General features: G+C 36.8%; 98 protein-coding genes, 2 tRNA genes and 2 pseudogenes (2 of these 102 cut by a window edge). 48 read left to right on the plus strand and 54 right to left on the minus strand.

Translation table 11 applies throughout. From position 1 onward, the window contains the following. From ftn to smc, 5 genes are all read right to left on the minus strand, one after another. Positions 1–464 carry the 5' portion of a heteropolymeric bacterioferritin subunit Ftn gene (ftn, locus tag P256_RS04570; RefSeq protein ID WP_023272510.1) on the minus strand. It extends 1 nt beyond the left edge of the window, so the window shows 464 of its 465 coding nt (coding positions 1–464); it begins with the start codon at positions 462–464; its stop codon straddles the left edge of the window (only 2 of its three bases are visible, at positions 1–2). A 322-nt stretch (positions 465–786) separates the two neighbouring features. Beyond that, positions 787–1,674, minus strand: coding sequence for a hypothetical protein (locus P256_RS04575; protein ID WP_023272511.1), 888 nt, complete (start codon positions 1,672–1,674; stop codon positions 787–789). Positions 1,675–2,155: 481 nt separating this feature from the next. Then, positions 2,156–4,201 (minus strand): NAD-dependent DNA ligase LigA, encoded by a 2,046-nt coding sequence (gene ligA, locus P256_RS04580; protein ID WP_023272512.1) that lies wholly within the window; start codon positions 4,199–4,201, stop codon positions 2,156–2,158. Between the two features lie 56 nt (positions 4,202–4,257). Continuing rightward, positions 4,258–5,298, minus strand: a complete 1,041-nt coding sequence (locus tag P256_RS04585) for a cell division protein ZipA C-terminal FtsZ-binding domain-containing protein (protein WP_023272513.1) — start codon at positions 5,296–5,298, stop codon at positions 4,258–4,260. Position 5,299: 1 nt separating this feature from the next. After that, positions 5,300–8,758: a chromosome segregation protein SMC gene (gene smc, locus P256_RS04590; RefSeq protein ID WP_023272514.1), complete on the minus strand. Its 3,459-nt coding sequence runs from the start codon at positions 8,756–8,758 to the stop codon at positions 5,300–5,302. A 157-nt stretch (positions 8,759–8,915) separates the two neighbouring features. Here smc and P256_RS04595 point away from each other — a divergent pair, with 157 nt between their 5' ends. Further along, positions 8,916–9,521 (plus strand): alpha/beta fold hydrolase, encoded by a 606-nt coding sequence (locus tag P256_RS04595; protein ID WP_023272515.1) that lies wholly within the window; start codon positions 8,916–8,918, stop codon positions 9,519–9,521. Here P256_RS04595 and P256_RS04600 read toward each other — a convergent pair. The 4 genes from P256_RS04600 to P256_RS04615 all read right to left on the minus strand — a co-directional run bounded on the left by P256_RS04600 (position 9,518) and on the right by P256_RS04615 (position 12,123). Further along, positions 9,518–10,582 (minus strand): omptin family outer membrane protease, encoded by a 1,065-nt coding sequence (locus P256_RS04600; RefSeq protein WP_023272516.1) that lies wholly within the window; start codon positions 10,580–10,582, stop codon positions 9,518–9,520. The genes P256_RS04595 and P256_RS04600 overlap by 4 nt on opposite strands. Before the next feature lie 92 nt (positions 10,583–10,674). Further along, the gene (locus tag P256_RS04605; protein WP_023272517.1) at positions 10,675–11,169 is read right to left on the minus strand and encodes a BLUF domain-containing protein; all 495 of its coding nucleotides are present in this window, start codon (positions 11,167–11,169) and stop codon (positions 10,675–10,677) included. A gap of 152 nt (positions 11,170–11,321) precedes the next feature. Continuing rightward, on the minus strand, positions 11,322–11,849 hold the full coding sequence (locus tag P256_RS04610) for a YecA/YgfB family protein (protein ID WP_040331817.1): 528 nt from the start codon (positions 11,847–11,849) through the stop codon (positions 11,322–11,324). A 70-nt stretch (positions 11,850–11,919) separates the two neighbouring features. Next, positions 11,920–12,123 carry a PA3496 family putative envelope integrity protein gene (locus P256_RS04615; RefSeq protein WP_023272519.1) on the minus strand — a complete coding sequence of 68 codons (204 nt, stop codon included), beginning with the start codon at positions 12,121–12,123 and terminating at the stop codon, positions 11,920–11,922. Positions 12,124–12,400: 277 nt separating this feature from the next. Between P256_RS04615 and rpoD the strand changes: the two genes are divergently transcribed. The 6 genes from rpoD to P256_RS04645 all read left to right on the plus strand — a co-directional run bounded on the left by rpoD (position 12,401) and on the right by P256_RS04645 (position 18,826). Further along, the gene (rpoD, locus tag P256_RS04620; RefSeq protein ID WP_265596953.1) at positions 12,401–14,350 is read left to right on the plus strand and encodes an RNA polymerase sigma factor RpoD; all 1,950 of its coding nucleotides are present in this window, start codon (positions 12,401–12,403) and stop codon (positions 14,348–14,350) included. A gap of 100 nt (positions 14,351–14,450) precedes the next feature. Then, positions 14,451–14,738, plus strand: coding sequence for a YbeD family protein (locus P256_RS04625; RefSeq protein WP_023272521.1), 288 nt, complete (start codon positions 14,451–14,453; stop codon positions 14,736–14,738). Between the two features lie 57 nt (positions 14,739–14,795). Beyond that, a complete protein-coding gene (lipB, locus tag P256_RS04630; protein ID WP_023272522.1) occupies positions 14,796–15,467 on the plus strand; it encodes a lipoyl(octanoyl) transferase LipB in 672 nt (223 codons plus the stop codon). A gap of 9 nt (positions 15,468–15,476) precedes the next feature. Then, a complete protein-coding gene (locus P256_RS04635) occupies positions 15,477–16,001 on the plus strand; it encodes a hypothetical protein (RefSeq protein WP_023272523.1) in 525 nt (174 codons plus the stop codon). Positions 16,002–16,006: 5 nt separating this feature from the next. Further along, on the plus strand, positions 16,007–17,191 hold the full coding sequence (locus P256_RS04640) for an iron-containing alcohol dehydrogenase (protein ID WP_023272524.1): 1,185 nt from the start codon (positions 16,007–16,009) through the stop codon (positions 17,189–17,191). Positions 17,192–17,434: 243 nt separating this feature from the next. Further along, positions 17,435–18,826: an APC family permease gene (locus P256_RS04645; RefSeq protein ID WP_023272525.1), complete on the plus strand. Its 1,392-nt coding sequence runs from the start codon at positions 17,435–17,437 to the stop codon at positions 18,824–18,826. 47 nt (positions 18,827–18,873) lie between these two features. Here the strand turns inward: P256_RS04645 and P256_RS04650 are convergent, their stop codons facing one another. After that, the gene (locus P256_RS04650; protein ID WP_023272526.1) at positions 18,874–19,428 is read right to left on the minus strand and encodes a flavodoxin family protein; all 555 of its coding nucleotides are present in this window, start codon (positions 19,426–19,428) and stop codon (positions 18,874–18,876) included. An 89-nt stretch (positions 19,429–19,517) separates the two neighbouring features. Between P256_RS04650 and P256_RS04655 the strand changes: the two genes are divergently transcribed. Next, on the plus strand, positions 19,518–19,889 hold the full coding sequence (locus P256_RS04655; RefSeq protein WP_023272527.1) for a winged helix-turn-helix transcriptional regulator: 372 nt from the start codon (positions 19,518–19,520) through the stop codon (positions 19,887–19,889). Here the strand turns inward: P256_RS04655 and trmL are convergent. The 5 genes from trmL to lolA form a co-directional block, all read right to left on the minus strand. Next, the gene (gene trmL / locus P256_RS04660; protein ID WP_023272528.1) at positions 19,886–20,359 is read right to left on the minus strand and encodes a tRNA (uridine(34)/cytosine(34)/5-carboxymethylaminomethyluridine(34)-2'-O)-methyltransferase TrmL; all 474 of its coding nucleotides are present in this window, start codon (positions 20,357–20,359) and stop codon (positions 19,886–19,888) included. The two genes, P256_RS04655 and trmL, sit on opposite strands and share 4 nt — an antisense overlap. A 36-nt stretch (positions 20,360–20,395) precedes the next feature. Then, on the minus strand, positions 20,396–21,769 hold the full coding sequence (cysG, locus tag P256_RS04665; RefSeq protein WP_023272529.1) for a siroheme synthase CysG: 1,374 nt from the start codon (positions 21,767–21,769) through the stop codon (positions 20,396–20,398). Positions 21,770–21,825: 56 nt separating this feature from the next. Further along, entirely contained in the window at positions 21,826–23,097 is a 1,272-nt protein-coding gene (gene serS, locus P256_RS04670; RefSeq protein WP_023272530.1) for a serine--tRNA ligase, read from the minus strand. 122 nt (positions 23,098–23,219) lie between these two features. Continuing rightward, positions 23,220–24,014, minus strand: coding sequence for an RsiV family protein (locus P256_RS04675; RefSeq protein ID WP_023272531.1), 795 nt, complete (start codon positions 24,012–24,014; stop codon positions 23,220–23,222). Positions 24,015–24,139: 125 nt separating this feature from the next. Further along, entirely contained in the window at positions 24,140–24,835 is a 696-nt protein-coding gene (gene lolA / locus P256_RS04680) for an outer membrane lipoprotein periplasmic chaperone LolA (protein ID WP_023272532.1), read from the minus strand. Between the two features lie 464 nt (positions 24,836–25,299). Between lolA and pstS the strand changes: the two genes are divergently transcribed. After that, positions 25,300–26,325, plus strand: a complete 1,026-nt coding sequence (gene pstS / locus P256_RS04685) for a phosphate ABC transporter substrate-binding protein PstS (protein WP_023272534.1) — start codon at positions 25,300–25,302, stop codon at positions 26,323–26,325. A gap of 61 nt (positions 26,326–26,386) precedes the next feature. On the opposite strand, the gene rpmA is transcribed toward pstS, so the two are convergent. Next, the gene (gene rpmA / locus P256_RS04690; RefSeq protein ID WP_023272535.1) at positions 26,387–26,644 is read right to left on the minus strand and encodes a 50S ribosomal protein L27; all 258 of its coding nucleotides are present in this window, start codon (positions 26,642–26,644) and stop codon (positions 26,387–26,389) included. Positions 26,645–26,662: 18 nt separating this feature from the next. After that, complete coding sequence (rplU, locus tag P256_RS04695; protein WP_023272536.1) at positions 26,663–26,974, minus strand: 50S ribosomal protein L21; 312 nt, start codon at positions 26,972–26,974, stop codon at positions 26,663–26,665. Between the two features lie 353 nt (positions 26,975–27,327). Here rplU and sdsA point away from each other — a divergent pair, with 353 nt between their 5' ends. From sdsA to adeC, 5 genes are all read left to right on the plus strand, one after another. Next, positions 27,328–28,305 (plus strand): All-trans-nonaprenyl-diphosphate synthase, encoded by a 978-nt coding sequence (sdsA, locus tag P256_RS04700; RefSeq protein ID WP_023272537.1) that lies wholly within the window; start codon positions 27,328–27,330, stop codon positions 28,303–28,305. Positions 28,306–28,320: 15 nt separating this feature from the next. Further along, the gene (locus tag P256_RS04705) at positions 28,321–30,378 is read left to right on the plus strand and encodes a site-specific recombinase (RefSeq protein WP_023272538.1); all 2,058 of its coding nucleotides are present in this window, start codon (positions 28,321–28,323) and stop codon (positions 30,376–30,378) included. 661 nt (positions 30,379–31,039) lie between these two features. Continuing rightward, positions 31,040–32,260 carry an efflux RND transporter periplasmic adaptor subunit gene (locus P256_RS04715; protein WP_040331819.1) on the plus strand — a complete coding sequence of 407 codons (1,221 nt, stop codon included), beginning with the start codon at positions 31,040–31,042 and terminating at the stop codon, positions 32,258–32,260. Between the two features lie 6 nt (positions 32,261–32,266). After that, on the plus strand, positions 32,267–35,443 hold the full coding sequence (locus P256_RS04720; protein WP_023272541.1) for an efflux RND transporter permease subunit: 3,177 nt from the start codon (positions 32,267–32,269) through the stop codon (positions 35,441–35,443). Further along, complete coding sequence (adeC, locus tag P256_RS04725; RefSeq protein ID WP_040331647.1) at positions 35,443–36,909, plus strand: AdeC/AdeK/OprM family multidrug efflux complex outer membrane factor; 1,467 nt, start codon at positions 35,443–35,445, stop codon at positions 36,907–36,909. The genes P256_RS04720 and adeC overlap by 1 nt, the downstream gene beginning before the upstream one ends. 38 nt (positions 36,910–36,947) lie before the next feature. Here the strand turns inward: adeC and P256_RS04730 are convergent, their stop codons facing one another. After that, positions 36,948–37,631, minus strand: coding sequence for a hypothetical protein (locus tag P256_RS04730; protein ID WP_023272543.1), 684 nt, complete (start codon positions 37,629–37,631; stop codon positions 36,948–36,950). A gap of 146 nt (positions 37,632–37,777) precedes the next feature. On the opposite strand from P256_RS04730, the gene P256_RS04735 reads away from it, so the two are divergent. Further along, entirely contained in the window at positions 37,778–40,681 is a 2,904-nt protein-coding gene (locus P256_RS04735) for a valine--tRNA ligase (protein ID WP_023272544.1), read from the plus strand. Positions 40,682–40,717: 36 nt separating this feature from the next. Here the strand turns inward: P256_RS04735 and P256_RS04740 are convergent, their stop codons facing one another. The 5 genes from P256_RS04740 to P256_RS04760 all read right to left on the minus strand — a co-directional run bounded on the left by P256_RS04740 (position 40,718) and on the right by P256_RS04760 (position 46,372). Next, positions 40,718–41,077, minus strand: coding sequence for a YidH family protein (locus P256_RS04740; protein WP_023272545.1), 360 nt, complete (start codon positions 41,075–41,077; stop codon positions 40,718–40,720). Positions 41,078–41,089: 12 nt separating this feature from the next. Continuing rightward, entirely contained in the window at positions 41,090–42,427 is a 1,338-nt protein-coding gene (locus tag P256_RS04745; RefSeq protein ID WP_023272546.1) for an ATP-binding protein, read from the minus strand. Positions 42,428–42,442: 15 nt separating this feature from the next. After that, positions 42,443–43,120: a DNA-binding response regulator PmrA gene (locus P256_RS04750; RefSeq protein ID WP_023272547.1), complete on the minus strand. Its 678-nt coding sequence runs from the start codon at positions 43,118–43,120 to the stop codon at positions 42,443–42,445. Positions 43,121–43,139: 19 nt separating this feature from the next. Then, positions 43,140–44,786 (minus strand): phosphoethanolamine transferase, encoded by a 1,647-nt coding sequence (locus P256_RS04755; RefSeq protein ID WP_023272548.1) that lies wholly within the window; start codon positions 44,784–44,786, stop codon positions 43,140–43,142. A 179-nt stretch (positions 44,787–44,965) separates the two neighbouring features. Then, complete coding sequence (locus P256_RS04760) at positions 44,966–46,372, minus strand: DcaP family trimeric outer membrane transporter (protein WP_023272549.1); 1,407 nt, start codon at positions 46,370–46,372, stop codon at positions 44,966–44,968. 558 nt (positions 46,373–46,930) lie between these two features. Here P256_RS04760 and P256_RS04765 point away from each other — a divergent pair. The 4 genes from P256_RS04765 to P256_RS04780 all read left to right on the plus strand — a co-directional run bounded on the left by P256_RS04765 (position 46,931) and on the right by P256_RS04780 (position 49,984). Continuing rightward, a complete protein-coding gene (locus tag P256_RS04765; RefSeq protein WP_023272550.1) occupies positions 46,931–47,563 on the plus strand; it encodes a 1-acyl-sn-glycerol-3-phosphate acyltransferase in 633 nt (210 codons plus the stop codon). A gap of 107 nt (positions 47,564–47,670) precedes the next feature. After that, the gene (locus P256_RS04770; protein ID WP_051353547.1) at positions 47,671–48,537 is read left to right on the plus strand and encodes a patatin-like phospholipase family protein; all 867 of its coding nucleotides are present in this window, start codon (positions 47,671–47,673) and stop codon (positions 48,535–48,537) included. Between the two features lie 104 nt (positions 48,538–48,641). Continuing rightward, complete coding sequence (locus tag P256_RS04775) at positions 48,642–49,106, plus strand: NfeD family protein (protein ID WP_023272552.1); 465 nt, start codon at positions 48,642–48,644, stop codon at positions 49,104–49,106. Between the two features lie 26 nt (positions 49,107–49,132). Then, complete coding sequence (locus P256_RS04780) at positions 49,133–49,984, plus strand: SPFH domain-containing protein (RefSeq protein WP_023272553.1); 852 nt, start codon at positions 49,133–49,135, stop codon at positions 49,982–49,984. Here the strand turns inward: P256_RS04780 and P256_RS04785 are convergent. Both P256_RS04785 and P256_RS04790 read right to left on the minus strand, forming a co-directional pair. After that, positions 49,981–50,895 (minus strand): polyprenyl synthetase family protein, encoded by a 915-nt coding sequence (locus P256_RS04785; RefSeq protein ID WP_023272554.1) that lies wholly within the window; start codon positions 50,893–50,895, stop codon positions 49,981–49,983. The two genes, P256_RS04780 and P256_RS04785, sit on opposite strands and share 4 nt — an antisense overlap. A 21-nt stretch (positions 50,896–50,916) precedes the next feature. Next, positions 50,917–51,261 carry a zinc ribbon domain-containing protein YjdM gene (locus P256_RS04790; protein ID WP_023272555.1) on the minus strand — a complete coding sequence of 115 codons (345 nt, stop codon included), beginning with the start codon at positions 51,259–51,261 and terminating at the stop codon, positions 50,917–50,919. 225 nt (positions 51,262–51,486) lie between these two features. Here P256_RS04790 and P256_RS04795 point away from each other — a divergent pair, with 225 nt between their 5' ends. The 3 genes from P256_RS04795 to P256_RS04805 all read left to right on the plus strand — a co-directional run bounded on the left by P256_RS04795 (position 51,487) and on the right by P256_RS04805 (position 54,400). Beyond that, complete coding sequence (locus P256_RS04795; protein ID WP_023272556.1) at positions 51,487–52,839, plus strand: amino acid permease; 1,353 nt, start codon at positions 51,487–51,489, stop codon at positions 52,837–52,839. A 55-nt stretch (positions 52,840–52,894) separates the two neighbouring features. Next, positions 52,895–54,247, plus strand: a complete 1,353-nt coding sequence (locus P256_RS04800; RefSeq protein ID WP_023272557.1) for an amino acid permease — start codon at positions 52,895–52,897, stop codon at positions 54,245–54,247. A 77-nt stretch (positions 54,248–54,324) separates the two neighbouring features. After that, positions 54,325–54,400 (plus strand) — tRNA-Arg (locus P256_RS04805). A 1-nt stretch (position 54,401) separates the two neighbouring features. Here P256_RS04805 and P256_RS04810 read toward each other — a convergent pair. From P256_RS04810 to P256_RS12970, 4 genes are all read right to left on the minus strand, one after another. Continuing rightward, positions 54,402–55,013 (minus strand): HAD family hydrolase, encoded by a 612-nt coding sequence (locus tag P256_RS04810; RefSeq protein ID WP_023272558.1) that lies wholly within the window; start codon positions 55,011–55,013, stop codon positions 54,402–54,404. A gap of 95 nt (positions 55,014–55,108) precedes the next feature. After that, positions 55,109–56,296: a sugar transporter gene (locus tag P256_RS04815; RefSeq protein WP_023272559.1), complete on the minus strand. Its 1,188-nt coding sequence runs from the start codon at positions 56,294–56,296 to the stop codon at positions 55,109–55,111. A gap of 132 nt (positions 56,297–56,428) precedes the next feature. Beyond that, positions 56,429–56,689, minus strand: coding sequence for a GNAT family N-acetyltransferase (locus P256_RS13480; protein ID WP_023272560.1), 261 nt, complete (start codon positions 56,687–56,689; stop codon positions 56,429–56,431). Continuing rightward, positions 56,659–56,955: a hypothetical protein gene (locus P256_RS12970; protein WP_023272561.1), complete on the minus strand. Its 297-nt coding sequence runs from the start codon at positions 56,953–56,955 to the stop codon at positions 56,659–56,661. The genes P256_RS13480 and P256_RS12970 overlap by 31 nt, the downstream gene beginning before the upstream one ends. 263 nt (positions 56,956–57,218) lie before the next feature. Here P256_RS12970 and P256_RS04825 point away from each other — a divergent pair, with 263 nt between their 5' ends. Then, complete coding sequence (locus P256_RS04825) at positions 57,219–57,950, plus strand: phosphoadenylyl-sulfate reductase (protein WP_023272562.1); 732 nt, start codon at positions 57,219–57,221, stop codon at positions 57,948–57,950. A gap of 136 nt (positions 57,951–58,086) precedes the next feature. Then, positions 58,087–59,442, plus strand: a complete 1,356-nt coding sequence (locus P256_RS04830; RefSeq protein ID WP_023272563.1) for a WS/DGAT/MGAT family O-acyltransferase — start codon at positions 58,087–58,089, stop codon at positions 59,440–59,442. Positions 59,443–59,506: 64 nt separating this feature from the next. Here the strand turns inward: P256_RS04830 and P256_RS04835 are convergent, their stop codons facing one another. The 6 genes from P256_RS04835 to P256_RS04860 form a co-directional block, all read right to left on the minus strand. Further along, a complete protein-coding gene (locus P256_RS04835) occupies positions 59,507–59,686 on the minus strand; it encodes a PA1571 family protein (protein ID WP_023272564.1) in 180 nt (59 codons plus the stop codon). A 127-nt stretch (positions 59,687–59,813) separates the two neighbouring features. Beyond that, positions 59,814–61,268, minus strand: a complete 1,455-nt coding sequence (gene rng, locus P256_RS04840) for a ribonuclease G (protein ID WP_023272565.1) — start codon at positions 61,266–61,268, stop codon at positions 59,814–59,816. Between the two features lie 38 nt (positions 61,269–61,306). After that, entirely contained in the window at positions 61,307–61,873 is a 567-nt protein-coding gene (locus tag P256_RS04845) for a Maf family nucleotide pyrophosphatase (protein ID WP_023272566.1), read from the minus strand. Further along, entirely contained in the window at positions 61,861–62,352 is a 492-nt protein-coding gene (mreD, locus tag P256_RS04850; RefSeq protein ID WP_023272567.1) for a rod shape-determining protein MreD, read from the minus strand. The genes P256_RS04845 and mreD overlap by 13 nt, the downstream gene beginning before the upstream one ends. Beyond that, positions 62,339–63,196, minus strand: coding sequence for a rod shape-determining protein MreC (gene mreC, locus P256_RS04855; protein ID WP_023272568.1), 858 nt, complete (start codon positions 63,194–63,196; stop codon positions 62,339–62,341). Before mreC ends, mreD begins: the two co-directional genes overlap by 14 nt. Positions 63,197–63,218: 22 nt before the next feature. Further along, positions 63,219–64,265, minus strand: a complete 1,047-nt coding sequence (locus P256_RS04860) for a rod shape-determining protein (RefSeq protein WP_023272569.1) — start codon at positions 64,263–64,265, stop codon at positions 63,219–63,221. Between the two features lie 131 nt (positions 64,266–64,396). On the opposite strand from P256_RS04860, the gene gatC reads away from it, so the two are divergent. From gatC to P256_RS04885, 5 genes are all read left to right on the plus strand, one after another. After that, positions 64,397–64,708, plus strand: a complete 312-nt coding sequence (gene gatC, locus P256_RS04865) for an Asp-tRNA(Asn)/Glu-tRNA(Gln) amidotransferase subunit GatC (RefSeq protein WP_023272570.1) — start codon at positions 64,397–64,399, stop codon at positions 64,706–64,708. Positions 64,709–64,743: 35 nt separating this feature from the next. Next, positions 64,744–66,222, plus strand: coding sequence for an Asp-tRNA(Asn)/Glu-tRNA(Gln) amidotransferase subunit GatA (gene gatA, locus P256_RS04870; RefSeq protein ID WP_023272571.1), 1,479 nt, complete (start codon positions 64,744–64,746; stop codon positions 66,220–66,222). Further along, on the plus strand, positions 66,222–67,676 hold the full coding sequence (gatB, locus tag P256_RS04875) for an Asp-tRNA(Asn)/Glu-tRNA(Gln) amidotransferase subunit GatB (RefSeq protein WP_023272572.1): 1,455 nt from the start codon (positions 66,222–66,224) through the stop codon (positions 67,674–67,676). Before gatA ends, gatB begins: the two co-directional genes overlap by 1 nt. An 83-nt stretch (positions 67,677–67,759) precedes the next feature. Continuing rightward, complete coding sequence (locus P256_RS04880; RefSeq protein WP_023272573.1) at positions 67,760–68,479, plus strand: phospholipase D family protein; 720 nt, start codon at positions 67,760–67,762, stop codon at positions 68,477–68,479. Positions 68,480–69,032: 553 nt separating this feature from the next. Next, on the plus strand, positions 69,033–69,389 hold the full coding sequence (locus P256_RS04885; protein WP_023272574.1) for a roadblock/LC7 domain-containing protein: 357 nt from the start codon (positions 69,033–69,035) through the stop codon (positions 69,387–69,389). Between the two features lie 64 nt (positions 69,390–69,453). On the opposite strand, the gene P256_RS13280 is transcribed toward P256_RS04885, so the two are convergent. Beyond that, positions 69,454–69,603, minus strand: coding sequence for a hypothetical protein (locus P256_RS13280; protein ID WP_023272575.1), 150 nt, complete (start codon positions 69,601–69,603; stop codon positions 69,454–69,456). Between the two features lie 163 nt (positions 69,604–69,766). On the opposite strand from P256_RS13280, the gene P256_RS04890 reads away from it, so the two are divergent. Further along, positions 69,767–71,239, plus strand: coding sequence for an aminotransferase-like domain-containing protein (locus P256_RS04890; protein WP_051353561.1), 1,473 nt, complete (start codon positions 69,767–69,769; stop codon positions 71,237–71,239). On the opposite strand, the gene sbmA is transcribed toward P256_RS04890, so the two are convergent. Next, positions 71,200–72,393, minus strand: coding sequence for a peptide antibiotic transporter SbmA (gene sbmA / locus P256_RS04895; RefSeq protein WP_023272577.1), 1,194 nt, complete (start codon positions 72,391–72,393; stop codon positions 71,200–71,202). The two genes, P256_RS04890 and sbmA, sit on opposite strands and share 40 nt — an antisense overlap. A gap of 361 nt (positions 72,394–72,754) precedes the next feature. Here sbmA and lpxO point away from each other — a divergent pair, with 361 nt between their 5' ends. From lpxO to P256_RS04920, 5 genes are all read left to right on the plus strand, one after another. Continuing rightward, positions 72,755–73,660 carry a lipid A hydroxylase LpxO gene (lpxO, locus tag P256_RS04900; protein ID WP_023272578.1) on the plus strand — a complete coding sequence of 302 codons (906 nt, stop codon included), beginning with the start codon at positions 72,755–72,757 and terminating at the stop codon, positions 73,658–73,660. Positions 73,661–73,856: 196 nt separating this feature from the next. After that, the gene (gene argG / locus P256_RS04905) at positions 73,857–75,215 is read left to right on the plus strand and encodes an argininosuccinate synthase (protein ID WP_171068512.1); all 1,359 of its coding nucleotides are present in this window, start codon (positions 73,857–73,859) and stop codon (positions 75,213–75,215) included. A 144-nt stretch (positions 75,216–75,359) separates the two neighbouring features. Continuing rightward, positions 75,360–76,394 (plus strand): dihydroorotase, encoded by a 1,035-nt coding sequence (gene pyrC / locus P256_RS04910; RefSeq protein ID WP_023272580.1) that lies wholly within the window; start codon positions 75,360–75,362, stop codon positions 76,392–76,394. After that, on the plus strand, positions 76,379–77,041 hold the full coding sequence (gene rnt / locus P256_RS04915) for a ribonuclease T (protein WP_040331650.1): 663 nt from the start codon (positions 76,379–76,381) through the stop codon (positions 77,039–77,041). The genes pyrC and rnt overlap by 16 nt, the downstream gene beginning before the upstream one ends. Before the next feature lie 19 nt (positions 77,042–77,060). Next, positions 77,061–77,136: transfer RNA gene (locus P256_RS04920), tRNA-Glu, on the plus strand. 72 nt (positions 77,137–77,208) lie between these two features. Here the strand turns inward: P256_RS04920 and P256_RS04925 are convergent. Then, positions 77,209–80,142: a lytic transglycosylase gene (locus tag P256_RS04925; protein WP_023272582.1), complete on the minus strand. Its 2,934-nt coding sequence runs from the start codon at positions 80,140–80,142 to the stop codon at positions 77,209–77,211. Positions 80,143–80,344: 202 nt separating this feature from the next. Here P256_RS04925 and rnhA point away from each other — a divergent pair. The 4 genes and pseudogenes from rnhA to nudC form a co-directional block, all read left to right on the plus strand. Beyond that, positions 80,345–80,716, plus strand: a pseudogene (gene rnhA, locus P256_RS13485) (ribonuclease HI); the annotation flags it as partial. 210 nt (positions 80,717–80,926) lie between these two features. After that, positions 80,927–81,676: pseudogene (gene dnaQ / locus P256_RS13490) on the plus strand (DNA polymerase III subunit epsilon); the annotation flags it as partial. Between the two features lie 169 nt (positions 81,677–81,845). Further along, positions 81,846–83,480: a hypothetical protein gene (locus tag P256_RS04935; RefSeq protein ID WP_023272584.1), complete on the plus strand. Its 1,635-nt coding sequence runs from the start codon at positions 81,846–81,848 to the stop codon at positions 83,478–83,480. 3 nt (positions 83,481–83,483) lie between these two features. Continuing rightward, positions 83,484–84,227 (plus strand): NAD(+) diphosphatase, encoded by a 744-nt coding sequence (gene nudC / locus P256_RS04940; protein ID WP_023272585.1) that lies wholly within the window; start codon positions 83,484–83,486, stop codon positions 84,225–84,227. Positions 84,228–84,277: 50 nt separating this feature from the next. Here the strand turns inward: nudC and P256_RS04945 are convergent, their stop codons facing one another. The 3 genes from P256_RS04945 to P256_RS04955 are packed head-to-tail and all read right to left on the minus strand — an operon-like array spanning position 84,278 to position 86,317. After that, positions 84,278–85,171: an alpha/beta hydrolase gene (locus P256_RS04945; RefSeq protein ID WP_023272586.1), complete on the minus strand. Its 894-nt coding sequence runs from the start codon at positions 85,169–85,171 to the stop codon at positions 84,278–84,280. Positions 85,172–85,173: 2 nt separating this feature from the next. Further along, a complete protein-coding gene (locus tag P256_RS04950; protein ID WP_023272587.1) occupies positions 85,174–85,857 on the minus strand; it encodes a BON domain-containing protein in 684 nt (227 codons plus the stop codon). A 52-nt stretch (positions 85,858–85,909) separates the two neighbouring features. Beyond that, a complete protein-coding gene (locus P256_RS04955) occupies positions 85,910–86,317 on the minus strand; it encodes a YraN family protein (protein ID WP_023272588.1) in 408 nt (135 codons plus the stop codon). Positions 86,318–86,426: 109 nt separating this feature from the next. On the opposite strand from P256_RS04955, the gene rsmI reads away from it, so the two are divergent. Both rsmI and P256_RS04965 read left to right on the plus strand, forming a co-directional pair. Continuing rightward, positions 86,427–87,260, plus strand: coding sequence for a 16S rRNA (cytidine(1402)-2'-O)-methyltransferase (gene rsmI / locus P256_RS04960; protein WP_023272589.1), 834 nt, complete (start codon positions 86,427–86,429; stop codon positions 87,258–87,260). A gap of 107 nt (positions 87,261–87,367) precedes the next feature. Continuing rightward, the gene (locus P256_RS04965; RefSeq protein ID WP_023272590.1) at positions 87,368–87,892 is read left to right on the plus strand and encodes a GspH/FimT family pseudopilin; all 525 of its coding nucleotides are present in this window, start codon (positions 87,368–87,370) and stop codon (positions 87,890–87,892) included. A gap of 18 nt (positions 87,893–87,910) precedes the next feature. Here the strand turns inward: P256_RS04965 and apbC are convergent, their stop codons facing one another. After that, positions 87,911–89,080 (minus strand): iron-sulfur cluster carrier protein ApbC, encoded by a 1,170-nt coding sequence (gene apbC, locus P256_RS04970; RefSeq protein WP_023272591.1) that lies wholly within the window; start codon positions 89,078–89,080, stop codon positions 87,911–87,913. Between the two features lie 130 nt (positions 89,081–89,210). After that, positions 89,211–89,543: a hypothetical protein gene (locus tag P256_RS04975; RefSeq protein ID WP_023272592.1), complete on the minus strand. Its 333-nt coding sequence runs from the start codon at positions 89,541–89,543 to the stop codon at positions 89,211–89,213. 345 nt (positions 89,544–89,888) lie between these two features. Between P256_RS04975 and metG the strand changes: the two genes are divergently transcribed. The 3 genes from metG (at position 89,889) to P256_RS04990 (ending at position 96,829) form a co-directional block, all read left to right on the plus strand. Next, on the plus strand, positions 89,889–91,934 hold the full coding sequence (gene metG / locus P256_RS04980; protein WP_023272593.1) for a methionine--tRNA ligase: 2,046 nt from the start codon (positions 89,889–89,891) through the stop codon (positions 91,932–91,934). 455 nt (positions 91,935–92,389) lie between these two features. Then, on the plus strand, positions 92,390–95,200 hold the full coding sequence (locus P256_RS04985) for a ribonucleoside-diphosphate reductase subunit alpha (protein ID WP_023272594.1): 2,811 nt from the start codon (positions 92,390–92,392) through the stop codon (positions 95,198–95,200). A gap of 348 nt (positions 95,201–95,548) precedes the next feature. After that, positions 95,549–96,829: a ribonucleotide-diphosphate reductase subunit beta gene (locus P256_RS04990; RefSeq protein ID WP_023272595.1), complete on the plus strand. Its 1,281-nt coding sequence runs from the start codon at positions 95,549–95,551 to the stop codon at positions 96,827–96,829. Positions 96,830–96,869: 40 nt separating this feature from the next. Here P256_RS04990 and P256_RS04995 read toward each other — a convergent pair whose 3' ends face one another. The 5 genes from P256_RS04995 to P256_RS05015 all read right to left on the minus strand — a co-directional run bounded on the left by P256_RS04995 (position 96,870) and on the right by P256_RS05015 (position 103,803). Continuing rightward, complete coding sequence (locus tag P256_RS04995) at positions 96,870–97,523, minus strand: M15 family metallopeptidase (protein ID WP_171068504.1); 654 nt, start codon at positions 97,521–97,523, stop codon at positions 96,870–96,872. A 170-nt stretch (positions 97,524–97,693) separates the two neighbouring features. After that, positions 97,694–98,185 carry a DUF934 domain-containing protein gene (locus P256_RS05000; protein WP_023272597.1) on the minus strand — a complete coding sequence of 164 codons (492 nt, stop codon included), beginning with the start codon at positions 98,183–98,185 and terminating at the stop codon, positions 97,694–97,696. Continuing rightward, a complete protein-coding gene (locus tag P256_RS05005) occupies positions 98,178–99,821 on the minus strand; it encodes a nitrite/sulfite reductase (protein ID WP_023272598.1) in 1,644 nt (547 codons plus the stop codon). The genes P256_RS05000 and P256_RS05005 overlap by 8 nt, the downstream gene beginning before the upstream one ends. 161 nt (positions 99,822–99,982) lie before the next feature. After that, a complete protein-coding gene (locus tag P256_RS05010) occupies positions 99,983–102,391 on the minus strand; it encodes a glucose/quinate/shikimate family membrane-bound PQQ-dependent dehydrogenase (protein WP_040331652.1) in 2,409 nt (802 codons plus the stop codon). Between the two features lie 179 nt (positions 102,392–102,570). Next, positions 102,571–103,803, minus strand: a complete 1,233-nt coding sequence (locus P256_RS05015; protein ID WP_155756746.1) for a carbohydrate porin — start codon at positions 103,801–103,803, stop codon at positions 102,571–102,573. A gap of 409 nt (positions 103,804–104,212) precedes the next feature. On the opposite strand from P256_RS05015, the gene P256_RS05020 reads away from it, so the two are divergent. The 3 genes from P256_RS05020 to P256_RS05030 all read left to right on the plus strand — a co-directional run bounded on the left by P256_RS05020 (position 104,213) and on the right by P256_RS05030 (position 109,150). Beyond that, positions 104,213–105,238 carry an AraC family transcriptional regulator gene (locus P256_RS05020; RefSeq protein ID WP_407637981.1) on the plus strand — a complete coding sequence of 342 codons (1,026 nt, stop codon included), beginning with the start codon at positions 104,213–104,215 and terminating at the stop codon, positions 105,236–105,238. Positions 105,239–105,437: 199 nt separating this feature from the next. Beyond that, entirely contained in the window at positions 105,438–107,249 is a 1,812-nt protein-coding gene (locus P256_RS05025) for a glycoside hydrolase family 13 protein (protein WP_023272602.1), read from the plus strand. Positions 107,250–107,455: 206 nt separating this feature from the next. Continuing rightward, positions 107,456–109,150 (plus strand): glycoside hydrolase family 13 protein, encoded by a 1,695-nt coding sequence (locus P256_RS05030; RefSeq protein WP_023272603.1) that lies wholly within the window; start codon positions 107,456–107,458, stop codon positions 109,148–109,150. A 60-nt stretch (positions 109,151–109,210) separates the two neighbouring features. On the opposite strand, the gene P256_RS05035 is transcribed toward P256_RS05030, so the two are convergent. Continuing rightward, positions 109,211–110,425 (minus strand): class I SAM-dependent methyltransferase, encoded by a 1,215-nt coding sequence (locus P256_RS05035; RefSeq protein ID WP_023272604.1) that lies wholly within the window; start codon positions 110,423–110,425, stop codon positions 109,211–109,213. Between the two features lie 100 nt (positions 110,426–110,525). On the opposite strand from P256_RS05035, the gene trhA reads away from it, so the two are divergent. Continuing rightward, positions 110,526–111,179, plus strand: coding sequence for a PAQR family membrane homeostasis protein TrhA (gene trhA / locus P256_RS05040; RefSeq protein WP_023272605.1), 654 nt, complete (start codon positions 110,526–110,528; stop codon positions 111,177–111,179). Positions 111,180–111,222: 43 nt separating this feature from the next. On the opposite strand, the gene P256_RS05045 is transcribed toward trhA, so the two are convergent. The 5 genes in view from P256_RS05045 to ppx are tightly spaced (at most 35 nt apart) and all read right to left on the minus strand, a layout consistent with a single transcriptional unit that may run on beyond the window. After that, entirely contained in the window at positions 111,223–111,792 is a 570-nt protein-coding gene (locus P256_RS05045; RefSeq protein WP_023272606.1) for a YggT family protein, read from the minus strand. 12 nt (positions 111,793–111,804) lie between these two features. Continuing rightward, positions 111,805–112,644, minus strand: coding sequence for a pyrroline-5-carboxylate reductase (gene proC, locus P256_RS05050; protein ID WP_155756747.1), 840 nt, complete (start codon positions 112,642–112,644; stop codon positions 111,805–111,807). An 8-nt stretch (positions 112,645–112,652) separates the two neighbouring features. Further along, a complete protein-coding gene (tilS, locus tag P256_RS05055; RefSeq protein ID WP_081401720.1) occupies positions 112,653–114,020 on the minus strand; it encodes a tRNA lysidine(34) synthetase TilS in 1,368 nt (455 codons plus the stop codon). Further along, the gene (locus tag P256_RS05060) at positions 113,957–114,781 is read right to left on the minus strand and encodes an acetyl-CoA carboxylase carboxyltransferase subunit alpha (RefSeq protein ID WP_023272609.1); all 825 of its coding nucleotides are present in this window, start codon (positions 114,779–114,781) and stop codon (positions 113,957–113,959) included. The genes tilS and P256_RS05060 overlap by 64 nt, the downstream gene beginning before the upstream one ends. A gap of 35 nt (positions 114,782–114,816) precedes the next feature. Continuing rightward, on the minus strand, positions 114,817–115,343 hold the end of the coding sequence (gene ppx, locus P256_RS05065) for an exopolyphosphatase (protein ID WP_023272610.1). It continues 994 nt past the right edge of the window; 527 of the gene's 1,521 nt are visible here — the last part of the coding sequence; its start codon lies beyond the right edge, outside the window; its stop codon occupies positions 114,817–114,819.

The following is a 115,343-nucleotide window of genomic DNA, read 5'->3' on the forward strand; positions in this document are numbered from 1 at the left end:
TACATTTGGGATTGGATATAGTTTTGCTCGCCAATTAACTCTACAAGGCGAATTTGTTTTTCTAACCAATATGTATGGTCTTCTTCTGTATCAGATAATTGCTGGCGCAACATATCACGACTCACGTAGTCGCCATGTGTTTCACAAAGTGCAATACCTTGAACAAGTTTTTCACGTACATGATATTCAAGTGCCAAATCTGCTTTTAAGCAAGAAATCACATCTGTACCCACATCAATATCATCACGTCCCATATCTGGCGTACCACCTAGGAACAATACACGGCGGATAATGTCATCTGCATGAGATGCTTCTTCTTCCATTTCATGGTTAATGCGTTCGTATATCTTACTTAGACCCCAATCTTCATACATACGAGAGTGAATTAAGTATTGATCTCTAGCAGCTAACTCACCACCAATAAGCATATTTAAATAATCTATAACTTCTGGATTGCCACGCATATGAATTCTCCTAATCTAATGTCTATATTATGCTTATTTTTTATTACACTTGCAAAACAAAATATTTTATAAGTTACTGATTTTTATAAAATTAAAATGAGAAGCATACGCATTTGCAATTAAAAAAACATTTTCCTATTAAAAAATAACCCCTTAACAAATATCAAGGGGTTATTTATATTTAAAAAAGGTTTACTCAGACAATAATCTTTTTTGTAAATAATTAGAATGCTTCTTATTTCTTAAGCTAGGTGTCTTGACACTTTCGTATAAAGATAGCGAAATAGTAAAATTAAATTGCCAAACCCACATCTACTACTCACTATGCTTCATCAAAAGATTTTATATAGGTATTATATTGACCAAGTGGGTTTACGTTTAAATGCTTTACTAAACTGCTCATATAAAAGTCTGTAGTATCTGATTCAAGGTATAATATTTGATATTCTGTCAATAGCGTATTTAATACACTGCAAAAGAACCCCAAATAATATTGAATATTGGATTCAAATTCGCCCCCGATGTAAGCAACTTCAATAGATTGCTCCGTTGACTCCCCAACCAAAATATAAGATACAATCTTTTTTTGCTCAGCTAAACTATTTGATACAAAGTCATAAAGAACTTCGGAACGTTTTAAATCTATGGTCTTCTCTATACTTTTAAAAAAAGTATTTTGATCTAATTTTGAATTAAGTGGGTTTACACTTTTATGATAGTGTAAATAATTTAAGTAAAATAGCCTTTTAACTTCGCTTAACTCACCAAGACTCAATTCATTTAGTTTTCTTGTTATACGGCTACTAGTTTCTACAGGTGCTTGCTCTATCTCAACATCATAGGTCTTTCTTACCAAAGAAAATTGATGCCTTAATAAAAAATGGTTTGCAACTCTGTTTTCAGCATTAATCAAACACTGAAATGGAGCAATAAATGGCATATTTTTTTCTAAAAGACCTAATATTGTTGAGCCAACATTTCTACGTTGAAATGAACCTAAGACATCAATGTAAAAATAATAACTATTAGGATGAAAGTTATTTATATAACGAATACCAAGACCTATCATTTTATCCATCTGAAATGTGAGTACAAAATAACTCGATGCATAATTTAAATGCTCAATTTTATTCGCTTGAAGATAGTGAATAAGTTTTGACTCAATGACCTGATCATAATTATCTTTACGGTCATATATTGTATATTTCACATTGAACTCACAGACTATAATTTTGAAGACTCATAATTTAAAGTTTATTTTAAGCCATAAAGTATGGGGCTATTCAGTTACAAAAAACTAAAGATCAAAATAGAGTCCCATTAAAAAAACTGAATCATTAAAAATGTATTGAGAATTAATCACATTTGCACATATATTGATTGACTATAAGCCCCTTTTTAGGCCTAATCCATGTCGATATACAAGATCAATTTCCTAATTCATAGCTGTCAAGGTGTTCTCAAATACACTAAATTTAACCCAGTCGCGATCTCGTTTTAAATATACCAAACTTAGGAAGCAGGGCTCGCCATCGGCTTCCTGTACGAGCTATCTATAAGACCGCTTCTAGGCCACTACGTCCACTCATTGCTTTTTCCTAACCAGTGAAATGCCATAACCATTGGATATATATCTTTTCATGACTATAGGACAAACAAGAACATAGTGTATGTCGAATTCTCAATACACCCTAGTTTGGTGTTTGGCCATAGCTTTTCATTAATGCTAAGAATTCAGACTCAGATAAAGTACGTATACCTAACTTTTGTGCTTTATCTAACTTAGAACCCGCTTTTTCACCCGCAACTAAGCATTTTGTTTTGCTAGATACACTACCACTTACACGTGCACCTAAGGCTTGCAACATTTGAGTTGCTTGGTCACGGTTCAACTGCGTAAGTGTGCCTGTAAGTACCCAACTTTCACCATTTAAAGGCTGTGTAGTCGATGCACTTGGCGCATCCCAATAAATACCACTCTCTAAAAGTTTATCTATCACTTCTATATTGTGTTCAGCCTGAAAAAAGTCAGCAATCCATTCTGCTGTAATATCACCGACATCTGGTGTCTTTTTCAGTGCTTCACTCTCTGCTTTACGCAAGGCTTCCAATGTTGTAAATGTATTTGCAAGCATACGTGCCGTCGTTTCGCCCACACCACGAATCCCTAAAGCATATATAAAGCGTGCTAATGTCGTCTTTTTACTGGCTTCAATTGCATTAAATAAATTTTGAACGGACTTCTCACCCATCTTTTCAATATTTAAAAGCGTTTCTTTATGCTTATTTAAGTGATAAATATCAGATACATCTTTTAAAAGTTCCAAGTGTAAAAGAGATTCAACCCAACGATCACCTAATCCTTCAATATCCATTGCTTTTCTAGATACGAAGTGACGTATAGCCTCTATACGTTGTGCAGCACAATAAAGCCCACCTGAACAACGTGCAAGAGCTTCACCTTCAGGCATAACAACAGGCGATGCACAAACAGGACAGCTTTTAGGAAGTATGGTTTCTTGCAAGTCATCTACACGCAATTCTTGCCATACTTTTTCAACTTTCGGGATCACATCCCCTGTTCTGTACACACTAATGGTATCGCCAATACGTACATCAAGGCGGTGAACTTCGCCAATATTATGCAACGTTACATTTGAAACTGTCACACCACCGACTAAAACAGGTGCCAAACGAGCAACAGGAGTTAAAGCACCTGTTCTACCCACTTGCCAGTCAATCCCTTCAACTTTAGTGAGTGCAGCAACAGCCGGAAACTTATAAGCTGTTGCCCATCGCGGCTCTCTACTCAAAAAACCAAGTTGTTTCTGTTGTTTTAGGTTATCTACTTTAATCACCATACCATCAATTTCAACAGCTAGATTCTCTCTCTCTTGCTGAATTTGATCATACTTTTCTTGAACTTCTTGAATAGACTGACAAAGAAACTGACGTTCTGCAATTTCAAAACCAAGTTGAGTCAACCATTGTAAACTATCATGCATGGTTTCTAAGTCATTTGCAGGTTCACACTGCGCAATCCCATATGCATAAAATGCAAGTGGTCGAGAGGCTGCAATATTCGGATCTAATTGTCTTAGACTGCCTGCTGCTGCATTACGAGGATTCGCAAAGGTCTTTTCACCTTTTACTTCATTTATTTTATTTAGCTTTTCAAATCCTGATTTAGGCATCAACACTTCACCACGCACTTCCAATAGTGCTGGTGGTGCAGCGATATCATGATGTAAAGTTTTAGGTAAATTACGAATCGTTTTTACATTTTGTGTAATCTCTTCGCCTGTTTCACCATCGCCACGTGTTACCCCTTTTACCAACACGCCATGTTCATACCATAAAGAAATAGCAAGACCGTCTAACTTTAACTCTACGTCATAATTTACATGCTGATTTGGCAACCTTTCTTCGATACGGCGTGCAAAGGCAAATAAATCTTCTCGATTAAACACATTCCCCAAAGACAACATTGGTACAGCATGCTCTACACTATTAAACTTACTGAGTGCTTCACCACCTACACGTTGTGTTGGTGTATCATTTTGCACATCGTCTGGATATTGTTGCTCTAAATCTTTCAACTGGTGAAATAGCTGATCATATTCATTGTCTGAAATTGTTGGCTCATCCATGACATAATAAGCATGATTATGTTTTGCTAGCAATTGTATGAGCTGTCGCATACGACTTACTATTTGCGCTTTATCTATATTCACCATAAAAACCACCGTATAAAAAAGGCGGAGAAAATCCGCCTTTTATTTTTTAAATTTGATTAGGCCGATGCTGTCGGTTTAAAGTCAATGACCTGACGGCGCCAATATTCTTTCAATTGCATAGACAATTCATCATTATTTTCATCAAAGACTTTGCCATCAATTTCCCGTGCGATTAAGCCTGCTGTACTCGCCATTGTATCAAAACCTTCTTGAGCATACGCATTAGGTAGTGCCAAGAAAAATGCCAATCCATGCACTTGCTCAGTCGATAAAGTTTCCAAGTCAAAACCAACAGGACCTTCATCTGAAATTTTAAGAACAGAAAACATCAATGGTGCCGCTTTTGCTTGATCATCTTGTGTCTCATCTAAATTTTTATAACGATGAAAGCAAGATAACTCTCCAAAACGCAAACCATATTTAAGCAGTATTTTTAAGGTTTTATCACCAGACAATATACAACGTGGACCCGGATAAACATTTAGACTAATAATATGCTGTGCATTTGCCAATGAGCACTCGTCGTCATAGCGCTGTTGCTCATTGAGATGCATATCCAAAATAGAGCTTTCTTCATCAAACTCTTTAATTTCTGCTTTTTCAATATCTTTATTTAAGTGATAAACTGCTTCTTTTTTCGGCTTCTCTTCTGGCTGTTTTTCAACAGCTGCCGTAGCAGGTTGAACAACATCAGCCTTTTGAGCATCAGTTTCTTTTTTATCCTCAACACTCGAAGTTGCATCTTTCAACTCAGATGCTTTTACTTCAGCATGCTGGTTAGCATCTTCTATTTTTTTATTTGGTTCTTCAGCAGAATTCTGCGTATCTTTAGTTTCTGCAATTGTTTCAGCCTTCTGCTCAGTAGCTTTTTCTTTCACCACTTTAGCTGATTTTTTTTCTGGCGTTTGACCAAATTCGATCATGTTCAATTGCTGTCTAACAAATCTTGGTAAAACAGGTTGATTTGTTTCAGGATTAATATGTAGCTCAGCGTCTAGCGATGGTACAAATTCTCTTGGTTTTCTCAACAGTATATACAATGCAAAGATAATAATACCTACTGCAATGACAATACCAATAATTGTAGTTGTTTCCATGTCAAGACTCCGCAACTAAGCCGTATTCTTTCGCTTCTTCTAAATTCACAGTAACTAGTTTTGATGTTCCTGGCTCGGGCATTGTAACACCAAGCAGATCTGTCGCCATCGTCATTGCTAGTTTATTATGGGTAATGTAAATAAATTGTACTTGTTCTGAAAGTTCTTTCACTAAATTGCAAAATCTGCCGACATTTGCATCATCTAATGGTGCATCAACCTCATCTAACACACAAAAAGGTGCGGGATTTAATCTAAAAATTGCAAAAACAAGCGATAACGCTGTTAAAGCTTTTTCACCACCAGATAAAAGTGCCAATGAACTATTACGCTTACCTGGTGGACGTGCCATGAGTTTTACACCTGACTGCCAATCGCCATCTAAACTTAAACTTGCTTCACCACCACTAAATACTTTTGGAAAGAGTATCTTTAATTCGGCATTGATCTTATCAAATGTTTGCATAAAAAGCTTTTTTGTTTCTTGATCAATACTTTTCATAGCAGCATGCAACTGCTCAATCGTATTTTCTAAGTCAGACATTTGATGCGTCAACTCTTCATGGCGCTGCTTCACATCATTATATTCAGCGGAAGCAACCAAATTCACTGCGCCTAACTTAGCAAATTTAGTTTGCAGTTTTGTGAGCTTTTCCTGATGCACAGCAACATCAATAATTATATCTTTAAGACAGTTTGCATTTAGGTTTTCCAACTGCTCACTATAATGTGATAAATCAGATTTTACCGCATGCCATGCTAAACGCTTCTCTTCGAGTAAATCACGTAAGCGCTGATCATCAATTTCAAGCTGATGCCTTTTTTCAGTTAACTGCTGTTGTTTTGCCTGAATCGTATTTAACTCACACTGCCATTCGCTGAGTTGCGTTTGCAGTTTTTCCACACAAATCAGTTGCTCCTCATATTGCTGCTGCAATAAAGGAATTTCATCGGTAGATGGCTGAATTAGTGTCGTTAAATGTTTGATTTGTATATGTACTTGCTGTAATTGTGCAGTTAAAAATGATTGATCTTTATCTAAAAGACCACTTTCTTTCTGACAAGCATTTAATTTTTCACGAACATCATGATAGTTTTGCTCACACTGTTTTAAAGTCTCTATAAGCATTTCGAGATCATTTTCAGATGCAAATACAACTTGCTGTGCCTGATCATATTCAGGTGTTAAAGCAGATAACTTCATTTGTATTGCGTGTATATCTATCTCTAGATCATCTTTTTGCATTGCATCTTCTTCAAGCTGAACATCCACTTGCTTTAACTGCTCATGCAACTGCTGGTACTGTGCTGTATATGCTTGATGCTGACTTTGTAGTTTAATCACTGAAACATTAAGCGCTTGTGCTTGGTTCTGCTGTTGTTTTAACTGCTGTTGCTGTGAGGAAATCACTTGCTGATGTTGTGCAAGTTTATCTTTCAACTCCGAAAGATTTTTTTCATCTACAGCATACTTTTCTTCGAGTACCTTTAACTCATTGATGATTTCTTCGAGACGAATCTTATGACTCAGCATTCCCTGTGCGACTTGACTGTCTTCATCATAAAATAAAGCAATAATCCAATCTGAACCAATCCAATATCCATCAAGCGTTAAAATCGTTTGCCCTACATTCAACCTGCTTTGTAATGCGATACCATTTTTAAATGTATCTACAATTGCAATATCATTACAGAAAGAAAGCTGTGGATGTTCAATCCATGAAGCAAGTACAGGTAAGCCTAAGATCTTTTGGTTAAGCTGATCTACCTTGTTCAATACGACTTGTCTAGCGACATCTTTCCTAAACTGATCTTCACTGTCCAAGACCGCAGCAGAAAGCCATTTTGCTAAAAATTTCTCTATTAAACTTGCATATGGTTTGGCTTCAGACGTTAACTCTAAAACTTGTATTAATTGTTGATATGGCTTTTTTTGCTTTGATACGGTTGTTTTTGCAAGTAGCTTTTCTAAGTTAATCTTTTCTTGCCGTAAAATTTTAATTTGTGAATGTACATCATCACAAGTTGTTTTTGCTTCATCATATGCTTGTTGAAACTGTTTTAACTTTAATGCATCATCACTTAAAATTTTTTCAGTCAGATCAATACCTGCCAATAAATCTTGGTATTCCTGCTGTAACTCTTGGACTAAACCATCATCATTTTTTTTATTTAATCTTTTGAGCTGTAACAGTAAAACATCTTTTTGTTGCTGTCCTCTTTGAATATTTTTATTGAGCTGCACTTGTTGTGACTGTAACGTCTGCTCTCTTTGCTTTTGTTGCTCAAATGTTTGGGATAATGTTTCTGATGCTTCTTTCTTATCTTTATATGAAAGCTTGATTTTTTCTATCGCTATTTTACTTTCAGAAACCTCTTTTTCACAGCGAATAACTTGCTGCTGCAAATCATCTTGTCGTGTATATAAATCATCAAGCTGAATATCAAGCAATTGTACTTTTTGTTTAATATCCTCTTTTTGTTTTTCTAATAGATGAAGTTGACTCTTATTCTGCTCAAGTAATTGAGTCTTCTGCTCTAACTGCATTTGCAGCGATAATCTTTTGTTATCTGCAATTTGCCACTCTTGCTGTAAAGGTGAAGAGTTTTGTATTAAACGCTGAAAAATTTTACTGACATCATTTAAATCATGCTCAACCGTATTTAATTCAGAGCGTGTTTGCTTAAAAGACTCACCAAGTTCATCCATTTGTAGCGTATATTCTTGCTGTAGCTGAGTACTTTTTTCATACTGAAACGATAAAATCTCCACTTTCACAGTCAGTATTTCTTTTTCTAACTCTTGGTATTGCACAGCATTTTCAGATTGGCGTTTTAATGTTTTAAGCTGTGCTTTTAATTCACTTTCAATATCTTCTAAACGAGATAAATTTTGGGTTGTCTGTTCTAAGTGATGTAATGTTTCTTTACGGCGTGACTGATAACGAGAAATGCCCGCTGCTTCTTCAATAAAAATACGCATATCATCAGGCTTTGCATCAATCAAGCGATTAATCATCCCTTGCTCAATGACTGCATAAGAGCGTGGTCCAAGACCAGTTCCTAAGAAAATATCGGTAATATCACGACGCCGACAGCGTGTTCCATTTAAAAAGTACTCAGACTTACCCTCTCTAGTAACTTGCCTACGTACGGCTAACTCATTATAAGCATTGTACTCACCGCCGAGCTTTCCATATGTATTGTCAAAGCGTAATTCTACACTTGCAACACCAACAGGCTTGCGTTTTGCTGTTCCTGTAAAGATAACATCCTGCATACTGCCACCACGTAATTGGCGAGCACTAGACTCTCCCATTACCCAGCGAACCGCATCAATGACATTCGACTTTCCACAGCCATTTGGCCCAACAATCGCACTACGGTTCGCTTTAAATTTTAATGTAGTCTGATCTGCAAATGACTTAAATCCAGAAAGTCTTAAACTGCTTAAACGCATACAATACCAATATTTTAAAAAACTTATCTTTTCTCGCTATAAATTATTTATAGCCATGACTAGGGGTGCTATTCTTGTTGAAAACACGGTATAAATAAAGTGCTTTTTTAAACTTATTCAATTAAAGTTAAAACAACAATCATAATTAATTAAAGATATGCACCATTTTTATTTTCTTCCCGGCGCTTCAGGCAATACAGATTTTTGGCAGCCTCTTTTACAGAAGTATATAAATACCACACATGAAGGACAAATCATTGCCTATCCTGGCTTTTACAATATACCGTGTGAACCACATATTCAGTCTTTTGAGCAACTGAGTGATCATGTTTTATCTAAAATTGTAAAACCGAGTATTCTCATTGCTCAGTCAATGGGTGGTCTATTTGCGATACGAGCTGCGCTAGAAAAAGGTGATTTGGTCAAAGGCTTAGTGCTTATTGCAACTTCAGGTGGCATTTGTTTAGATGAGTTCAATGTACAAGACTGGAGAGCAGACTATCACCAACAGCAGGCTCAAACACCGAACTGGTTTGTAAAGACGCAAGCCAATTATGAAAAAGAACTGGCATCCATAAAAATACCCGTTCTTCTCATTTGGGCAGATGCAGATCCAATTAGCCCCTTACCCATTGCATTAAAACTACAGTCTTACTTACCTCAAGCTGAACTAAAGGTTATCAGGTCTACAAGCCATCATTTTGCCTCATTGCACAGCACAAAAATTAAAGCTTATATCGATGAATACTTTCAATTACCTTAAAATTGATATTGTGCGCCAATGCCTAAATTATAGTATTTAGAGGAAATGCCGGCATTACCCTTAATATTACTCTCTTTAATTCTTATTGTTGCAGGGGAAAATTTATAATCACTCCAAGTAACCTCACTAAATAGCTTTACTTTAGGTGAAATATAATAACCACCATTTAGCGTTACTGAGTAGTAATCAGACATTTCACCTTTACTATAAAATGTAAGATCTCGATAATAATGCTCATCATGGTCTTTTGCTTGAACCCATTGACTCATCTTAGCAGTGGCATTCAATTCATATTTATTATATGTATAACGGGCGACTAAACCGATATATGGTGCTCTAAATTTTTGTTTGTAACCAATACCTGACTCATCATCAGGAAAACTTCCCTCAAGCATCATCGCTGTGCCTTGAATATAGTTTCCTGAGGAATTTGTTGCTCCATAATGGTATCTACCTCCCTTAGAAGTCCAACTAAATTGGCTTTGCTCATAACCCGCGAGTACACCCATTTTATAATTTGGTGCCCGAACAAACCAAGAGATAAAATTAAGATCAAACTTATTTGCAGAATTCAGAGAAGTGTTTGGATGGTGTGACCAATCTGTATTGAGTGATCTTGTTTGAGGGTCTCTCCAATCATAATCATCCATTTTTACAGTGTTTGAAGACAATGACGTCCAACCATTTATATTCATGGTTAACCATGAGTTCAATTCCCATGTAAAATCTGCCTTTACTGTGGGTACATTTTTTATTTCCCAATTCAGCAAACTTAATATGCTATTATCATTCGCAAATACATATTTTCTAGCTTCTCCACCCGTTAAAATAGAAGGTGTTAAACTAAAATACATAGCCCCATTAGAAAGTGTGTCTTTTTCTTCTACCTGTTGTACATTTTGTTGATTAAGATATTGTTTAGATACAGGCTCAGCTATAATTTCTGATTCATTTACAATTTCAACTGGATCTAATTTATCCCATGAAGTTGCATAAATAGATGTAATTGGTAAAAAACTAAAAATAAATAAGTAATTTAATGGTTTCAATTGAAAGTACATTTGGTTTACTTCGTAAGAATTGTTAACCAAATAATAACAAAACACCTAAAAATAGTATATTTTTTTATCATATAAATAAGGATTTATATTAATTAAATATAACTAATATAGCCTCGTTTATATCCTTTAGGGCTACTATTAAATACTTCTGCATCTTCACTTACTTTTTTCAAGGTGACTTCTTCTGCATCTAATAAATGTTGAATAAACTCAACAATTTGAGTTTCATTAAGTTTAGTAGGCTGAAAGTACTCATAGTTTTTAGCTTTAAAAAATAGATCAACGCCTTTGTTACTTTGAACATATTTCATCGACCAATCACTAAACTGAATATTTGGGATTTCTTTTTTACTCAGTAAAATAATGTCTTGATGTCTTTTATCTTTTTTTATGCCTTCAAATAGCTGCTCTACAACCTCTTTTTCACCTTCTAAGCATTGAAAAAAAGAATTATGCGCATAATACAAAACACCATTGATATTATGAAGTCGGTTAAAACGAACGGCCGTCGTTAAAATATCACTCAGATCTTGTAACAATTCCTGATGATCTTTACGCGTGCTTGCATAGCATAATTGTATTAACACAAGTCACCCCTGTTAAACTTTTATGTAGGTAGAATTAATTATTAACCACTTGACATTAACCGTTAATATACCTAAAACATTATCTATTAACAAATTATTTTTTGATCTGTTTAATAAAATGCCTCACATTTTAATGGAGGCATTCTTATCAATTATGCATTTGGCGTATGATACATCAAATATAATTCATTGAGATTATTGGGTATTTCTTCTGCAATTTCATCCATCAGTTGCCCATTTCTACGAAATGATTCCATCTGTGGATCTTCTTCATCAATACCGCTAAAAACCATCATTGGTAAAGTTAAATCAATGAGCTGCTCTTCAAACTCAGGTGCAAACCAAGCTTCTTCATTCAAGAACATTGCATCGACAAATCCTACTGACCAATCACCTAGACTCGAATCTACATCTGCTTCTTCCACTTCAAACGGGAAATCTATACCTTCCTCATTTGCAAGATTTTGGCGAATATCATCTAACCACAGTTTGACTTGTTCAATAATATTTTTTGGTACGGATTGCTGTTTTTGATCAAACAACTCTTCTAACCATTGTTTAAATAGTGGACCAACCGCAATTGCACTAAGAAAACCATGAGTTGCAGCAAAATCTAGACCATGTTCGTTTTGGTCACCATCTAAATATTCAGCCAAGAGATCTAAATCTAAAGCACTCATATTTTCCATCACTCATTTTAACTCTCTAATTTAGAGAGAATAACATTGATTTATGACAATCGTAAAAGGTTTACGCTTCATCATCGTCAAAATCATCATCATCAAAGTCATAATCAAACTCTTTAAGTTCTTTTTCAAGACGACGCTGCGCGAGTAAGTCATCAATTAAACGACGTTTCTCTAATGACTCTTTTGCAGTGATTTTATTTGATGATTCGTCAAAACCCGAGTCATCATCATAACTTTCATCTAATTCAAAATCTGTAGAAGACACTCAACTACACCTCAGTAAAATAATACCCTTAAAGCCGCTATTTATCGCGGTTTTATACTTTTGTCAAGAATAATATATCTAAATTCCTTCGTTCTTATGAAAAGTGCTTTTTTTATAACAAATTTGATATATTTTTATAGTACAGACATAAACATATCACGTATAACTTGAAAAAAAAGCATATACCCCTATATATCAAACAATACTGCATCAGATTTGATATAATGTCAGACAACACATATCATTTCTCAAAAAAATATTCGTAAATTGTGCTATAATGCACGGTTTTTCACTGCCACAGATTCAACTAAAGAGTAAGCATAAGATGAGCGATATGAATTCCCCTACTTCTCAAGTAGCGGCTCTGATTAGCCGAGGCAAAGAACAAGGTTATTTAACTTACGCTGAGGTTAACGATCATCTCCCAGACTCGATTACCGAAAGCGAACAGATAGAAGACATTATACAAATGCTTCAGGACGTTGGTATTCCTGTCCATGAACGCGCTCCTGAAACTGATGACACTGTGTTTGGTGAATCTGCTGATACTGGCGATGAAGTCGCAGAAGAAGAAGCTGCTGCCGTTTTAGCATCTGTAGAAAGTGAACCTGGGCGTACCACAGATCCTGTTCGTATGTATATGCGCGAAATGGGTACTGTAGAGCTTTTAACCCGTGAGGGTGAAATTAGTATTGCAAAACGCATCGAAGAAGGTATTCGTGATGTATTGCATGCGATTGCTTACTGGCCAAATGCTGTTGAAGTTGTACTCAAAGAATATGAAGATTATGGCAACGGCGAACGACGTTTAGCAGATATTCTATCAGGCTACTTAGACCCTGAGTCTGATGAAGAAATCCCTGAAGTTTTAGAAGACGAAAATCATTTAAATGATGATGAAGAATCAACGACTTCAACAAAATCTAAAAAAGACACCAAATTAGATGATGATGAAGATGACGAGGATGAAGAATCTGACTCAGATTCAGATGATTCAGAAGGTGAGTCTGGACCTGATCCTGAAATTGCACGTGTACGTTTCACAGAGCTACAACAATCATGGGCAACTGCAAAAGAAATTATTGCAAAGCATGGCCGTGAATCAAAAGAAGCTGGTGTTTCACTACAAAGTCTAGCAACTGTCTTCATGATGTTTAAATTCACACCTCGCCTATTTGAAATTATTTCAGAAATGATTCGTGGCACACATGACCAAATTCGTCAGTCAGAGCGTGAAATCATGCGCTATGCTTTACGTCGCGGTCGTATGGATCGTACTCAGTTTAGAAAAAGTTTTCCTGGACGTGAGTCTAGCTTAACTTGGCTAGATGAACAGCTTGAAGTCACACCTGCTGAAATGCGTGGTTATTTAGAAAAAGTACGTCCAGATATTCTTGCTTTCCAACAAAAAATCGCAGATACAGAAAAAGATCTTGGTTTATCTGTTGCAGAAATCAAAGACATTTCTAAACGTATGACAGTTGGTGAAGCGAAAGCGCACCGTGCAAAAAAAGAGATGGTTGAAGCAAACTTACGTCTTGTAATCTCTATTGCTAAAAAATATACCAACCGTGGTCTACAGTTCTTGGATCTTATTCAAGAAGGTAACATTGGTCTAATGAAAGCGGTTGATAAGTTTGAATACCGTCGTGGTTACAAATTCTCAACGTATGCAACATGGTGGATTCGCCAAGCAATCACACGTTCAATTGCAGACCAAGCGCGTACCATTCGTATTCCTGTACACATGATTGAAACAATTAACAAAATTAATCGTGTTTCACGTCAGCTTTTACAAGAAATGGGAAGAGAGCCAACACCTGAAGAACTTGGTGAACGTCTAGAAATGGATGAAGTTCGCGTTCGTAAAGTACTCAAAATTGCGAAAGAACCTATTTCAATGGAAACGCCAATTGGCGATGATGAAGACTCTCACCTAGGTGACTTCATTGAAGATGCAAACATTACGTCTCCTGTAGATGCTGCAACTTCAGAAGGTCTAAAAGAAGCAACACGTGATGTACTTGAAAACCTTACAGAACGTGAAGCACGTGTATTAAAAATGCGTTTTGGTATTGATATGCCAACAGACCACACCCTTGAAGAGGTTGGGAAACAATTTGATGTAACACGTGAACGTATTCGTCAGATTGAGGCGAAAGCATTACGTAAATTACGCCACCCTTCACGCTCAGAACACTTACGCTCATTCCTTGAGAATGACTAAGTTTTCAAGGGTTGAAAAATTATGATAAGCCCTTATATATAGCTTATCTGATATAAAAACGTCTGCATATCTGCAGGCGTTTCTACATAAAGAGGCGCTTATGTTAGACCGTACCCCATCAAGAGAGCTACAAGAAGACCTTTGGGTATTTCCAATGGACTACCCAATTAAACTCATTGGCGAAGCAAGTGATGAGTTACATACAGCCGTTGTTGAAATTTTAGTAAAACATTTCCCTAATTTCGAGGAAGAAACGCTCGCTGTACAACCATCACGCACTGGAAAGTATCACTCGATTACTGCTCAGTTACGCTTTGATGAGTTAGAACAAGTTCATGCTTTATATGCAGACCTTGCAGCTTGTCCTTTAATCAAAACTGCTCTGTAACATAAAAGAAACCAGTACATTAGTGACTGGTTTCTTTTTTCTATTTAGGGATTTCACATGCGTGAGTCTAGCACTACTGCCTCTCATGAGCTCAAAATCCGTTGTTTTAATCACCCTCAAGATTACAAACAACTTTTCGAATCTATGAAAGAGTTCACAAATTCTCGAGATGAAAATACACCTGATGAGATTTGGCTTTTACAACATAATAATACTTTGACCCAAGGCCAAGCAGGAAAAGCAGAACATATTCTAACCCATAGCAATATCCCCATAGTACATACAGACCGTGGTGGGCAAGTTACATGGCATGGACCTGGCCAATTAATTGCTTATTTTCTATTAGATCTTAATCGTTTATCTTGGAATGTACGTACACTTGTCAGCTTTGCTGAAAAAATGATGATTGATTTACTTGAAAAATATGGAATCAAAGCATATGCCAAGCCAGATGCTCCTGGGGTCTATGTAGATGGGAAAAAAATTGGATCTTTAGGGTTTAAAATACGTAAAGGTCGCAGTTATCATGGGTTTGCATTAAATATAAACTGTGAACTTAATGCTTTTCATACGATTAACCCATGTGGTTATGCAGGTCTTGAAATGACTCGTATTCATGACCTCATTCTCTCCAATAAGTTACCGACCATAGAAACCATCTACGAAGATGTAATTGCGTATTTATCAGACTCCAATTACTTTAAAAGAAGTCAGGTAAACTACCTATAAGGATATGACATGCAAAAAAACCATATCAAACCTGCTATGCAGCATGCTTATGTTAAGTTTATGATGGATATTATTGGTCGTGGTCTTGTTATGGCAAGCCAAGTGGATCAAGAAATTCAGCAAGAAGTTAAAGGTTTCCCACTTGGTTTTATTTTTGCAATGAAAGTATTTCCAAATGGTCCATCATTTACACTTAAAGTTCATAAAAATGGTCTACTTGAACAAGTCAGAACAGATGAAAGACCTCATCTAAGCATCATATTTAAACACCTCTACCATGCTTATTTGGTATTTTCATTTCAAGAAAGTACAGCACGTGCTTTTGCCAATGACCGTATGATTGCAGATGGTGACTTATCACATGCTATTCGGTTAGTTCGCTGCCTAAATAAAATGGAGGCTTTGATTTTACCAAAGCCACTTGCAAACCTAGCTATTAAGCATTATCCATCTCAATTAAAGCTAAAAGATAAAGTAAGCCATGCGAGTCGCATCTATTTAAAACTTGCACAGTCTTTTGTAAAACGGAGTTAATATCTATGACAAAACCATATTATGAGTTTTTTTGTCCCGTTAAAATCATTGCTGGGCATGCTGCTTTAGAAAACATCCCTTTTGAGCTGCATACACTCGGCTCAAAAAACCCAATGATTATCACCGATGAAGGCGTTCGCAAAAACAATCTTATCTCACCAATTGAAGATATTTTTACTGCTGCGAATGGTCAAATTGGTCATATTTTTGACAATGTGCCTACAGATTCGAGCTTAGAAACTGTTCAAGCAGCCGCAGATGCTTATAGAGCACACAATTGTGATTCTATTTTAGCAATTGGTGGTGGTTCAGTGATTGATACAGGCAAAGCTACCAATATTTTAGTTTCAGAAGGTGGTCATGATCTACTAAAATATGCAGGTGCACATAATCTTCCAAAACCTCTTAAACCTCTTTTTGTGATTCCAACCACATCAGGTACAGGTTCTGAGGCAACTATGGTTGCTGTTGTTGCAGATAAAAAGAACAATGTAAAACTTGCTTTTGCATCTAACTACCTGATGCCAAATGCAGCTATTCTAGACCCACGAATGACTTTAACATTGCCTAGACATATTACAGCCATGACCGCAATGGATGCGCTTACACACGCCATTGAAGCATATACCTGCATGGCAGCAAACCCTTTAAGTGATGCATATGCAACAGCTGCAATTAAAAAAGTAAAGACTCATCTTTTTACTGTACTTAAAACCCCTAAAGATGAACAAGCAAGGCTCGAACTTGCACAAGCCTCAACAATGGCAGGCATTGCCTTTTCAAACTCAATGGTCGGTCTTGTTCATGCTTTAGGTCATGCCCTTGGTGCTGTTGCACACTTGCCTCATGGGCTATGTATGAACCTATTTTTGCCTTATGTACTCGACTATAATTTGTCTCATAATTCAGAAAAGCTTGCTGAGCTTCTTTTACCGCTTGCGGGCTCTCAAATATATGCGGCAACCCCTCAAGAACATAGAGCCGAGCATACTATTAGTATGATTTTAGCAATGCGTGATCAACTCTTTGATATGGTGCAACTGCCTCGAACGCTTCGCGAAACACATAAAGTTTCTCATGAACAGTTTGATGAAATTGCAGAAAAAGCACTTAATGATGGTTCTATTATTTACAATCCTAAAGAAGCAACTCTCGAAGATTTAAAAAATATTCTAGAAAAAGCTTGGTAAAGAAAAAACAAATAATCGATAGAAAAGCTCAAAAGCGTTTGTATTTTGAGCTTTTTTTATTATATAAAGAAACAAGCAATCTGTAAGAAAAAACAAATATTGTTAAAAAAACTATTTTTCCTTACAAATTTAAGAATCTTACTATAAAATTGCGCGCTTCACTAAAAAGTAGGGGGGATCGTTCGTCCTAAACGATCCTTAATTTCTAGCTGATCCTTGATCAAAAACATGAGGATATCGCCGTTGGATAATACATCTGGGACTCAACCGGCAGCTTCACTGCAAAAATCTCTTCTCCTTGGACACATTATTGTTATTGGTTTGGCATATATACAACCAATGACTTTGTTCGATACCTTTGGAATGGTATCTGCAGCAAGTGTTCAACACGTTCCTACATCTTACTTTTTCGCGCTTTTGGCTGTGCTTTTTACGGCGATTAGTTATGGACATATGATTAAGCGTTACCCATCTTCAGGTTCTGCTTACACTTATGTGCAGCGCTCTATTCATCCCAATGCGGGTTTTATGGTGGGTTGGTCTTCTCTACTCGACTATATCCTTAGCCCTATGGTAAATATCCTTTTAGCTGTTATTTATCTTACAAGTATGTTCCCTGATGTAAATCATTGGGTATGGGTCGTCGGACTAACACTCTTCATGACTTGGGTAAATTTAAGAGGAATTAAATTTGTCGCAAATCTCAATGGACTTATTGTACTTTTCCAAATACTTGTCATTGTTATTTTTACATTTTTAATTATTAAACAATTACTCTTAGGTAATACTGCTTTAAATACCCTTGGAATATCACAAACACATGATGCTCAAATATGGTCAACAGCACCATTTTTCAGCGAACATGCAAAAATAGGGACTTTAATTGGTGGTGCAACTATCCTATGCTTTTCATTTACAGGATTTGATGCATTAAGCTCTCTTGCTGAAGAAACGCATAATACAGATAAAGTATTACCACGTGCTATTTTCCTTACTGCACTTATTTCAGGTTTAATATTTATTGCAGCAACATACTTCATGCAATTGTATTTCCCAGGAAATCCTAGCCAATATTTCTCAGATGTTAATGCAACTCAGCCTGATATTTTACGAATTGTCGGTGGTGAATTATTTAAATCTGTCATTCTTGGCTTTGCAATTATTACTGTGATGGCATCAGGTATCTCAGCACATGCAGGTGTGTCTCGCCTAATGTATGTCATGGGTCGCGACGGTGTATTTAATAAAAAATACTTTGGTCAAATTAGTCCGAAGACATCAGTACCAAAATTCAACATTATTTTAGTTGGTTTGATTGCATTATCAGCAGGGTTTACAGATTTAGATCACGTTGTTTCTTTAATTAGTTTCGGCGCACTCACAGCGTTTAGTTTTGTGAATCTTTCAGTAATTTCACAATATGCTCTTCGTGAAGGTCGTGTAAAAACACCTAAAGAAGTTTTCAATTATATTGCTATACCAAGTCTTGGTTTTATAGCAGTCGGTCTACTCTGGCTACAGATTGATCACACTGCTTTAAAATGGGGAATTGTATGGGCTGTTATTGGTGTTTTATTCCTAGGTTATAAAACCAAAGGATTTAAAATTCCACCACCACAATATAAAAATGATTAAATAAAAAAACCAGCGATTTCTATCGCTGGTTTTTTATCAGAATAAAACTAACCGACAATTTTTTCGGTAAGTGCTTTAACTCGTTGTGCAAAAGCTTTTGCTGTTTCTAAATCACCTTTAGGAATTTCATCTGCACCCGCATCAGATGGAGATTGCACCAATAACCCAACAGAACCACCAAGATTATTCACATCTTCACGCGTCGAGCTTTTTGTATTTGAAGGTAATAAACCTAGGCTAATCCAGATACCACCATGCTGTGATGCCAATGTTTGGAACTGAATAAGTGTATTTTGCTTATCACCATTTAAGCTTGCACTATTTGTAAAGCCAGCAAAGACTTTATCTTGCCATCCTCTTACAAACCAAACTTTAGATGATGCATCTGCAAATTTCTTAAACTGCCAAGGTGCCGAACCCATATATGTTGGTGCACCAAATACAATTGCATCTGCTGCATTTAATGAATCCCAACCTGCTTGATCTAACTCACCGTCTTGATTAATTTCAACCAACGTCGCATCTGCCGCTTCTGCGAATGTCTGTGCAATTGCTTTTGTGTGTCCATATCCTGAAAAATAAACAACCGCAACTTTAGCCATGGTATTACCTCTATATTTTTATGTAATATAGATAATATACTTTAGAAACTAGCTGTCAATTAGTTACCTACCTGTAACTAGGAGTCAAAATGGGTAAATTAGAATCTTATAATATTCACTGTATGGATTGTCCTGCTCGACTCTTTTTTGAGGCCTTAGCAGACAAATGGGTACTACTTATTATTACTACACTTGAAAAAGATGCTCAACACTTTAATTTATTAAAAAAAAGTATAGAGGGCATATCACCAAAAGTACTCTCACAAAAGCTAAAACATCTTGAAAGATATGGATTTGTGCAACGTACGGTCTTAGATACATCACCCATTCGAGTAGAATATACACTCACAGAGTTTGGTAAAGATTTTTCTCAAACGGCTTATCAAATGAAATCATGGGCTGAGAACAATATTAGTAAGGTTCTCGCTGCCCAAAAAGAATATGATAAAAATCATATCTAGATTAGTGGCTGAAATCCTTGCTGACGCCATGCCTCATATACAATCACAGCCGTTGCATTAGACAAATTTAGGCTGCGTGAATTTGCAGCCATAGGCAAACAAATCCATTGTTCTTCAGGAAACATTTTTCGTACATTTTCTGGTAAGCCTCTTGTTTCAGGCCCCATCAATAATGCAACAGGCTGATTTAAGTTTACCGTATGAGGTGTTGCCTTCCCTTTTGTTGTTAAAGGAAAAATATGTTCAACACCTTGCTCATTTAAGTAGTCTAAGCATTCTTCAAAATGATCCCAAATTTTCATACGTGCATATTCATGATAGTCCAAACCTGCACGTCTTAATTTTTTGTCATCTAACTCAAACCCTAAGGGTTTCACTAAATGTAACTGCGCGCCTGTATTTGCACATAAGCGAATAATATTACCTGTATTACTTGGAATTTCAGGCTCAAATAAAACAACATGTATCACAAATTTTTCTCTACTTTTTCATTTAGCTAATCAAGATTACTGCCATTGCAATTGCTCTCTTAATTTCACAACTTCACCAATAATTGTCAGTGTAGGTGCTTGTACTTCATACTGCATCACTTTTTCTGCAATATTTTCTAAGTTACCTATCACGACTTGCTGTTCTGGTGTTGTTCCTTTAGAAATAAGCGCAACTGGCATATCTGGTCTTTGACCATGCTCAATCAAACGCTTGCAAATGGTTTCCAAACCAACCAACCCCATATACAAAACGAGTGTTTGGTTTTCATATACAAGCTCACGCCAAGGCAACTCAGGAGAACCTTCTTTTAAATGCCCAGTGAGAAATCGAACACTTTGTGCATAATCTCTATGAGTGAGAGGAATACCCGCATAAGCTGAACAACCCGATGCTGCCGTAATTCCGGGAACAACTTGAAAAGGTACATCAGCAGTCACCAGCTCTTGTATCTCTTCACCACCTCGTCCAAAAATGAATGGATCTCCACCTTTTAAACGACAAACTCGTTTTCCATCTAAAGCATATTGAATTAAAAGTTGGTTAATACCTTCTTGCGGTACTGCATGATTTGATCGTGCCTTACCCACATAAATTTTTTCAGCATCGCGTCGGCATAGTTCTAAAATTGGTGAAGAAACCAAGCGATCATAAATGACAACATCAGCTTGTTGCATCAATCGCAGTGCTTTTAACGTTAATAATTCAGGATCGCCCGGCCCTGCACCAACAAGATAAACCTCACCTTTTGGTTTACTCCATTTGGAAAGCGCATCTTCAATCATTTGATTCGCAGTCGATAAATTATCGTTAAAAACCTGCTCTTTTAATGGACTCGCATATAAGTCTTCCCAAAAGATACGGCGTTCGTCAGGATTATTTATTTTCTCTTTAACTGCTTTACGCCACTTTCCAGAAAACTCCGCCAGTTTTCCCATACCATGAGGAATAAGCGTTTCAAGTTGTGTACGTAACTGCCTAGACAGGACAGGCGATGTTCCATTTGAAGCAATAGAAATCACTAAAGGGGATCTGTCGATGAGTGCAGGAACCATAAACCGACAGTTCGGAATATCATCAACACTATTAACCAATAAATTCTTTTTTTCACACGCAACAAATACATGATGGTTCACATCAGCCTGATCTGTTGCTGCAATAACTAGCTTATAAGGTTGATCTAAATCTAACTCATCAAAAGGCTTTTGTTTAACTTCACCATTTGAAGATGCAACTAAGTTTCTTAGATTTATATCTACTTCTGGTGCAACAACATGAAGTATTGCACCAGCTTTGGCTAATAATGATGCTTTACGAAAAGCAATACTTCCACCACCAACGATAAGACATAACTGCTGTTTCAATTTCAATGAAATTGGAAAAATATCCACAAAAACCCCTTAATTACAACTTACCGTATACTGTGAAAACTTGCTATAACATCTACTTAGTCAATAAATGTTAAACCGCCTAAATAAGGACGAAGCACTTCAGGCACTTCAATAGAACCATCTTCACGTTGATAGTTTTCCATTAATGCAAGTAATGTACGACCAACAGCAAGACCCGAACCATTTAATGTATGCACAAGTTCTGTTTTCTTTTGCTCATTACGGTAGCGTGCTTTCATACGGCGTGCTTGGAAGTCACCCATATTTGAACAACTTGAAATTTCCCGATATGTATTTTGACTTGGTACCCACACTTCTAAATCATATGTTTTTACTGCACCAAAGCCCATATCACCACCACAAAGTAGTACTTTACGATATGGCAAGCCAAGTGCCTGTAAAATACCTTCTGCATGTGATGTTAGCTCCTCTAAAGCATCCATAGAAGATTCAGGTTTAACAATATGTACCATCTCAACTTTATCAAACTGATGCTGACGAATTAGACCACGTGTATCTCTACCATAAGAACCTGCTTCACTACGGAAACATGGTGTATGTGCTGTATATTTCAATGGAAGACGAGCTGCATCAATAATTTCATCACGCACAAAGTTTGTAATAGGTACTTCAGCAGTTGGAATTAAGTAATACTCTTTTTCACCTTGTAATTTGAATAGATCTTCTTCAAATTTAGGAAGTTGACTTGTTCCTCTTAGGCTATCTGCATTTACTAAATATGGAACATATGCTTCTGTATAACCATTTTTAAGTGTATGTGTATCAAGCATAAACTGTGTCAATACACGCTGAAGACGTGCCAATGGGCCTTTTAAAACGCTAAAACGAGAGCCCGTAAGTTTCGTCGCAGTCTCAAATTCTAAGCCGCCCATCCACTCACCTAAATCTGTATGATCTTTAACTTCAAAATCAAATTGTCTAGGTGTTCCCCATTTGGAAACTTCAACATTGTCCGCTTCATCTTTACCCTTAGGCACAGATTCATCAGGTAAATTTGGAATAGATAATAATTTTTGTTCTATTTCATTTTGTAATTCTGAAAGCGCAACTTCAGCCGCTTTAATTTCATCGCCAATGGCTTGCATACGTGCCATGACTTCAGATGCATCGCCACCAGATTTTTTAATTTGACCCACTTGCTTCGCACCTGCATTACGCTCTGCTTGCAAGTTTTCTGTTTTAGACTGTAACTCTTTACGATGTGACTCTAAAGATGCCCACTCATCCACATTAAGTTGAACACCGCGTTTTGCTAACGCTAAATTTACAGCTTCAATATTATTTCTAAGTAATTTAGGGTCGATCATAGCTCGTCTGATTGTATGAAAAAACTAGATATAGTGTAATCTGTTCATTCATAAAAATAAACGTACTTCGATGCTTTCACCTACAGTACATCCAAGTTCATGAATGACTGTAGGCGTAATAGTCATTTTGGTAAGTATTGTGAGTTTATTAATCCCTTTGCTGCACTATACGGTAAAACTAACTCAGTCATGCCTTCTGAATATGGTGCTAACTCATATAATGGATAAACAAATACTAACCCCTTACTATTATAATAAAAATTATCTGTTGGCTCTAAACGACCAGATTGTATTCCATGAGCTTCAAGCCAAGGTTGATTTGCATTAAATACTGCTTGATAAACGGCTATTTGCTTATCTGAGCTAAATAAGTCTGCCATTGTAATACGCTTATGCGTGTTTAAATCAAAAATAATATATTCATGATGATACATTCCATGCGCAGCACCTGCTGCATATGTTGTTGTATCTAAAACAAAAATAGCTAAATGACCTCGCTGACCCAAAAATCGGGCACTATAACTACTTTGATTAATTTGTGAAGGTGCTAATGTAGATGCAGGTAAGTGTGTAGACTTTTGAAAGGCCAAAGGTGCATCTTTTTGCAGACGTCCTACAAAATAATCATTAATCCAATCGACATTCGTTTCAATAGTATCTACTTTATATTCCGTACATTCGTCAGATTCACATGATACTTTTTGCGGCAATGTCATTGACATTGTTTCTGCATGAATCTTTGTTGGTGTATCTGAAATAATTGTTGGCATAACCTCTGAAGTAGATGTCTTCTGCTCAGAAACAGCTGTTGTTTTTTCATCTGAAGAGGGTTGTTTTTGCTCACAACCAACAAAGGCTACTGTGAACATACAACTCGATAGAAGCAAAGCCAATCGCATTTTTTGCTGTAAATACATATAAAACAACCTAAAATTGATTTACCTACACTATACAAACTTTCAACCAAATAAAAAAATACTAAAAATGTATCCCCTAATAAAAAAAACGCTATAAAAATAGCGTTTTCTCATCACTTCTTTCATTATTGGTCAATAATATCTGTGCCTTTAGGTGGAACAAAGTGAAATACTGATGCAGGAATATCTACATTCTTAGCAACATTGTTAAAGTGTACTGTTGTAACCTGACCCAAAGAATCATTTAAAATCATAAGTGTTGGTGTACCTTGAGCACCAAAACTAATCGTTAAATCTTGAAAAGCTGTATCTTTTGCTCTAGGTAAAAGCGTGTAATAGTTTTTGGTTTGATCAGGCTGTGTCACTTTATACGCTTGCATAATCGTATTGGTATTTCCCGACAATAAAAGCGCTGGTGTATTTGCGACCTGATCACTTACATTTTGACGTACAACTTGCTGTAAGTCAGGGTCATAAATCCAAATAGTCTTTCCTGTCGTAATAATAGACTGTTTAGATGGTTGTGTTGTTTCCCAAAAAAACTTACCTGGACGCTCAACCTTAATTACACCTGTAAATGTTTGATTTAGGTGTTGTGATGTCAGCCCCTTTTTCTGCACTACTGTTTTACCACTTGCTTTAGTGGTTTGCTCAAAATTTGCAGTAAAACTACGCAACCCCGAAAGCTGTTTTACAAGACTCTGTGTTGCTTGTTGCTCTGATGCGGGTGTGGATGCGGCAAATACAGTTGTACTCAAAACAGGAGCAAAGGTTACTAAAGTTACTGCAACAGCACCTAATGTTTTACGAAGCATCTTCATTGATTCACCTTTGATTAAATATGCAAATTATATTTACATTCATATTTATATTACCTGAGCATATCAAATCTAAGAATATAAAAAATAAAGATTTTTGTATGAGTATGATCCTCATTTATGTATTTATATGCAAATTACTGTAACTTTATAATGGAGCAATAGATGCCTATTAAGATTAAGGCAATTGTTCAATCTATGTCTACATCATCACATATTCCTAAAAGCAACAAAAACTATATCACTAAAACAACAAACTAAGCCAAATCAAAAACAGGAAATTAATTATTATAAAACAATATATTACAGTCAATAAAATTTCATAACCCATTAAAATTCAGTATAATTCATTCTCTTTTATTATTGTAAACCCTATTTATCTATACAGATTAATTTGCGAAAACAATATATATTTAAACATTATATATAATATTTTCTATTGAGATCATCTCTATCTAGGAACACTTATGACCAACTTAACAAAGAATTTTGTGAAGTCATCTTTACTTGGGCTACTTCTTCCTCTTACATTATCGTTAGGACATGCAGCTGAAATTACAGGTGCTGGATCTAGTTTTGTCTATCCTATCCTCTCCCAATGGGCGGCTACATATAGTGCAAAAACGGGTCATCAAATTAACTACCAACCTATTGGTTCTGGGGCAGGTATTACACAAATTCGAAGTGGTAATGTCACGTTTGGGGCATCTGATATGCCATTAACACCACACGAATTAAATAAAGCAGATTTAAAACAATTCCCTCTTGTCATTGGTGGTGTTGTTCCAATCGTAAATGTTGAAGGTATTTCTGCAGGTGAATTACGCCTAACAGGGTCTATTCTTGCAGATATTTTCTTAGGAAAAATTACAAAGTGGAACGACCCTGAAATTCAGGCATTAAATCAAACAATTAAACTACCAGATCAACGCATTTTTGTAGTACGACGCTCTGATGGCTCAGGAACAACCTTTAACTGGACAAACTATCTTTCTAAGATAAGCCCAACTTGGAAAAGTCAGGTTGGCGATGGAACTTCTGTATCATGGCCTGTTGGTACAGGAAGCCAAGGAAATGAAGGTGTCGCTCGATCTGTTAAACAAATTAGGGGTGCAATTGGTTATGTAGACCTTGCATATAGCGTAAAAAATAAAATGAGCTATACTTCTCTACAAAATAAAGATGGGAAATTTGTACAACCAAATGCAGCATCATTTCAAGCGGCTGCTGTAAATACAAATTGGAGCCAATCTCCAGATTTTTATAATATTATTACGAATGCTTCAGGTGAAAATGCTTGGCCAATTACAGCCACAACATTTGTCATCATGCAAAAAAATGGAAGCTCTGCTGAAGAAACTAGTGAAGCTTTAAAATTCTTTAAGTGGTCTTTAGTGAGCGGTCAAGTTGATGCAAAAATGTTGGATTATATTCCACTCCCTAATGAGCTAGTCAAAAATATCGAAGTATATTGGTCTTCTAATATTAAATAATAAGTTAACATAAAAAAAGCTCGCAAATATGCGAGCTTTTTTTATGTTAACTATTTAAATCTTAAACAGATTCAACAGTTACATAACGACGGCCGAATTGACCTTTCACTTCAAATTTAACTACACCATCAGATGTAGCAAATAAAGTGTGGTCACGACCCATACCAACGTTTGCACCAGCATGGAACTCTGTACCACGTTGACGAACGATGATGCTACCAGCTGCGATAGCTTGGCCACCGTAAACTTTAACACCTAGCATTTTTGGGTTTGAATCACGACCGTTACGTGTCGAACCACCAGCTTTCTTGTGAGCCATGTCTCTTACTCCTCGTGATTAGCCTGAAATACCAGTAATTTTCAACTCAGTGAACCATTGACGGTGACCTTGTTGTTTACGGTAATGTTTACGACGACGCATTTTTACAATACGAATTTTGTCGTGACGACCATGACTAACCACTTCTGCAGTTACTTTAGCGCCAGCTACAACTGGAGCACCGATTTGAACGCTATCGCCATTCACAACCATTAATACATCATCAAATGTAAGAGTTGTGCCTGTTTCAGCCTTCAACAATTCAACTTTAAGGGTTTCGCCTTCAACCACACGGTGCTGTTTACCACCGCTTTGGATTACTGCGTACATAAGTGTACTCCAACTTGCCCGTGTCGTCGTGCCGATAAAGGGACATACCGATCTTAAAACGAACGCCACTGGGGGTATCTAAAGGGGGGTTATTTTAAGTAAAATTGAACAAAACAACAAGTACTATACTTTGTTTTTTTCTTATACAGCCATTTTTATTATATAAAGCTATTTAATTGGTTATTTTTAATAAGAATAATAATGAAGAAAGAGAAGTTTTATAAAGAGTTAACGTTTTTATGGTATAAAACGAATGTTTTAAAGCTAAAATCTCAAAGTGTAATTAAGTGTCTTAATTTATGCTTTATTGATCTTGAAAAAACATCTTCACATCCTTAAAGGTTTTAAATTCTATGGCCATCGACTTCAAGCACGATATTCTTGCACCTGTTGCTGCTGATTTTACTGCAATGGATAAATTTATTAACGAGGGGATCAGCTCAAAAGTTGCATTGGTCATGTCTGTCAGCAAACATGTCGTTGAAGCTGGCGGTAAGCGAATGCGTCCAATTATGTGCTTACTTGCTGCACAAGCATGTGGTGAAACAGACCTAGCTCGCACTCAACGTCTGGCGGCAGTTATTGAAATGCTGCATACGGCAACCCTTGTTCATGATGATGTCGTAGATGATTCTAATTTACGCCGTGGTAAACCAACAGCAAATGCAACTTGGAATAACCAGACTGCTGTATTAGTAGGTGACTTTCTCATTGCCCGTTCATTCGATTTGTTGGTTGACTTAAATGATATGGCACTACTTAAAGAGTTTTCGACAGGTACTTGTGAAATTGCCGAAGGTGAGGTTTTACAGCTTCAAGCCCAACACCAGCCAGAAACATCTGAGGAAACTTATCTCAATATTATTTATGGTAAGACATCTCGCCTATTTCAGCTAGCAACTGAGGGGGCTGCAATGCTTGCAGGCACACCAGAGTACCGTGATGGTTTAAAACGTTATGCTGGACATTTTGGCAATGCTTTTCAAATTATCGATGATATTTTAGACTACACATCAGATGCAGAAGTCTTAGGAAAAAATATTGGTGATGACCTCATGGAAGGCAAACCAACACTTCCTCTTATTGCAGCTCTAAAAAACACAACAGGTGCAACGCACGATGTTATTTATAAGAGTATTGCCACAGGTGGTTTAAATGATCTTGAAGAAGTAATATCTATTGTGCAAAACAGCGGTGCTTTAGATTATTGCCGTCGCCGTGCTCATGAAGAAACTCAAAGTGCTATTGATGGCTTGAATGTACTTCCTGAAAGCCCTGCTAAAAAAGCACTTTATAATTTAGCCATGATGGCTCTAAATCGTATTCAATAACTTAAAGTTAAACCTATGAAAAAAAAATCATTCGATGTGGTTTATCAAGAAATACAACAACAGCTTGAACAACCTCAAGCTGTTTTAAATGAACAACCTCTTGTTCAGCTTGTTGCCAATATTCGTCCTAAAAGCCCTAAAAACACACAAGAAATAAAAAAAAATATTCAGGTTTTCATACAAGCATTAGAAGAAAACCCAAATTTTAGTAGCACGTTAAGCCAGTATCTTCTCAAACTCATTACACAGTACAAACAAGCCAACCTATATGCAGACAGTGGTATTCTCGCCTTAGATGGATTTTGGAATCAACTGAGTCAAAGGATGATGTACCACCTACTTCCTCCTATTATTGATCATGCTGAAATTAAAGAACTCATTGCCAAAGTATTTTACTTATCGAGTGACAGACATTGGTTGGATCGTATTGAAAAAGATGATTGGAATACTATCTTTCAATCTTTATCTATAGATCAAGAATTACAAGCTGAAAAATCTCAAATTAAAGAGAATCTATTAAAAGCCATTAACATCTTAAGTTATCGCATTAGTGGTATTGGCCTTTTCCCTGAACTGATTTATGCAGAGCCAAAACTAAATGAGCATGAGTCTCCATTTCTTGCTCAAAACCGAGAAATTACAGATTTTATTGCAAAATATAAAAATAGTATAGAAAGTGCACAACAAGTAAGTGTTTCTATTCCGCCAGATGCTGCACAAGCTTTTGTAATGATTGAACAATGCCAAGGTGTTGTAAATAGTATTCGCCGTGCAACTAAAAGAATAGGTGTAAGTCTTACTCTCACCTATTTACTGACAGTATTAGAACAAAGTCTCGAACGGCTTGAAATTCTTCTACAAATTGTGAGCAACCATGCCAACACACAAAAACAAGCAACACATGACTTACTCTATGACCTTGTAAAAGCAAACCACAGTGAAAAACGCGTGGGTGCTTTGCTTTCTGCAAATAGTGAATTACTTGCTCTACAAGTGACAGAGAATGCGAGCAAAACAGGCGAACACTATGTAAGTACAGATAAAAAAGGCTTTTTTGCAATGTATAAAGCTGCCGCAGGTGCAGGCTCTATTATTGCAACAATGTCTGTTATTAAAATTTTACTTACACGACTTTCGCTTGCACCCATTTTACATGCCTTCACTTATAGCATGAACTACAGCCTAGGCTTTGTATTTATTCATGTTTTGAATTTTACAGTTGCCACTAAACAACCCGCTATGACTGCCGCAGCCCTTGCCTCAACAGTACAACAGCGCAAAGGCTCAAGAACAGCTCAGCTTGCAGAGCTCACCGAACTCATTGTAAATATTATTCGAACACAGTTCATTGCAATATTAGGAAATATTTCAATTGCTATTCCTGTTGCAGCAATTATTACACTTTCATGGCCTGCTTTATTCGGTGAAAAATTATTGAGTAATACCAAAGCAACCAATCTTTTACATACTTTAGACCCTTTTACCTCACTTGCAGTTCCTCATGCAGCAATTGCAGGTGTATGCCTCTTTCTATCAGGTTTAATTGCTGGCTATTTTGACAACATGGCAATCTATAGAAAAATAGGACCTCGTTTAAAAAAACATACAGGACTAAGAAAAGTTCTTGGTGAAAAAAGACAAATTAAATTTGCAGACTATATTGAAAGAAACTTAGGTGCAATTTCGGGTAACTTTTTATTTGGTATCATGCTTGGAAGTATGGGAACGCTTGGATTCATTTTAGGACTACCCCTTGATATTCGCCATATTGCCTTTGCTTCAGCAAATTTAATACAAGGCTTGCTCTCTGTAGGTGGGCCTCCTGATCTTGGTCTTATTCTTATTTCATGCTTAGGTGTTGCACTCATTGGTATTACAAATTTATTTGTAAGCTTCAGCTTAACCATTCTTGTTGCTCTACGAGCAAGACAAGTAAGATTTGAACAATGGAAGCCACTAGCAAAACTCGTACTGACTCACTTCTTTACACGACCAAGTGATTTCTTTTGGCCGCCTAAGGAGAAAATATCAATGAACAATGACGTAAAACAAACACAAAAAAAAGATAACTAAATTTATTTTCAGTTATATTTCTACAGTATCTTTACATAAATTATGTAGAGTACATTTGTCGCTTGAAAAAAAGTGTACTGACGAGTACACTTTAAATAATCCTAACAATTTGCGCTAACTTTATAGGTGTAATACATGGCGTATTACTTATTTTTCATAGGTAGTATTCTTTTTATGTGTAAGCATTTTTTGCATTGCACCCATAACATTCAGCCAAAATATCAAATATATAAATCTTATTTTGATAGTAAGAAACTTAAAAAATTCTTACATGTGGGTATATGCTTATATACTGTAAGATTGATTGGCAATAACTTAAAATTTTTAAGAAAAATAGGTTGCCTTAGTTTTATATTTAGACTGCTTAATCTATATATAACTGTATTCTCTTACATATATAACAATAGTAATTTTTATTATCTCCTACCTATCGCAATACATTCGTTTTGGTCTAAAGCCTTAAACACGATTGTATTTAATATATTTTTTACTTTTTCTTGGTTTAAAAAGCCAATATACCTACAAAATAATTTGCAGGTAATACGTTATGCAAACTAAAGAATTAGTTGTATTTGGGTTTCTTTACTTACTGGTTCTATTTATCATCATAAGTAAACAAAATCTAACAATGAAATTTAAAAATCAAAACGAGGTGGAAAGAATGAGGTCAGCTAAACTTTGGGCACCAACTTTAAGTGCTTGTGCTTTGGCTGTAAGCTTAGCCCTTGTTGGCTGTAGTAAAAATGCTTCTTCGGAAGCAGGTGCTGGTCAACAGCAAGCCCCTGCTCCTGAAGTTGGTGTAATTACAGCACAGCCACAAAATGTAGAGCAATCTATTGAGCTCTCAGGGCGTACTACAGCTTACCAAGTATCAGAAGTTAGACCACAGACCAGTGGCATTATTTTACGTCGCTTATTTACAGAGGGTAGCTTTGTTCGTGAAGGACAAGCACTTTACCAGCTTGACTCACGCACCAATAAGGCAAGTGTAGAGAACTTCAAAGCAACACTATTACAGCAAGAAGCAAATCTTAAATCATTACAAATCAAACTAAATCGTTATAAAGAACTTGTATCTAGCCATGCTGTTGCAAGACAAGATTATGATGACCTAGTTGGACAAGTAAATGTAGCAAAAGCTCAAGTAGATGCTGCACGTGCACAAGTGAATAATGCTGAGGTTGACTTAGGTTACTCAACAATTCGCTCACCAATTTCAGGTCAGTCTGGGCCATCATCTGTAACAGCAGGTGCATTGGTCACGGCAAATCAAACCAATTCGCTCGTTACTATTCGACAGCTTGATCCAATTTATGTAGATATCAACCAATCTAGTACGGAACTGCTACGTCTACGTCAAAACTTGAGCCAAGGTAGTATAGATCGTAGCAACAATACTAGAGTTAAGCTAAAACTTGAAGATGGTAGCTACTATTCAACTGAAGGTACATTGGCATTCTCTGATGCAAATGTAAATGAGCAAACAGGAACAGTGACTGTACGTGCTGTATTCCCCAATACAAAACATCTACTTCTTCCTGGAATGTATGCAACTGCTGAAATTGCTCAAGGTGTTATACCAAATGCCTACCTTATTCCACAGCTTGCTTTAAGTCGTACTCCATCTAATCAGGCTATCGTATTTGTTGCCAATGAGAAAGGTGTTGTCGAATCTCGTCCTGTAGAAACATCGGGTACTCAAGGTCAAAATTGGATTATTACAAAAGGTCTAAACCCTGGTGATAAAGTCATTGTTGATGGTGTTGCAAAAGTAAAAGCTGGTGAGCAGGTAAAAATCAAACCGTATCAAACCAATGAAGGACAATCAATGACTGGTGCACAAGCACCGTCTGCATCCAACCGAAATACAACTAAAGGGTAGGATACGATGGCTAGATTTTTCATACACCGCCCTATTTTCGCTTGGGTTATTGCATTAGTTATTATGCTAGCAGGGATCATTTCCCTGTTGAACATGCCTGTTTCTCAGTACCCAACCATTGCTCCACCAAAAATTTCTATTGCTGCAACCTACCCTGGTGCTTCTGCTCAAACCATTGAAAATACAGTAACGCAAGTTATTGAACAGCAAATGAATGGTTTAGATGGTCTACGCTACATTACATCAACCAGCTCTGCTACAGGTGCTGTAGAAGTTGATGTAAACTTTAAACAAGGCGTAGATCCAAACATTGCACAAGTACAAGTACAGAATAAAATGCAAACAGCACTTGCTTCTTTGCCTGAGTCTGTACAGCGTCAAGGTGTAACCATTAAGAAATCTGGGGCAAGCTTTTTACAGTTCTACTCTTTCTACTCACCAGATCATAGTCTAAGTGCAGCTTATATTAAGGATTATGTAAATAGTCATATTGCAGATCCTTTAAGCCGTGTTTCAGGTGTCGGCGAAGTTCAAGTATTTGGTGGTGCATATGCTATGCGTATTTGGTTAGACCCAAATAAGCTTACTAGCTACCAGCTTACTCCTGCCGATATATCTACTGCCATCCAAGCACAAAATACACAAGTTGCTGGTGGTCAAATAGGTGGTGCACCTTCAGTTTCTGGACAGGTTCTTAACGCAACAGTAAATGCACAAAGTTTGCTACAAACACCAGAACAATTTAAAAACATTATTTTGAAAAATAATGCCGGTGCAATTGTTCGCTTAAAAGATGTTGCTAAAGTTGAATTGGGCTCATCAAACTATGCATTTGACTCTAAATTTAATGGTGAACCTGCAGCAGGTATTGCAATTCGTCTTTCAACAGGTGCAAATGCATTAGAAACTGCAAAAAATGTTGAATCGGCTCTTGCAAGCTTACGACCTAACTACCCTCAAGGTCTTAAAGATGCGATTGCTTATGACACAACGCCATTTATTAAAATTTCAATTGAAAATGTAGCACATACCTTAATCGAAGCGATTGTATTGGTATTTATTGTCATGTTTTTGTTTTTACAAAACTGGCGTGCCACTATTATTCCAACACTTGCAGTTCCAGTCGTTGTACTTGGAACATTTGCAATGATTAACCTTTTTGGCTTCTCTATCAACACGCTGACTATGTTTGCAATGGTACTTGCCATTGGTCTCTTAGTCGACGATGCGATCGTTGTTGTTGAGAATGTTGAACGGATTATGACGGAAGAACATTTAGATCCTGTCACTGCAACTGAAAACTCAATGAGTCAAATTTCAGGTGCATTGGTTGGTATTACAACGGTACTTACAGCAGTATTCGTTCCAATGTCATTCTTCTCTGGAACAACTGGTGTAATTTACCGTCAATTCTCCATTACACTTGTTACAGCAATGATTTTATCTCTTATTGTTGCTTTAACATTTACACCTGCACTTTGTGCAACCATTCTTAAAAAGCACGATGCGAATAAGCCTGAAAGCAATTCAATTCTTGCTCGTTTCTTTAGATGGTTTAACCATAACTTTGACCGTATTGCACATCGTTACCAAAATGGTGTGAACCGTATGACACATCATCGTTTGGTTTCTGGTGTTTTTTATATTCTCTTAATTGCTGTTTTAGGCTTCCTTGTTAAGACTCTACCAACTTCATTCCTACCAGATGAAGACCAAGGCATGGTACTTACACTTGTACAGCTTCCAGAAAATGCAAGTCTAGAGCGTACAGATAAAACACTCGATCAGATCAGTGACTATTATCTAAACAAAGAAAAAGATACTGTAAAATCTGTATTTAGTGTTGCAGGCTTCTCTTTCACAGGACAAGGACAAAACCAAGGTATTGCCTTCGTTCGTTTAAAAGATTGGAGTGAGCGTAAGACACCTGAAACACAAATTGGTGCGCTTACCAAACGTGCATTTGCTTTAAATGCAATGGTTAAAGATGCAACGCTGATTTACCCAACCCAGCTTCCTGCAATGCCTGAACTTGGTACAAGCCAAGGCTTTGACTTCATGCTTAAAGACCTTAATGGTCAAGGCCATGAAAAACTATTAGCAGCACGTAATGCTGTACTTGGTCTAGCATCAAAAGACAAACGTATTGGTATGATTCGTCCAAACGGTATGGAAGATGAACCACAATATCAAGTCAATATTGATCAAGCAAAAGCAGGTAGCTTAGGCGTTAGTATTGCAGACATTAACAATACGATGAGCATTGCATGGGGTAGTAGTTATGTAAATGACTTCCTAGACCATGGTCGTGTGAAGAAAGTTTACCTACAAGGACAAGCTGACTCACGCATGATGCCTGATGACCTGAACAAATGGTATGTTCGTAGTTCTAATGGCAGTATGGTTCCATTCTCAGCATTTACATCTGGTCATTGGACATACGGTTCACCAAGTTTAATGCGTTATAACGGCGTATCTGCGATGGAGCTACAAGGCTCTCCTGCTGAAGGTGTAAGCTCTGGTGAAACAATGCTTGCAATGGAACAAATTATGCAGAAACTACCATCTATGGGACTTTCTGGATTCACATATGAATGGACTGGTCTTTCTTTAGAAGAACAAGACTCTGGGTCACAAGGTGTTTATCTGTATGCACTTTCATTGTTAATTGTGTTCTTATGCCTTGCTGCACTTTATGAAAGTTGGTCAATCCCATTCTCAGTACTCTTGGTCATTCCACTAGGTATTATTGGGGCTGTTTCACTCACTTATTTTGGATTCTTCATTCTCAAAAACCCGAACTTGGTTAATAATATTTATTTCCAAGTCGCCATGGTTTCGGTAATTGGTTTATCTTCCAAAAATGCGATTCTAATTGTTGAGTTTGCGAAAGAGCTACAAGAAAAAGGACAAGACTTATTTGAAGCAACGCTACATGCTGCAAAAATGCGTCTAAGACCAATTATTATGACCACACTTGCCTTTGGTTTTGGTGTACTTCCTCTTGCGCTTTCTACAGGTGCAGGTGCAGGCAGTCAACACTCGGTTGGTTTTGGTGTACTTGGTGGCGTAATTAGCTCTTGTTTATTGGGTATATTCTTTATCCCAGTCTTCTTCGTATGGATACGTAGTATCTTTAAATATAAACCAAAAACTGCAAATACTCAGGAGCATAAATCGTGATGCAAAATATATGGTCGATTACCGGTCGTAGTATTGCAGTCTCCTCTCTTGCGCTTGCTTTGGCTGCCTGCCAAAGCATGCGTGGGCCAGAGCCTGTCGTAAAATCAGATATTCCTACAGATTTTTCGGTACAACATAGCACGGGCAAATCAATTGCTGAGCAAGGATATAAAGACTTTTTTTCTAGCCCACAGTTAGTACAAGTCATCGACCTTGCATTAAAAAATAATAGAGATATGCGAACAGCAATTCTCAATATTCAAAAAGCAGAAGCACAGTATAATATTACGGAAAATAATCGCTTACCAACACTCGGTTCAAGCGTTGGTTTTGATCGTGCACGCTCAAAGAGTGCATTAACAGGTCAACCTGTAACAGGTAATGTATACTCTGCTGGACTCGCAGTGACATCTTACGAACTAGACTTCTGGGGTCGTCTCGAAAGTCTTAAAGATGCTGCTTTAGATAACTATTTATCGTTACAAAGCACACGCGATGCAACTCAAATTAGTTTAATTAGCCAAGTGGCTGAAGCTTGGTTACAGTACTCATATTCGAATGCAAACTTAAAACTTGCGGAAGACACTTTAAAAACACAAATTCAAGCATATAACTTGAACAAAAAACGTTTTGATGTGGGTATAGATAGCGAAGTTCCATTACGCCAAGCACAAATTTCTGTAGAAACAGCACGCGCGGACGTAGGAAATTACCGTACCCAAGTTGCACAGGCACAAAATGCATTAAACCTATTGGTTGGTCAGTCTGTACCTACAGATCTACTGCCAAGCAATACTATTCGTAGCATTACTAATGAAAAAGTCTTTGCAACAGGTCTAAGTAGTGATCTATTGAACAACCGTCCAGATATCCAACAGTCTGCATATACTCTAAGTGCAGCTGGTGCAAATATCGGTGCAGCAAAAGCACAACTGTTCCCAACAATTAGTTTAACAAGCTCTGCCGGCTTTGGTTCATCTGAGCTATCAGACTTGTTTAAATCAGGCTCATTTGTTTGGTCGGTTGCCCCTTCTCTCAACTTACCAATTTTTGACTGGGGTACACGCAAGGCGAATGTTAAGATTTCTAAGGTAAACCAAGAAATTGCGCTAACCTCGTATGAAAAAACCATTCAAACTGCATTTAAAGAAGTGAGTGATGCTTTAGCAACACGTGCAAATATTGATGAGCGTTTAGACGCACAGCGTGACCTTGTTTCTGCAACTAATCGAACATATCAGCTTTCAACTGCACGCTATCGCGCAGGTATAGATGGCTATTTAACTGTGCTAACTGCACAGAAAGATGCCTATACTGCTGAACAATCTTTACTTGGTTTAGAATTGACAAATCTCAACAATCAGATTGAGCTTTACAAAACGCTTGGTGGTGGTGTGAAAGTGTATAACACTGATCAGGTTTACCATCAGCCTTCAAGCTCAGAAACTGAATACAGTAAAAAGTAACCCTAAAAAAACCCACATATAAATGTGGGTTTTTTATTTTAAGCTTCATCATGCAAAAATTGCATAAAATGGTCAATGTAATATGGTGCTGAACTAAGTTCTACTTCTCTCCCTAAAGAAGAAAGCCGTTTATATGCCATATTTGTACTTACTTGAATAACACCATTCAGTGTTTTATCTACAACCAAATTAAATTTTAATAATGTTTTTGGTTTTCGAATAAGCTGATCTACGCCTGTATCAATCACCTCATTTAAACAGTCAAATGCAAGCGCAATTTCAGATGCATCTCCCTGCCGAATCGCTTCCACTTTTTTTAATATCTTTTCTGCTAAATCAGATGCGACGTGATATCTCACATAGATTTCACCATTTTCATGATGAACCATTTCTGAGAAATACTCTACTATTGGCTGTAGTCGTTCATTACCAAAAAGTGCAATTGCCCATGGTAAGTATTTTTTAAATGCAGAAAGAACGTGTTCAATCACTTTCTCTGAATCTGCTGCAACCTTATGTCCTTCAGGTCTTGTTAAACGGCGTTTTTGTTGTTCAAGCAAATCAATAAAAGCTTGCTGAATAATTTGTACAGAAACATCAGCCAATACATCACCTAACTCATGTGCTAGCTTCTGTTTTTCCCCTGCATTAAGACGTTCTTGAATAGAAATAAATTTTTGATAGGTTTGTGCTTCTACTCGTAAATACACCGCATACGACATAAATCAAAAATCCAAAATTATGTTGCTATAAGTTACCACGTTATTTACTTTGTTGTTATACATCACAGAATGATACATGTCCGCTCAAGCATTATTTTTTTTGCTACAATACATTTAATTATTCATTCACTTTTGATCTGTTTACTATGACTGACTCACAAGCTACTTCAGCTCAGAATATTGCAACAACGTACGATCCAACCGAGATCGAAAAAAAATGGTACAAAACTTGGGAAGAAAATGGTTACTTTAAACCATCAGACCAAGGCGAGTCTTTTTGTGTCATGATCCCACCACCTAATGTAACAGGAAGTTTACATATGGGTCATGGCTTCAATAACACCATTATTGATGCTTTCACTCGCTACAACCGTATGATGGGTAAAAACACCCTTTGGCAACCTGGTACAGACCATGCAGGAATTGCAACACAAATGGTTGTGGAGCGCCAACTTGCGGCTGAAAATATTAGTCGTCACGACTTAGGCCGCGAAAAGTTTATTGATAAGGTTTGGGAATGGAAAGAACAATCTGGTGGTAATATTACTCGCCAAATTCGTCGCCTAGGCTCTTCTGTAGATTGGTCTCGTGAACGCTTCACTATGGATGAAGGTCTCTCTCACGCTGTAAAAGAAGTGTTCGTTCAATTACATGAACAAGGGCTTATTTACCGTGGTAAACGTCTTGTAAACTGGGATCCTAAATTCCAAACCGCGCTTTCTGACTTAGAAGTTGAAAACCATGAAGAAAAAGGTTCTTTATGGCATTTCAAATACTTCTTTGAAGATGAGTCTCTACAGACACAGAACGGTGCAAACTATCTTGTTGTTGCAACCACACGTCCTGAAACATTACTTGGCGACAGCGCTGTTGCTGTACACCCTGAAGATGAACGCTACCAGCATCTGATTGGCAAAAATATTGTCCTTCCAATTAGTGGTCGACTTATTCCTATCGTTGCCGATGAATATGTAGAAAAAGATTTTGGAACAGGATGTGTAAAAATCACACCTGCACATGACTTTAACGACTATGAAGTTGGTAAACGTTGCCATCTGCCAATTATTAATATCTTTAATAAAAATGCTGAAGTGCTTGCTGAGTTTGAATACATTGCAAAAGCAGGTGAGCAGATTTCAAAAACAATTGCTGCACCAAATGACTATATTGGTCTAGAACGCTTTGAAGCACGTAAAAAAATGGTTGCTCAAGCTGAAGTCGAAGGTTGGTTAGAAAAAATCGAACCTTATGACTTAAAAGCACCACGTGGTGACCGCTCAGGTGTTATTGTAGAACCATTACTTACCGATCAGTGGTATGTAAAAATTGCTCCTCTTGCAGAACCTGCTGTAGAAGCTGTAAAAGATGGTCGTATTAAGTTTGTTCCAGAACAATACACCAACATGTATATGGCTTGGATGAACAATATTCAAGATTGGTGCATTTCTAGACAGCTTTGGTGGGGTCATCGTATTCCTGCATGGTATGACGCTGAAGGCAATGTATATGTAGGTCGTAATGAAGAAGAAGTTCGCCAAAAGCATGATATTGCAGACCATATCGAACTCAACCAAGATGAAGATGTTCTCGATACATGGTTCTCATCAGGATTATGGACGTTCTCAACATTAGGTTGGACTGGTGATGCAGCAAAAGATGCACTCAACGATGCATTAAAAACATTCCACCCGACAGACCTTCTTGTAACAGGCTTTGACATCATTTTCTTCTGGGTTGCCCGTATGATTATGATGACCATGCACTTCATGAAAAATGAAGATGGTACCCCTCAAGTCCCATTTAAAACAGTGTATGTACATGGGCTTGTACGTGATGGTGAAGGTCAAAAAATGTCTAAATCTAAAGGAAATGTCTTAGATCCTTTAGACCTTATTGATGGTATTGACCTTGAAAGCCTTGTGAAAAAGCGTACTTTTGGCTTAATGAATCCAAAACAAGCTGAAAAAATCGAGAAGTCTACTCGTAAAGAGTTCCCTGATGGTATTAACTCTTATGGGACAGATGCTGTGCGCTTTACTTTCTGTGCACTGGCAAATACAGGTCGTGATATTAAGTTCGATTTAAAACGTGTCGAAGGATACCGTAATTTCTGTAATAAAATTTGGAATGCAACACGCTTCGTCCTAATGAATATTGAAGGTCAGGACGTTGCTCAAACTGCTAATCCAGACTTATGGGAACTTCCTGAAAAGTGGATTATCAGCCGTCTACAAAAAGCGGAAGCAAATGTACACCAAGCATTTAAAACACACCGTTTAGATATCGCTGCACAAAATATTTATGACTTTATTTGGAATGAATACTGCGATTGGTATGTTGAACTCACAAAACCTGTTTTAAACGATGTAAATGTTTCTGCTGAACGTAAAGCAGAAGTTAGACGTGTACTACTTAGCGTAATGGAAACATCTTTACGCCTTGCTCATCCACTTATGCCATATCTTACAGAAGAAATTTGGCAGATTTTAGCACCAATGGTTGGTCGTGAAGGTAAAACCATCATGACAGCAAATTACCCTATTGCTGAAGAAGATAAGATCAATGAGCAAGCTGAAACTGATATGAGCTGGTTACAAGGCTTAATTGGTGCAGTTCGTAATATCCGTGGTGAAATGGGTCTAGGTAATGCACGCCTACTTCCTGTATTACTTAAAAATATTACAGATGCTGAGCAAACACGTATTCAACGCATTGAACCTTTATTTAAAGCCCTTGCTAAAGTTGAAAGCATTGAGTTTCTCAGTGACTCACAAGAGCCACCGCTTTCTTCATCGAGTGTAATTGGTCATGCGTCTGTATTTGTACCAATGAAAGGGTTAATTGATCCAAAAGCAGAGCTTGCACGTCTACAAAAAGACTTAGACAAAGTTCAAAAGCAACACGATCAAATTGCAAATAAACTTTCAAATGAAGGTTTTGTGAAAAAAGCACCTCCTGCCGTTGTCGAAGGTGAAAAAGCAAAACTTGCAGAGTTTGTAGCTCAACTTGAAAAAGTAAAATACAACATGGAACAAATTGCAAACCTATAAAACATAATAAAAAAGGGCTGATTATTCAGCCCTTTTTTATACAAAGAATGTAATTATTAATAAGCATCCACACAATACATTTATCATTGTAAGAAACATGGGTAAATCTGTCCGATATCCCTCAATCATTTCATTTTCTGTAAGTGATTTCAGCGCGATTTTATACTGTCGAACAGACCATAGACTAATAATAATACCCAATATAACAATAACAACTGCAAAAGCTTTACTTAATAATATTTTGTGTGCTTCCCCATTTGGATTTAAAAAACTTCCTAGAACGGTAGATCGTTCTAGGACAAAACCAAATGCAATTAGCCCTAATCCACTTCTATTCCATGCAAGTAACGTTCTCTCTAAAGCGAGTAATACACGAGGATCATTTAAGTTTGACACATTTATTATCCTTTAGGAGTTATCACTCACAGTCAACTTAATGGGTAATTTAATTAAAACTTTTAACCCACCAAGTTCCTTACTTTCACCTAAAGATAAAGTACCACCTGCACGCTGAGTCGCTTTTTGTACAATAGAAAGCCCTAAACCGCTGCCAACTTCTAAATGATGATGTACACGATAAAAACGCTTTAATACTTCTTCATATTGCTCTTGAGGAATACCGGGACCGCTATCTTCAATACATACAAACCCAAACTTACTATGTATATCTTCATAAACTGAAATATTAATAACACCAGAGTCAGGCGTATACTTAATCGCATTATCAATTAGGTTATAAATAATTGAATGAATCGTTGGTTCAAAACTTTGAATAGTGACTTCATCATTACGCTCAAAACCCAAATCAATATCTTTTTCCATTGCTAAGTTCATCAACTGTTCAACACAGTTAAGTGCAACATCATTCAGTAAAAATCGTTTTGGCTGTTCAAGTACATGTAAAGATGTATCTTGTTTAGCTAAAGACAATAATTGGCTGACTAAGTGCTGAATACGTGCAAGCCCTTTACTTAAATTAATTAAAGCAGGGTTTTCAGGAAAATCTCTGAGTAGAATTTTTGTTTGTAAATTCAGTGCGGTAATAGGTGTTCGCAACTCATGTGCAGCATCAGCAATAAATTGCTTTTGCTCCTGTTGAGTTCTTGAAATCCTATCAAACAAATAGTTAATTTCCTTTACTGCTGGCAGAAGCTCTATCGGATACTGTGTATTGGTTAAATGTGTTAGCTCATTAGAATCGCGCTGAGCAAGCTCACTTTTTAAATCATCTAATGGCTTTAGGCTTCTTTTAATAATCCAAACAATAAGCAACATTGCCAATGGCATAATTAAAAGAAATGGTAAGACCATACTACCTGCAAGCTCAAGTGCCAATACTTTACGAACACGTTGATGCTGACTAACCTGAACTTGATAATCTTTCGTAGGTAGGACATAGGTATACCATGTCCCTGACTCTGTTTCATGTTGATAAAAACCAGCTTTTTTAACTTGTGGAACAAGAAGTTGATTTTTCTCGAGCTCATCTAAATCATCATATGACCAAATATCAATAAATAGCTCTTCTTGTTGCTTATCTGGATCTAGATTCAACTGGCTATGCGTATTTTTCAAGTTGAGCATTGTTGCACGACTTGCTAAAAACTGCATTTGCGCATCTAAAATCCGAGTAAGTTCCTTAAGCGCAATATGATACGTTGAGAACATGAGTACACATGCCATTACAATACTCAGCAGTGATGTTAATACCACAAGCCGAGTATTTAACGAGCTGTGTTTTTCCATTTTATAGCAACCTAATTAAGAATTATGCCCTAGACGGTAGCCTAGACCACGAATAGTACGAATAAAATCTTTCCCAAGTTTGGTACGTAAATGGTGGATATAAACCTCTATCGTATTACTTGATACTTCACTATCAAAGTCATACAACTTATCTTCTAAATTTGCTTTAGAGAAAATTTTATTTGGGTACATCATCAATGGAATTAAAATTGCCCACTCACGATTAGATAATTCAATAATTTGACCTTTATACTTCGCAATATGCTGTTCAATATCTAAAATTAGTTCACCATTATTTAGAATCTTATCTGCTGGTGTATTCTGAGAATCTATACCTGCTCTTCTTAACAGTGCATGAATTCTTGCTAATAACTCTTCAAACTCATAAGGCTTCACAAGATAATCATCAGCGCCCTGATTTAAGCCATCTACACGATTTTCCAGCTGATCTCTTGCTGAAATAATTAAAACAGGCGTTTGCGTCTTTTGGCGAATTTGCTTAAGTACCTGCATTCCATCCATCATTGGCAAACCCAAATCAAGCAAAATCATATCATATTGATGCTTTGCTAAATCAGATAGACCGTCTAACCCATTATTAAACCATTCAACTTCAAAACCATGATACTTCAACAATGTAATTGTCGATTCTGCAATCATGAAATCATCTTCAATGATTAATATTTTCGTCATAATTTACTGCTCTAGTTATTTATTGGCTGTGACAATACGACAGCATATTTAAATTTGGATTAATCACTTGCGTTTTTATGTCAAGTAAACCCAACATTGTTGGAAATAAATTATCTTGTCCAACCAATTTGGTTTGCTGAGATTGCAAGCAACTTAATTGACCCATATTATTTTTATCCCAAGCACCTGAAAACCACATCATCATTGGAATATGTGTTTGTTGAGATGGTGCAAATGCGTATGGCGCACCATGTAAATACAACCCATTTTCCCCTGTAGACTCTCCATGGTCAGACAGATACCAAAAACCCGTTTGATACTTTTGATTTTCCTGTAAATTCTTAATAACCTGACTCAAAATATAATCTGTATAAACAATACTATTATCGTAAGTGTTGATCAATGTCTGATGGTCACAGTTTTGGATAGTATTGGTATTACAAATAGGTTTAAAAGGCTCAAACTCAGGGCGTGTACGCTCATAATAGGCTGGCCCATGGCTTCCAACCTGATGCAAGACAACAAGCTGTGGGGTCACATCATCTTTAGGAATACTATCTATATATTGCTTCAAGCTAGCCAATAAAATTGCATCATCACACTCACCATCTGCTTGGCAGTATTTTTTCTGTAATTGCTCTGGAATATCATACTGATGCACACGATCACATGCACCTTTACAGCCCGAATTATTATCAATCCAAGTCACTTTATAACCTGCACGTTGTGCGATATCTAACAGCCCTTCTCTATGAGATGCTAAACGGCTATCGTAACTCGTTCTTGGCATTCCAGAAAACATACAAGGTACAGAAACAGCTGTTGCGGTACCGCATGAATGGGCATCTTTAAAATTAATTAACTCTGATATTTTTGAAAGCTCAGGGTTTGTATTTCTTCCATACCCATCTAAAGAAAAACTTTCAGCTCGTGCCGTTTCACCAACAACTAAAACCATCAGCTTAGGTTGTTTTTGTTTAACAGTGAGTTCTGCATCCTCACCATAATGTACTAATGGTAATGGCTTGTAAGATAATTTCTTATAATAGTTCAGACCTGAGTTAAAAACATTATTCGGTGAAATTAAATCTCTTATTTCTCTATGACCACGAAATAAAGAGCTAAAGTCAATATAACTAGCATATATAAGAGAACCTGCAACAACCAGTGCAGCAATAATACTCATGATTTTTTTGAGTAGAATTTTTCCAAAATTTTCTTTTTTTATAGGAATAATACAAAATAGAATGCTTGGTAAAACAGCAAATAAAAAGAACCAACTTAGAAGATCACTAGATACAAGTGCAAAAGCCTCCTTTGTATCTGTCTGCATCATATTTTGAATTTGCTCAGGCGTAATCATAATACCCATGCTATTTACAAAATATGCAGTACACCCACTAATTATAATAAGTAATATAGCAACGATTCTTTTAGACCAATACCATGAAATTAATTGGAGAACAATAAAGTAATAGGAAACTAAAACAACAATGAGGGATATCACCCAAAAAACTGCATGCAAGCCATGCAGATCTGAATAGATTAAAGCTTTTTTAAAAAAATTAATATTTAAAGCACATGCCAACCAAATAGCGAGAACTAAATTAAACCTCCCTAACGTTAAGGTAGGTATTTTACTTCGGATAAATTGTAAGAAAGGCATGAATAACTACTTCCACTCAAATGATTACAATCTAAGTTCATTTCGTGAAGAGTAACTTAGATTTTTACATACATTGCCACATACAATGTAGGTAACGCACTTTAGCAGATTTAAAATAAAAAACTGCAACAGGCTCACCTATTGCAGTTTTTTTAAACGGTTAACTACTATATTTTAACTTAGAAGTTGTATTGAGCAACGAAGTTAATACGAGAGTAGTCACCAGTTTGGTCTGTAAATGTTTTACGTTGACCATATGTATATTCTGCACCAATATCAAAGTCTTTAACTGGTGTATAGAATGTATTCACAAGTACGTTGTACATAGATTTGCTATACGCAGAGTTTTTCAAGTTAGCTGCTGTATATGCTGTGTCTTTCTTATTCCAAATTGCACCACCTAACACAGCAGATCTGAACTGGCTGTTCCACTTATGTGTATAACCAGCAAATACTGCATCAGATTCAATTTGGTTAATCGCAACAGGATTTGTTCCATTTGCAGTTACAGAATATGCTGCTGCATTTGGATAAATCATATATTTGTTATCACCAGCAATATGGTAATAATTTGCTAGGATTGCATCATTTTCCGTAAGGTTGTATTTACCACCAACACCTACACCCCAAGCAAGTTTTTCAATATCATTACTGCTGTTTGTAGCTACACGATTTTCATGCAAGAAGCCAACTGCTTGTAAAGATCCTTTTTTGTCAGCTGTTGTTGCAGCATACTGTACGCTTAACGTTGGTAGACGGCTACCACCGCTTGTTTGAGCTATACTATTTGATTCTTGATCTTTACCTGTTGTTCCTTCTAAAGCAACCAATACTTTTTGGTTTTTAGTAATTGGTTGTGTATAGCGTACTTGTACAGGACGTAAAGATGTAGAGCCCATAATACCATTAGGGTCAACTGTTGTTGGTGTATCTGTTACAAATGGAGATTGTGATTGACCAACTAACCAATTACCTAAAGATACATAAGCATGACGAAGACGGAATGTACCATTACCATTTGTGTAGGTACCGCTTGTCATGAAGTCGCCTTCAATTTTTGCATTTAACGGGCCATAATCCGTTGGGCGTGTAAGATCTACGCCTAAACGAGAGTTAGCTGCTGAAACATTTAAGTTATCAGAAACATTACTCGCACCATTTAATGGAATTTTATCAGTTCTGTTATAAACATCATTCACAGCATTACGTGTGTCATAAGTAACATCTGCACGTACACGACCATAAAGTTTTAGCTGTGTTTTACCATCAGCAAGTGTAATCCAACCCGGCTTAGCAGTTGCTTCTTTTGGCGCGACTGCTGGCTTTTCTAAAGACTGAATTGCTTGTTGTTGAAGCTGTACTGCTTGTTGTTGTTGTTGTCCAGAAAGCTGACTTTGCTGACCTGCAAGTTGTTGCTGTTGGCTAGAAAGCTGTTGAACAAGTTGTTGTAATTGAACAACCTGTGCCTGTAAATCTGCTACTTGTTGCTGTTGTCCTGTTGTCTTTGTTGCAGCTTGAGCAGACCCTACAGTCCCCAAAATTAAAGCCGCACTAATAGAAAGTGCTAGTTTATTTACCTTAACCACAGAGTTCTCCATCCTCAAAAATGAGTAATCGCTATCGAAATTAGCATTAATATTGCAAATAAAAGTAACAAAATTATGACAATCATTACAAAAATTAATAATATTTCTATTATTGAGCTTTTTATATACACCAAAAGTCGTATTTTTACTGAAATACTCATTATTGGTATATACAAAGTATAAGAAATCTTATCTTTTGTAACAAATGTTCTCGCTAGTTAAAAACTAGCTCTTTCATGTGACAAATAAAAACAATATTTTATTACAGAGATATGAAAAAAATAGATATTCACATCTCAAATTGCTTTTCACTTTTATGAATAAAAGTGAAAAGCAATAATATTTAAATATGTAAATCAACAAATTAAGTTCAAAAAATCCATAAACTTAATTTTTGCTGAAATATATAAATTACAGAAAAAATTTTAGGTAACAATCATACCAATGCTCTATTTTTTTCTTTTTTTATGTCAGATATAGTTTAATGTTTTATCTATATTACAAATATCTGTAATATTTTAATTATTGATTAAATGTATATTTCAATATTGAGTCAAGATGATTAAAAAAGATTACCCGATCCTACCCTCCAATCTTCCAGCTAGAGGAAACACATATTCTCGTGCATTCTTTAAAAATATTCTGCATATACAAGGATGGAAATTTGAAGGTAATATTCCAAATGTACCCAAAGGTATTGCTATTTTACTGCCACATACTTCAAATTTAGATGGATGGTATGCGCTTATTGGTATCTTAGGTTTAGGCGTTAAAATTTCTATCCTCGCAAAAGATGATCTTTTTAATACTCCTCTAAAGCCATTACTGCATAAAGTTGATATCATTCCAATAAAAAGAAATAGCCAAAATGGCTTTACTCAACAAGCTATTGATACTTTAAATAATAAAGAACGCATTTGGATTGGTATGGCCCCTGAAGGAACTCGGCAACAAGCCTCCAGTTTTAAAAGTGGTTTTTATCGTATTGCTGATGGTGCAGGAGTTCCCATTGTTATGTTCTCATTAAACTATCAAACCAAAACGTTAACCTGCATTGGAAGCTTCATGCCCAGTGGTAATTATGAAAAAGATTTACCAATTCTTTTATCTTTCTATACCTCTCAAAACTGCTACCCTAAACATCTATCACGTCTATCTTTACCGTTACAAAAACAATTAAAAATAAGCTAGTAAACTTATATAAAATCTGCTGATATGTGCCACAAATTCCTTATCATGAAATGTTACTTACTATGACAAAATTTCGTCATCTTTCATTTCTTCTTGGTTTCTGTACTATGCTCTTGGGTTGTACAACAGCAGAAAAAATACAAAAACAACCTAGAGAACCTATTATTGCACTTGCCCTAGGTGGTGGAGGTGCAAAAGGCTTTGCACATATTGGTGTAATCAAAGTTTTAGAGTCACATGGTATTAAACCAAAAATTGTTACAGGTACAAGTGCAGGTAGTTTTGTAGGGAGTATCTACGCCAGTGGAAAAACGCCGTATCAATTACAACAAATTGCATATCAGCTTAAAGAGTCCGACCTAAGAGACCTTACATTTAGTCGTCAGGGCTTCCTTATAGGACAAAAATTACAAGACTATATTAATGCCCAAGTTGACAACAAACCTATTCAGCAATTTCCCATTCGCTTTGCAGCCGTTGCAACACGTTTAGACAATGGACAAAAAGTTGACTTTATTCGCGGCAATACAGGGCAAGCTGTACGTGCTTCTTGTAGTATTCCAAATGTATTTATTCCTGCAAGGATTGGAGGAGTCGATTATGTTGATGGTGGTTTAGTCAGTCCTATTCCTGTGAAAACGGCCAAGGATATGGGTGCAGATATTGTCATTGCTGTTGATATTTCTGCACGACCTACAGGTACAAAAAATACTGCAAGCAATATGTGGGGCTTACTCGATCAGACCATTAACATTATGGGTCAACAAAGTATTCAAGATGAACTTAAATATGCAAATATTGTCATTCGCCCTCGAGTAGACCATATTGGCGTTATGGATTTAAATGTTGCTAATCAGGCAATTATTGAAGGTGAAAAAGCAACACAGTCTCAACTTAAACAAATTGATGCAGCCATTGCTCAATTTAAACATTCTCCTGCTGCATATATGCCTGCACCAAAGGCAAAATTTTAATTGCCTCATATTTATGTATGTTTTCCAAGCATCATTTGATAAATTAATAAACTAATAATGATGCTTGTATCTTCAATACATCTTTCCCTATATGAGAATATTAGATGAATATTATGCTTGAACCTTGGCACTGGTTTGTGCTCGGCATCGTGCTCATTTTACTTGAACTTTTTTTAGCAACATTTGCTATTTTATGGTTTGGTATTGCAGCCATTATGCTTAGTCTTTTATATTGGCTTTCACCTTGGATGAGTACAGCTACTCAAATTTTAACTTGGGCAATTTTTTCTATTCTCAATACTATCTTATGGTTTAAATTTATTAAGCCTTTCACAAAACGGCGTAATCAGAATCCATCTAATATTCAAGATATACTCGGACAAACGGGTACTGTCATACAGATTTTTCCTAATGAAAGCCATAGTGCTAAAGTGCGCTTTACTATTCCCCTATTAGGTACAGAAGAATGGTTAAGTGAATGTGACCAAGCTCTTCATGTTGGTGACCGCATTGAAGTCACAGGCATTCAAGATAAAAGACTACTCGTTAAATTACACAATGCATATTAAAAATCAAATTTAAACTAGGATATAAAATGTCTATTACAACGATTATTAGTCTCGCCTTTTTAGCATTTGTTGTTATTACTATATTAAAAGGTGTTCGTATTGTCCCTCAAGGATATAAGTGGATTGTTCAACGACTAGGAAAGTACCATACAACACTTAATCCTGGTTTAAGTATTATTATTCCCTACATTGATGAAGTTGCCTACCGTGTAACCACCAAAGATATTGTTTTAGACATTCCCTCACAAGAAGTCATTACGAAAGATAATGCTGTTTTATTGATGAATGCCGTTGCATATATCAATTTAACAACACCAGAAAAAGCAGTTTATGGCATAGAAAATTTTAACTGGGCAATTCAGAACCTTGTACAAACGTCCCTACGCTCTATTGTTGGAGAAATGGACTTAGATGATGCTTTATCTTCCCGTGACCATATTAAAGCAAAACTAAAATTAGCAATTTCTGAAGATATTTCCGACTGGGGAATTACCTTAAAAACAGTAGAAATTCAAGATATTCAACCTTCGGCAACAATGCAAACTGCTATGGAAGAACAAGCAGCGGCTGAAAGACAACGACGTGCTGCTGTTACCAAAGCCGATGGTGAAAAACAAGCCGCTATTTTAGAAGCCGATGGTCGTCTTGAAGCTTCAAGACGTGATGCTCAAGCACAAGTCGTTCTGGCTGAAGCATCTCAAAAATCCATTGAGTTGGTAACCTCAGCGGTAGGCGAAAAAGATGCTCCCGTCGCTTATTTACTTGGAGAGCAATACATTAAAGCAATGCAGGATATGGCAAAATCGAACAATTCTAAAACTGTCGTTCTTCCTGCAGATGTACTCAACACTATTCGTGGAATTATGGGGAAAAATTAACTTTCCCTTTTCAGTAAAAACTGTGTAATTTGATGCAGTTGATCTGCATCTTTACCAAAGTATGCCAATGCCTCTAAAGCACGCTGATGCAATGTGTTGGCATACACCTTGGCTTCTTCTAGCCCCATGAGTGCAGGATAAGTTGACTTTTCAACCTGCACATCCTTTCCAGCAGTTTTCCCCAATACAGATGTTTCTGCAACAATATCTAAAATGTCATCTTGTACTTGAAAAGCAAGACCTATTGCTTGACCAAACTCTCTGAGCTTTGTCATTTCTATAGCTGACGATTCAAAAATAGTTACCGCTGCTAGCGTAATAGCCGCCGAAATTAAAGCACCTGTTTTATTATGATGTATCTTTTCTAAATGCTCTTGATTAACGTGAATGCCTTCAGCCTGTAAATCGAGCATTTGCCCATTTACCATTTTTGAACTGGCCGTAGCAAGAATGCGTGTTTGCTGTAAGACAATACGATCACTTACTTCGCTTACAGACTGATTAAACAATTGACTAGTAAGCACCTCATAAGCCATAGATTGTAAGACATCGCCTGCAAGTAACGCGGTGTCCTCTCCAAATGCGACATGGCAGGTTGGTTGACCACGACGTAAAGAATCATTATCCATACAAGGCAAGTCATCATGCACAAGTGAATAACAATGAATTAACTCCACTGCTACTGCTGCTCGGCGAATTGCTGCCCATTTCAAATTATCATTACGAAGTCCACCAACTGCATAACATAATGCAGGTCGAACACGCTTTCCTCCCAACATAACAGCATGGTAAATCGCTTCACGCAATGGCTCAGGGACTGAGAAAGAATCCAATGCAAGCTTTAAATCTTGTTGGATTTGGTGCTGCGCAGACTTTAGAAAATCTGAAGATATTTCAGCTAATGATGACACTGTTGCCTCGTATGCGTTCAATTATGCTTTCTTTACAAATTCTGATTTTAACTTCATAGCACCAATGCCTGAAATTTTACAATCAATGTTATGACCATCCGTTGCATCTGCAACCAAACGAATTCCTTTTACTTTTGTTCCTACTTTCACAACAGATGAAGAGCCTTTAATCTTCAAGTCTTTAATGACAGTTACATTATCACCATCTTCTAATGGCTGACCATGTGCATCTACAATAAGCGGTTGTGCATCATCTGTCGCTTGCTCACCCTCTTTCCATTCATGTGCACATTCAGGACATATAATTAAATCACCATCATAGTATGTATATACAGACTGACATTGAGTACAAGCAGGAATAGTCATTAAGAAACCTCAAAACAAAGCCTTATTATCGCGCTAAATCTATTTTTTTTCAAAAGTTATCGCAAATTCTTTGAACTAGACAGGTCTTTTATCTATTTTCGCCATTTTATAAACATATTATGCAGCACTTTTTATATCTCTGTTGTTGTATGAGCTTTTATCATCGCTATGAGATTTACTTACAATCATTTACAATAAGCCAAATTTTTAATTGAGCATATTTTGGTGAGTAATACATCATCTAGCCTAAAACGTGGTCTCAAAAATCGGCATATTCAGCTTATTGGTATGGGTGGAGCGATTGGCACAGGTCTATTCTTAGGCTCAGCACATATTATCCAAACCGCAGGACCATCTATCATTTTAGGCTATGCAATCGCAGGGTTCATTGCATTTCTTATTATGCGACAACTTGGCGAAATGATTGTTGAAGAACCTGTTGCAGGTTCATTTAGCCATCTTGCATATAAATATTGGAGTCCATTTGCAGGCTTCTTTACAGGCTGGAACTATTGGATTGTTTACTTACTTGTTGCAATGACTGAACTCACCGCCGTTGCACAATATGTTCATTATTGGTGGCCTCACATTCCTTCTTGGGCTTCTGTACTATTTTTCTTTATTCTAATTACAGGGCTAAACCTCACGAGTGTAAAACTCTTTGGGGAATCAGAATTTTGGCTTGCACTCATTAAAGTTATTGCTGTTATTGCCATGATTGTTTTTGGAATTTATCTACTCATAACAGCAACACCTGCAACAGGTGAGTCATTTTCTAACCTATGGACACATGGTGGTTTCTTCCCACATGGGTTTGAAGGCCTATTTTATATGTTGGCTTTTATTCTTTTTGCTTTTGGGGGAATTGAACTCATAGGAATGACGGCAGCTGAAGCAGATGACCCAAAAAAATCTATTCCTCAAGCCATTAATCAGGTTGTTTTTAGAATACTTCTTTTCTATATATGCTCTTTGGCCATTTTGCTATCTTTAGTTCCATGGAATCAATTACAGCTAGGTAGTTTAGAAAAAAGTCCTTTTGTACTTATCTTTAGTAAACTTGGCTTTCAATGGGCAGCACATTTACTCAACTTTATTATCTTAACTGCTGCTTTGTCTGTATATAACAGTGGTATGTTTGCCAATAGCCGTATGCTCTTTGGTTTAGCAGAACAAGGAAGTGCACCTAAAGCTTTATTAAAAACCAATAAACAAGGCATACCTTACTATTGTGTTCTGGTTTCAGCAGCACTTATATTCTTCTGCGTTCTATTAAATTATTTTGCTCCCGAGAAAGCTTTAAGTCATCTCATGTACATTTCTGTCGCAGGTTTAGTTTTAAACTGGACAATGATTACAATTACGCATTTAAAGTTTCGTAAATTTAAGCAAGCTCATGCTCAAAAGACCTCTTTTCCTGCATTATGGTCACCTTTAAGCAATTATTTGGTGCTCATTTTTATTGCATTGGTGCTATACATCATGTGTCAAAAAGGTTTTGCAGAATCTGTTGTATTTATGCCAATTTGGACAGCGATTTTATATTTATTCTATCGCTTTAAAAGGTCATCAGACTAAGGCATATATATTTATATTTCGTTTTTACTTCAAAATTTAATGAGTCATATTACCTGTGAGCAATAAAACACCTGAACTACATCGTGGATTAAAAAGCAGACACATTCAGCTCATTGCAATGGGTGGTGCCATTGGCACTGGGCTATTCTTAGGGTCTGCAAAAGTCATTCAGTCAGCTGGGCCATCTATTATTTTAGGTTATGCCATTGGTGGCTTTATGGTTTTCCTTATTTTACGCCACCTTGGAGAAATGATTGCACATGAGCCTGTCGCAGGTTCATTTAGTCACTTTGCATACAAGTATTGGGGTAAATTTCCTGGTTTCTTAACAGGTTGGAACTATTGGATTTTAAATATTTTAGTTGCCATGACAGAGCTCACAGCTATTGCAAAATATGTTCATTATTGGTGGCCTCATATTCCTGCTTGGGTATCTACTCTTTTCTTCTTCGCTATTATTACGACTGTGAATACACTCAACGTAAAGTTTTATGGTGAGTCAGAGTTTTGGTTATCCATTATTAAAGTCGTTGCTGTGGTTGCCATGATTCTTTTTGGCATATATCTCATCGTCAATGCAGACCCAAGCTCACATGTAAGTGTCTCTAATTTATGGACACATGGTGGTTTTTTCCCACATGGTTTCGATGGTCTATTTTATATGCTTGCATTTATTATGTTTGCATTTGGTGGTATTGACCTCATTGGGACAGCTGCTGCAGAAGCAGAAAATCCGAAAAAAACAATTCCAAAAGCGATTAATCAAGTTATTTTCAGAATTTTTATCTTTTATGTTGGTACACTTGCGATTTTATTATCGCTCATTCCATGGAACGAGCTACAGCTAGGTGGCTTAGATAAAAGTCCATTTGTCATTATTTTTAGTCAGCTTGGCATTGATTGGGCTGCACATTTACTCAACTTTATTATTCTTACTTCTGCACTTTCTGTTTATAACAGTAGTATGTTTGCCAATAGTCGTATGCTATTTAGCTTAGCAGAGCAAGGAGATGCACCTAAGTTTTTTGCTCGTATTAATAAAAATGGTACACCCATTATTGCAACACTTTTTGCCTCTGCAATAATTTTTGGTTGTGTACTTCTTAACTACTTTGTTCCAGAGCAAGCGCTTGGGCACCTAATGTATATTGTTGTTGGTGCTTTAGTTTTAAATTGGGCAGTTATTAGTCTTATTCATCTTAAGTTCAGAAAAGCAATGAAGTCTTCTCATACGAAAACAGATTTCCCTGCTCTTTTTTCTCCGCTTAGTAACTATCTTGCGCTTGGCTTTATTGCACTTATTCTATTTATTATGTGGACACAAGGCTTTAAAGAATCTGTACTGATGATTCCTATTTGGATCGTTCTAATGTTCTTATTTTTTAAATATTTTAAGCAACATAGATAGTTCAATAAAAAAAGTTATTTTCACAATAACTTTTTTTTTCGTCATAACTAAGCTACATTATCTGCTATTAAGAAACTACGCCCTTAGCTTAACTGGATAGAGCAGTTACCTCCTAAGTGACAGAAGTGGGTTCGAGTCCCGCAGGGCGTACCAATTAGAATATTAAACCAAATGCTTTCAGTTGTTTTTCAGCAATATCTGCATTCGTAAAGTGAATGGTTTTAAACCCCATTGCTGATGCAGCCTGTACATTCCCTGCCATGTCATCTAAAAAAACGCTATGCTCAGGAATAACCTGATAGGTATCCATTAAATATTGAAAAATTTCTTTTTGGGGCTTCATCATACCAATTTCAGCAGAAACAACATGACCATCAAAAACATTCCAGAAAGAATAAGTTTCTCTTAAATGACTAACAATTTCTTTTACATTGTCTGTTAAGGCATATAAACGATAGTTTGCCTGAGATAGCTTTTCTAATAGAATATGCGTATTGTAAATTAAAATTTGTGTTTGCTTCACATAATAAAATAGTGCATCTAATGTCACTGAGCTCAAGTGATAGCGTTCAGCATATTCTTGTTTTGCTTCAGCCTCTGTTAACTTACCTAAATTAAGGTTTTTCCAAATATCACCTGCAAAAATGTCTTTCGCTAATTGTTCTGCATTATCAGGAGAACTAAACGTTAAATTAATAATTTCTTTAGGCGCCCATCTCACAAGCACATTGCCAAAATCAAAAACCACCGTATCTATTTTAGACATTACTTTCCCTCTTTATCTTTGTATTTTTCATATTAATTCAATAGTTTGACATCTATATTAAAAAGAAAAGAGCCATATAGGCTCTTTTCTAATCATTAATTCTCGACTGGCATAAAATCTTTTCGTCGTATCATTAAAATAGCAAGACATAAACCTATGACTGCAAATATACCACCCACAACACCAATATATTTCATACCTAAATTCAAGCCAACAATACTGCCAAGCAAAGCACCACCGCCAATGCCAACATTATAAAGCCCAGAATATAGTGACATAGCAACATCAGTTGCATCTGAGGCAAGTTGTAACACTTTAGACTGCATCACAAGGCCAAAAATCATAATGAATATGCCCCATGCCACAGATATTGCCATAATTCCCCATACACTAAATGCAAGGGGTAATAGCAACAGCATACATATAGCTAATCCCGCAATAGAAATGATGGGAAATCCTTTTGGTAATTTTCGACTGAGGCGGCTAAATAAAATTGAACCTAAAATCCCAGATCCACCATAAACTAAGAGTAAGGTTGTGGTCTGATCTGACGTAAAATGTGCAATTTCATCCGTGAATGGTTCGATGTAGCTATACGCTGTAAACTGTGCGACAACAACAATGACAGTTGTAATAAACAAAAGCATTAATGCAGGACGTTTCATTAGAATAGGCAAACTATCAATAGACCCTGTATTCTGACTCGGTAAATGAGGTAACGTTTTCCATAAAATACCTGCTGCAAATACCGCAAGCACTGCAACAATACTAAATGTAATACGCCAACCAAATAGTTCACCAATGACACGACCAAATGGAATACCAAGCACCAAAGCCAAGACCGTGCCCGTAGAGAGCAAACCTAAAGCTTGGACACCCTTCCCTAAAGGTGCAACACGGACAGCGAGTGAAGCTGTAATAGACCAAAATATCGCATGAGCTAATGCAATACCAATACGGCTAATCAATAAAATGACAAAATTTGAAGCGAAACTAGAAATTAAATGACTAAATATAAATAACAAGAAAATAGAGAGCAAAAGCTTTTTTCGCTCCATATGTCGTGTTACCAACATCATCGGTAACGATGCAAGTGCAACAACCCATGCATAAATCGTAATCATTAAGCCAACATGCGCAGCCTCCATATTAAAACTTTTTGCAATATCAGTCAGTAATGCAACAGGTACAAACTCTGTTGTATTAAAAATAAACGCTGCGAGTGCTAATGCAATAACACTCACCCAGCTGCCATCTTGGGCCGGTTGAGGAGTTGTATTCATAGGGCTTTATATATGAGATTAGGATTTTAGTACGTATTTTTTATACGGCTTATATATTTGTAAGTATACAATTCTATGAATAATAAAATAAGACAGTCTGATGATAAAAATGTAAAAATCACATCTTGTTTTTCAATTTTGATTACAATAGTCAAACTTCATAATATTCATTCCAATATCATAAAGATCTGTACTATACGGAACATCTGCTTTATAAACAAAACCATGGTGTTCATAAAAGCATTGGGCTCTCACATTGCTTTTTAAAACACTTAAATACATACTTTTTTGGTCTCTTTCTTCTACGAAATCTAAAACAAACTGTATAAACTTTTTCGCATACCCCTGACCTACAGCTTCTCTTAAAAATAAATTTTTTCTAATTCTGCACATTCACACTTTATATTTGGCTCATATTCATTCAAGTTTACTTTTGCAATCCCAATACACTTTTCAGGTGACTGCATATATAGGAACCAAAACTGATTATTATCATCGAGTGAATGTAGTAATTGTTCATCTGAAAATGAGCCATTCAAAAAGTTCTTAACACCTTGTCGTGTCCAGATTGTAGAAAAATGGTCAATATAACTATGTCTACCAACTTTCTGAATTAGCTCTAAATCTTCATACACTGCTTGCTTAATTAGCATACTCATTTTTTATCATTAATATTAATCAGAACAAGTATATATAACCTTCTTATTTTTCATATATATTCGAACAACATATTCATTGCTTTTGAATCAAATATATTTTACAAAGAAGGTATTCACTAAAGTATATATACATAAAAACTAAATCTTTTTTAAGAATAAGCTTTTATTTTTAAATGCTAAATCTTTTTTAACATTTACTTTAGAATACTTGGGCTTCTACCCCTGTCTCTTTTTTCGCTCCAAGCCGACAGCCAGGAACATATATGACTACGCCAATTCCTTCTATAGACTTAATAGATGCTCTTACTCAAGAATATATAGATAAATCACCAAGTGAAATTTTAGAATTAGCATTAAACCAAGAAGGTGAAATTGCAATTTCCTTTTCTGGTGCTGAGGATGTTGTTCTTATTGATATGGCATACCGCTTACGTAAGCCATTTCGAGTATTTAGTTTAGATACAGGACGTTTACATCCTGAAACCTACCAATTTATAGATGCCGTACGCAAATTTTATAAAATTGAAATTGAAATCTGCTCACCTGAAGCAAAGCCACTTCAAGAACTCGTTACAACAAAAGGTTTTTTTAGCTTCTTTGAAGATGGTCATAGCGAATGCTGCGGTATTCGAAAAGTACAGCCTCTTCGTAAAAAACTCGCAACACTCGATGGTTGGATTACAGGTCAACGTAAAGATCAAAGTCCTACACGTAATGACATTCCTGTCATTCAGTTTGATGCTGGTTTCTCAGGGCCAAATAAGCAGCTTATTAAATATAATCCACTCGCAAATTGGAGCAGCGCCGATGTGTGGAGCTATATTCGCATGATGGAAATACCTTATAACCCTTTACATGAAAAAGGTTTTATTTCAATTGGCTGTGAACCATGTACCCGTCCTGTGTTACCAAACCAACATGAACGTGAAGGTCGCTGGTGGTGGGAAGAAGCCACACATAAAGAGTGTGGCTTACACGCTGGAAATCTAAAATAGCTGATATTTTGTTGCCACTGTTAAAGTGGCATTTTTCTTATTAGCCAAACAAAAACAAATTAAGGATTTAAACTCTGCGTCTTTCACCTTAAACTTATCCTCTTTAAATCATTGAAATGACCAAGAGATTCATAACATGCGTCCATTACATCCGATAGATCTGATATTTTTATCATTGGAAAGAAGACAGCAACCGATGCATGTTGGAGGATTATTTCTCTTCAAGATACCCGAAAATGCACAAGACAATTTTATTCAAAATTTAGTTGCAGATATTAGAGCATCTCAATCGATCCCTATATCCCCATTTAATCACAAGCTAAATGGACTTTTTTGGGATAAAGACTCTGAGTTTGACCTAGACCATCATTTTCGCCATATTTCTCTTCCCCATCCGGGACGTGTTAGAGAACTGCTCGTACATATTTCACAAGAGCATAGTGCGCTATTAGACCGTGCTAAACCACTTTGGACATGCACACTTATCGAAGGTATTGAGGGAAATCGTTTCGCACTTTACTTTAAAATACATCATGCATTGGTAGACGGTGTGGGTAGTATGCGCCTTATGGAAAAGTCATTCGCCAAAGATCCAAATACACACTATATTACGCCACCTTGGAGTATCGAAACTGCTTCAAATAAACTAAAGAAAAATAAATTTAAAGCTGCATTTAATACAGTTAAAAATATCAAAGAACAAATTTCAACAACACCTCAAGTCGTATACCAAGAGCTTAAACAAGCTATGCTACATGATAGAAGGTTCGACCCCAATTATGTCACAAGCTTCCAAGCACCTAAAAGCATACTCAACCAACGTATTAGTGCATCTCGACGTTTTGCCGCACAGTCTTTTGAGTTAGCACGTATACGCGAAATATCTAAACGTTTAGATGTCACATTGAATGATACCATTTTAGCCATTTGTTCAGGCGCACTGCGGCAATACCTGCTTAACTTAAATCAGTTACCAGAAAAGCCTCTTATTGCGATGGTACCTGCCTCTATACGCACAGATGATTCGGCTCTCAGTAACCGTATAACCATGATTCTTGCAAACTTAGCAACACATACACCTGATCATTTAGAACGCCTCTACACCATATCGAATAGTGTACGCACAGCAAAAATGCGTTTTAAACGAATGACTCAGAATCAAATTTTAAGTTACAGTGCTTTTGTATATGCCGCAGCAGGACTCAATATTATTTCAGGAATAATGCCTAAAAAGCAGGCCTTTAATATTGTGATTTCTAATGTCCCGGGGCCTAAAGAAACACTATATTGGAATGGTGCACCACTCGAAGCAATTTACCCTGCATCAGTCATTTTTGATGGACAAGCACTAAATATTACGCTTACAAGTTATTTAGATAAACTTGAAGTTGGCATTGTTGCATGTAGAAAAACTGTACCTAGAGTACAAACTTTATTGTCATTCTTAGAAGATGAAATTCGGCACTACGAAAAATTAATTGACCATAAATAAAAAGCCTTCTTTTTTATCAGAAGGCTTTCATTGGGGGACTTTCGAAACTAAAGCGTGAGTCCCTTTAATTTTTAACTGTACGACACTGCTTCAGCAGTTCAATACACATATCTTGTACCATGGTTGTTGTAATTTGTACTTCTTTGCCCTGTTCATTCACCATGTAGCAATGATTTTGAACTGTTTGGCTGTCATTTAAATTTTGTGTATTTGTTTGCATATAATTCTCATCAAAATATTGCATAATTGCCCCCTTGATTGGCTAAGATAAATACTTCATCTTTGGCTAGCTTAGAATCATAGTATTGAGAAATCACACATAAAAGTAAACAGCCAGTTGTAACAAGGAATAATCATATATTGTTACAATTCTAACCAAAAATGATATCGTATTGCTCTTGCGTATAAAGTGTTTCTACCTGCAACTTTATACTTTTCTCAAGTAAATGAGATAAATCCTGTACTGCAACTGCCTCTTCAGTCAGTAAACGATCAATAACCACGGGGCTTGCAACAACAACAAAGCCTGTTTGATGAGGGTATGTACGTGTAAAACGCATCATTTCACGAAATATTTCATAACATACCGTTTCGGCAGTTTTTACAAATCCACGACCATGACAAGTTGGACACGAATCGCACAATAAATGTTCTAATGATTCTCTGGTACGCTTTCTTGTCATCTCAATAAGGCCAAGCTCAGATACTTGCGTAATTTTTGTCTTTGCATGATCTTTTTCTAATACAGCTTCAAAATACTTCAATACCTCTGCACGATGTATTTCTTCTTGCATATCAATAAAGTCAATAATAATGATGCCACCCAAGTTTCTAAGGCGTAATTGACGCCCGATAACTTCCGTTGCCTCCATATTGGTACGATATACTGTATCTTCTAAGCTTCTCCCACCCACGTAAGAACCTGTATTCACATCAATCGTGGTCATTGCTTCAGTTTGGTCTATCATCAAATAGCCACCAGATTTTAAAGCAATGCGAATCTGTAGCGCCTTTTGAATATCTTCTTCAATATGATGTACATCAAATAAAGGCTGATCCTCTACATAATGGACTAGACGGTTCTCCATTTGCGGCATGAATTCTGATATAAATTCTTTGAGCTTGATAAATACATCGTCTGAATCGACATAAATTTTTTCTGTCTTGTCTAAAGATAAATCACGCACTACACGCTGCGGTAAAGGTAGTTCCTCAAAAACCAAAGAGGGTACGAGTAGACTTCTTTTTTTACGCTGAATATAGTTCCATAGCTTACTTAAATAAGCCATATCTTGGTCTATAGCAGCCTCATCAATCCCTTCTGCTGCTGTACGTACAATGACACTTCCCGGCAATAAATACTTTGTTTTTATATTTTCAATAATATGGCGTAGCCGTTCCCGCTCTTCTTCAGATTCAATTCGCTGTGAAATACCAATGTGGTTGCCAAAAGGCATAAGAACCAAGTAACGTGAAGGCAAAGAAATATCTGTTGTTAAACGTGCGCCTTTTGTACCAAGCATGTCTTTCATGACCTGCACAGTAATAATTTGACCCTGTTGCAACAGCTCAAAAACATTCGGGGTGGTTTTTCCTTTAGGCCACACCATATCATTTATATGTAAAAAAGCTGTTCGTGATAAACCGATGTCTACAAATGCTGCCTGCATCCCGGGTAAAACACGTACTACTTTTCCTTTGTATATATTGCCAACTAAACCTCTTTTTAAAGTTCGTTCAACAAACACCTCATTGACAACTCCATCTTCAGTTAATGCAACACGACATTCCATCGGTGTGGCATTAATGAATAGCTCATCAGACATAATTAACTCAAAATGTTATAAAAATATTTTTTAAGCAGTTAATTTAGTGCCTTAACTGCCTTTAATAATTTAACCGTCTCATGTAAAGGTAATCCAACAACGTTGGTATAACTCCCTTTAATTGTGGGAATATATTTTGCTGCGATGCCTTGTATCGCATATGCACCTGCTTTACCTACAGGTTCTCCTGTTTGCCAATAGCTTTCCATATCGCTTTGGCTAAGTTGCTGAAATGTGACTTGCGTTTTTACAACACACTCATGCACTTCATTTTCTGCAATGACACAAATACCCGATAAAACATCGTGCTCACGCCCAGACAATGCCTGCCATATTTCAAATGCATGCACTCTCGATTGTGGTTTACCAATAATAGAACCATCTAAAGAGATACACGTATCAGCAGCTAAAACAATGCGGTCATGAAACTGTTGGGCTACACTTCTTGCTTTCTCATAAGCGACGCGTTTCACATAGGTTTCAGCAGATTCACCCAGTTTTAATGTTTCATCTATATCCGCACTAAAAATATCAAAATCAATTTCTAACTGCTCTAAAAGTTCAGCACGTCGTGGTGAACCTGAGGCTAAAATTAAACGCGCCATTTTTTTAAACTATAATATAAAATTGGCCAAAAGATAATGCTACTTACTGCAGGTGGCCAACGTCTCATTAGTGGGTAGTCTGCATCTGCCATAATTTGACCGACCCATATAAAAAGAATATAGGCAATAATTGCAATAATAGCAATCACCCATAAATTTAAGAACGTTAAAACGCGCCTTTCTCTTATAAAATAACGAGCAGCAAATGAGATAAGAATATATGCCAATGCATTTTGACCAAGCGGTGCATCTACCAATAAATCTGTAAAAATCCCCATGGTAAATGCAAACCAAACACCACACCAACTTGGCTGACAAAGTATCCAAAAAAGCGTTACCATCATCATGATGGCTGGTCGCCAAGCTGCCACATCATAAGATACAGGATAAACTGTAATCACAGATGCAACTATTGCAGAGAGAATAATAAAGATTAAGGGATCTTTTCTTTTTGCAGGTTTATAGTTAGCTATTAACATATGGCTGCTCCTTTGCCAAAGAGTCTGAAAATAGAACAACCACATAATGACCACCAGCCAACTGAGCAGATGGTGTAATGTCAATTTGAGCAAACTCACCCGCATTTTGTCGCTGTATTTTCGATACAGTGCCTACAAGATACCCTGCAGGAAAATGCTCACCTAAACCTGAACTATAAACATTATCTCCAACTTTTAGATCTGCACTGGTTGGGACATATTGCATTTTTAATGTGCCAAGATCACCCGTTCCAGAAACAATCGCTCGCATTCCTGTTCGCTCTATACGCACAGAAAGAGAACTTTCCTTGTCTGATAAAAGTAAAACACGTGCATTATGCTGTGAAACATTAATGACCTGGCCCATAATTCCCTTATCATCAAGTACAACTTGTCCTTGGCGTAAATGATCTGCAATACCACGATTAATCACAATAATATGTCTTAAAGGATCTGTATCCGTACCAATAACTTCCGCAATTTCCATACGACCATCAATAATCAATGGCGTATCTAATAACCCACGTAAACGCGTATTTTCAGCAGACAATTCCGATAATTTTTGTAAGCGTACTTGTGCTTGTAATAATTCAGCCTGCATTGCCGTATTTTCACGGCGTAATTGTTCTTCAGATTTTGTTTGCTGACTCAACCACTCTCGCGACATTATTGGATAACTTGCAACGGTATAAATTGGATTATACAACGAATACATGACATCCCTTGCTGGTTGTACCACATGTGGCATACGCCAATCGAAAAATAGCACTGCTACACATGTGATGACCGCAATAATAAATGAGCGAAAAGATGGCGGTTGTCTTGAAAAAATATTCGGTTGCACCGCCTCACCCTATATTGATGAATTATCCAACAAAAAGCATGTCATGATTTGGATTATCGAAGAATTCTAAGACCTTACCACCACCACGAGTTACACATGTTAAAGGATCTTCAGCAGCAACCACAGGCAGACCTGTTTCTCTAGCAAGAAGCTTATCTAAGTTACGTAATAATGCACCACCGCCTGTCAGAACAATACCACGCTCTGCAATATCGGAAGAAAGTTCAGGTGGGGTTTGCTCTAAAGCAGACTTCACAGCACTCACAATACTTTGCAGTGGATCTGTAATCGCTTGCATTACCTCTTCTGAACTCACGGTAATAGAACGAGGTACACCTTCAGCAAGATTACGACCACGAACTTCAATTTCTAGTTTTTGGTTATTTTCTTCAGCAACCGCCATACCTACTTCTTTTTTAATCAGTTCGGCAGTTGTTTCACCAATCACACAACCATGTGCTTTACGTACATAATTAATAATTTGCTCATCAAAAACATCACCACCTATACGCAGAGAGTCTGCATATACACAGCCTTGTAGTGAAATAATTGCAATTTCTGTTGTACCGCCACCAACATCAACAATCATTGAACCACATGCCTGCTCCACAGGTAGGCCTGCACCAATTGCAGCAGCCATTGGTTCTTCAATTAGACGTACATCACGCGCACCTGCATTGTATACAGCTTCACGAATTGCACGGCGTTCAACAAGTGTTGACTTACATGGTACACAAACCACAACACGAGGCGCTGGCGGGAAAAGACGCTTTTCATGCACTTTACCAATAAACTGATTCAACATGGTTTCAGTTACTTCAAAGTCAGCAATTACGCCATCTTTCATTGGTCGAATTGCAGAAATATTAGCCGGCGTACGACCAAGCATCTGTTTCGCATCTAAACCAACAGCAGCTACAATTTTTTGTGAGCCACTATGACGGATTGCCACAACCGTTGGTTCATTTAATATAATGCCTCGTCCAGGCGCATAAATAAGTGTGTTCGCTGTACCTAAGTCAATAGCGAGATCTGGCGAAAACAAGCCAATTAGTCGTTTTAAAATCACGGGTCGTTCCCAGTTTCTACAAATATGGACGCAAGTTGGCAACTTTAACTAAATGTGATGATTTGAACAAGTCAATCGCTTATCATATAACACGATATTTCAATTTTTTTTGATACTGACTAGGTGATGTTATGTCTACACCAGATGCACAGCATTCAGATTTTAATGCTCAAACCATTACGAGTATTGCCAATCTTGCTCGATTATCGCTCAATGATACGCAATCTAATGCATACGCACAAAGTCTAAATAAAATTTTAGACATGATGGATACATTAAAAGAGATTAATACAGATGGTGTTGAACCACTAAGAAGTCCATTTAATAGCCCGCAGCCATTACGCCAAGATACAATTTCAGAGAGCAACCATCGTGAGGAATATCAAGAAGTTGCACCATCAACACAAGATGGTCTATACCTTGTACCTCGCGTTATTGAGTAATACTTTCCGATCACTTTAATTATATAGAATATACTATGACAGATTTACATCGCTTATCTATTCGCGAACTTTCTCAGGGATTGCAACAGCGCCAGTTTTCATCTCGCGAATTGACAGAACACTATTTAAAACGCATTGACAAACTTGATACACAACTTAACAGCTATATTACAGTAACAGCAGAGCAAGCTCTAAATGCAGCAGATGCAGCAGATGCCCTACTAAAATCTGGTGAAGCGTCTGCACTTGCAGGTATTCCAATTGCACATAAAGATATTTTTTGTACAAAAGGAGTTCGTACTTCTGCAGGTTCAAAAATGCTCGATAACTTCATTTCGCCATATGATGCGACTGTAGTTACAAAAACCAAACAATCTCATCTCGTTACTTTAGGAAAAGTAAACATGGATGAATTTGCAATGGGTTCAACATGTGAAAATTCATATTATGGCGCAACTAAAAACCCTTGGAATTTAGATTACGTTCCGGGCGGCTCTTCAGGAGGCTCTTCAGCGGTTATTGCTGCCGGTTTAGCACCATTTGCAACAGGTACAGATACGGGAGGCTCAATTCGCCAACCTGCATCATTTTGTGGTCTTACAGGTCTAAAACCGACATATGGTCGCGTTTCTCGCTACGGTATGATCGCATTTGCATCATCACTCGACCAAGCAGGTCCTATGGCACACTCAGCAGAAGACTGTGCGTACCTAATGAATGTCATTGCAGGTCATGATGAAAAAGACTCTACATCTGTTGAAACACCTGTAGACGACTATGTCAGCAACCTCAATAAAACCTCATTAAAAGGTTTACGTATTGGTATACCAAAACAGTATTTTGAAGTTGAAGGTTTAAATGCTGAAGTTAAAGCACGTGTTGAAGAAGCACTGAAAAAACTTGAAGAACTTGGTGCAATTCTTGTTGAAGTTGACTTAACTATGGTTGAGTCATATGTACCAACATACTACCTTATTGCACCTGCAGAAGCTTCTTCAAACTTATCTCGTTACGATGGTGTACGTTTTGGACATCGCTGTGAAAACCCACAAGATCTAGATGACCTTTACAGACGTTCACGCTCAGAAGGTTTTGGTGAAGAAGTACAACGTCGTATTCTTATTGGTACTTATGCACTCTCTGCTGGATTCTACGATGACTATTACGTCAAAGCACAGAAAGTTCGTCGTCTTATTCAGGAAGACTTCTTAAAAGCATTTGAACATGTTGATGTGATTGCAGCACCATCTGCACCAACAACAGCCTACAAAATTGGCGCATCACTCTCTCCTGTAGAAATGTACTTAGGCGACCTATATACACTTGCTGTTAACCTTTCAGGACACCCAGCAATCAATGCACCTGTTGGCTTCGATCAAAATAATCTGCCTGTAGGTCTACAACTTATAGGTAATTACTGGTCTGAGTCTCAACTACTTTCAGTTATACACCAATATCAACAAGCAACTGACTGGCATAACAAACGATCTGCTATTGCTGAGGAGAATGTATAATGGCAAAACTTATTGATGGTTGGGAAGTTGTCATTGGCTTAGAAATCCATACTCAGCTCAACACAAACACAAAAATATTTTCTGGCTCAAGCATTGAGTTTGGTGCTGAACCGAATACACAAGCAAGTCTTGTTGATTTGGCTATGCCCGGCGTTCTTCCTGTCCTCAACAAAGAAGTCGTAGATAAAGCGATTTGCTTTGGTTTAGGGATTGATGCAGAAATTGATCGTGCTTCTGTCTTTGCCCGTAAAAACTACTTCTACCCAGACCTACCAAAAGGCTATCAAATTAGTCAAATGGATAACCCTATTGTAGGCAAAGGTCACATCGACATTCACCTTGAAGATGGCACAACAAAACGTATTGGTGTAACACGTGCCCACCTTGAAGAAGATGCAGGTAAATCTTTACACGAAGATTTTGAAGGCATGACAGGGATTGATTTAAACCGTGCAGGTACACCACTGCTTGAAATTGTTTCAGAACCTGATATGCGCTCAAAAGAAGAAGCAGTTGCTTACGTACGCGCCATTCATACGCTTGTACGCTGGTTAGGCATTTCCGATGGTAATATGGCTGAAGGTTCTTTCCGCTGCGACTGTAACGTATCTATTCGCCAACCGGGCGATGAGTTTGGTACACGTTGTGAACTGAAAAACATCAACTCATTTCGTTTTATCGAAAAGGCGATTGAAGTTGAGATTGAACGTCAAATTGATGTTCTAGAAAGCGGCGGCAAGATCATTCAACAAACACGTCTTTTTGACCCAAACAAGTTAGAAACACGTGCAATGCGTACAAAAGAAGAAGCAAATGACTATCGCTACTTCCCTGACCCAGACTTACTGCCTGTACGCATTTCAGAAGAGCAAATTCAAGCGATCCAAGCAGATATGCCTGAACTCCCTCAAGCACGCCGTGAAAGATTCATAGAAGCATATCAACTTACTGAATATGATGCGCGCGTGCTGACACTCAGCCGTGAACTCTCAGACTTCTTTGAAGAAACAGTAAAAGCCGCAGGTGGTGCGAAAAATGCAAAACTTGCAGCCAACTGGGTCATGGGCGAACTTTCAGGTGCACTCAATAAAGCAGATTTGAGTATTGACCAATCGCCTGTTTCAGCAGTGCAATTGGGTGGCATGATCGCTCGTATTGTCGACAACACAATTAGTGGAAAAATTGCAAAGCAAGTCTTTGGCTTCATGTGGGAAAGCAATGGTTCATCTGCCGACCAAATTATTGAAGAAAAAGGCTTAAAGCAAGAAACTGACACAGGTGCAATCGAAGCAATCATTAAAGAGGTACTTGCTGCCAACGAAAAAATGGTTGAAGAATATAAATCTGGTAAAGAAAAAGCATTTAATGGCTTAGTGGGTCAAGTAATGAAGGCTTCACGTGGTAAAGCCAATCCAGCACAAGTAAACCAGCTCATGAAGCAGTTGCTTGGCTAATTATTTCTTTTTATTATATAAACCTCGCTTCATGCGGGGTTTTTTATTTTCAAAAATACAATGGGGGTTAACTTATATATACTATGGCAAAATTTTTAAATACAAGTGCAACAAACTACTACCTTGAAGAACTTATAAAATCAGCAAAAGAACGTGTGATTTTAATAAGCCCTTTCCTAAAACTAAATGATCGAGTTAAAGAATTACTTGAAGACAAAAACCGTCTAAAAATTGATATTCGCATTATTTATGGAAAAAGTGAGCTACAACCTGAAGAAATTAATTGGTTAAAAGAACAAGAATATATACGTACAAGCTTTTGTAAAAATTTACATGCAAAATGTTATATCAATGAAGATCGGGCAATTATTACAAGTCTAAACCTCTATGAATTTAGCCAAATTAATAATAACGAGATGGGTATTCTAATCGGCAAAGATGCTGATAATGAGTTATATAAAGATACATTTGAAGAAGCACAGCGCCTTATCCGAATTAGTGATGAAATTCGAATTTCATTAGAAAAGATTGAACATGCTCAATTAGAGGTACCAACGAACACTGAAAGTGATACACCGAACCAGACCACAGCATATAGTAAAATAACCACATCCAAACTTGCGACAAAGCTAGGATTCAAGACTGCTGAATTGCTTGAAAAACTAGAGCAAAAAGGTTTTCTAATTAAAAAAGAAGATAACTACTACTTAACAGATCTCGCAAAAAACTTGGGTGCCGAATTTAAAAAAGGAAAATTTGGTTACTTCTTCTTATGGCCGGAAGCTATTGAATCTAAAGTATGAAACCAATCTCATGCCACTGTTAAAAGTGGCATATTTACTATAAAAATACCATTAATCTTAAAGTAATATTAATGGTATTTATATTTAAAAAGTATTAATAAAACACATTTCCATAAATAAAAATAAATATTGTCTATAATTCCAACAACTTACTTCACAATTGGCAAAATGCTATATACAACTACATAAAATGTGAATATAATCACACTTATTGATTAATCATCAAACTAATTTTAGAGTTGACTTGCATTTTATTCCAAGATATATATCAGATAAATTTGGAATAACTATCAAGATAGTTCTAAGTTTTCAAAAAAGGTATCATTTCAATGTGTTTATTTATTTTTAAAACATATTAAAATGATACCTTTTAAATATCTTATGATTTAAGATTATTTAAAAGGAACTACTGTACTCGTTACAGTAAAATATCAAACATTTTTATTTGGGATGTTTCGAAATCGAAACACTTTTTAGCGAATTTTTTCGCATTTTATATGATTCTATTAACTCAAATTAACAGAATCAGTTTTAATTCTTTGGAGAAGCGGCAATGGCTATTAAATTAGAAGTTTTAAGTGACGAACTTGATGGTTTTATCGCAGCATCACTTGTAGATAGCGAAAGTGGTTTACCTCTTGCAACTGAAGGTACAGGTATTGACTTAGACCTTGCATCTGCAGGAAACACTGAAGTAGTTCGTGCAAAAAGAAAAGTTGCACAATCTCTTGGCCTAGATGATACCATTGAAGATATCCTAATTACTTTGGCTGAACAGTATCACTTGATTCGCCCATTAAAAGGTAACAAAGACTTATTTTTATATATCGCTTTAGATCGTAAAAAAGCAAACCTTGCAATGGCTCGCCATGTATTAAAGAAATTTGAGACTCAATTAGATTTCTCATAAGTTTTATAAGCATAATATTAAAAAGCGAATAAATATTTATTCGCTTTTTTTATATAAAAAACCTTTACGGCATATCTGCACCAACAGCAATAATAACACCTACACAAAAAAGTAAAGCATACAGTGCAAACCAAAAAATCATACGATTAAAAGCCTTTTTTGAAATTTTACTATCTGCATACTGTGGTGGTTTTCTCGAAACATCTTCTTTCATGTCAGTTCTCATCACTTGCAATATAAATATTATTATCTAAAGATTAGTAACAAACATGTAGATACAGTTTTTGATTAAAAAACTATAACAGATTCCACCTATATACCTTATTTTCTAACAATCTGTTATAACTTACTTATGATTTAACAAAAATTTAATGATTATGTATAAGTCTGAAAAGCTTGTTCAACATATTAAACAACTGATTGAAAATGGTAGCTACTCAGCCAATACCAAGCTACCTTCTCTTCGAGCTCAGGCACAAGTAACTGGCTATAGTCTCATGACTATTTTAAATGCATATCAAACATTAATCGCTGAAGGACGAGTATACTCAAAAGAAAAATCAGGCTTCTTTATTTCAGAATATAATTATAATACCTATCAAAAAACCAATACAGTAGAAACATCTCAACCTCAGAAAATTAAAATAAACTCAAAAGTATTCTCTTATCTCAAACAAACTCAGGCATCTGATTATATTTATTTTAGCTCTGCCTTCCCTGATGAACAGTGCCTTTACAATACAAAGATTATGAAAATATTGGCACATTATGCACAACAAAAACCAATAGGTACGACAAATAAGAATATGCCTCCAGGTAACTTAAAGCTACGCCAACAAATAGCCAACCGTTATATTTTACAAGGTATTCCAACGCAAGCTGATGACATCATTATTACATCAGGTGCACTAGATGCTCTTAATTTAGCATTACAAACACTCACCCAAACAGGCGACTATATTTTATTACAAGACACCATTTTTTATGGAGCATGGCAAGCTGCTGAACGCTTAGGACTACAGGTAATTACCTTACCTACACACCCACAATATGGGTTTAATTTGCAAGCATTTGAAGACCTATTACAAGCTTACCCCATTAAAGTTTGTTCGTTCATGCTTAACAGTCATAATCCGATAGGCTTTACTGTAAATGATAAAATTAAAGAGAAAATTGCTAGTTTATTAGAAAAATATCAGGTTTATCTTATTGAGGATGATACCTATCAAGAGCTTTATTATTTTGGTCAAAAACCCCTACCAATGTGTTATTTTGAGCACCAAAACCGCGTATTACACTGCTCATCTTTTTCAAAGGTTCTTGGCGCAAATATTCGCATTGGTTGGGTACGCACAGAAACATTCTCAGAGAAAATCCAACACTTACAACTTATGAGTACCCTTGCAGCAAATACATTAATTCAAGAAACTTTAGCAAATTTCATTGCAACACCTTATTACGATAAGCATTTACAAAAACTGAGAAAACAACTTTATCAAAGAAAGAACCTACTCTACCACTTATTACTAAGATACCTTCCTTCCTCATGCCATATTCATTATTATTCAAGTGGCTATTTTCTATGGATAGAACTACCCAATCACCTCAATAGCACGGCGTTATTTCAAATACTTTTAAGTCAAAATATTGGTATCACACCAAGCCACCTTTTTAGTATTCATGAAGTACCGCACAACTACATTCGAATAAACAGTTCATTTCATATGGACTCTCAGCATAAGCAAGCCATTATCTCGCTTGCTCATGCCATCAAATACCTTATATATCAGAGAATGCCTGCGCTATTACATTACTTTAAAACTGACTCAAATGCTTTTAGACGCTTATGAATTGAAAGTAACTCAATGATGGTTTTCCAAGAATTGATTAAATATTGAAAAGAGCCCCGAACCCTATCAAATACATTACTAATTTGGGTCAATAACCCTAATGTCAGTGCACCTGAAGCAATGGATGGAAATAAAACAACTAAACTAAATAAAATATCAAGTTGTAAGTACCAAATGCTTATTAAGTTAAAATATGCATAATGAAAGTACAGCCTAAAATAATTCACCTGCACATTAGAAAATAGGTCTTTCAACTTTACAGGTTGCGCATAGGCATCACTATCTTCACCATATACAAGTTCTTTACGATAAGCAGCTTCAACTTTTTGGTTATTAAATTCAAGTCCCGGAAGCTTAATACCTACAGCCATCATTAAAATTGTACCAAATAAAGACCAGAAGATTGCTGCCCATACAAGACCATGTGAAACCTCTCCCACAATAGGTAAAACCTTTACATGTTCTGATAACTGAAACAATACGGGCATGAATGCAATAAGTACCATAATGGCATTGATAAAACTAACACCTAAGCTCTCCATAATAGAAGCGAAGCGCATGGTATCTTCCTGCACACGCTGAGAAGCACCTTCCATATGTCTCAGCTTTGCCCAGTACTGAATATAATATTCATTCATTGCCGTGCGCCAACGAAAAATATAATGGCTTGTAAAAAATGAATTAACAATTGCAACCGTGACATAAACCATAGCAATATATACAAACGCTAATGTTCCAGCATAAAGATCTTGAACCTTACCACCTTTATTTGAAAGCATATTCTGGATTAAATCATAAAACGGGTTATACCACTCATTTAGGGTTACATTTACTTGAACACTAAACCAAATATTAAATAAAATAAATGCAGAACCCCAGATAGACCATGCATGCCACTTATGCTTTGCAATAATCTTCCAAAAACTTGCAAAAACAAGTACAGAAACAAAAAACCAAATATAAAACCAAATAAATGCTGGATATAGAAAACGACTAATTCCTATAGGTAAAACAGCTTTTTCATAGCCAGGTTTAAACCCAATATAAGTACCCCAATGTTGACCACCGAGATACCATAAACCAATACTCACAGCAGCCCATAGAAGCGCAGATAAAAAAAAGCGACGAGGCGCTGGGAAAAAAGACTCAAACATAAATTAAATAATTCCCAAAAATATCTTATATAGCCAATAATAATAAAAGCCATACATCCTATTTTTAATATGTATAAACACTATTAACTATTTTGACATTAATATTTAATACATCAGAATCATTTTTGTAACTGGTCTAATAGCACTAGTATTTCTCGTTTAATTTAACTATATTACGCTCAAACAAATATCCTAAAGTTAATGTATATCGAACTTAGCTTTAATTTACGCTAAAAAATATAAATTAAGCTATTTTTCAGATAGATATACTTTTATAGCCTTTTCAATTTGTACTACAACGCAGACTATAATACATTTATGTCTTCAGCTAAGTGTGCCCCTTTTTTAAAGTGAAGTTTTTATGTATGCACTTATTATCATCGGAATATTCTTTGCTAGCCTAGCTTATACTTACTGTCGTGGTCATGTCCGTCTTAAACTTTCTAGACAATTATTTGACCATTCAACATTTTTAGGCCCAGTCAATATGTTTATGACTGGTTTCTCTAAACTGCCGAACAAGCCTTTTTTCGACCTGAAGGACTTTCCCGAACTACAACCATTACAAGATAATTGGGAAATAATTAGAGAAGAAGCACTTCAACTAAATACACAAATCAAAGCAGCAGAAAGTAACAATGATGCAGGCTTTAACACTTTCTTTAAAAGAGGATGGAAACGATTTTATCTCAAGTGGTATAAAGAAACTCATCCATCTGCACAACAACTTTGTCCTAAGACAGTTGAAATATTAGAAAAAATTCCTTCAGTAAAAGCTGCAATGTTTGCAGAACTACCTGCAGGAAGCTACCTTGGTAAACACCGTGACCCATATGCGGGATCTGTACGTTATCATTTAGGACTATCTACACCCAACAGCCCTGAATGTTTTATTGAGGTAGATAATGAGCGCCATAGTTGGAGAGATGGAGAAGCCACTTTATTTGATGAAACTTATGTACATTGGGCACAAAATAAAACAGACCAAACACGTATTATTTTATTCTGCGATATCGAACGCCCAATGAAATGGTCTTGGGCACAAAGTTTCAATCATTGGTTTGGTAGAAATGTGATGGCTGCTGCGAGCTCTCCAAATGATGCTCAAGACAAAACAGGTGGCATCAATAAAGCATTTAAGTACCTATATGCTATTCATATGAAAGGGCGCGCACTCAAAGAAAAAAACCGATCTATGTACTATTTCACAAAATGGGCGCTATTTTCTACGATCATTTTGCTAATTCTATTACCAAGTTTCATTTAAAATATAACGAAAAGCAGATGCAATACTTTGTATCTGCTATTTTTTAAGTAATAATATATAGAAAGATACACTGACTTTAAAAGATCAGATAAACTCTTAGTGTTTTACTGATGTTATCGTTTACCATCACAAATGGTAAATGAAACCTATAACATACAACGCTTTCGGTGATACTCTTTACGATATCGAGTTCATAATATTAGGATCCACAATGACTGATAATGCAACAATCTTGCAAAACATACCTGTAGGGCAAAAAGTTGGTATCGCCTTCTCTGGTGGTTTAGATACATCTGCAGCATTACTTTGGATGAAGCAAAAAGGCGCGCAACCTTATGCTTATACTGCAGACCTTGGCCAACCTGACGAAGATGACTACAACGCTATTCCAAGAAAAGCTGAACAATATGGCGCTGATAAAGCCCGATTGGTTGACTGCCGACTTCAACTTGCTTTAGAAGGTATTGCTGCAATTCAATGTGGTGCATTTCACATCAGTACAGGTGGTGTACCATATTTTAATACAACACCTTTAGGTCGTGCTGTTACAGGAACAATGCTTGTTACAGCAATGAAAGAAGATGATGTAAACATCTGGGGTGATGGCTCTACATACAAAGGAAACGATATTGAACGTTTCTACCGCTATGGCCTACTTACAAACCCTGCACTTAAAATTTATAAACCATGGTTAGACCAACAATTCATTGATGAATTAGGCGGCCGTGCTGAAATGTCACAGTTCCTAATTGATAATGGCTTTGACTATAAAATGTCTAAAGAGAAAGCCTATTCAACAGATTCAAACATGCTTGGTGCAACACACGAAGCAAAAGATCTTGAATACCTCGATGCAGGTATCAAAATTGTTGAACCAATCATGGGCGTTGCTTTTTGGCGTGATGATGTCGAAATTAAACCAGAAGTTGTTACAGTCACTTTTGAAGAAGGTATGCCTGTTGCGCTCAATGGTACTCGCTTCGACAACCCTGTAGACCTCATTTTAGAAGCAAATAAAATTGGTGGTCGTCATGGTTTAGGTATGTCAGATCAGATCGAAAACCGTATTATTGAAGCAAAATCTCGCGGTATTTATGAAGCGCCGGGTATGGCATTACTTCATGCTGCTTATGACCGCCTTGTAACAGGTATTCATAACGAAGATACGATTGAGCAATACCGTATTAATGGTTTACGTCTAGGTCGTCTACTTTACCAAGGTCGTTGGTTTGATTCACAAGCACTCATGCTACGTGAAACAGCACAACGTTGGGTTGCAAAAGCGATTACTGGTCAAGTGACTTTAGAACTACGCCGTGGTAATGACTACAGCATCTTAAATACAGAGTCTCCAAACCTTACTTATGAAGCTGAACGCTTAACTATGGAGAAAGGTGACTCAACATTTACCCCAATGGATCGTATTGGTCAATTAACCATGCGTAACCTAGATATTATTGATACACGTGCAAAACTTGGAATCTATAGCCAAACTGGGCTACTTTCAATTGCACAAGGTTCTGCTGTACCCCAGCTTGAAACTAAAAAGAAATAATATGAAAAAAAACTGCTCTAAGTGAGCAGTTTTTTTTATCTGTTACTTCTAATTTCTTTCATGTGCATCAATTCAAGAAAGACAGCATTATGCTTTTTTGAGTTTATGCATTATCATTTATTTTATTTTTAGTTTGAAAAGACATTGAATACAATAACACTGACTCAGCCAGACGATTGGCATGTCCATTTAAGAGATGGTCTTGCACTTGAACGTACAGTACCTGATTTAGCAAAACAATTTCGTCGCGCAATCTGTATGCCTAATCTTGTACCTCCTGTCAAAACAGTAGATGAGGCAATCGCATACCGCAATCGTATTATGCAGCATGTGCCAGAGGGAAATTTATTTGACCCTCGTATGGTACTTTATTTTACAGATCAAACGCCTCCAGATGAAATAGCTAAAATCAAAGCATCAAACTGTGTAAATGCAATTAAACTTTACCCTGCTGGCGCAACAACCAATTCGGATAATGGTGTCAGTGATATTCGCAAAGTTTATGCCACTATTGAAGAAATGGAAAAACATCAAATTCCATTACTACTTCATGGTGAAGTTACCCATAAACATGTTGATATTTTTGATAGAGAAAAACGCTTTTTAGATGAAGTTCTTTCTCCTTTAATTCAACAATTCCCTGATTTAAAAATTGTACTTGAGCACATTACAACAAGCGATGCTGCAAACTTTGTACTTGAGCAAAGTAAAAAAGTAGCTGCAACAATTACACCTCAACATTTGCTATTTAACCGTAACGACATGTTGGTGGGTGGTGTAAAACCTCACTTGTATTGTCTGCCAATATTAAAGCGTCAAACACATCAAACCACACTCCTTGAAGTGGCAACAAGTGGCAATCCTAAATTCTTTTTAGGGACAGATAGTGCCCCTCATGCACAAAATGCGAAAGAAAATGCATGTGGCTGTGCAGGTTGTTACAGTGCACCTACTGCAATTGAACTGTATGCACAAGCATTCGATCAAGTGGGTCGTATAGAACGTCTTGAAGGATTTGCAAGTCATTTTGGTGCTGATTTCTATGGACTACCTCGAAATACAGATACCATTACACTCAAAAAAGAAGATCAAGTTATTCCTGAACGTCTAGACTATTTAGAAGATCAGCAAATTATTCCACTCTATGCTGGACAAACCATTCAATGGAGAAAAGTGTGACATCAGCAGAAAATGTCCCTGTTATTGGCCAACGATTTCGTGGTTTTCTACCTGTTGTTGTAGATGTTGAAACCGCAGGATTTAATGCTCAAACAGATGCTCTACTTGAAATCGCATGTATTCCTATCGTATATAACGATAAAGGTATTTTTGTGCCGGGTGAAGCAATACATGCACATATTAACCCTTTTGAAGGTGCAAACTTAGATCGTCGCTCTCTAGACTTTATTGGTATTGATCCTTTTAATCCATTACGCATGGCAATGGCTGAAGATGAGAAAAGTGCATTAAAACGCATTTTCAAATCACTGACAGAAGTGCGCCGTCAACAAAAATGCTCACATGCGGTTTTAGTTGGACACAATGCACACTTTGACCTTGGCTTTTTACGCGCAGCGATTGATCGTACAGGTACAAAAAACCAGAATCCTTTCCACAGCTTTTCTGTATTTGATACCGTTACTCTTAGCGCAGTCATGTTTGGACAAACAGTGCTTGCAAAATCTTGCATTCAGGCAGGTATTGAGTTCGATGGCAATGAAGCACATTCTGCACTCTATGACACAGAAAAAACTGCTGAGTTATTTTGCTATATTTTAAATAAGTTAGCACCTCACGTACTTGACAACCTACTATCTTCGACATAGAATGGCGCCTCTTCTATACGTCCCTATCGTCTAGAGGCCTAGGACATCGCCCTTTCACGGCGGTAACCGGGGTTCGAATCCCCGTAGGGACGCCAGATTTTTAAAGCTCACATAAAAATGTGAGCTTTTTTTATACAAAAAAGGAGGATAAACCTCCTTTCTTTATTTTATTTATTAGGTACTTGAATAGTTGCACCTAAACGTAATTGAGAGTTAGGCTGTAAATCATTCATTTCTGCCAATTCTTTCGGTTCAATACCATATTTATTTGCTAAACGAATTAAGTTATCGCCTGACTTCACTTTATAATCAACCGTCTTTTTTGGTACATCAAGTACTTGTCCTCGACGCAAGCTTGTTCTTACTGTGAGATCATTCATTTCTGCAAGCTCTTTAACAGTCATGCCATAGCGCGCTGCTATAGTGTGCATAGACTCACCTGACTGCACTGTATAGCTTTCAGTTTGTTTCGTACTATGTGCTGTAGTTGAAGCTTTCTCTTTACCACGTCGCTGTTCAACTTCAGGTTGCTCTATTACTTGTGCATTATCATCAATATCATTGTCATCTAACTTTAGACGCTGACCAATACGCACCCCTGAACCTTTAGATAAACCATTAATACTTGCAAGATAATCTAGCTGTAAGTTATAACGCGCTGCAATATTTGTAAGTGTATCACCACTTTTTACTGTGTACTCTGTAGGGGTTTGTGTACCTTCAGGTACTTGAATGACTTGCCCTACCCGTACTTGATAATTGCTACGAACATGATTTAATTTTGCAAGCTCGCTTAACGAAATATTTGATTTTGTTGCAATCGAGTTAAGTGTATCACCACGTTTTACTTTATATTTTTCAGATGATGTTACTTCTTCACGATGGCTCTTTTGTTCCTTTTCTTCAATCATTGGAACATTAATTTTTTGACCTACTCTCAAGCTATCATTGGCAGATAAATCAGGTGTTAAATCTGCAAGCTCCTGATTAGAAAGGCTATAGCGATCCGCAATTAACTTTAAATACTCACCACGTTTGACACTATAAACCTGTGTTTTTACTTTTGGCGCTTTTTTCGGCTCAGATACTTCTTTTGGTGCTTTTAAAACAAGTTTCTGACCAATCATTAAATTACTAGTCGTTGAGAGATTATTCCAATCAGCCAAATCTTTTACGGACAAGTCAAACTGGCTTGCCACAGCAGTCAAACTATCATTTGCTTTTACAACATAATTGTCTGGTTTTTCTACAGGTGTGTTTTGTGGTTTAGCATCATAGAGATATAAAGTATTTCCAACATATAACGGCGCATTTGGATCAATCTGATTCCACTTTGCAATATCTCGCCAATTCACACCATTTTTCATCGCAATTGTCGCAAGGGTATCACCACCAACTACAGTATAGGTACTTCTATCTCCCTTTGGAGTAACAGCAACAACATCTGTGTCTGTTTTAACATAATCTCTGTCTTTGTTACGTTTTGCATCATCAGAATCTTGTGAAACTGTATCTACAACATTTTTAGGATAAGAGAAGCTCTTTGTTACTTCTTTTCCTTCACTATCTGCAACAGATTGACTGGTTTGAATTGCAGTTAATTTAATTTTGCCATCTAAAGGATCGACAACTTGAGTACCCGCAGGTGCGATGGCTTTAATCTCATTAATGACTTGTAACTGTTCAGAACTGTTTGCAACAGGTTGTACTACATTATTTACTGTTTCTTTTGCATCATCAGCTTTAATTTCAGCTAAAATTCGATCACGCTCATGAATAGAAATCGGTGGTTCTGTATTAATTGGGCGTTTCAAATCGTTTGCCGTTGTGACTGCAACAGGAATACGTGGTGCACTTGGTACATCTGCATTATTTGCAAAAGCAGCAAGCGCATCTGGATTGACTGGCGTATTCACTCGACTTCTATCTGGAATTGGTGTAGAGCTACCAACAATCACAGGTTGTGTCGTTATTACAGTTGTTTTCACAGGTGAAGTTGCCTGCCATGTATTATTACCTGTGTACCCTGTGCCTTTAAGTGCCATTAATCGGCGATCAACCGCAGGGCTCACATCTGAAGGAATTAAAATACGTCCTGGGCTATCTGTATCTACATATTCACCACGATAGCCTGGGTTAAGTGCATACAGCTCTGTACGTGAAAGACCCGATAAATCAGCAATTTGTGTCATAGAAACACCCGGCTGAATTTGAATCTCTCTAAAGTGAGGTCGATTGGCAATAGGTGGCAGTGTAACGCCATACGCACGCGGATTTTTAACAATTTGAGCAACTGCCAAAAATCTCGGCACATAGTTCATTGTTTCTGCTGGCAATTTTAATGACCAGTAGTCTGTAGGCAACCCAAGTGATGCGTTACGATTAATCGCTTGCTGAACACGCCCAGGACCTGCATTATATGCAGCAAGTGCAAGCTCCCAAGAGCCAAACTGATTATATAAACTTCCTAAGAACTCATATGCTGCACGCGTAGATTCAACTACATCACGACGCGCATCATATGAACCAGTTTGCTGTAAACCATAAATTTTCCCTGTACTCGGAATAAACTGCCATAAACCCGTTGCAGATGCAGAGCTGGTTGCAGCAGGGTCATAAGAGCTTTCAATTACAGGTAACAAAGCCAACTCTGTTGGCATACCACGGCGCTCAGCCTCTTTTACGGTATGGTACAAATAACGACTGGCACGTGCACTTAAACGATCTAAATATGGCTGTCTTGAAATAAACCAATTTCTTTGCGCATCAATACGAGGGTCCCAATGTCCCTCATCCATTTTAAAACCGACAGTCATGCGTTTCCAAACATCACCATGCTTTAAAATAAGGAGTCTATCTCCCTCTACAGCACGCATATCTGTCGCTGAAAGTAGATCTTCTAATGAGTCAAGCGAACTTGCATCCAAATAATCAGATGGATTACTACTCACTTGTTTAGGATGAATTGTTGTTTGCGTTCTTGTTGGTGTTGAACTACATCCTGTACTTAAAATTAAGGCTGCAACAGTCGAACCTAATAGTGATACTTTGAAAAGTTGCGGTGCAGAAATTTGCCACAATACCGTGGTAGGTCTAAACATATACAATCCCAAACAAGTCGTGAGGTATTTAATTCTTCATTGCCATTTTATTAAAGCTGACCTAAGGTACAACACTCTAACTTATGCTAGTCTACCTGAAATGTTACAAGAAATTAAAAAATCTTGTGAAACTACTGAAACATAGCATTTTGCACGGTAGAATAAGGCTTTTCACCATAACTTTTAGTTTGGATTTTGTATCATGTCACAAACAATTACACTTTATGTCGACGGTGCTTGTCGAGGAAATCCAGGTCTTGGAGGTTGGGGTGCATATGTCATTACAGAACAAGGTGAACATAAACTCTCAGGTGGTGCAAAGCTCACAACAAACAACCAAATGGAACTTACAGCAGCCATAGAAGGTATTCAATTTTGCCCAATAGATGCCAAGCTTATTATTTGGACAGATTCCAACTATGTAAAGCAAGGTATTACAGAGTGGATTCACAACTGGAAAAAGAAGAACTGGAAAGATGTAAAAAACCCAGATTTATGGCAAAAACTTGATGCAACATGCCAAAATAGAGAAATTGAGTGGAATTGGATTAAAGGTCACGCAGGTCACGAAGGAAATGAAATGGCAGATCAACTGGCAAATAGAGGTGCTGATGACTTTTTAAAAGAACAAAATGAAAAACACTCTGGAATAGAGAAAAAAAAAATTGAAGATGATTGGTTGCTCAACGACCCCTTTGGTTTAGATATAGATGAAGAACATGATACAGAAGCTTTTGAAAATGATGATCCTCATAGTACTCAAGGGCAAGAAAATATAAGTGTTCAACAGCACCCTCATATTAAAATTACACCTGCAAAAGTAGACCTACATGGCCCACGCCAACTTATTCTAGATACAGAAACTACAGGTTTTTACTTTCAAGATGGCGACCGCATCATCGAAGTTGGCGCTGTCGAAATGATTAATAGAAAACTAACAGGCAGCTCTATTCATATTTATATAAATCCAGAGAAACCCGTGGGTGACTCAGTTGAAATTCATGGTATTACAGATGAATTCTTAGCCGACAAACCGAAATACCAAGAAATTTCAAATGTACTGCTTGATTACCTAAAAGGTGCAGAGATAATTGCACATAACGCATCGTTCGATATGAACTTCTTAGATGCAGAGTTTGAGCGCGTTAAGCTCCCTAAGCTTTCAAACGTATGTGAAGTGACAGATACATTGGCGATGGCCAAAAATAAGCATCCTGGACAAAAGAATTCCTTAGATGCACTTGTACGAAGATATGAGATTCCTGCACGCGACAGAACATACCATGGTGCTCTACTCGATGCAGAAATTTTAGCAGATGTATATCTTGCCATGACAGGTGGTCAGGTTGCCTTTGAAATGGATGCGCTTTCTCAAGACAATCATAGTGCGGGAAACAATCCCAATAACATACATATTCATGCAGACTTACCCATTATTTATGCATTAGATGCAGAGCTAGAAGCACATCAAAAATGGATAAAAACTATTGCAGAAAAAAATGGTGAACCAAGCATTTTTGAAAAATTAGAATAAGCATTTTTTAGTATTTTTGACATAAATATGGTGTATAGTAGTTCACTTATATTAAATATTTCGCATAAATTTAGTTTATTTTTTATTTTACTATTCATGCTTTAATTGTATTATCTTAGTAAGTAAAAGCACACTTATTCTGCTTCAGATTAATAGATAGGTATATTTCATGTCGGATCAAATCTCTACATCTTTCAACCCAACAGCACTACTGATGGTCAAATCAGAAATAGATAATTCGATCCAACAAATAGCCACTTTAATCTCTAGTTTAGTTGAAGATCAGCAAGTTCCTTTTGGTCTTGATGATGCATTAATTCAACTAAACCAATGCTCTAAAGTTCTTTACCTAATTAACCAAGAAACTCTAGGTAAAACGATTGAGTACAGTGCTGAAGCAATACAGCAAGTTCTTCAAACACCAAATAACATCAAAACAAGTGAAATTCATCTGATTAGTAACGCACTACTCAGCGTAAAACGCTACATTGAGTTCAGTTGCTTAGAAGAAAAAAATGTTCCTGTATTTCTACTTGATCAGCTAAATCAGCTAGAACACCATTTAAAACATCCAATCACACAAGAAACGGCAGGTTTAGAAACTAAGCTTTCTAACTATCCTCAAATTGATATTCAAGTTGATAGCGTTGAAAAATCTGCGTATACCCATCAGCTTTACAAGATTTGTTTAAAACAACTCCTACTCCATAAAACAACAGGTATTAACAAAGTTGCATTAATTGCTGTAGCACAGCAACTTACTACTTTATCCGTTGGCACACCAAGTGAACTATATTGGAAGTTTGTGTTTGAAGCATTTAATCATATTGAACAAAACTTCTTTACTGCATCTCGTCTAAGAACTTTTATTCAAATTGAAAAGAATATCGATGAATTCTTTACCGCATTCCATACTTTTGAACCAACTAAAACTGAGTTTGCTAACATTATTCGTATTTGCCTTGGACAAAGTTCAACTGTTGCAGAAAAGTTATCATCACAACTTCAATACCAAGTTATTTCTGATGAAACATTAAATACTTTACAAGATAAATTAAGAGCTCCTGATTACGACACCATTACAACAGTTGCTCAATTACTGAGTGATGAGATCATAACTGTTCGTCAAGAAATTGAATTTAATTATAAAACTATGGATGCTGAACGGTTTGAGAACTTACAGAAGCATCTTGTAGATATTAGAAATACGCTTGCAGTTTTGAATTTAACTTCTATTGCACAAACTGTAACGACACATTTAGATAAGCTACAAAACCTTGAGCAGCTACACAATGAGCTTGCAACTCAAGAATTAATGCAAAGCTTAAACCAAGCACTTAATGAACTTGGTCTTTATATTCGTAAGAATACCCCTAACCTATTACAGCGCCCTGTAATTAATAAAAATATTGCGCTAGATCGCTTAGATAATGCCTATATCACCCTAGCACAAGAACTCAAAGAGTTGGTTGAAAGCAGTGCAAATCAATTAACAGACTACCAAGCACAGCAAGATATTAGTCTATTAGAAACACTTCCTCACGCTTTAGAGGAAATGGCTGGTGCAGCACTATTCTTATTTAATAGTCCAACTATTTATCAAGCGTTTACCCACTGTGCACATTTCATGGAGAATGCTCTGCAAAATACAGCATTGCTGAGTGAAGCGAACATTAAAACGATACTCAGCGTATGTGCAAGTGTAGACATTAGCCTAGAAGAAATTAACAATAAACAACCTATTATGTTTGAAATGTTTGATGTAGCATTAAGAAATAGCCAAGAACTTCAACATGCTGCATAAATAATGTCTCAAAAGAAAATCGCATACATTTACAATAACCAGCAGTTGCTTGTAGATCAAAGCATGCAACTGCCTAACCTCACTCCAGATGTTACAGACTTAGTCGTAGACCAAACGGCGTTTGCACGTATATGGAAAGAGAGAGATGAAACTCCAAATGGTTTTCAGTTTGTCTCATTAAGAGAACTCATTCCAACATGGCACACTCAACAGTTTGAGCAAGCAAGTCGAGCAATTCAACTTCTAGAGTGGAAAAAACGCCATCAATTTTGTAGTACTTGTGGTACAAAAACCAAAGCTCATCACACCGAACTTTGTATGGTCTGCCCACGTTGTCATTACCGCCAATATCCTCGTATTAGCCCTTGTGTAATTACAATTATTACACGTGGAGAAAATGAAGTACTGCTTGCTAAGTCAATCCATCGTAAAGATAACATGTATGGTTTAATTGCTGGCTTTGTCGAAGTTGGGGAAACGCTAGAGCAAGCCGTTGCTCGAGAAACAATGGAAGAAGTCGGTGTTAGACTAAAAAATATTCGCTATTTAGCAAGTCAGCCTTGGCCATTTCCTAGCAATCTCATGCTTGCATTTCATGCTGAATATGCAGGTGGTGAAATAGCAGTTCAAGAAGATGAAATTGCTGATGCTCAGTTTTTTAAATTTGATCAACTACCAAGCGTGCCTCATGCGGGTAGTATTGCACATAGATTAATTATGCATATTACGCAGAATCATAAACTCTAGTTTTATGAGTGACTTTCATATTAAATACATGTCAGTCACTCTAAGACTTTTTAAGCTTCGCCCAAACATTTATTAATTTCTGTAAGTATCTCTGCTTTAGTTGCAAACATACGGCTCGTATAACTAGATAAGCTTCCAACTAAAGTAATATGCCCCGTATATGGCACTGTTTTAATAATACTAATATTGCCAACTTCCATTAACTTATCATGCATATCTAATGTATTGCTTTTAGCAACTAAGAAATCTTTCGATGCCAATAGTAATACATGATGAATATCATTTTTTTCAACAAAGTAATATGGCATGACTTCCTTATAGTCTAAAGAAAGATCAAATGCCTGCTCTAGGTTAGCATCACCCATATATTTAAAATGATATGGCCCAGCCAAACCTATCACCATTTTCACTTGATGCTTACAAACAAGTGCTGACTCATAAGGTGAATAAATCGCAGACATAATATTAAATCCGCCTGCCGAATGCCCCATCAGTATTATATTTTCTGTAGATAGATTAAGTCCTTGCTTCTCCTTTTCTAAATAATTCAAAGCAATGACAAGGTCATTTACATAATCAGGGAACTTATGCTCAGGTGCTAACCTATAGTTAATCACAGCAACATTAAAGCCTTCTTTTGCAAAGCTTTCACCTACAAACAAATAATCTTCTTTTTTACCATGTGCCCACGTACCGCCATGTACAAATACAATTAAAGGCTCATCTAATCTGGGACTCTTTGCTTTATACAAATCTAATTTCTGACGAGCATGCTCGCCATAAGATAAATCTGCATTTAAAGTAAAATGCTCTCTAGAAGTTAAACGGTTTAAATGATGACTTGCGACATCATAAAACCGAAACTCCTCTAACCGCTCTTTTGCCGCAGTTAAATATGGACTCAACACCCTGTCTTTAGTTGACTTAAGTTTACTTTTCCACATATCTAGTAATTATAAGGAGTTGTAGAAGCTGTACTTCCATTAGATGCCACAGGTGTACCCGAATTTACAGCTACAGGTGTCTGTACAGTTGGTTGAGGTGTTTGCGTACCTGTATTTTGAATATTATCAATCAAAGTAACCACCTTTGTAATATCTCCAACCTGCCCAAGTACATTGTTTAAATCAGCAATCTCTGCATTATTTAAACGCCCCATCACATATAGAACACCATCTTCTGTATGTACCAGTACCTTACTGTCTGAAATTACTGGTGCTCTTGCAATTAAACCACGTGTATTTGCCGTGACTGTTGCATCCTGCATAATTGTACTGTAGCTAATTTGGTTGCCCACAGTCATATAGTCATGCACAGATTTCACATCACTCATCGATTTTAAGTTATCTTCAGCAAGTTTTTTTAAGCTTTCATCAGGTACTTGACCCGTTAGCAATACACTACCAAAAAAGCTTTTAATATTTACACGTGATTGTTTAAAACGTGAATCTAACTTATACAAGTTAATATATGCCGTGCGCTCAATCGACTTATCAATAAGTACTTGACCTAATGAACGAACACCACTTTCTGTACCCACAGGTGCTGAACCTGTACCACCTGAAATAAAACTTGCACAGCCTGATAAACTTGCTGCACATAAAAGCGCAAGTAAAATACGTTTAGACACCCAAAAACTCCTTTATAATCACTTAACCTGAGCACAGATATACATTTTAACTTTATATTGTGTCTAAATTAAATGCATCTTTAATCCACTCTAAATCATAATTGACTAAGGAAAAATCTTGCAGTATAGATTTTGCAACTTGTTGCTTAATTTGAATACAAATAACATCAAATCTTAGGTTATGCATTTCATAACAAGGATATTCATCTAAAAAATGATATGCGGTTTTTATAATTTTTTTCTGCTTAGACTGAGAAATTGTTTCACATGCCATACCATATTTTATAGAACGGCGTGCTTTTACCTCTACAAATATAATTAAGTCATCTTTTTGCATAATCAAATCAATTTCCCCATAAGCAGAGAAATAATTGGCACGAATTAAATTAAACCCTTGATCACTTAAATAGCTAGAAGATTTATCCTCTGCCCATTGACCAAATTTTCTTGTGCTAGACATAATATTATATAAAAAACAATAATATTAACATGACCACAAGACTCCACGTATTTTTTTAAATCGGGTACACTACGCAATTATTGATTTACTAAAGAAGTAGGATACGCCTATGAATGCTCAATTATTTGTTGTAGCGACCCCAATTGGGCATTTAGATGATATGACTTTCCGTGCAATTGAAGTACTTAAACAAGTTAAACTTATTGCCGCAGAAGACACACGTCAATCTATACAACTTCTGAAGCACTTTAATATTTCAACACCACTCACTGCCTGCCATGACCATAATGAATCACATAAAATTGAGCAGTTATTAGATACTCTAAAATCAGGTGATAGCATTGCACTTATTAGTGATGCGGGCACACCACTAATAAGTGATCCAGGCTTTAAACTTGTCAGAGCAGCTCAAGAACACAATATTCGTGTAACTCCAGTTCCTGGTGCATGTGCAGCAATTTCAGCATTAAGTGCCGTAGGATTACCAAGTGACCGTTTCAGTTTTGAAGGCTTCTTACCCTCTCGTTCATCACAACGACTTTCACAACTCGAACAACTGAAGGATGAGACTCAAACTCTAATTTTTTATGAAGCACCTCATCGTATTTTAGAATGTGTAAAAGATATGGCACAAGTTTTTGGAAGCGATAGAAAAGTAGGATTTGCACGAGAAATTACAAAAACGTTTGAAACAATCAAACAATTTTCTTTTGCAGAACTTATCTCATTTATTGAACAAGATAGAAACCAACAAAAAGGTGAAATTGTACTTGTTGTTGCAGGGTCTACAGCACAAAAAGACTTACAGCAAGAAAAGTTAGATGAAATTTTAAATCGTTTACTTAAAGACCTCTCTGTCAAAGCTGCCTCTCAATTAGCTGCCGACTTATTTGGGATTAAAAAGAAAATTGCATATCAACGTGCATTAGAACTGACTCAGTAAATTTATTAAATGACCCATGTATAAAGTGGGTCATTTTTAAAATTGGCGTGCACTAAATAAATTACTTTTATATAATGTGTTTTTAACCATGTAGGCTTTTGTCAGTTGTGTTCTTTTACAAAAGCGGATTAACCCTATTAGAACTTGTTATTTCAGTTTTTATTTTAGCCATATTGGCATTACTTCTAGCACCAACATTTCATGAAATCCAAGCAAAACAAGAAAGTAAACTCACCAATATTTCATTAAGAAACTATATTCAACATTCAAAACACTCTGCCATACTATCTAAGCAAGATATTATGTTGTGCCCAAGTACCGATGGAGAGACTTGTAGTCATACAAATGATTGGGGAAAAGGTATTCTTATGTTTAAAGATAGTAATAAAAATAGAGTATTTGATACTGCAGAACAAAAAATTGACTTTATCGTACTTAACCTGAAATATGCAGAGTTAAAATGGAGTGGAAGCCGAGGCAGCAACTTTATTATTTTTAAAGGAGATACAGGGTTGCCAAGAGGCCATATTGGTCACTTTACCTACTGTAATATGACCAATATAGAACACTCATATAAAACTACTTTAAGTATGATGGGTCATGTAAGACATCTACCTATAAAAAGCTGCTAGTTTCATGCCCCAACTGATTTAAAAAATACGATTATTATCACGCACTCTTTGTGGTACTTTTTCTAAATTTAATAAGGTTTGCTCTGCAATTGCCATGTAATTATTTGCAGCAGCATCACCCATAAGAACACTTGGCATACCATTATCTGTATTTTCACGAATCATTTTGGTGAGTGGTAATCTTCCTAACAAAGGTATTTGGTATTGCTCGACAAGCTGTTCACCACCACCAACACCAAAGATTTCATCTTCATGTCCACAATTAGAACAAATATGCGTAGACATATTTTCAATTACACCAAGTACAGGAATAGATACCCTATTAAATAGCTCAATTCCTTTAATTGCATCTAGTAATGCAATATTTTGTGGTGTCGTCACAATAACAGCACCTGTAACAGGAATACGTTGTGCCAATGTCAGTTGAATATCACCTGTACCCGGTGGCATATCTATCACCAATACATCAAGCTCAGGCCATAGTGTTTGGTTAAATAACTGCATGAGTGCCCCTGTTGCTTTTGGGCCACGCCATGCGACAGGCGTATTATTATCACCAGTCAAATGACCTATTGATAATACTGCCATTCCATGTGCTTCCAATGGAATAAACTTTTCATCTTCTATAAGAGGTGTTTTTCCTGCATTTCCCAACATGGTTGGAATACTTGGTCCATAGATATCTGCATCTAAAACACCTACTTTTTTACCTAACTTCTGTAAAGCCAATGCAAGATTAACTGTTGTTGTTGATTTTCCAACACCACCCTTACCCGAAGAAACAAGAATGACATCCTTAATTCGAGGATGCGCAGGAATTTCCTGCTGTTTAGGTACAGCTTGCTTAGGAGTCTGAGTAGCATTACTTGCAGCATCGATTGTTGGCGGTACTGTTGTTGCCTGCTTGTTTTCTTTTTGTTGTACAATATGTAAATTTAGGGTCTGAATACCACACTTTTCTAATGCTAAAGACAGCTCATCATGTATTTTCTGTAAATGATCAGCTTCAGAAGGAAAAGTATTCATTGTAAGTTGCAACGTATAATCTTGTAACTGTACTGCTGTAATCCTTGTTTTTAGACTTTCTTTATTCGGTAAGCGATAATTTTGTAATACTTGCTGAATATCATCTTCACTGATTTCTTTTGCAGGTGAAAAAGCAGACTTTAGTGAAGAAAACCATGACATAATTATGCTCCAAAATGAAACAACAAACGAATTTTATTAGTGTATCAGTATTCGTATACCATCGCTTCATTTTCACATATTTAAAAAAATCACCCCATACCTGAATATGGAGTGATCTCACAAATACAAATTATTTTGTTAAATCATCAAACTTTTTTTGCGCCGCATTTTTCAGTTCGTCAAACTTACTTGTAACTGAGTCTTTTAAATCATGTGCTTTTTGCTTTGCTTCATCTACTTTTTCATCTAAAGATTCTTTCAATGAGTCATGCTTATCTTGCGCATTTTGTTTTAATTCATTTACTTTATCTTCACCTTCTTGTTTCTTATCTTCAGCTTGCTGTTTAAAATCATCTAAAGCCTGCTCACCTTTCGATTGAGCTTCTTGTGCTTTTTGTTTCGCCTGTTCTGAAAGTTCAGATGCTTTATTTTTTAGATCATCTAATGCGTTATTGTCAGTCATGATATTTTCCTTATAAAAATTTATGTGTTACCTACTATAAAATAATTCGATTATGCTTTTTTATTAAGTGTAATTTACTAATCAATGCACTTTGAAACAAAATCATTACATATCTCAAGATTTACATAAAAGACAACATGAGTCTCATTATTTTTAATGATCTATTCTCTACCTTCTTTTTTGAAAGATTTTAAAGTACTTAATTACATCAAATATCAATTTCAAAAATTAATTTCCATCCATGTCGGTTACTTTTTGAAAAGATTTCAGGTATTCCGTTATGCAAGAGTACGATAAGTCAGGTAAAATCATTCGCTTGTGAATACGAATGAGAGAATAACATCCGTGCGTAAAATACTCGTCACCAATGCTTTACCTTACGCGAATGGCCCAATCCATATGGGACACCTACTTGGCTATATTCAAGCAGATATTTGGGTTCGTGCCATGCGAGCAATGGGTCATGATGTGACTTATGTTTGTGCGGATGATGCTCACGGCACAGCAATTATGCTACGTGCTGAAGCAAATAGAATTTCTCCTGAAGAACAAATTGCAGGTGTACAAAAAGAACACGAGCGTGACTTTGCAGGGTTTGGTATTAGCTTTGACCACTATGACTCAACACATAGTGATACCAACCAAGCTCGTGCATCTGAAATATATTTAAAAAATAGAGATGCAGGCAATATAGCTGTTCGCCCTGTGAGTCAACTTTTTGACCCTGAAAAGAAAATGTTTTTATCTGACCGCTTTATTAAAGGCACATGCCCAAAGTGTGAAGCTGAAGATCAATACGGCGACTCATGCGAAGTCTGTGGTACAACTTATAATGCAACAGAGCTTGTGAATCCGCGCTCGACTTTAAGTGGTGCAACACCAATTGAAAAGTCTTCAGACCATTACTTTTTCAAGCTGCCAAATTATGAAAAATACTTGCAGCAATGGACACGAGATGAAGGTCGCTTGCCTGTATCTATTGCAAATAAGCTCGATGAATGGTTTGAAGCAGGTTTAGCTGATTGGGATATTTCACGTGATGCCCCTTATTTTGGCTTTGAAATTCCAGATGCAAAAGATAAATATTTTTATGTTTGGGTAGATGCTCCTATTGGTTATATGGCAAGTTTTGAAAACTACATTAAAACCAAACGTCCAGACTTAAACTTTAATGATTACTGGCAAAAAGACAGTCAAAATGAGGTTTATCACTTCATTGGTAAAGACATCGTTTACTTCCATGCCCTCTTTTGGCCAGCAATGCTTGATGGTGCAGGTTATCGCACCCCAACTGGTTTGTTTGTAAATGGCTTCCTAACTGTCAATGGACAGAAAATGTCTAAGTCACGCGGTACATTTATTAAAGCTGAAACCTACTTAGCTCATTTAAACCCTGAATACTTACGCTACTACTTTGCCTCTAAACTTTCAGACAAAGTTGAAGACTCTGACTTAAACTTAGATGACTTTATTCAAAAGGTAAACTCTGACTTAGTTGGTAAAGTTGTTAATATCGCCAGTCGTTGTGCAAAGTTCATTAACAAAAACTTTAACGATACACTTTCAGCAGATTGTGCAGAACCTGAGTTAGTCCAAAGCTTTGTAGATGCAGGCGAAAAAATTGCAAAATCATATGAAGCACGTGAATTCAGTACAGCAATTCGTCAAATCATGGCACTTGCAGATAAGGCGAATCAATATATTGATGAGAAAAAGCCTTGGGCATTTGCAAAAGTTGAAGGAAATGAACAGCAAGTACATGACATATGCTCTGTAGGTATTAACCTATTCCGTCAACTTGCAATTTATCTTGCACCTGTACTTCCAAGCCTTGCTAAAGAAGTTCAAAGTTTCTTAAAGTTAGAAACATTTGATTTTGCATCTCGCACCAAAATTTTAACGCAGTACGAAATTGCAACATTCAAACCACTTATGCAACGTGTAGATAAAAAAGCGGTCGATGCAATGGTAGATGGGTCTAAAGATTCTCTAGCATCACCTACCCCTACACCACAAAAAGCAGCAAAAAAAGTAAAGCCAACTCCACCACCTGCAACAGCAGATGAAACAATTCATATTGATGACCTTACCAAAGTAGACTTACGTGTAGCCAAAGTACTTGCTGTAAATACAGTTGAAGGCTCAGATAAACTTCTTCAATTTACTGTAGACCTCGGTGAAGACCAACCTCGTAATATCTTCAGTGGTATTCGTAGCCACTATGCACCAGAAGACCTACAAGATAAATTGGTTATCGTAGTTGCCAACCTTGCACCACGTAAAATGCGTTTTGGAATATCAAACGGTATGATTCTTTCTGCGGGTGGTGAAAAAGGTGTATTTATCCTTTCACCTGACAGTGGTGCTCAGCCAGGCGATAAAGTTTCTTAAAGTATTGTAAAAGCCTTACTTCGGTAAGGCTTTTTTATATTCAAATAAACCAACATTAACATCTAAAAATGGTCGAATATATTTAAACCTATTTTCCCCAATAGCCCTTATAAAAATCATTCAAATAGTTTTTTAAAACCAGAAATTTATCATTTTTTAGCTGATTCTTTAGTTATCCACATAGTTATCCCACACTCATTTTTAAGAAATTTGTTATGCTATCTCACTCGGTTTTTGCTAAGTCATTTATCTATAAATATACTTACAAAAGCAACTGTACAGAAAATCTAAATATAAAAATGTCAATATTGATATTCAATTTTTTTTCCCGTATCTTGTGTCTTAATTTATTTCAAACCACTAAGTCTTGTGTTTATCCCTCAAACATCGTGGCGAAACCACCCGATTCAAATGGTCTATAAACATAACAATGAAGACAATGGAGCTAAGCTAACATGAGCGTAATCTCATCAACCCCAGGTCAACTGCAAGTGATCAAACGCACTGGTGATGTTGCCCCTTTTGACGCTGAAAAAATTTCTGTTGCAATTGGGAAAGCTTTTTTAGCCGTTGAAGGTCAGCAAAGTTCTGACTCTAGCCGTATCCATGACCGTATTACAGAACTTACAGAGATGGTAACGAATACGTTTACACGTCGTTTACAGTCAGGCGGCACAATTCATATTGAAGAAATCCAAGACCAAGTTGAGCTTGCGCTTATGCGTACAGGTGAGCAAAAAGTTGCGCGTGCTTATGTAATTTACCGTGAGCAACGCACAAATGCACGTCAACAAGTCAGCGAAAACCATCACCCAACACTACAAATTACAGATAAAGATGGACAACTCCAACCCTTGAACCTTGCAGAACTTCATGCAGAAATTAGTAACGCTGCTGAAGACTTAGAGGGTATAAATGTTGAGGCCATTGTTGATGAAACAGTTAAGAACCTTTATAACGGCGTAAAAGCAAGCGATATTGCCACAACAATGATTATGGCAACCCGTACACGTATCGAACAAGAACCAAACTATACTTACGTGACTGCTCGCCTACTACGTAATGAATTGGTAAAAACAGGCTTAGCATTTTTAGGTTTAGATGTAACAACATCTGAAGCAGATGCACTTGAAGCATTTTTGAAAAAAGGTATTGAGTTAGATTTACTCTCTCCTGAACTTCTAAACTTCGACCTTGCAAAGCTTTCAGCAGCAATTCAGCCTGAACGTTCAAACCAGTTTACCTACTTAGGCTTACAAACATTATTTGACCGTTATTTCATTCACTCTAAAGGTGTACGTTTCGAGCTTCCGCAATTATTCTTCATGCGTGTTGCAATGGGTCTATCACTCAATGAAGCTGACCGTGAAGCACGTGCTATCGAGTTCTATAACCTGCTATCTAGCTTTGACTACATGGCTTCTACGCCAACGTTATTCAACTCTGGAACACTACGTCCACAGCTTTCAAGTTGCTACCTAACCACAATTGATGATGACCTATATGACATCTATGGTGCAATGCGTGACAATGCGATGCTTTCAAAGTGGGCTGGCGGTTTAGGCAATGACTGGACACCTGTTCGTGCATTAAACTCATACATCAAAGGCACTAATGGTAAATCACAAGGTGTTGTACCATTCCTTAAAGTTGCCAACGATACTGCTGTTGCGGTGAACCAAGGTGGTAAGCGTAAAGGTGCAGTATGTGCATACTTAGAAACTTGGCACTTAGACATCGAAGAATTCTTAGAGCTACGTAAGAATACAGGTGATGACCGTCGTCGTACACATGACATGAACACTGCAAACTGGGTACCTGACCTATTTATGCAACGTGTGATTGAAGATGGTGAATGGACGCTATTTACTCCATCAGAGACACCTGACCTACACGACCTTACAGGTCTTGAGTTTGCAGAGCGCTACACACACTACGAAAGCATTGCAAAATCTGCAGATATGCTTCACAAGAAAGTGCGTGCAAAAGACTTATGGCGCAAAATGTTATCTATGCTGTTTGAAACAGGTCACCCATGGATTACATTCAAAGATGTATGTAACTTACGTTCACCTCAGCAGCATGTTGGCGTTGTTCACTCATCAAACTTATGTACAGAAATTACATTAAATACAAGTAAAGATGAAATCGCGGTATGTAACTTAGGTTCAATTAACCTTGTTCGCCATATCGAGAATGGTCAACTCAATCAAGCAAAACTTGAACGTACTATTAAAACTGCTGTGCGTATGCTTGATAACGTTATTGACATCAACTACTACGCTGTACCTCAAGCAAAAAATTCAAACATGAAGCACCGTCCTGTCGGTATGGGAATCATGGGCTTCCAAGACGCACTTTATGAAATGGGCATGGCATACGGTTCAGACCAAGCAGTTTCATTTGCAGATGAATCTATGGAAGTGATTAGCTACCATGCAATTCAAGCATCTAGCGACCTTGCGGTAGAACGTGGCGCGTACTCAACATTTGAAGGTTCGCTGTGGGATCAAGGTATTTTACCAATTGACTCTCTTGAGCTTGTGGCAAAATCACGCCCTGAAAAAATGTTTGAAGTTGATCGTTCACAGCGTTTAGATTGGGATACGTTACGTCAGAAAGTTCAAAAAGATGGTATGCGTAACTCAAATGTGATGGCAATTGCACCTACAGCAACTATTTCGAACATTTGTGGTGTTTCTCAATCAATTGAGCCAACTTTCCAAAACTTATATGTAAAATCTAACCTTTCAGGTGAGTTTACAATCATCAATCCATACCTTGTTCGTGCATTAAAAGAACGTGGTTTATGGGATGTTGTTATGGTTAACGATCTTAAGCATTACGAAGGTTCTGTAGAAAAGATTGCTCGTATTCCTGAAGACTTAAAAGCAATGTTTGCGACTGCTTTTGAAGTTGAACCTCGTTGGATTGTAGATGCTGCATCACGTCGTCAAAAATGGATTGATCAAGCACAATCATTGAACCTCTATATTGGTGGTGCAAATGGTAAGAAACTTGATATTACCTATAAGATGGCTTGGTTACGTGGTTTAAAAACAACGTATTACCTCCGAGCATTAGGTGCGACATCCACTGAAAAATCAACGATTAATACAGGTGCATTAAATGCAGTGAAAACAACAACTGTTTCTTCACCTGCACCTCAAGCAGCAGCATCTGCTTCTGAAGAAGGTTTTTCACAAGCAGCGCCAGTGCCACAAGCATGCTCAATCGATAACCCTGATTGCGAAGCTTGCCAATAAATTAAGACTTAGAAGTGCATAAAATATATGCACTTCTAAACGATTAGACCTATCTTATATTGCATGGATCAATCATGTTTGCACACCTATCAAACAACTACGAACTCGGTCTGATCCTATATGTCCTGACCTACTTCGTATTTTGCATTCCTGTGGTATACGTCATTTATAAGGTCTATCAAGAAAAACGTAAGCAAGATAAGTGACAAACTACTTCCTTTTGTATAAATAAAAAACAGGAAGTCAACTAAACTTATTTTTGCTTATACAGAATAAACGTATAGTAGAGACATCTTCGTCGTAAGATGTCTTGTAAAAGAAAAGATACACAACGAAGAGAGAACTATTATGTCTATCCTAAGTTGGGACGATTTTGAAGATGATTCGAAAAAACAGACTCCAGAGTCCAAACCTACGCCCGTCGAACAGGAAAAAGCGCCTGAGTCGCAGATGGTATCTACTCCACAACCATCGCAGAAGAACACTGACGATTCTCATGCCGTTACAACAAACGGAAGAGCCTCAGAACATACAACCGATTCAATGGTTCGAGCATCTGAATCCTTAAAGAATTTAGATGTCGCACCGGGCTTAGAAGAGCTTGAAATGGGTGCAGGTCGTGTACAAGTTGATGATAAAGCAATGATCAACTGCCGTGCTGACTTAAACCAGCTTGTTCCATTTAAATATGAATGGGCATGGCAAAAATATCTTGATGGCTGTGCAAACCATTGGATGCCTCAAGAAGTCAACATGAACCATGATATTGCACTTTGGAAATCTGAAAATGGATTAACTGAAGATGAACGTACAATTATTATGCGCTCTCTTGGTTTCTTCTCTACAGCAGACTCTTTAGTTGCAAATAACCTTGTATTGGCAATTTATCGTTTAATTACAAACCCTGAATGCCGTCAGTACATTTTGCGTCAAGGCTTTGAAGAAGCGATTCATACACATGCTTACCAATACTGTATCGAGTCATTGGGTATGGATGAAGGTGAAGTGTTTAACATGTATCGTGAAGTTCCATCTGTTGCACGAAAAGCAGCATGGGGCCTAAAATATACACAAGCACTTGGTGATCCAACATTTAAGACAGGTACACCTGAAACTGACCAACAACTTCTTCGTAACCTGATCGCATTCTACTGCGTCTTAGAAGGTATTTTCTTCTACTGTGGCTTTACTCAAATTTTGAGTATGGGTCGTCGTAATAAAATGAATGGTGTTGCTGAACAGTTCCAATATATCTTGCGTGATGAATCAATGCATGTGAACTTCGGTATCGATATGATTAACCAAATCAAGATCGAAAACCCACATCTATGGACAACAGAGTTCCAACAAGAAGTTATTCAAATGATTCTTGAGGGTACAATGCTAGAAATCGAATATGCACGCGATACTATGCCACGTGGCGTACTAGGTATGAATGCTGCAATGATGGAAGAATACTTGAAGTTCATTTGTAACCGTCGCCTTGTGCAGTTAGGGTTACCTGAGCAATATAAAGGCGTGACAAATCCATTCCAATGGATGTCAGAGATGATGGACTTGCGTAAAGAGAAAAACTTCTTTGAAACGCGTGTAACAGATTACCAAACAGGTGGTGCGCTTAGCTGGTAAGCACATCCTAAAAAAGAAGCCTTTATGGGCTTCTTTTTTATTAATTATCTAAAGAAACAACCCCATAGCATGCGCTATCTTGCTGTGTCATATATGCCCACAACTGATTTCCATAGTCAAAATGCCACCACTCAGAGGGTAAGTTACTAAAACCTGCTGAAAGTATTGCCCAATATAAAATTCGACGGTTTTTACAAGCCACGTTATAGTCTTTTCTATCCTCTAAAGCATTTGTAAAACTCAATGGATGAATTTCATCAAACCCCGTCCCCATATCTAAAATATTTCCATGCTCGTCACATAAGGTGACATCGACAGATCCACCTGTTAAGTGTGGACTAGGTCTTAAGGGATCAATACTTGGTAAAGCTACAAACTGATCTAGCATTTCATGTTGTTCCATTGCACTCAAGTCATTATATTTTTTCTGAATTTCCGAATAAAAATTTTCTCGCAAATGTTTTTGAACCTCTACTGGTCTCCAACCATCTAAAATCATCAAGCATATTCCTTTAGGCAAAGCTTGACTGACTAAAACAAGTTTTTCTATCAAAGCTAATCGGACATAACATGTTGATAAAGCACCCTGTATATTTTCATAAAAATAAGCAGGATATGTCCAAATATGATGTGCTTTTAATATTTCAGTATTGATCAGTTCTTCATTAGATGCACAGATTCTTGTTTTAAACATATCATCCCAATTGATATGCTTCTGCATTGGAATATTTTTATAATACATATGTAGATGACATTTTTATGATGATTAAGTGCATAAGCATAGAACTGAATATTCTAGATGTAAATGACATAAAAAAGAGCCTCTTAAATAAGAAGCTCTTTCTGCACTAGAATACCTACAAACTATACAATAGAACCCGTTTGATAATGAGCCAATGGTACAGCAGTCGATTGCTGATATGGTGCTTTAAAATCATTTAGACCCGAAGCTGCTTCATGGATATCTTTGCCTTCTTTAATGACAAAACTATCAAATCCTGAGCGTTTTAAATAGTTTAATACATCTTTAAAGATATCGCCTACTGCTCTTAACTCACCTTTAAACCCTTGGCGACGTAAAAGTGCAGCAAAAGAATAACCTCGACCATCATTAAACCCTGCAAATTCAATGAAAATAGTATCTAATTCGCTTAATGGTAACTCGGTTGTTTCAGGAGAACTATCAACCGTCACTAGAAGTGCTTTTTTCCCTGATACTTGTCCCAATAAATCAAGCTGTTCAACCGTTAGAAGCACATCGCCCTGAGGAACAACAAGATCATCTGCTAAAAGTTGATAAGTATTTTCAACAATTTCACCATCTTTTAAAAGCACAGGTAATTCAATATTAGGCATATGCTCTCTCCTTAAACGGCGCAATTCCAACACGGCGATAAGTATCAATAAATGATTCTTCTGATTCACGTAAATCTAAATATGTGTTTAAGATTTCTTCTACAACATCAGGCACTGCTTCTGCAGCAAAAGAAGGTCCTAAGATATTACCAATCGAAGCATCATGATTTGAATTACCACCTAAGGTAATTTGGTAAAATTCAGCACCTTTTTTATCAACACCTAAAATACCAATATGCCCTACATGGTGATGACCACAAGCATTCATACAACCAGAAATATTTAAATCAAGCTTACCAATATTATAAATGGTATCTAAATCATCAAAACGGCGTGTAATTGCTTCTGAAATTGGAATTGATTTTGCATTTGCAAGTGAGCAGTAATCACCACCCGGGCAGCAAATAATATCTGTTAAGAACCCAATATGCGCACGTGCCATATTTGCTTTCTCTAACGTTTGCCATAACTCAAACAATTCACTTTGAGCAACATCAACCAATGAAATATTTTGTTCGTGTGTCGTTCTGAACTCACCAAATGTATATTTATCTGCAAGATCGGCAATAAACTGCATTTCTTCAGTCGTCATATCACCCGGTGCAATACCCGCACGCTTCAAGTTAATATTTACAATACGATAGCCTGCAACTTTATGCGCATGCGTATTTACATTAAACCATTGCTTAAATTTTGGATATTGAGCAAAGACTTCTGAGAAATCTTCATCTTTACGTGCTTCATACTCAAATGGTGTAAATACAGCATCCATTTTTTGCAATAAAGCAGGGTCAACTGTTAAATTTTCTTTAGTATATAAAAACTCTGCTTCAACTTTTTCAGCAAACACTTCAGGTGTCATTGCTTTAACAAGTATCTTAATACGTGCTTTGTATTTATTGTCACGACGACCATGTAAATTATATACACGCAGTACAGCATCTAAATAGGCAATCAGTTCTTCACGTGGTAGAAATTCACGAATGACACTACCAATCATTGGAGTACGCCCAAGACCACCACCGACTTTAACCTTATAGCCAACTTCACCTTGTGCATTTCTAACAATATAAACACCAATATCATGAAATGAAGCAGCAGCACGATCAGTCTCTTCTACAGCAGAAACAGCAATCTTAAATTTACGTGGTAAAAAAGCAAATTCAGGATGAAATGTACTCCACTGGCGGATGAGCTCACACGTAGGTCTAGGATCTGCAATTTCACCTGCAACCACCCCGGCATATTGGTCAGTGGTTGTATTACGAATACAGTTACCACTCGTTTGAATGGCATGCATCTGTACCGTTGCAAGCTCAGCTAAAATATCAGGCACATCTTCAAGTTCAGGCCAGTTTAACTGAATGTTTTGACGTGTAGAAATATGTGCATAACCACGGTCATATTGTTTAGAAATATCCGCAATCTTTCGTAACTGCTTAGTATTCATTAAACCATATGGTACTGCAATACGTAACATTGGCGCATAGCGCTGTACGTACAATCCATTTTGCAAACGCAAAGGACGATATTCATCTTCTGTCAGTGTACCATTCAAATAACGTTGTGTTTGGTCACGAAATTGTGCAACTCGTTCATCTACCAGTTGCTGATCGAAATCAGTATATAAATACATGGCGTTTAGCTAGTAATTTCAAGGTCTATGCTCATAGCATAGAATGATTTAACTCATCAACGAAATGCTTTTTTTGCATATTTAATAGCGGTTTTACTGATAACGCCAAAATTACATATAAAAAAGCCCAGTCGAAACTGGGCCTTTTTATTTAAAGTATATTATTTTGCATCTGGTAACGCATAAGCAACTAAGTAGTCACCCATTTTTGTACCAAATGAACCATGACCACCAGCCATGATTACAACATACTGTTTACCACCAATTTCATAAGTTAAAGGTGTTGCTTGTCCACCAGCTGGTAAACGTGCTTCCCATAACTTATCACCATTCGTAATGCTATACGCACGGATATAGTTATCTTGCGTACCTGCGATAAACATTAAGTTACCTGCAGTCGAAATTGAACCACCTAAACCAGGAACACCAATTTTAAGTGCTGGTAATTGGAATAATTTCGGTAAGCTATCACGAACTGTACCAATACGTTTTTTCCATGCAACTTGATGCGTATTTAAATCAACTGCTGCAACATAACCCCAACCTGGTTGTTTACATGGTAAACCAAGCGGTGATAAGAATGCAGAGATTTCAACACCATAAGGAACACCATACATCGGCTGCATACCAGCTTCTGTACCAGCACCTTTAGTTTCAACCTTACGATTTGGATCTTGTGGAATTAAACGAGTTACAAACGGCAATGCAAGTGGGTTTGTTAATGCAACCTGACGATCAGGGTTAACAGAAATACCACCCCATTCAAACACACCCAAGTTACCAGGGAATACTAATGTGCCATTTTCAGATGGTGGCGTATAGATACCTTGATAGTTCAATGTTTTGAAATAGATACGGCAATATAGCTGATCAAACATAGTGGCACCCCACATGTCTTTATCAGTTAGCTTGTCTTTTGGTGCTAAATCAATATCAGAGAACGGTTGTGTTGGAGAATAGAATTCGCCTTTTGTCGCTGGGCCAATTAAGATTTTCTGAGGTACTGGACGCTCAGTAATTGGAACAATAGCTTTACCATCACGACGGTCAAGAACAAATACATTACCTGTTTTTGTTGTTACATAAACTGCAGGAACAACATTACCAGCTTTATCTTTTGTATCTGCAAGTGTTGGTTGAGATGGAACATCCATATCCCACAAGTCATGATGTGTTGTTTGGAAGTGCCAGATTAACTTACCTGTTGTTGCATTTAATGCAAGTACAGAGTTTGCATAACGCTCTTTCAACTCGGTACGGTCTCCACCCCAAATGTCTGGTGTACCCACACCTGTTGGAATGTAAACGATATCTAGTTTTTCATCATAAGCAAGTGGAGCCCATGCATTTGGTGAGTTATGTACAAATGTTTGACCCGGTGCAGGAATTGCATTTGGATCTTGTGCACCTGTATCAAATGCCCATAGAAGTTTACCAGTATTTACATCATAACCACGAATTACACCAGATGGCTCTTTTGTAGAGAAGTTATCTGTTGTTGCACCCGCAATAATAATTGTAGTACCTGTAACAACTGGTGGAGATGTTGGGTTATAACCACCTGGGTATGGATAAGGCATATCTTTTTGAAGATCTACTTCACCATTTTTACCAAAGTCTGTACATGGCTTACCATTGTCAGCATTTACTGCAACTAAACGTCCATCATTTACAGGTAAAATAACTTTACGTGGACATTGAGTCGAGCTTGACTGCTTAAACTTCATACTTGTAGCAAATTCTTTCGTATTATTTTCATCATAATACGACACACCACGACAAGTTAAGTGTTGGAAAGTAATGTCTGATTTAAGCTTTGGATCAAAACGCCATTTTTCTTGACCAGTTTTCGGATCTAAAGCAACTAAATATTGGTGAGCTGTACAGAAGTACATGTTATCGCCAATTTTAATCGGTGTTACTTCATTTGTGATCTCGCCCGGATCATTTGCTGTTTTAAGATCACCAGTACGGAATACCCAAGCTTCTTTTAGGTCTTGAACATTTTTATCATTAATTTGTGTTAATGGAGAATAACGTTGACCATCTTGTGTACGACCGTATGCTGGCCAATCAGCATCTGCCACACCAGGAGTCGTTGTTGCTTGTGTTGGTTGAGCCGTTTTAATTTCACCATTAATTTCTTGTGGATCATTAAAAATTGAATAAACCATGACAACAATTGCAAATGCAAGCGTTGCTGCAAGTGCCATACGACTTGGTGCTTTTGGTTGCTGAATCCCATTTGTTACAGCAGGGATAAGCATCCAGATTCCAAGTACACCTAAAATATCAAGACGTGGTACCAATGCCCAAAAATCTGAACCGACTTCCCAAAGCCCCCAGATTGTTGTTCCTAGCATTAACACAGCATATACAAGATAAGATGCAATTGAACGACGGAATAACAAAATACCTGATGCCAATAACATCAGACCAGCGATAATATAGTAAAAAGAGCCGCCTAACACTGCTAGATAAGCACCAGCGCCTAGAACGACAAGTCCCAATACTGTCAGAATAAATGCAGTAAAGTTCCTCATTCCTGAACTCTTTGAGGGTTGATCCATAATCACCTCTAATTTCCGGCTTGAGCTAATTCGATAGGCACCAACGCCCATTTTAGTCCGAAGCCAACCATTTTATACAAATAGAACAAACCTTAATTACCCATACCACTTTGCAGATGAATAATTTAGGTTTGTTCAAATAAGTGCCCTTAAATCATTTTAAAGGCACAAGCTTAAAATTAAAATGCTGTGATGAGTTTAACGCCTCCCACCCAAGCATTATTACCATCTTTTAATGCACCAATATGACGGACATATTGAACATTTGGACGAACTGTTAACCAATTCGTAGGATGGAGACCATAGTAAAGTTCTGCATCATACTCGCTATCATAGCGTGCACCTGATTTGTGAATACGTGCAAAACCTAAAGCTATTTCGTCTTGTGGACGTGCATCAAAGAGGCCTGTATAGGTCAAGCCAATATTTTGCATATTTGATATTTGACTATCATCAATATTTTTTGTGTCATTATCAAAGAAAGATGTACTGAAAGAACCCGTCAATCCTCGACTTAGATCACCATGATGTGCTGTAAGTTGCTGTTTAGCTGAAATCCATGTGCTTTGTTTATGTGAAACACTTACATTTCGACTATTTTTGTCTACTGTACTATAAGAATACCCTAAACGATACTCACCAGGTAAGGCTTCTGTCGAAATCTTTGGTTGCCAAACCACTTCTACAGGAATAACCGCACCATCTGAACCGTCCGTACTTAAATTAAAGCCCTTTCCACGCTCTAAATTTTCAGGATTATGCTCAAAAGCACCTACCTGTACATATAAATTTGGCTCTACATTGTATTTTACACGTGCTGCCCATTGGCTTACAGGCCAATTGTACCATTGGTCACCTTCCCAGTTACCAACTTGTCCACCACATAACGCCAAGTTTTGAAAGTTACATTCAAAACTATTGAAATCTTCAGCCTCACCAAAACGACCCACTTTTATGTCTAGTGCTTGGTAAAAAAACTGCTTCTTAATCCATAAATCAGTTAAACGCCATGTTTGACCACGCCCCCAAACCTCTTGAACAGAACTAAGTTGTCCATTTAGTGCATCTGAAGTATTGGTAAGATTTTGCCCACTACGATGTGTAATCGTAAGTTGTGCTTGCGTGTCATTCCATCCAAGTATTTTACTTAGATCTAAATTTGCACCTAACTTAATTTGATCAGAATATGCCGTTCCATGACTTGACGAGTTTTTAGAGTCTAAAAGATTTGCAAGCTCACCCGTATATTCCAATGAGAAATCATATCCTTTTTGTTTTAATGCAGTCCTTTCTCCAGCCCAATCACCAAGCATATAAGGGCTTTTTGCATTAAACGCATCTTCTGCATGTACTTGAGTCAATCCTGACACCATCATTGTACATATAGATAAACGAAAGATTAATGAAGACATATCCATTTGTACATAACCTTTGTTGTTTTATTGAATAATATAGAATACTATTATTATTGTAACATTTGTTAAATATTTTGTTAAAACACTGAAATGTAATAATTTATTTATAACAAAAAACGATAAAAGAAACTAACTTATTAAATATCAATAACATATATTTTTTATTAACGAATATTAGACTCCCACATACATATATTTTTTTAATAGCATTAATAATAAAGCATTTACTCTATTTTAGACTTTTATGTTAAAATTAATATCAATCTGAGTTTCCACGATTAGAAATATATCCTTTCTAATACATGCTCTATAACTCAATAAACAGCTTTGCTGTCCAAAACAGCACGCAACATCTCTTTATACTTTCAATTATTGTCTAGGTTTATTATTTGTGAATATAAAAGCTATTGATGGGCTCAATGTCAGCCGCGATACAATTAGCATTTACTTTGTTAATGCTGCCCTCACAGGCGTAAAAAAACTCGGTATGGATGTTGAAACATTGCTTTCTCATGTGGGCATTGAAGCTGAACTATTAAAGCAAGCAAAAGCACGTATTTCTCCTGAGCAATATACTCGCTTTATTAAAATGCTTTGGATGGTAACTCAAGATGAGCATGCAGGCTTCTCTGCACAGCCACGTCGCTTAGGTACTTTTGCAATGATGTGTCAATTAATCATTCATGCAAAAACACTTAGAGAAGCTTTGGAACTATCTACACAGTTCTATAGACTTTTTGGAGATGACTGGTATATTGGTTTAGAACATGATAAGCACGAAGCACGATTCGTCCCATTTATTCCTAAAACAGATGATCCAAATCATTTCATGACCGAAAGTATGCTCATGATTTGGCATGGTCTTGCTTCATGGTTAATTGACCGCAGAATTCCTTTAGAACGTGTTCACTTTAACTACAGCAGACCTGAACAAGCAGATGAATATGATGCCCTATTCTTTGCACCTGTGATTCAATTTGATATGGCACGTACAGAAGTTACCTTTGCTGCTGACTATCTAGACCTTCCTATTCGTCAAAATACAGAAACATTAGAAGACTTTCTTAAAGTTGCACCTGCACAATTACTGGTTAAGTTCAAAAATACAAATTCACTTACATCACGTATCAGAGATGTGCTCAAAAGCCACATTGGTGAAGAAATGCCAACATTAAATGATGTTGCATCAATGCTCTACCTCTCTCCTCAAACCCTACGTAGACGTTTAGCATCAGAAGGTCGTAGTTACCAAGGCGTTAAAGATGCTCTTCGGAGAGATGCTGCAATTCATTTATTACTCCAACCTAAATTGACACTAGAAGATGTAGCACAACAAGTTGGTTTTAGTGAAACAAGTACGTTTCATAGAGCTTTTAAAAAGTGGACAGGTGTAACTCCAGGTCTTTACAGACAGTTACACGGTTCTTTATAAGAGATCATGATTATCCTTACAATACGTGAGGATAATCACATTTTTAAATATAATAATTCCCTTTAATTCAAGCAACTTACATTCAAAAAAAATAGAAAGATCACTTATTAAACAGCAAAAACAATTAAATAAGATATACTATGTATATATAAGGATTATTTCACAGTTTAAATATAACGACCATGGAGCGTCATTTCATATGCTGAATCGTAGGTTAACTTCTGCTATTGCACCTTTTTTCGCAGTAGCAATGTCTTTTTCTAGTCTTCAAACTGTTAGTGCAGCAACACCAGTCTCAACTACTCCTGTTTCTCAGGATAATATCCAAAAATCTGAGCAGTTACCTGCTTGGTGGAAACAAGCTGTATTTTATCAAATCTATCCAAGATCATTTAAGAACACCAACGGAAGTGGTGTTGGCGATATCAACGGAATTATTGAAAAACTAGATTATTTAAAAAATTTGGGTATAGATGCAATTTGGATCAATCCGCACTATGCATCACCAAATAAAGATAATGGCTATGATATCAGCGACTATCAAGACATTATGAAAGAATATGGGACGATGGAAGACTTCGACCGCCTTATTTCTGAAATGAAAAAGAGAAATATGCGCCTAATGGTCGACGTTGTGATCAACCATACAAGTGACCAACATCCTTGGTTTATTCAAAGTCAAAGTGGCAAAGATAACCCATACCGTGACTACTATTTCTGGAAAGATGGTAAAGATGGCAAAGAGCCAAATAACTATCCTTCATTCTTTGGTGGTTCAGCTTGGGAAAAAGATGCTAAATCTGACCAGTACTATTTGCATTACTTTGCAAAACAACAGCCTGACCTAAACTGGGACAACCCAAAAGTTAGACAAGACCTTTATAAAATGCTGAAATTCTGGCTAGATAAAGGTGTATCAGGTATGCGTATAGACACGGTTGCAACTATTTCTAAGATACCTGAATTTCCAGATCTTTCTGAAAATCAGAAAAAAGATTTTGATGAAGCATATACACAAGGCCCTAATCTGCACAAATACATTCATGAGATGAATAAAGAAGTTTTTTCCCATTACGATGTAGTGACTGCGGGTGAAATCTTTGGTGTTCCTGCAACAGACTCTATCCGTTTTACAGATCGTCGTCGTGAAGAGCTTAATATGGCTTTTACTTTTGATCTTATTCGTATTGATGTTGATCCAAAAGCAAAATGGCGTCGTACAGACTGGACTCTTTCTAAATTCCGTCAAACTGTAAATACTTCTGATAAGACAGCAGGTCAATATGGTTGGAATGCATTTTTCTTAGATAACCACGATAATCCGCGTGTTGTTTCTCACTTTGGTGATGACCGTCCAAAATGGCGCGTACCTTCAGCAAAAGCGCTTGCAACAGTAATTTTGACACAACGTGCAACACCTTTTATCTATCAAGGTACTGAATTGGGTATGACAAACTATCCATTCAAATCAATTGATGATTTTGATGATATTGGCGTAAAAGGTTCATGGAAAGATCTTGTAGAAACAGGTCAAGTCTCTAAAGAAGAGTTCTTAAAAGCAGCACGAGTTACAAGCCGTGATAATGCCCGTACACCATTCCAATGGGATGCAACAGAAAATGCAGGCTTTACTACAGGTAAACCATGGTTGAAAGTGAATCCAAATTACAAAGAAATTAATGCAGCAAGTCAAATAAATGATCCTGACTCTGTATTAAACTACTACCGTAAATTGATTCAACTTAGACATGACATCCCTGCACTCACTTACGGCGAGTATCATGACTTAGACCTGAATAATGATACGGTATATGCCTATACACGTATTGATGGCAATGAAAAGTACTTAGTTATTGTAAACTTTAAAGAAAATTCAGTGAATTACAAATTACCAGAAGATATTTCCATTCAATCTACTGTTGTAGAAAGCAATGCAAAATCTCCTATAGAACAAAATGCAACTTCAATTAAGTTAGCACCTTGGCAGTCTGGTATTTATAAACTTAATTAATTTTCAGTGACTTTAAAAAGCCTCATCTTTATGGGGCTTTTTTTATATCAATACATCTTTTCAAAAACATGCCAATCAAATAACTAAACTACATCAAACCCCTATCCCAAGGTAACGTACAATCTTTTTATAGAATAACTTTAGTTATCATTCATTTATTAAATATAAGTTTATTTTTCATATTGAAAACAAATAGTGGGAAAGTTATGATACAATCTGTAGATCAAATTCAAAAATCATCACAACTGCCAACTTGGTGGAAACAAGCTGTCTTTTACCAAGTATATCCACGCTCTTTTAAAAACACCAATGGCAGTGGCGTTGGAGATATTAATGGAATTATTGAAAAACTAGACTACTTAAAACAACTTGGTATTGATGCAATTTGGATTAACCCTCATTACGACTCTCCAAATACAGATAATGGCTACGACATCCGTAACTATGAAAAAATTATGGAAGAGTACGGCACAATGGAAGATTTCGACCGCCTAATCTCTGAAATGCAAAAACGTAATATGCGTTTAATGGTCGATGTTGTAATTAACCACTCAAGTGATCAACATGAATGGTTTGTCCAAAGTAGAAGCAGTAAAGATAACCCATACCGTGATTATTACTTTTGGAGAGATGAACCAAATAATTACCCTTCTTTCTTCGGAGGCTCTGCATGGACAAAAGACGATACCACAGGTCAATACTATCTCCACTACTTTGCAAAAGAGCAACCTGACTTAAATTGGGATAACCCAAAAGTTAGAGAAGACCTCTACAACATGCTACGCTTTTGGTTAGATAAAGGTGTTTCAGGCTTCCGTTTAGATACCGTCGCAACTTTCTCAAAAATACCAAACTTCCCTGAGTTCACACCTGAACAAGTCCTTAATTTTGATGAAGAATATACAAAAGGGCCTCACTTACATCAATACATTCGTGAAATTAATGAAAAAGTATTTTCTGAATACGATGTTGTTACCGCAGGTGAAATATTTGGTGTACCGACTGAAGAGTCTATTAAATTTACAGATCATCGCCGCAAAGAATTAAATATGGCATTCACATTCGATCTTGTAAGACTAGATGTAGACCATGCTGAAAAATGGCGTCGTAAGGACTGGACACTCCCTCATTTCAGAAAAATTATTCATGACTTACACCAAACCGCAGGTGAACATGGATGGAATGCATTTTTTCTAGACAACCACGATAATCCACGCGTTGTTTCACACTTTGGTGATGATCGCCCTGAATGGCGTGTTGCCTCTGCAAAAGCATTAGGAACGGTTATTCTCACTCAGCCTGCAACGCCATTTATCTACCAAGGTACAGAGTTAGGCATGACTAACTATCCATTCCAAACAATTGAAGATTTTGATGATATTGGTGTTACAGGTTTTTGGAAAGATTTAGTAGAAACAGGAAAAGTCCCTGCCGACAAGTTCCTTGAAGCATCTAAATATACATCGCGCGATAATGCACGCACGCCATTCCAATGGGATGATACAGAAAATGCGGGCTTTACCACAGGTACACCATGGTTGAAAGTCAATCCAAACTACAAAGAAATCAATGCTGCTCGTCAAGTGAATGATCCTGACTCCGTATTTAGCTACTACAAGTCACTTATTCAACTCAGACATGAAATACCAACTCTTACCTATGGTAGCTATCACGATTTAGACTTAAATCATGATTCAGTCTACGCATATACACGTATCGATGGTGATTATAAATATTTAGTTGTTGTGAACTTTAAAGACAGTGAAATAGATTACCCTCTGCCAGAGGATTTATCTATAGCCTCCACAGTCATTGAAAGCAGTGCTCAAAAGTCAGTTCAAAACAATGCAACAAGCCTTCAATTGGCACCTTGGCAATCAGGTATTTATCGACTGAATTAATCCAAAAAGCAGGCAACTTCTAAAGTTGCCTGCTTCACTTATACTCATAAAAAAATTAGATTAACAGCGACATCCTTCGCGTTGCTGATCAACAGTTTCATCTGCTAACAATCTTTCTAAACTATGGTTTTTAATGCCATACATTTCTTTTAATTTCTGTATTTGCTGTATAACTTTCTGATCAGGTTCAACAAAGTCCTGCTTTTTTACGGCTAAAATCATTTTATTTTTACTCGTATGCTCAAGTGCAACAAACTCAAATACTTTCGTTTCATAGCCATAAGCATTCAGTAAAAGCGCACGAATCGTATCTGTTAACATTTCTGCCTGCTGCCCTTGGTGAATACCATATTGCAACATAGGCTGTAAAACTTCAGGGCTTTGTAATTGTGGACGCAATTCCTTATGACAGCATGGTGCACACATAATCATAGATGCATTCAAACGTATACCACAATGAATCGCAAAATCTGTTGCAATATCACACGCATGTAAGGCAATCATGACATCTAAATGCTCAGGAGAATAACTGCGGACATCCCCTTGAAAAAAATCAAGTGCACTAAATGCATTTTTATCTGCCACTTTTTGACAAAAATCAACCAAATTATCTCTTAATTCAACACCCGTAATATGAGGACTCCAACCTTTTTGGCTCAAATAATCATACATCGCAAAGGTCAAATAACCTTTACCCGAACCGAAGTCCACAACATGCAATTGCTTATCTTTCATTTTAATTTGATCTAAAGCACTAGAGAAAGTTTCAATAAACTTATTAATCTGCTTCCACTTTCTTGCCATGCTTGGAATAACTTTACGCTGCTGATCTGTAATTCCTAAATCAGTTAAATACGCTTGATTCTGTTCAATATATCGATGCTTCTCTCGGTCATGGCTTGCATTTGAAACACGTACCTGTTGCTGTTTACTCTGTGTCAAAATTGCTTTCTTCTTGGCTTTTTTGAGTTGCCATTCGGCCTCAGCACCCCACAAGTTTGCCTGTTTCACATACTGAAGTTCGGTATAGATCTGAGACAAAGCTTCATCTACTGTATAGTTTTTTGTGACATCCTGTGTTTGATAACGATAAACTGCTGAAACCATCACCTGTTGCTGAATTTCAATTGTTCTAAAGCTCATTTTTTCAAGATGTGCTTCTGCGCCCTGATACTTACTTAAAACAAGACGCTCAAAAGCATTCTGATCGAATAACGCTTTCACTTGATAAAAAAACTGTTTTTCCTGCTCAGAAGCAAAATCTTGAACTACCATGACCACTACCTAAATAAAGTTACAAATCCATTTTAAATCTTCTTACTTTAAAAGCAAAATTGAATTAATATACAAGTGTATTTTTAATAATGTGGATGCTATGACAACAGATCAAATCTTAAACTATGATATCCAAGAAGAGCGCCTAAATGTTTTAACACATGGCTTAGGTGCTGCAATCGCAATTATTGCAAGCATTCAGCTCATTTTTAAAACATCATTTTTAACAGGTACAGGTTGGCTTAGTATTTGGGTATATTGCTTTGGTTTAATCTTCGTACTTTCTAGCTCTACCCTTTACCATTGGTCAAAAACACCAGAAGCAAGAAGATGGTATAAAAAGCTAGACCATACTGCTATTTACTACTTAATTGCAGGTACATATACACCACTTTTATACCTCAACATCCCAACACCCAAAGCTCATTATATTTTAATTGCTTTATGGGTCATGACTGCTATTGGCACGCTATTTAAAATATTTTTTGCACATCGTTTTGGAAAAGTATCACTCATTGCCTATATTACAATGGGATGGTTTGCTGTACTCATGTTTAATGATATGAGAACTTACCTCTCACCTGAATGTCTACAGCTACTTGTTATTGGTGGATTAGCTTATACGATTGGTGCTATTTTTTATGCACTAAAGAAAATTCGCTATACACATGCAATTTGGCATGTTTTTGTTTTATTAGGTGCAGGTGCCCATTTTCTTGCTATTTATAAATATACGATTCCTCACCATATATAAAAAAGGCTATCATTTGATAGCCTTTTTTTAAAGTATCTATTTTCTATAAACCCGTTAATAGAACTCTTGCAACTTCATTCATTAAAATTTCGGCAATATATAACGCTAAAAATGCAACCATTGGTGATAAGTCAATCATGCCCATATTTGGCATAATGCGACGAAATGGTGCAAGAAGTGGCTCTGCAAGTTCTTGTATTACTTCAATATATGGTGATCTAGACTGAGTAAACACAACTACCCAACTTAGAATAATCGTTGCAAAAATAAGATATCGACAGATACTAATTAAAGCTTGAATCATAGTTACAAAGGTATAAACCAATAAATACCATGCACTATAGGGAGGAGTGCCTGAGAGATACATCTCAGCAAAGTTTTTCAATAGGCATAACACGATAAGTAATGCAATTGCTGCAAGATTTACCCTGCCTTTAGCAACAGTTGGAAAAATACGACTAAATGTATCTACAAACTTTGTCGCCTTCATTGTTGCAAGTACAACTGGATTATATGGATTAACCATCGCCAACTGTATCAAGAACCTGCCAAATATCAATAAAATAACAGCATTCAGTAAGATGCTAAGAATTTGCGCACTGTTTGCACCCATAGATATTATGTCCTAACTTGATGATTTGGTACTTTCGCTAAGTCCTTGAGTTAGCGTTTGACTGCATTTTTGAGCTGCTGCGAGCGCAGTTTGGATACTTTGAGAAATCGACTCTCTGTCAAATACCTGTAATGCTGCTTCAGTTGCTCCATTTGGAGAAGTTACTTTCTTACGTAACTCTGCCGGAGAAAACCCACTACTAATTGCCATTTGAGCTGCGCCCAATGCAGTTTGTAGCGTTAATGCTGCCGCTGTCTTCTCATCTAACCCCATATTTTTTCCTGCACGAATCATACTTTCCATCATATAGAAAAAGTATGCTGGGCCAGAGCCTGAAATTGCAGTAACTGCGTCTAAGTCACTCTCAGCTTTAACCCAAATACAAAGCCCTGTCACAGCAAGTATTTTCGCACTAAGGTTTCTATCTACCTCATTCACATCTGCCGATGCAAATATACCATGTGCCCCTGTCTGAACCAATGCAGGAATATTTGGCATTGCCCTTACAATATTATATGTATTTGTAAGTTGTGCAAGTGTAGAAAGTGATGCACCTGCCACAATCGATATAATTAATTTATCTTTAAACAAATTTTTTAATGGCTCTAAAACAGATGCTAGCTCTTGTGGCTTTACTGCAAGAATTACAACGTCAACCCAATACAACATATCGGTACTTTCTTTAAAAATACTAATATCTTTTTCTTGGAGAACCTCTCGAACACTTTCGGAAGATTCTGCCACACAAATTTGCTCTCTCGGAAAACCATTGACCACAAGCCCCCCAATTAATGCTTGTGCAATGTTACCGCCACCAATAAAACCAATTTTATGATTTAATAATACGTCTATATCCATGTCTAACAATTAGCCTTCAAATTCTTCACAAGTTTTGGCTGCCACCCATTTTTTTCACAATATTTAGACTGTGCCAACCAAAAGCCTTGTGGTGTAAATACCCCTAAAATAACATCTTCAAATTGCAGAATTTGTACTCTATGCCTCAACCAAGGAAAAATTTTGGCAGATTGAATCGCTTTTTTAAGAGGCCAGTGACCTACACGACCATATAAATGTATTTTTTCGCCATTTATTTTGGCTCTTAAATATAGCTTTTTACCAAGCAAATCAGGACTTAGACCTATTTTTTGCTGCATAGTACATTCAAAGTTCCCTTGCAGAAGTTTTAACACAGTATTTTTATCTATGATTAGATCTTCTGAAGCGATAATATCAAAACGACTAGACAAATACTCTTTTTCCGTAAGCTGATATAACTTCCCTTGAAAACGAGTATACCAAAAAGGTGAAACAAATAAGGATGCTTGTGCGTCAGGTCGAGCATCAATTACTTCATGCTGAATACGTTTAACAGTATCTAGACTCGGACGATAACCATGATCGCCTTTCATCCAATAAGAAAGTAGCTGTTTTTGCCTTGCTAAAGAAAGTACTAAAAAATTTTCTAAATCTAATGTGTTATCAGAAATACATGATGCACTATCCATCTTAATTATTTCTTTTAAGATTTCATCAGCATCTTGCATCAACTCTGTTGTACGGCTCACTGCCGTTTGCATTTGAGGGAATCTACGCTGAATAACAGGCCAAAGCGTTGCTCTTGCCCAATTACGATCATACTGCTCATCAAAATTTGTAGGATCATCTACAAAAGGAATATTTTCTTGTTCTACCCACGTATGCAGCTGTTCTTTAGAAATATTAAGTAATGGTCGCCAAATAGATAATCCCAAACGCCGATCAATGGTCTTCATCGCAGATAAGCCACTAATACCCGCACCAGAAAATAAGCGTAGCAATAGAGTCTCAGCTTGATCTTGCTGATGATGGGCTAAAACCAGAATTTCATGACTATGACAATGTTTTTGAAATGCCCCATAGCGTGCATTTCTAGCTTGCAGCTCTAAATTTCCATCTTGCACAACAACAGATTGTGAAATATAGGGAATACTATTTTGATGGCAAAATTTTGCCACAAACTCACCCCAACCTTTACTTAAAGACTGTAATTGATGATCTATGTAAATTGCACGTACACGATGGGGGAAAAGTTTAGAAAATAGATACAGCAGTAGCATGGAATCCATGCCACCACTGCAACCTATAAGGAAATGATGTTTCGGAAAATAAAATTCCGCGTCTGCTAAGATACAATCCCTGGATTGTCGCTGCCAAACTTCATTAAACGTTGGTAACGTGCTTCGCATCTTTCATCAGCATCCATTGGTTGTAACTCAGCTAAAGTTTGGTTTAGAACCTCTTTCAAACTTTGCATCACTTGTTCAACATTAAGATGAGCACCTTCCCCCTCATCTATAACATGTTCAACAATTCCCATTTTCACAAGCTTATCTGCTGTTAGTGCCAATGCTTCACTTGCTTGCTCTGCTTTTTCTGCTGTTTTCCATAGAATAGAAGCACAGCCTTCTGGAGAAATTACAGAATAAATACTGTGTGAAAGCATAATTACACGGTCGGCAACACCAATACCTAATGCACCACCTGAACCACCTTCACCCAATACTGTTGCAATTACAGGTACTTTTAAGCTAGCAAGCTGTGCAAGACTTGTCGCAATTGCTTCCGCTTGTCCGCGTTCCTCTGCACCAATACCTGGGTAAGCACCCATTGTGTCAATAAATGTTAATACAGGTAGGTTAAAGCGCTCTGCTAAGTCTAAAAGACGCTGAGACTTACGATAACCTTCAGGGTTACACATACCAAAATTATGCTGTAAACGTTCTCTTGTTGAACGACCACGGTGTTGACCAACAACCATGACAGGTTTTCCATCAAAACGAGCTAAACCGCCAACCATTGCACCATCATCACCAAATAAGCGATCGCCGTGTAAGGTATCAAAGTCTTCAAAAAGCTCATTGGCATAATCTAAAAACTGTGGACGTTCTGGATGACGTGCAATTTGCACTGTTTTCCATGCTTTCGTTTGAGCCGATTTATTTTTCATAGGTCGAATATTATCCTTAAATTAACTAAATCGAGTTAATCGATAAATTTTTCCGACTGAATGATCAAATCAATGTCCCAATGCTTAAATTGCGTTTGCTCATCATGCAGATCTGCAACCAGTAATGGCCATTGTTTCGCATCGCCAGAAACAGTGAGTTGCCATTGTTGCTCATTCAATACCTTCAATTCAATGGCAGGAAGCATCTCATCGCTACGACTATGATTTAGTAAAACTGCTAAACGAAGTAATAAGCACAGATAAACAAGTGACATACTACCTGCTTTTAGCGTTTCATTTTTTGCTTCATTTTTAATCTTACGACGGTGGTGAGCAACAAGTTCAGACAAATGGTTCTGATCAATTTGCGAGAAACCAGGAATATCTGAGTGTTGTAGTAAATATGCACCATGACGGTGATAACCACCATGACTAATCGCTAAACCAATTTCATGCAAATAAGCTGCGCGTCTTAGTAAGTCACTGTCTTCATTCGTTAAATTCAGAGATTCTTGTACATTATCAAACAAATGTTGTGCTGTTTTTACAACTCGCTCTGCTT

The organism is Acinetobacter nectaris CIP 110549, from assembly GCF_000488215.1.
GTDB classification, from domain to species: Bacteria; Pseudomonadota; Gammaproteobacteria; order Pseudomonadales; family Moraxellaceae; genus Acinetobacter; species Acinetobacter nectaris.

What these genes read in the sequence shown, in the direction of transcription:
- P256_RS04975 (WP_023272592.1), bottom strand. Translation starts at nt 89,543, where the DNA reads ATGACTGACAATAACGCATTAGATGATCTAAAAAATAAAGCATCTGAA.
- P256_RS04625 (WP_023272521.1), top strand. Translation starts at nt 14,451, where the DNA reads ATGTTAGACCGTACCCCATCAAGAGAGCTACAAGAAGACCTTTGGGTA.
- P256_RS04810 (WP_023272558.1), bottom strand. Translation starts at nt 55,013, where the DNA reads ATGTCTAAAATAGATACGGTGGTTTTTGATTTTGGCAATGTGCTTGTG.
- lolA (WP_023272532.1), bottom strand. Translation starts at nt 24,835, where the DNA reads ATGAAGATGCTTCGTAAAACATTAGGTGCTGTTGCAGTAACTTTAGTA.
- P256_RS04815 (WP_023272559.1), bottom strand. Translation starts at nt 56,296, where the DNA reads ATGAATACAACTCCTCAACCGGCCCAAGATGGCAGCTGGGTGAGTGTT.
- P256_RS04750 (WP_023272547.1), bottom strand. Translation starts at nt 43,120, where the DNA reads ATGACGAAAATATTAATCATTGAAGATGATTTCATGATTGCAGAATCG.
- P256_RS04925 (WP_023272582.1), bottom strand. Translation starts at nt 80,142, where the DNA reads ATGTTTAGACCTACCACGGTATTGTGGCAAATTTCTGCACCGCAACTT.
- P256_RS04885 (WP_023272574.1), top strand. Translation starts at nt 69,033, where the DNA reads ATGGCTATTAAATTAGAAGTTTTAAGTGACGAACTTGATGGTTTTATC.
- rng (WP_023272565.1), bottom strand. Translation starts at nt 61,268, where the DNA reads ATGTCTGATGAGCTATTCATTAATGCCACACCGATGGAATGTCGTGTT.
- P256_RS04600 (WP_023272516.1), bottom strand. Translation starts at nt 10,582, where the DNA reads ATGTACTTTCAATTGAAACCATTAAATTACTTATTTATTTTTAGTTTT.
- P256_RS12970 (WP_023272561.1), bottom strand. Translation starts at nt 56,955, where the DNA reads ATGAGTATGCTAATTAAGCAAGCAGTGTATGAAGATTTAGAGCTAATT.
- P256_RS04705 (WP_023272538.1), top strand. Translation starts at nt 28,321, where the DNA reads ATGAAAAAAAAATCATTCGATGTGGTTTATCAAGAAATACAACAACAG.
- P256_RS04890 (WP_051353561.1), top strand. Translation starts at nt 69,767, where the DNA reads ATGTATAAGTCTGAAAAGCTTGTTCAACATATTAAACAACTGATTGAA.
- P256_RS13280 (WP_023272575.1), bottom strand. Translation starts at nt 69,603, where the DNA reads ATGAAAGAAGATGTTTCGAGAAAACCACCACAGTATGCAGATAGTAAA.
- P256_RS05025 (WP_023272602.1), top strand. Translation starts at nt 105,438, where the DNA reads ATGCTGAATCGTAGGTTAACTTCTGCTATTGCACCTTTTTTCGCAGTA.
- adeC (WP_040331647.1), top strand. Translation starts at nt 35,443, where the DNA reads ATGCAAAATATATGGTCGATTACCGGTCGTAGTATTGCAGTCTCCTCT.
- P256_RS04990 (WP_023272595.1), top strand. Translation starts at nt 95,549, where the DNA reads ATGTCTATCCTAAGTTGGGACGATTTTGAAGATGATTCGAAAAAACAG.
- P256_RS04635 (WP_023272523.1), top strand. Translation starts at nt 15,477, where the DNA reads ATGCAAAAAAACCATATCAAACCTGCTATGCAGCATGCTTATGTTAAG.
- rnt (WP_040331650.1), top strand. Translation starts at nt 76,379, where the DNA reads ATGGAGAAAAGTGTGACATCAGCAGAAAATGTCCCTGTTATTGGCCAA.
- gatC (WP_023272570.1), top strand. Translation starts at nt 64,397, where the DNA reads ATGTCTACACCAGATGCACAGCATTCAGATTTTAATGCTCAAACCATT.
- sdsA (WP_023272537.1), top strand. Translation starts at nt 27,328, where the DNA reads ATGGCCATCGACTTCAAGCACGATATTCTTGCACCTGTTGCTGCTGAT.
- P256_RS04730 (WP_023272543.1), bottom strand. Translation starts at nt 37,631, where the DNA reads ATGTCGTATGCGGTGTATTTACGAGTAGAAGCACAAACCTATCAAAAA.
- lipB (WP_023272522.1), top strand. Translation starts at nt 14,796, where the DNA reads ATGCGTGAGTCTAGCACTACTGCCTCTCATGAGCTCAAAATCCGTTGT.
- gatA (WP_023272571.1), top strand. Translation starts at nt 64,744, where the DNA reads ATGACAGATTTACATCGCTTATCTATTCGCGAACTTTCTCAGGGATTG.
- P256_RS04640 (WP_023272524.1), top strand. Translation starts at nt 16,007, where the DNA reads ATGACAAAACCATATTATGAGTTTTTTTGTCCCGTTAAAATCATTGCT.
- P256_RS04780 (WP_023272553.1), top strand. Translation starts at nt 49,133, where the DNA reads ATGTCTATTACAACGATTATTAGTCTCGCCTTTTTAGCATTTGTTGTT.
- P256_RS05030 (WP_023272603.1), top strand. Translation starts at nt 107,456, where the DNA reads ATGATACAATCTGTAGATCAAATTCAAAAATCATCACAACTGCCAACT.
- mreD (WP_023272567.1), bottom strand. Translation starts at nt 62,352, where the DNA reads ATGTTAATAGCTAACTATAAACCTGCAAAAAGAAAAGATCCCTTAATC.
- P256_RS04825 (WP_023272562.1), top strand. Translation starts at nt 57,219, where the DNA reads ATGACTACGCCAATTCCTTCTATAGACTTAATAGATGCTCTTACTCAA.
- serS (WP_023272530.1), bottom strand. Translation starts at nt 23,097, where the DNA reads ATGATCGACCCTAAATTACTTAGAAATAATATTGAAGCTGTAAATTTA.
- smc (WP_023272514.1), bottom strand. Translation starts at nt 8,758, where the DNA reads ATGCGTTTAAGCAGTTTAAGACTTTCTGGATTTAAGTCATTTGCAGAT.
- P256_RS04995 (WP_171068504.1), bottom strand. Translation starts at nt 97,523, where the DNA reads ATGTTTAAAACAAGAATCTGTGCATCTAATGAAGAACTGATCAATACT.
- P256_RS05010 (WP_040331652.1), bottom strand. Translation starts at nt 102,391, where the DNA reads ATGGATCAACCCTCAAAGAGTTCAGGAATGAGGAACTTTACTGCATTT.
- P256_RS04835 (WP_023272564.1), bottom strand. Translation starts at nt 59,686, where the DNA reads ATGCAATATTTTGATGAGAATTATATGCAAACAAATACACAAAATTTA.
- P256_RS04610 (WP_040331817.1), bottom strand. Translation starts at nt 11,849, where the DNA reads ATGAGTGCTTTAGATTTAGATCTCTTGGCTGAATATTTAGATGGTGAC.
- P256_RS05005 (WP_023272598.1), bottom strand. Translation starts at nt 99,821, where the DNA reads ATGTATTTATATACTGATTTCGATCAGCAACTGGTAGATGAACGAGTT.
- P256_RS04790 (WP_023272555.1), bottom strand. Translation starts at nt 51,261, where the DNA reads ATGACTATTCCTGCTTGTACTCAATGTCAGTCTGTATATACATACTAT.
- P256_RS04765 (WP_023272550.1), top strand. Translation starts at nt 46,931, where the DNA reads ATGATTAAAAAAGATTACCCGATCCTACCCTCCAATCTTCCAGCTAGA.
- P256_RS04745 (WP_023272546.1), bottom strand. Translation starts at nt 42,427, where the DNA reads ATGGAAAAACACAGCTCGTTAAATACTCGGCTTGTGGTATTAACATCA.
- gatB (WP_023272572.1), top strand. Translation starts at nt 66,222, where the DNA reads ATGGCAAAACTTATTGATGGTTGGGAAGTTGTCATTGGCTTAGAAATC.
- P256_RS05015 (WP_155756746.1), bottom strand. Translation starts at nt 103,803, where the DNA reads ATGTCTTCATTAATCTTTCGTTTATCTATATGTACAATGATGGTGTCA.
- P256_RS04985 (WP_023272594.1), top strand. Translation starts at nt 92,390, where the DNA reads ATGAGCGTAATCTCATCAACCCCAGGTCAACTGCAAGTGATCAAACGC.
- P256_RS13480 (WP_023272560.1), bottom strand. Translation starts at nt 56,689, where the DNA reads ATGTGCAGAATTAGAAAAAATTTATTTTTAAGAGAAGCTGTAGGTCAG.
- P256_RS05000 (WP_023272597.1), bottom strand. Translation starts at nt 98,185, where the DNA reads ATGCCTAATATTGAATTACCTGTGCTTTTAAAAGATGGTGAAATTGTT.
- P256_RS04945 (WP_023272586.1), bottom strand. Translation starts at nt 85,171, where the DNA reads ATGTGGAAAAGTAAACTTAAGTCAACTAAAGACAGGGTGTTGAGTCCA.
- P256_RS05035 (WP_023272604.1), bottom strand. Translation starts at nt 110,425, where the DNA reads ATGGTAGTTCAAGATTTTGCTTCTGAGCAGGAAAAACAGTTTTTTTAT.
- P256_RS04735 (WP_023272544.1), top strand. Translation starts at nt 37,778, where the DNA reads ATGACTGACTCACAAGCTACTTCAGCTCAGAATATTGCAACAACGTAC.
- sbmA (WP_023272577.1), bottom strand. Translation starts at nt 72,393, where the DNA reads ATGTTTGAGTCTTTTTTCCCAGCGCCTCGTCGCTTTTTTTTATCTGCG.
- tilS (WP_081401720.1), bottom strand. Translation starts at nt 114,020, where the DNA reads ATGCGAAGCACGTTACCAACGTTTAATGAAGTTTGGCAGCGACAATCC.
- P256_RS04775 (WP_023272552.1), top strand. Translation starts at nt 48,642, where the DNA reads ATGAATATTATGCTTGAACCTTGGCACTGGTTTGTGCTCGGCATCGTG.
- P256_RS04845 (WP_023272566.1), bottom strand. Translation starts at nt 61,873, where the DNA reads ATGGCGCGTTTAATTTTAGCCTCAGGTTCACCACGACGTGCTGAACTT.
- P256_RS05045 (WP_023272606.1), bottom strand. Translation starts at nt 111,792, where the DNA reads ATGGGTGCAAACAGTGCGCAAATTCTTAGCATCTTACTGAATGCTGTT.
- P256_RS04595 (WP_023272515.1), top strand. Translation starts at nt 8,916, where the DNA reads ATGCACCATTTTTATTTTCTTCCCGGCGCTTCAGGCAATACAGATTTT.
- P256_RS05060 (WP_023272609.1), bottom strand. Translation starts at nt 114,781, where the DNA reads ATGAAAAATAAATCGGCTCAAACGAAAGCATGGAAAACAGTGCAAATT.
- rpoD (WP_265596953.1), top strand. Translation starts at nt 12,401, where the DNA reads ATGCACGGTTTTTCACTGCCACAGATTCAACTAAAGAGTAAGCATAAG.
- ligA (WP_023272512.1), bottom strand. Translation starts at nt 4,201, where the DNA reads ATGGTGAATATAGATAAAGCGCAAATAGTAAGTCGTATGCGACAGCTC.
- rplU (WP_023272536.1), bottom strand. Translation starts at nt 26,974, where the DNA reads ATGTACGCAGTAATCCAAAGCGGTGGTAAACAGCACCGTGTGGTTGAA.
- P256_RS04770 (WP_051353547.1), top strand. Translation starts at nt 47,671, where the DNA reads ATGCTCTTGGGTTGTACAACAGCAGAAAAAATACAAAAACAACCTAGA.
- P256_RS04955 (WP_023272588.1), bottom strand. Translation starts at nt 86,317, where the DNA reads ATGTCTAGCACAAGAAAATTTGGTCAATGGGCAGAGGATAAATCTTCT.
- P256_RS04755 (WP_023272548.1), bottom strand. Translation starts at nt 44,786, where the DNA reads ATGCCTTTCTTACAATTTATCCGAAGTAAAATACCTACCTTAACGTTA.
- apbC (WP_023272591.1), bottom strand. Translation starts at nt 89,080, where the DNA reads ATGTCATGGTTTTCTTCACTAAAGTCTGCTTTTTCACCTGCAAAAGAA.
- rsmI (WP_023272589.1), top strand. Translation starts at nt 86,427, where the DNA reads ATGAATGCTCAATTATTTGTTGTAGCGACCCCAATTGGGCATTTAGAT.
- P256_RS04935 (WP_023272584.1), top strand. Translation starts at nt 81,846, where the DNA reads ATGTCGGATCAAATCTCTACATCTTTCAACCCAACAGCACTACTGATG.
- P256_RS04720 (WP_023272541.1), top strand. Translation starts at nt 32,267, where the DNA reads ATGGCTAGATTTTTCATACACCGCCCTATTTTCGCTTGGGTTATTGCA.
- P256_RS04675 (WP_023272531.1), bottom strand. Translation starts at nt 24,014, where the DNA reads ATGTATTTACAGCAAAAAATGCGATTGGCTTTGCTTCTATCGAGTTGT.
- trhA (WP_023272605.1), top strand. Translation starts at nt 110,526, where the DNA reads ATGACAACAGATCAAATCTTAAACTATGATATCCAAGAAGAGCGCCTA.
- P256_RS04655 (WP_023272527.1), top strand. Translation starts at nt 19,518, where the DNA reads ATGGGTAAATTAGAATCTTATAATATTCACTGTATGGATTGTCCTGCT.
- P256_RS04715 (WP_040331819.1), top strand. Translation starts at nt 31,040, where the DNA reads ATGAGGTCAGCTAAACTTTGGGCACCAACTTTAAGTGCTTGTGCTTTG.
- rpmA (WP_023272535.1), bottom strand. Translation starts at nt 26,644, where the DNA reads ATGGCTCACAAGAAAGCTGGTGGTTCGACACGTAACGGTCGTGATTCA.
- P256_RS04830 (WP_023272563.1), top strand. Translation starts at nt 58,087, where the DNA reads ATGCGTCCATTACATCCGATAGATCTGATATTTTTATCATTGGAAAGA.
- P256_RS04650 (WP_023272526.1), bottom strand. Translation starts at nt 19,428, where the DNA reads ATGGCTAAAGTTGCGGTTGTTTATTTTTCAGGATATGGACACACAAAA.
- P256_RS04585 (WP_023272513.1), bottom strand. Translation starts at nt 5,298, where the DNA reads ATGGAAACAACTACAATTATTGGTATTGTCATTGCAGTAGGTATTATT.
- nudC (WP_023272585.1), top strand. Translation starts at nt 83,484, where the DNA reads ATGTCTCAAAAGAAAATCGCATACATTTACAATAACCAGCAGTTGCTT.
- lpxO (WP_023272578.1), top strand. Translation starts at nt 72,755, where the DNA reads ATGTATGCACTTATTATCATCGGAATATTCTTTGCTAGCCTAGCTTAT.
- P256_RS04880 (WP_023272573.1), top strand. Translation starts at nt 67,760, where the DNA reads ATGGCAAAATTTTTAAATACAAGTGCAACAAACTACTACCTTGAAGAA.
- pstS (WP_023272534.1), top strand. Translation starts at nt 25,300, where the DNA reads ATGACCAACTTAACAAAGAATTTTGTGAAGTCATCTTTACTTGGGCTA.